Origin of the sequence: Alkalihalobacillus sp. MEB130 (assembly GCF_032335535.1) — a bacterium.
Classification (GTDB): domain Bacteria; phylum Bacillota; class Bacilli; order Bacillales; family Bacillaceae_D; genus Halalkalibacter.
In genome coordinates this window covers 1-115343 of the sequence record NZ_JAOANA010000011.1, presented here as the reverse complement: position 1 = coordinate 115343, position 115343 = coordinate 1, and the positions used below count along the sequence as shown (strand labels likewise).

At 35.8% G+C, this 115343-nt stretch carries 117 protein-coding genes and 1 pseudogene (1 of these 118 running past the window's edge); 93 read left to right on the top strand and 25 right to left on the bottom strand.

What is annotated here, in order from left to right; translation table 11 throughout:
• The 27 genes from N0O92_RS12745 to N0O92_RS12615 all read left to right on the top strand — a co-directional run.
• Positions 1–114, top strand: the 3' portion of a protein-coding gene (locus N0O92_RS12745; protein WP_315615043.1) for a YwzD family small protein. Its footprint begins 39 nt before the window's first position; the window shows 114 of its 153 coding nt (coding positions 40–153); its start codon lies beyond the left edge, outside the window; the stop codon is at positions 112–114.
• A gap of 33 nt (positions 115–147) precedes the next feature.
• Complete coding sequence (locus N0O92_RS12740; protein ID WP_315615079.1) at positions 148–762, top strand: sugar transferase; 615 nt, start codon at positions 148–150, stop codon at positions 760–762.
• Positions 759–1406, top strand: coding sequence for an acetyltransferase (locus N0O92_RS12735; protein ID WP_315615042.1), 648 nt, complete (start codon positions 759–761; stop codon positions 1404–1406). The genes N0O92_RS12740 and N0O92_RS12735 overlap by 4 nt, the downstream gene beginning before the upstream one ends.
• A 37-nt stretch (positions 1407–1443) precedes the next feature.
• Entirely contained in the window at positions 1444–2559 is a 1116-nt protein-coding gene (locus N0O92_RS12730; protein ID WP_315615078.1) for a DegT/DnrJ/EryC1/StrS family aminotransferase, read from the top strand.
• 10 nt (positions 2560–2569) lie between these two features.
• Complete coding sequence (locus tag N0O92_RS12725) at positions 2570–3685, top strand: glycosyltransferase family 1 protein (protein ID WP_315615041.1); 1116 nt, start codon at positions 2570–2572, stop codon at positions 3683–3685.
• 15 nt (positions 3686–3700) lie between these two features.
• The gene (locus tag N0O92_RS12720) at positions 3701–4879 is read left to right on the top strand and encodes a glycosyltransferase (protein ID WP_315615040.1); all 1179 of its coding nucleotides are present in this window, start codon (positions 3701–3703) and stop codon (positions 4877–4879) included.
• A 13-nt stretch (positions 4880–4892) separates the two neighbouring features.
• Positions 4893–5921: a glycosyltransferase family 2 protein gene (locus N0O92_RS12715; RefSeq protein WP_315615039.1), complete on the top strand. Its 1029-nt coding sequence runs from the start codon at positions 4893–4895 to the stop codon at positions 5919–5921.
• A 14-nt stretch (positions 5922–5935) separates the two neighbouring features.
• Positions 5936–7123 (top strand): CDP-glycerol glycerophosphotransferase family protein, encoded by a 1188-nt coding sequence (locus N0O92_RS12710; protein WP_315615038.1) that lies wholly within the window; start codon positions 5936–5938, stop codon positions 7121–7123.
• Positions 7110–7529 (top strand): FAD synthase family protein, encoded by a 420-nt coding sequence (locus tag N0O92_RS12705; protein WP_315615037.1) that lies wholly within the window; start codon positions 7110–7112, stop codon positions 7527–7529. The genes N0O92_RS12710 and N0O92_RS12705 overlap by 14 nt, the downstream gene beginning before the upstream one ends.
• Before the next feature lie 22 nt (positions 7530–7551).
• Positions 7552–8742, top strand: coding sequence for a glycosyltransferase (locus tag N0O92_RS12700; RefSeq protein WP_315615036.1), 1191 nt, complete (start codon positions 7552–7554; stop codon positions 8740–8742).
• A gap of 27 nt (positions 8743–8769) precedes the next feature.
• Complete coding sequence (locus N0O92_RS12695) at positions 8770–9951, top strand: glycosyltransferase (protein WP_315615035.1); 1182 nt, start codon at positions 8770–8772, stop codon at positions 9949–9951.
• Positions 9952–10038: 87 nt separating this feature from the next.
• Entirely contained in the window at positions 10039–11244 is a 1206-nt protein-coding gene (locus N0O92_RS12690; RefSeq protein ID WP_315615034.1) for a glycosyltransferase, read from the top strand.
• The gene (locus tag N0O92_RS12685; RefSeq protein ID WP_315615033.1) at positions 11241–12260 is read left to right on the top strand and encodes a glycosyltransferase family 2 protein; all 1020 of its coding nucleotides are present in this window, start codon (positions 11241–11243) and stop codon (positions 12258–12260) included. Before N0O92_RS12690 ends, N0O92_RS12685 begins: the two co-directional genes overlap by 4 nt.
• Positions 12261–12302: 42 nt before the next feature.
• A complete protein-coding gene (locus N0O92_RS12680) occupies positions 12303–14084 on the top strand; it encodes an ABC transporter ATP-binding protein (protein ID WP_315615032.1) in 1782 nt (593 codons plus the stop codon).
• A gap of 565 nt (positions 14085–14649) precedes the next feature.
• On the top strand, positions 14650–15639 hold the full coding sequence (locus N0O92_RS12675) for a glycosyltransferase family 2 protein (protein WP_315615031.1): 990 nt from the start codon (positions 14650–14652) through the stop codon (positions 15637–15639).
• Positions 15640–15994: 355 nt separating this feature from the next.
• Positions 15995–17167 (top strand): glycosyltransferase family 4 protein, encoded by a 1173-nt coding sequence (locus N0O92_RS12670; RefSeq protein ID WP_315615030.1) that lies wholly within the window; start codon positions 15995–15997, stop codon positions 17165–17167.
• A complete protein-coding gene (locus N0O92_RS12665; RefSeq protein ID WP_315615029.1) occupies positions 17164–17970 on the top strand; it encodes a glycosyltransferase in 807 nt (268 codons plus the stop codon). The genes N0O92_RS12670 and N0O92_RS12665 overlap by 4 nt, the downstream gene beginning before the upstream one ends.
• Positions 17971–18276: 306 nt before the next feature.
• Positions 18277–20217, top strand: coding sequence for a lasso peptide isopeptide bond-forming cyclase (locus tag N0O92_RS12660; RefSeq protein WP_315615028.1), 1941 nt, complete (start codon positions 18277–18279; stop codon positions 20215–20217).
• A gap of 14 nt (positions 20218–20231) precedes the next feature.
• Positions 20232–20372 carry a paeninodin family lasso peptide gene (locus N0O92_RS12655; RefSeq protein ID WP_315615027.1) on the top strand — a complete coding sequence of 47 codons (141 nt, stop codon included), beginning with the start codon at positions 20232–20234 and terminating at the stop codon, positions 20370–20372.
• 324 nt (positions 20373–20696) lie between these two features.
• Positions 20697–22649 carry an asparagine synthase-related protein gene (locus N0O92_RS12650; protein ID WP_315615026.1) on the top strand — a complete coding sequence of 651 codons (1953 nt, stop codon included), beginning with the start codon at positions 20697–20699 and terminating at the stop codon, positions 22647–22649.
• A gap of 15 nt (positions 22650–22664) precedes the next feature.
• Positions 22665–22847, top strand: a complete 183-nt coding sequence (locus N0O92_RS23825; RefSeq protein WP_396334506.1) for a paeninodin family lasso peptide — start codon at positions 22665–22667, stop codon at positions 22845–22847.
• A 137-nt stretch (positions 22848–22984) separates the two neighbouring features.
• On the top strand, positions 22985–23911 hold the full coding sequence (locus tag N0O92_RS12640; protein WP_315615025.1) for an HPr kinase/phosphorylase: 927 nt from the start codon (positions 22985–22987) through the stop codon (positions 23909–23911).
• Positions 23908–24207, top strand: coding sequence for a lasso peptide biosynthesis PqqD family chaperone (locus N0O92_RS12635; protein WP_315615024.1), 300 nt, complete (start codon positions 23908–23910; stop codon positions 24205–24207). Before N0O92_RS12640 ends, N0O92_RS12635 begins: the two co-directional genes overlap by 4 nt.
• Before the next feature lie 13 nt (positions 24208–24220).
• On the top strand, positions 24221–24703 hold the full coding sequence (locus N0O92_RS12630; protein ID WP_315615023.1) for a lasso peptide biosynthesis B2 protein: 483 nt from the start codon (positions 24221–24223) through the stop codon (positions 24701–24703).
• Entirely contained in the window at positions 24696–25844 is a 1149-nt protein-coding gene (locus N0O92_RS12625; protein ID WP_315615022.1) for a nucleotidyltransferase domain-containing protein, read from the top strand. The genes N0O92_RS12630 and N0O92_RS12625 overlap by 8 nt, the downstream gene beginning before the upstream one ends.
• A gap of 11 nt (positions 25845–25855) precedes the next feature.
• Positions 25856–27646: an ABC transporter ATP-binding protein gene (locus tag N0O92_RS12620; RefSeq protein WP_315615021.1), complete on the top strand. Its 1791-nt coding sequence runs from the start codon at positions 25856–25858 to the stop codon at positions 27644–27646.
• A 95-nt stretch (positions 27647–27741) separates the two neighbouring features.
• Positions 27742–28734 (top strand): metallophosphoesterase, encoded by a 993-nt coding sequence (locus tag N0O92_RS12615; protein WP_315615020.1) that lies wholly within the window; start codon positions 27742–27744, stop codon positions 28732–28734.
• Between the two features lie 190 nt (positions 28735–28924).
• On the opposite strand, the gene N0O92_RS12610 is transcribed toward N0O92_RS12615, so the two are convergent.
• Complete coding sequence (locus N0O92_RS12610) at positions 28925–29050, bottom strand: anti-repressor SinI family protein (protein ID WP_315615019.1); 126 nt, start codon at positions 29048–29050, stop codon at positions 28925–28927.
• A gap of 463 nt (positions 29051–29513) precedes the next feature.
• On the opposite strand from N0O92_RS12610, the gene N0O92_RS12605 reads away from it, so the two are divergent.
• From N0O92_RS12605 to N0O92_RS12585, 5 genes are all read left to right on the top strand, one after another.
• Positions 29514–29963, top strand: a complete 450-nt coding sequence (locus N0O92_RS12605; protein WP_315615018.1) for a MarR family winged helix-turn-helix transcriptional regulator — start codon at positions 29514–29516, stop codon at positions 29961–29963.
• 76 nt (positions 29964–30039) lie between these two features.
• On the top strand, positions 30040–30651 hold the full coding sequence (locus N0O92_RS12600) for a flavin reductase family protein (RefSeq protein WP_315615017.1): 612 nt from the start codon (positions 30040–30042) through the stop codon (positions 30649–30651).
• A gap of 146 nt (positions 30652–30797) precedes the next feature.
• The gene (gene wrbA / locus N0O92_RS12595; RefSeq protein WP_315615016.1) at positions 30798–31472 is read left to right on the top strand and encodes an NAD(P)H:quinone oxidoreductase; all 675 of its coding nucleotides are present in this window, start codon (positions 30798–30800) and stop codon (positions 31470–31472) included.
• Between the two features lie 535 nt (positions 31473–32007).
• Positions 32008–32301, top strand: coding sequence for a putative quinol monooxygenase (locus N0O92_RS12590; RefSeq protein ID WP_315615015.1), 294 nt, complete (start codon positions 32008–32010; stop codon positions 32299–32301).
• 16 nt (positions 32302–32317) lie between these two features.
• Positions 32318–33337 carry an NADH:flavin oxidoreductase/NADH oxidase gene (locus N0O92_RS12585; RefSeq protein ID WP_315615014.1) on the top strand — a complete coding sequence of 340 codons (1020 nt, stop codon included), beginning with the start codon at positions 32318–32320 and terminating at the stop codon, positions 33335–33337.
• Between the two features lie 47 nt (positions 33338–33384).
• On the opposite strand, the gene N0O92_RS12580 is transcribed toward N0O92_RS12585, so the two are convergent.
• Positions 33385–33546: a hypothetical protein gene (locus N0O92_RS12580; RefSeq protein ID WP_315615013.1), complete on the bottom strand. Its 162-nt coding sequence runs from the start codon at positions 33544–33546 to the stop codon at positions 33385–33387.
• 153 nt (positions 33547–33699) lie between these two features.
• Between N0O92_RS12580 and N0O92_RS12575 the strand changes: the two genes are divergently transcribed.
• A complete protein-coding gene (locus N0O92_RS12575) occupies positions 33700–34614 on the top strand; it encodes a CBASS cGAMP-activated phospholipase (RefSeq protein ID WP_315615012.1) in 915 nt (304 codons plus the stop codon).
• Between the two features lie 58 nt (positions 34615–34672).
• The gene (locus N0O92_RS12570) at positions 34673–34981 is read left to right on the top strand and encodes a DUF3219 family protein (protein ID WP_315615011.1); all 309 of its coding nucleotides are present in this window, start codon (positions 34673–34675) and stop codon (positions 34979–34981) included.
• A 33-nt stretch (positions 34982–35014) separates the two neighbouring features.
• Here the strand turns inward: N0O92_RS12570 and N0O92_RS12565 are convergent, their stop codons facing one another.
• Together N0O92_RS12565 and N0O92_RS12560 are read right to left on the bottom strand one after the other, a co-directional pair.
• Entirely contained in the window at positions 35015–35458 is a 444-nt protein-coding gene (locus N0O92_RS12565; protein ID WP_315615010.1) for a hypothetical protein, read from the bottom strand.
• Between the two features lie 142 nt (positions 35459–35600).
• Positions 35601–36734: a zinc-dependent alcohol dehydrogenase gene (locus N0O92_RS12560; RefSeq protein ID WP_315615009.1), complete on the bottom strand. Its 1134-nt coding sequence runs from the start codon at positions 36732–36734 to the stop codon at positions 35601–35603.
• A gap of 193 nt (positions 36735–36927) precedes the next feature.
• Between N0O92_RS12560 and speD the strand changes: the two genes are divergently transcribed.
• A complete protein-coding gene (speD, locus tag N0O92_RS12555; protein ID WP_315615008.1) occupies positions 36928–37734 on the top strand; it encodes an adenosylmethionine decarboxylase in 807 nt (268 codons plus the stop codon).
• Between the two features lie 45 nt (positions 37735–37779).
• On the opposite strand, the gene N0O92_RS12550 is transcribed toward speD, so the two are convergent.
• Positions 37780–37920: a hypothetical protein gene (locus N0O92_RS12550; protein ID WP_315615007.1), complete on the bottom strand. Its 141-nt coding sequence runs from the start codon at positions 37918–37920 to the stop codon at positions 37780–37782.
• 121 nt (positions 37921–38041) lie between these two features.
• On the opposite strand from N0O92_RS12550, the gene N0O92_RS12545 reads away from it, so the two are divergent.
• Together N0O92_RS12545 and N0O92_RS12540 are read left to right on the top strand one after the other, a co-directional pair.
• Positions 38042–38305: an alpha/beta-type small acid-soluble spore protein gene (locus N0O92_RS12545; RefSeq protein ID WP_315615077.1), complete on the top strand. Its 264-nt coding sequence runs from the start codon at positions 38042–38044 to the stop codon at positions 38303–38305.
• A 26-nt stretch (positions 38306–38331) separates the two neighbouring features.
• Positions 38332–38493, top strand: a complete 162-nt coding sequence (locus tag N0O92_RS12540) for a hypothetical protein (RefSeq protein WP_315615006.1) — start codon at positions 38332–38334, stop codon at positions 38491–38493.
• 79 nt (positions 38494–38572) lie between these two features.
• On the opposite strand, the gene N0O92_RS12535 is transcribed toward N0O92_RS12540, so the two are convergent.
• The 3 genes from N0O92_RS12535 to N0O92_RS12525 all read right to left on the bottom strand — a co-directional run bounded on the left by N0O92_RS12535 (position 38573) and on the right by N0O92_RS12525 (position 40597).
• Positions 38573–39040 carry a hypothetical protein gene (locus N0O92_RS12535; protein WP_315615005.1) on the bottom strand — a complete coding sequence of 156 codons (468 nt, stop codon included), beginning with the start codon at positions 39038–39040 and terminating at the stop codon, positions 38573–38575.
• A 118-nt stretch (positions 39041–39158) separates the two neighbouring features.
• On the bottom strand, positions 39159–40145 hold the full coding sequence (locus tag N0O92_RS12530) for a copper resistance D family protein (RefSeq protein WP_315615004.1): 987 nt from the start codon (positions 40143–40145) through the stop codon (positions 39159–39161).
• Between the two features lie 35 nt (positions 40146–40180).
• A complete protein-coding gene (locus N0O92_RS12525; protein WP_315615003.1) occupies positions 40181–40597 on the bottom strand; it encodes a hypothetical protein in 417 nt (138 codons plus the stop codon).
• 132 nt (positions 40598–40729) lie between these two features.
• Here N0O92_RS12525 and N0O92_RS12520 point away from each other — a divergent pair, with 132 nt between their 5' ends.
• The 5 genes from N0O92_RS12520 to N0O92_RS12500 are packed head-to-tail and all read left to right on the top strand — an operon-like array spanning position 40730 to position 46663.
• On the top strand, positions 40730–41509 hold the full coding sequence (locus N0O92_RS12520; RefSeq protein WP_315615002.1) for a hypothetical protein: 780 nt from the start codon (positions 40730–40732) through the stop codon (positions 41507–41509).
• A gap of 29 nt (positions 41510–41538) precedes the next feature.
• Entirely contained in the window at positions 41539–41892 is a 354-nt protein-coding gene (locus N0O92_RS12515; RefSeq protein WP_315615001.1) for a hypothetical protein, read from the top strand.
• A gap of 25 nt (positions 41893–41917) precedes the next feature.
• Positions 41918–42178, top strand: a complete 261-nt coding sequence (locus tag N0O92_RS12510; protein ID WP_315615000.1) for a hypothetical protein — start codon at positions 41918–41920, stop codon at positions 42176–42178.
• A gap of 18 nt (positions 42179–42196) precedes the next feature.
• Entirely contained in the window at positions 42197–45862 is a 3666-nt protein-coding gene (locus N0O92_RS12505) for a multicopper oxidase domain-containing protein (protein ID WP_315614999.1), read from the top strand.
• Positions 45863–46663, top strand: a complete 801-nt coding sequence (locus N0O92_RS12500) for a hypothetical protein (RefSeq protein WP_315614998.1) — start codon at positions 45863–45865, stop codon at positions 46661–46663.
• Between the two features lie 524 nt (positions 46664–47187).
• On the opposite strand, the gene N0O92_RS12495 is transcribed toward N0O92_RS12500, so the two are convergent.
• Entirely contained in the window at positions 47188–47463 is a 276-nt protein-coding gene (locus tag N0O92_RS12495) for a hypothetical protein (RefSeq protein ID WP_315614997.1), read from the bottom strand.
• A 219-nt stretch (positions 47464–47682) separates the two neighbouring features.
• On the opposite strand from N0O92_RS12495, the gene N0O92_RS12490 reads away from it, so the two are divergent.
• On the top strand, positions 47683–48177 hold the full coding sequence (locus tag N0O92_RS12490; protein WP_315614996.1) for a hypothetical protein: 495 nt from the start codon (positions 47683–47685) through the stop codon (positions 48175–48177).
• A 62-nt stretch (positions 48178–48239) separates the two neighbouring features.
• Here the strand turns inward: N0O92_RS12490 and N0O92_RS12485 are convergent, their stop codons facing one another.
• Entirely contained in the window at positions 48240–48524 is a 285-nt protein-coding gene (locus N0O92_RS12485; RefSeq protein WP_315614995.1) for a hypothetical protein, read from the bottom strand.
• A 221-nt stretch (positions 48525–48745) separates the two neighbouring features.
• Entirely contained in the window at positions 48746–48982 is a 237-nt protein-coding gene (locus tag N0O92_RS12480; RefSeq protein WP_315614994.1) for a hypothetical protein, read from the bottom strand.
• A gap of 224 nt (positions 48983–49206) precedes the next feature.
• Here N0O92_RS12480 and N0O92_RS12475 point away from each other — a divergent pair, with 224 nt between their 5' ends.
• From N0O92_RS12475 to N0O92_RS12450, 6 genes are all read left to right on the top strand, one after another.
• A complete protein-coding gene (locus tag N0O92_RS12475; protein WP_315614993.1) occupies positions 49207–50088 on the top strand; it encodes a polysaccharide deacetylase family protein in 882 nt (293 codons plus the stop codon).
• Positions 50089–50593: 505 nt separating this feature from the next.
• Complete coding sequence (locus N0O92_RS12470) at positions 50594–51763, top strand: cyclic nucleotide-binding domain-containing protein (RefSeq protein WP_315614992.1); 1170 nt, start codon at positions 50594–50596, stop codon at positions 51761–51763.
• 115 nt (positions 51764–51878) lie between these two features.
• Complete coding sequence (locus N0O92_RS12465; protein WP_315614991.1) at positions 51879–53297, top strand: phospholipase D family protein; 1419 nt, start codon at positions 51879–51881, stop codon at positions 53295–53297.
• A gap of 171 nt (positions 53298–53468) precedes the next feature.
• A complete protein-coding gene (locus tag N0O92_RS12460) occupies positions 53469–54413 on the top strand; it encodes a beta-ketoacyl-ACP synthase III (protein ID WP_315614990.1) in 945 nt (314 codons plus the stop codon).
• A gap of 25 nt (positions 54414–54438) precedes the next feature.
• Positions 54439–55677, top strand: coding sequence for a beta-ketoacyl-ACP synthase II (gene fabF / locus N0O92_RS12455; protein ID WP_315614989.1), 1239 nt, complete (start codon positions 54439–54441; stop codon positions 55675–55677).
• 153 nt (positions 55678–55830) lie between these two features.
• On the top strand, positions 55831–57093 hold the full coding sequence (locus tag N0O92_RS12450) for a glycosyl hydrolase family 18 protein (protein WP_315614988.1): 1263 nt from the start codon (positions 55831–55833) through the stop codon (positions 57091–57093).
• 59 nt (positions 57094–57152) lie between these two features.
• On the opposite strand, the gene N0O92_RS12445 is transcribed toward N0O92_RS12450, so the two are convergent.
• The gene (locus N0O92_RS12445) at positions 57153–58463 is read right to left on the bottom strand and encodes a NarK family nitrate/nitrite MFS transporter (RefSeq protein ID WP_315614987.1); all 1311 of its coding nucleotides are present in this window, start codon (positions 58461–58463) and stop codon (positions 57153–57155) included.
• Between the two features lie 360 nt (positions 58464–58823).
• On the opposite strand from N0O92_RS12445, the gene nirB reads away from it, so the two are divergent.
• From nirB to spoIIP, 7 genes are all read left to right on the top strand, one after another.
• The gene (gene nirB / locus N0O92_RS12440; RefSeq protein WP_315614986.1) at positions 58824–61244 is read left to right on the top strand and encodes a nitrite reductase large subunit NirB; all 2421 of its coding nucleotides are present in this window, start codon (positions 58824–58826) and stop codon (positions 61242–61244) included.
• A gap of 16 nt (positions 61245–61260) precedes the next feature.
• Complete coding sequence (gene nirD, locus N0O92_RS12435) at positions 61261–61581, top strand: nitrite reductase small subunit NirD (RefSeq protein ID WP_315614985.1); 321 nt, start codon at positions 61261–61263, stop codon at positions 61579–61581.
• 220 nt (positions 61582–61801) lie between these two features.
• A complete protein-coding gene (gene pflB, locus N0O92_RS12430; RefSeq protein WP_315615076.1) occupies positions 61802–64048 on the top strand; it encodes a formate C-acetyltransferase in 2247 nt (748 codons plus the stop codon).
• 93 nt (positions 64049–64141) lie between these two features.
• Positions 64142–64873: a pyruvate formate-lyase-activating protein gene (gene pflA, locus N0O92_RS12425; protein ID WP_315614984.1), complete on the top strand. Its 732-nt coding sequence runs from the start codon at positions 64142–64144 to the stop codon at positions 64871–64873.
• A gap of 501 nt (positions 64874–65374) precedes the next feature.
• Positions 65375–66667 carry a hydroxylamine reductase gene (hcp, locus tag N0O92_RS12420; RefSeq protein ID WP_315614983.1) on the top strand — a complete coding sequence of 431 codons (1293 nt, stop codon included), beginning with the start codon at positions 65375–65377 and terminating at the stop codon, positions 66665–66667.
• Between the two features lie 239 nt (positions 66668–66906).
• The gene (locus N0O92_RS12415; protein WP_315614982.1) at positions 66907–67443 is read left to right on the top strand and encodes an RNA polymerase sigma factor; all 537 of its coding nucleotides are present in this window, start codon (positions 66907–66909) and stop codon (positions 67441–67443) included.
• Positions 67443–68333 carry a stage II sporulation protein P gene (gene spoIIP, locus N0O92_RS12410; RefSeq protein WP_315614981.1) on the top strand — a complete coding sequence of 297 codons (891 nt, stop codon included), beginning with the start codon at positions 67443–67445 and terminating at the stop codon, positions 68331–68333. Before N0O92_RS12415 ends, spoIIP begins: the two co-directional genes overlap by 1 nt.
• 36 nt (positions 68334–68369) lie before the next feature.
• Here the strand turns inward: spoIIP and N0O92_RS12405 are convergent, their stop codons facing one another.
• Positions 68370–68576, bottom strand: coding sequence for an alpha/beta-type small acid-soluble spore protein (locus N0O92_RS12405; RefSeq protein ID WP_273847882.1), 207 nt, complete (start codon positions 68574–68576; stop codon positions 68370–68372).
• Between the two features lie 354 nt (positions 68577–68930).
• On the opposite strand from N0O92_RS12405, the gene N0O92_RS12400 reads away from it, so the two are divergent.
• From N0O92_RS12400 to N0O92_RS12380, 5 genes are all read left to right on the top strand, one after another.
• A complete protein-coding gene (locus tag N0O92_RS12400) occupies positions 68931–69062 on the top strand; it encodes a hypothetical protein (RefSeq protein ID WP_315614980.1) in 132 nt (43 codons plus the stop codon).
• 71 nt (positions 69063–69133) lie between these two features.
• Positions 69134–69976, top strand: a complete 843-nt coding sequence (locus tag N0O92_RS12395) for a mechanosensitive ion channel domain-containing protein (RefSeq protein ID WP_315614979.1) — start codon at positions 69134–69136, stop codon at positions 69974–69976.
• A gap of 132 nt (positions 69977–70108) precedes the next feature.
• Entirely contained in the window at positions 70109–70954 is an 846-nt protein-coding gene (locus N0O92_RS12390) for an aldo/keto reductase (protein ID WP_315614978.1), read from the top strand.
• A gap of 87 nt (positions 70955–71041) precedes the next feature.
• Positions 71042–71494, top strand: coding sequence for a GNAT family N-acetyltransferase (locus tag N0O92_RS12385; RefSeq protein WP_315614977.1), 453 nt, complete (start codon positions 71042–71044; stop codon positions 71492–71494).
• 532 nt (positions 71495–72026) lie between these two features.
• Complete coding sequence (locus N0O92_RS12380) at positions 72027–72611, top strand: hypothetical protein (RefSeq protein WP_315614976.1); 585 nt, start codon at positions 72027–72029, stop codon at positions 72609–72611.
• 68 nt (positions 72612–72679) lie between these two features.
• Here the strand turns inward: N0O92_RS12380 and N0O92_RS12375 are convergent, their stop codons facing one another.
• A complete protein-coding gene (locus N0O92_RS12375) occupies positions 72680–73009 on the bottom strand; it encodes a hypothetical protein (RefSeq protein WP_315614975.1) in 330 nt (109 codons plus the stop codon).
• Positions 73010–73341: 332 nt separating this feature from the next.
• On the opposite strand from N0O92_RS12375, the gene N0O92_RS12370 reads away from it, so the two are divergent.
• The 4 genes from N0O92_RS12370 to N0O92_RS12355 all read left to right on the top strand — a co-directional run bounded on the left by N0O92_RS12370 (position 73342) and on the right by N0O92_RS12355 (position 75805).
• Positions 73342–74115, top strand: a complete 774-nt coding sequence (locus N0O92_RS12370; protein WP_315614974.1) for a DUF6612 family protein — start codon at positions 73342–73344, stop codon at positions 74113–74115.
• Between the two features lie 463 nt (positions 74116–74578).
• On the top strand, positions 74579–75013 hold the full coding sequence (locus N0O92_RS12365) for a DUF1801 domain-containing protein (protein ID WP_315614973.1): 435 nt from the start codon (positions 74579–74581) through the stop codon (positions 75011–75013).
• 13 nt (positions 75014–75026) lie between these two features.
• Positions 75027–75431, top strand: a complete 405-nt coding sequence (locus N0O92_RS12360; protein ID WP_315614972.1) for a hypothetical protein — start codon at positions 75027–75029, stop codon at positions 75429–75431.
• A 149-nt stretch (positions 75432–75580) separates the two neighbouring features.
• Positions 75581–75805 carry a hypothetical protein gene (locus tag N0O92_RS12355; protein ID WP_315614971.1) on the top strand — a complete coding sequence of 75 codons (225 nt, stop codon included), beginning with the start codon at positions 75581–75583 and terminating at the stop codon, positions 75803–75805.
• Positions 75806–75860: 55 nt separating this feature from the next.
• Here the strand turns inward: N0O92_RS12355 and N0O92_RS12350 are convergent, their stop codons facing one another.
• The 5 genes from N0O92_RS12350 to N0O92_RS12330 form a co-directional block, all read right to left on the bottom strand.
• The gene (locus N0O92_RS12350; RefSeq protein ID WP_315614970.1) at positions 75861–76220 is read right to left on the bottom strand and encodes a YhjD family protein; all 360 of its coding nucleotides are present in this window, start codon (positions 76218–76220) and stop codon (positions 75861–75863) included.
• Between the two features lie 111 nt (positions 76221–76331).
• The gene (locus N0O92_RS12345) at positions 76332–77594 is read right to left on the bottom strand and encodes an L-lactate MFS transporter (RefSeq protein ID WP_315614969.1); all 1263 of its coding nucleotides are present in this window, start codon (positions 77592–77594) and stop codon (positions 76332–76334) included.
• A 272-nt stretch (positions 77595–77866) separates the two neighbouring features.
• Positions 77867–77992: a hypothetical protein gene (locus tag N0O92_RS12340; protein ID WP_315614968.1), complete on the bottom strand. Its 126-nt coding sequence runs from the start codon at positions 77990–77992 to the stop codon at positions 77867–77869.
• Between the two features lie 321 nt (positions 77993–78313).
• Positions 78314–79246, bottom strand: coding sequence for a 3'-5' exonuclease (locus N0O92_RS12335; RefSeq protein WP_315614967.1), 933 nt, complete (start codon positions 79244–79246; stop codon positions 78314–78316).
• A 27-nt stretch (positions 79247–79273) separates the two neighbouring features.
• Positions 79274–79735: a hypothetical protein gene (locus N0O92_RS12330; RefSeq protein ID WP_315614966.1), complete on the bottom strand. Its 462-nt coding sequence runs from the start codon at positions 79733–79735 to the stop codon at positions 79274–79276.
• Positions 79736–79913: 178 nt separating this feature from the next.
• Between N0O92_RS12330 and N0O92_RS12325 the strand changes: the two genes are divergently transcribed.
• Together N0O92_RS12325 and N0O92_RS12320 are read left to right on the top strand one after the other, a co-directional pair.
• Complete coding sequence (locus N0O92_RS12325) at positions 79914–80093, top strand: hypothetical protein (protein WP_315614965.1); 180 nt, start codon at positions 79914–79916, stop codon at positions 80091–80093.
• A gap of 404 nt (positions 80094–80497) precedes the next feature.
• The gene (locus tag N0O92_RS12320; protein ID WP_315614964.1) at positions 80498–81454 is read left to right on the top strand and encodes a TRM11 family SAM-dependent methyltransferase; all 957 of its coding nucleotides are present in this window, start codon (positions 80498–80500) and stop codon (positions 81452–81454) included.
• 80 nt (positions 81455–81534) lie between these two features.
• On the opposite strand, the pseudogene N0O92_RS23895 reads toward N0O92_RS12320, so the two are convergent.
• Together N0O92_RS23895 and N0O92_RS12305 are read right to left on the bottom strand one after the other, a co-directional pair.
• Positions 81535–82700 (bottom strand): annotated as a pseudogene (locus tag N0O92_RS23895) (site-specific integrase).
• Between the two features lie 91 nt (positions 82701–82791).
• A complete protein-coding gene (locus N0O92_RS12305; protein ID WP_315614961.1) occupies positions 82792–83508 on the bottom strand; it encodes a LexA family protein in 717 nt (238 codons plus the stop codon).
• Between N0O92_RS12305 and N0O92_RS12300 the strand changes: the two genes are divergently transcribed.
• Genes N0O92_RS12300 through N0O92_RS12290 form a run of 3 tightly spaced genes read left to right on the top strand, consistent with a single transcriptional unit; the run spans position 83507 to position 85289 of the window.
• Positions 83507–84223, top strand: coding sequence for an ATP-binding protein (locus N0O92_RS12300; RefSeq protein WP_315614960.1), 717 nt, complete (start codon positions 83507–83509; stop codon positions 84221–84223). The two genes, N0O92_RS12305 and N0O92_RS12300, sit on opposite strands and share 2 nt — an antisense overlap.
• An 18-nt stretch (positions 84224–84241) precedes the next feature.
• Positions 84242–84934, top strand: a complete 693-nt coding sequence (locus N0O92_RS12295) for an N-acetylmuramoyl-L-alanine amidase (protein WP_315614959.1) — start codon at positions 84242–84244, stop codon at positions 84932–84934.
• Positions 84935–84947: 13 nt separating this feature from the next.
• On the top strand, positions 84948–85289 hold the full coding sequence (locus N0O92_RS12290) for a hypothetical protein (RefSeq protein WP_315614958.1): 342 nt from the start codon (positions 84948–84950) through the stop codon (positions 85287–85289).
• Positions 85290–85531: 242 nt separating this feature from the next.
• Here N0O92_RS12290 and N0O92_RS12285 read toward each other — a convergent pair whose 3' ends face one another.
• Entirely contained in the window at positions 85532–86758 is a 1227-nt protein-coding gene (locus N0O92_RS12285) for an MFS transporter (RefSeq protein ID WP_315614957.1), read from the bottom strand.
• Between the two features lie 980 nt (positions 86759–87738).
• Between N0O92_RS12285 and N0O92_RS12280 the strand changes: the two genes are divergently transcribed.
• From N0O92_RS12280 to N0O92_RS12240, 9 genes are all read left to right on the top strand, one after another.
• Positions 87739–89172, top strand: coding sequence for an aldehyde dehydrogenase family protein (locus tag N0O92_RS12280; protein WP_315614956.1), 1434 nt, complete (start codon positions 87739–87741; stop codon positions 89170–89172).
• A gap of 116 nt (positions 89173–89288) precedes the next feature.
• Positions 89289–90377, top strand: a complete 1089-nt coding sequence (locus N0O92_RS12275; protein ID WP_315614955.1) for an NAD(P)-dependent alcohol dehydrogenase — start codon at positions 89289–89291, stop codon at positions 90375–90377.
• A gap of 168 nt (positions 90378–90545) precedes the next feature.
• Positions 90546–91454: a DUF7973 family transport facilitator gene (locus N0O92_RS12270; protein WP_315614954.1), complete on the top strand. Its 909-nt coding sequence runs from the start codon at positions 90546–90548 to the stop codon at positions 91452–91454.
• A 39-nt stretch (positions 91455–91493) separates the two neighbouring features.
• Positions 91494–92525 (top strand): TRAP transporter substrate-binding protein DctP, encoded by a 1032-nt coding sequence (gene dctP / locus N0O92_RS12265; RefSeq protein ID WP_315614952.1) that lies wholly within the window; start codon positions 91494–91496, stop codon positions 92523–92525.
• A gap of 64 nt (positions 92526–92589) precedes the next feature.
• On the top strand, positions 92590–93081 hold the full coding sequence (locus tag N0O92_RS12260; RefSeq protein WP_315614951.1) for a TRAP transporter small permease: 492 nt from the start codon (positions 92590–92592) through the stop codon (positions 93079–93081).
• Positions 93078–94355 carry a TRAP transporter large permease gene (locus N0O92_RS12255; protein WP_315614950.1) on the top strand — a complete coding sequence of 426 codons (1278 nt, stop codon included), beginning with the start codon at positions 93078–93080 and terminating at the stop codon, positions 94353–94355. Before N0O92_RS12260 ends, N0O92_RS12255 begins: the two co-directional genes overlap by 4 nt.
• 146 nt (positions 94356–94501) lie before the next feature.
• Positions 94502–95341, top strand: a complete 840-nt coding sequence (locus N0O92_RS12250) for an HpcH/HpaI aldolase/citrate lyase family protein (RefSeq protein ID WP_315614949.1) — start codon at positions 94502–94504, stop codon at positions 95339–95341.
• A gap of 58 nt (positions 95342–95399) precedes the next feature.
• Positions 95400–96848, top strand: a complete 1449-nt coding sequence (locus N0O92_RS12245; RefSeq protein ID WP_396334504.1) for an NAD-dependent succinate-semialdehyde dehydrogenase — start codon at positions 95400–95402, stop codon at positions 96846–96848.
• 22 nt (positions 96849–96870) lie between these two features.
• Positions 96871–97632, top strand: coding sequence for an SDR family NAD(P)-dependent oxidoreductase (locus N0O92_RS12240; protein WP_315614948.1), 762 nt, complete (start codon positions 96871–96873; stop codon positions 97630–97632).
• A 131-nt stretch (positions 97633–97763) separates the two neighbouring features.
• Here the strand turns inward: N0O92_RS12240 and N0O92_RS12235 are convergent, their stop codons facing one another.
• A complete protein-coding gene (locus N0O92_RS12235; RefSeq protein WP_315614947.1) occupies positions 97764–98438 on the bottom strand; it encodes a GntR family transcriptional regulator in 675 nt (224 codons plus the stop codon).
• A gap of 267 nt (positions 98439–98705) precedes the next feature.
• On the opposite strand from N0O92_RS12235, the gene N0O92_RS12230 reads away from it, so the two are divergent.
• The 9 genes from N0O92_RS12230 (at position 98706) to N0O92_RS12190 (ending at position 106041) form a co-directional block, all read left to right on the top strand.
• A complete protein-coding gene (locus tag N0O92_RS12230) occupies positions 98706–99551 on the top strand; it encodes a fumarate hydratase (RefSeq protein ID WP_315614946.1) in 846 nt (281 codons plus the stop codon).
• Between the two features lie 5 nt (positions 99552–99556).
• Positions 99557–100120, top strand: a complete 564-nt coding sequence (locus N0O92_RS12225; protein WP_483860628.1) for a Fe-S-containing hydro-lyase — start codon at positions 99557–99559, stop codon at positions 100118–100120.
• Between the two features lie 36 nt (positions 100121–100156).
• Positions 100157–101311 carry a CaiB/BaiF CoA transferase family protein gene (locus tag N0O92_RS12220; RefSeq protein ID WP_315614944.1) on the top strand — a complete coding sequence of 385 codons (1155 nt, stop codon included), beginning with the start codon at positions 100157–100159 and terminating at the stop codon, positions 101309–101311.
• Positions 101312–101409: 98 nt separating this feature from the next.
• Positions 101410–101586 (top strand): hypothetical protein, encoded by a 177-nt coding sequence (locus tag N0O92_RS12215; protein WP_315614943.1) that lies wholly within the window; start codon positions 101410–101412, stop codon positions 101584–101586.
• 864 nt (positions 101587–102450) lie between these two features.
• Positions 102451–103464, top strand: a complete 1014-nt coding sequence (locus N0O92_RS12210; RefSeq protein WP_315614942.1) for an MBL fold metallo-hydrolase — start codon at positions 102451–102453, stop codon at positions 103462–103464.
• Between the two features lie 3 nt (positions 103465–103467).
• Positions 103468–103743, top strand: coding sequence for a DUF3006 domain-containing protein (locus N0O92_RS12205; RefSeq protein ID WP_315614941.1), 276 nt, complete (start codon positions 103468–103470; stop codon positions 103741–103743).
• Positions 103744–103954: 211 nt separating this feature from the next.
• Positions 103955–104677: a hypothetical protein gene (locus tag N0O92_RS12200; protein WP_315614940.1), complete on the top strand. Its 723-nt coding sequence runs from the start codon at positions 103955–103957 to the stop codon at positions 104675–104677.
• Positions 104670–105320: a hypothetical protein gene (locus tag N0O92_RS12195; RefSeq protein WP_315614939.1), complete on the top strand. Its 651-nt coding sequence runs from the start codon at positions 104670–104672 to the stop codon at positions 105318–105320. Before N0O92_RS12200 ends, N0O92_RS12195 begins: the two co-directional genes overlap by 8 nt.
• 22 nt (positions 105321–105342) lie before the next feature.
• Positions 105343–106041, top strand: a complete 699-nt coding sequence (locus N0O92_RS12190) for a hypothetical protein (protein ID WP_315614938.1) — start codon at positions 105343–105345, stop codon at positions 106039–106041.
• A 35-nt stretch (positions 106042–106076) separates the two neighbouring features.
• On the opposite strand, the gene N0O92_RS12185 is transcribed toward N0O92_RS12190, so the two are convergent.
• Complete coding sequence (locus tag N0O92_RS12185) at positions 106077–106838, bottom strand: Cthe_2314 family HEPN domain-containing protein (RefSeq protein ID WP_315614937.1); 762 nt, start codon at positions 106836–106838, stop codon at positions 106077–106079.
• A gap of 246 nt (positions 106839–107084) precedes the next feature.
• On the opposite strand from N0O92_RS12185, the gene N0O92_RS12180 reads away from it, so the two are divergent.
• The 5 genes from N0O92_RS12180 to N0O92_RS12160 all read left to right on the top strand — a co-directional run bounded on the left by N0O92_RS12180 (position 107085) and on the right by N0O92_RS12160 (position 112648).
• Complete coding sequence (locus tag N0O92_RS12180) at positions 107085–107627, top strand: GIY-YIG nuclease family protein (RefSeq protein WP_315614936.1); 543 nt, start codon at positions 107085–107087, stop codon at positions 107625–107627.
• Between the two features lie 150 nt (positions 107628–107777).
• Complete coding sequence (locus N0O92_RS12175) at positions 107778–108680, top strand: DUF4209 domain-containing protein (protein ID WP_315614935.1); 903 nt, start codon at positions 107778–107780, stop codon at positions 108678–108680.
• Between the two features lie 329 nt (positions 108681–109009).
• Positions 109010–110551, top strand: a complete 1542-nt coding sequence (locus tag N0O92_RS12170; protein WP_315614934.1) for an AAA family ATPase — start codon at positions 109010–109012, stop codon at positions 110549–110551.
• Positions 110548–111435, top strand: coding sequence for an HNH endonuclease (locus N0O92_RS12165; RefSeq protein ID WP_315614933.1), 888 nt, complete (start codon positions 110548–110550; stop codon positions 111433–111435). Before N0O92_RS12170 ends, N0O92_RS12165 begins: the two co-directional genes overlap by 4 nt.
• 985 nt (positions 111436–112420) lie before the next feature.
• The gene (locus tag N0O92_RS12160) at positions 112421–112648 is read left to right on the top strand and encodes a hypothetical protein (RefSeq protein WP_315614932.1); all 228 of its coding nucleotides are present in this window, start codon (positions 112421–112423) and stop codon (positions 112646–112648) included.
• Positions 112649–114138: 1490 nt separating this feature from the next.
• Here the strand turns inward: N0O92_RS12160 and N0O92_RS12155 are convergent.
• Complete coding sequence (locus N0O92_RS12155) at positions 114139–115107, bottom strand: prenyltransferase/squalene oxidase repeat-containing protein (protein WP_315615074.1); 969 nt, start codon at positions 115105–115107, stop codon at positions 114139–114141.
• Positions 115108–115343 lie beyond the last annotated feature (236 nt).

Here is a 115343-nt window from a genome sequence, read left to right as displayed (position 1 = left end):
GAAATTTTAATAACTATTTATAAAAAAGGCTTAGAAACAGAAAACATTGGTGTAACGGAAATAATCGAAGAGATAAAACAAGAATTTATGACAGCAACTAAAGTAACGAAATAGAATAAGACGATTTTATAATGGAGGTGACTCAATATTAAGCGCGCTTTCGATTTGATTATTTCGTTGTCTTTATTGCTACTATTACTTCCTGTTATTACCATTGTTGCGATTTTAATTAGAAAAAAGCTGGGACAGCCAGTTATCTTTAAGCAGGAGCGTCCCGGCTTACACGGGAAGGCGTTTTATCTTTATAAGTTTAGAACAATGACAGATGCAAAAGATCACAATGGAAACTTATTGTCGGATCACTTAAGATTAACCTCATTTGGATTGCTTCTTAGGAAGTTCAGTCTCGATGAGTTTCCTCAGCTTATCAACGTTATAAAAGGAGACATAAGCTTAGTTGGTCCAAGGCCATTGTTAATGGAGTACCTCCCTTTATATACAAGAGAACAGCTTAAAAGACATGATGTTCGTCCTGGGATTACCGGCTGGGCTCAAATTAATGGGCGAAATGCTATTTCGTGGGAAGAAAAGTTTCAACTAGATGTTTGGTATGTTCAAAATCAGTCATTCTTACTTGATCTTAAAATTCTCTTTTTAACAGTATATAAAGTATGTAAATCAGAAGGCATAAATCAACCTGGAAAAGTAACAATGGAACGATTTCAAGGAGTTAAGTCAAAAGTAGGGGGTGAGCAGGATTGAAAGTTATGATTATTGGCCAAGGAGGACATAGCAAAGTCTTGTATGACTTAATTACAACCAATAAAGAGATGGAAGTCGTTGGTTATCTAGATGATAAATATCATTATTTTACTAGAGAAGATGATTTATATGTTGGTCCAGTTTCCTCTGCAGAAAAAATAACTGAGTATTTTGAGGATATTAAATACATAATTGGAATTGGGGATAATCATGTACGCAAAAAGATTGTTGAAAAGCTACAAGTTCCTGAAGAGAAATTTATCTCTTTAATCCATCCATCCGCTTTAGTTAGTCCGAGTGCAAGAATTGGTCATGGATCTGTTATCTTGCCTTTTTCCATTGTTAACGCTGGATCAGAAATTGGAAATCACACCATTGTGAATACAAGGTCGATCGTTGAGCATGATTGTATTTTAGAAGACTTCGTTCACGTTTCACCGAATGCTACAGTAACAGGAACGGTTGAGATCGAAGAGGGAGCGCATATCGGGGCTAGTGCTACCATTATTCCTAACATTCACATCGGAGCATGGTCTAAGATAGGTGCAGGGGCATCTGTTATATCTGACGTTCCAAAGTATTCTACAGTAGTCGGAATTCCGGCCAAATTAAAAATGAAAGAAGGTGATAAACTTGTCCAATAAGGCAGAGCCTAAAAGAATTTACCTGTCATCTCCACACATGAGTGGGGAGGAGCAGAAATATATAAGAGAAGCTTTTGACACAAATTGGATTGCGCCACTTGGTCCTAATGTCGATGCTTTTGAAAAAGAATTAGCTACATATGTTGGAGTCAATGAAGCTGTTGCGTTAAGTTCAGGAACCGCAGCGATTCATTTGGCTCTTTCTTTATTAGGAGTAACAAAAGGAGACAAAGTATTTTGTTCGAGCCTTACTTTTGTGGCAAGTGCAAATCCTATTCTTTATCAGGGTGCTGAACCAGTCTTCATAGACTCTGAGCCAGATACATGGAATATGTCACCACAGGGATTGAAAAAAGCTTTCATAGATGCAGAGCTTGCAGGAGTTCTTCCTAAAGCAGTTATCGTTGTAAACTTGTACGGACAAAGTGCGAAAATGGATGAAATTGTTTCACTATGCCGTGCTTATCAAGTTCCGATGATTGAAGACGCTGCCGAATCACTTGGCTCGAGTTATAAAGGTAGGCCAAGTGGTACATTTGGAGATTTTGGAATTTACTCTTTTAATGGAAATAAAATCATTACGACTTCTGGTGGTGGAATGCTTGTCTCTAACAATTCCGAGGCGCTTCAAAAGGCACGTTTTTTAGCAACGCAAGCAAGGGATCAAGCCATTCATTACCAGCATAGTGTTCTAGGATATAACTACAGAATGAGCAATATACTTGCTGGCGTTGGAAGGTCGCAATTAGAGGTATTACATGAAAGAGTAGAGGCAAGACGAAGGGTTTTTGAAAACTATGTAAGAGAATTGGCTGATTTACCAGGATTCAAATTCATGCCTGAATTAGAAGGTACCCGTTCGAACCGATGGCTTACGGCATTAACAATCAACAAAGAAGAAGCGGGTGTAACTGTTCAGTCACTAATAGATTCATTATCAGAACTAAACATTGAAGCACGCCCTGTCTGGAAGCCACTGCACTTACAACCGCTATTCGAAGGGGTAGCATATTACAAACATGATGAAACTGAGAATGTTTCAGAAACGTTATTCTTAACAGGTCTTTGTTTACCATCAGGATCAAACTTAAGAGAAGAGGACCAAATGAGGATAATCGACTGTATAAAGAAGTCGGTAAAATTAAAAGTCTAAGGAGTAGCACATGAATGCTAGCGAGCCATTAAAGGTATTGCACGTTGTTGGTGCAATGAACCGTGCTGGAACGGAAACCATGTTAATGAATGTCTTTCGTAATATTGACAGAACAAAAGTACAATTTGATTTTATTTCGTACAGTCAAGAAGATGCTCATTATGACGAAGAAATTAAGCAATTGGGCGGAAAAGTGATCAAGTTATCAAACACCCAATCCATTAAAGAAATGATAGAAGCAATGAAGAAGCATGGCCCCTATGATGTGGTTCATTCTCATACATTGTTTCATTGCGGGATTGCTAATATAGCAGCAAAGCTGGCTGGAGTGAAAGTGAGAATTGCGCATGCACATACGACCTTGGATAAAAACGATAGTTTTATTAGAAAACTATATATTCATTCAATGAGAACGGTAATCTCCGGTTTTTCAACGAAGTTACTTGCATGCAGCAAGCAAGCTGGTAGTTACTTATTTGGTGATAATATCCTTAACAGTAACAAGTATTCGTTTTTTCCTAATCTTATCGAGTATTCAACCTTTTTAGGTGATCATAAACATGCTGTAATGAGGTTCAAGAAAGAAGAAAAGTTAGAAGGAAGCTTTGTTATTGGCCATATTGGGAGATTTATTGAACCAAAAAATCATACATTTTTACTAGATATCCTAAAAAGTACGCTAAATAAAAACAATAACACAAAATTGCTTCTTGTTGGAGATGGTGACCTTCGCAAACAAATCGAAGAAGAAGCAAAAGCAAAAGGTTTATACGACCACATACGATTTGTGGGACTAAGAGATGATATCCATACGATGTTACATAGCATGGATGTTTTTGTATTTCCTTCTATTTATGAAGGGTTGGGCTTAGTGTTGTTAGAAGCTCAAGCTAGTAAAGTACCTTGTATTGTATCTGAAGCAATCCAACCAGAAGCTGACTTACATATGAACTTAGTTACAAAATTACGGCTAGACGATGGCCCTGATATTTGGGCAGAGAGAATACTTGAAGCAGCTAACCTAGTAGAGAAAAAGAAAGTAGACGTAACCGAAGCATTTGAAAATAGTGGTTATTCATTACCGATTGGGATTGATAAGTTAATGAGTATTTACCAATCGCAATGAATAATGGAGGGACGTATGAAAAAGATATTAATCTCCTCATTTGATATGGAGGTTGGCGGAGTAGAAAGAAGCATGCTCAGTATGCTCAATAACTTTGACTATCAAAAGTATGATGTTGATGTCATGCTCTACAGTCATACTGGTGACTTTATGAATCTACTTCCAAGTAAGCCAAACCTATTAACTGAGTTAAAGCCATATAAAACGTTTAGACTCTCCATAGGAGAAACGTTAAAATCCGGAAACCTTTCGTTAGGGCTTGTTAGACTAATTGCAAAATATAAAGCAAGTCTAAGTACGTCTTCTGAAAATGGCTATAAGCAAATGCAATATATGTGGAAATACTCATTGCCCTTTCTACCGAAATTCGAGAAAGAATATGATGTTGCCATTAGTTACTTATGGCCGCATTATTTCATTGCGAATAAAGTGAAGGCCAAAACCAAAATCGCCTGGATCCATACCGACTTTTCGACAGTAGAGACGGATGTGCAGATGGATCTTCAAATGTGGGATCAATTTCACTACATTATAGCTGTATCTGAGGAATGTAAAAATTCATTTATTCAAAAATATCCTAGATTACAAAAGAAAGTTGTAGTCATGGAGAACATTACTTCTCCAGATATGGTTAGACATTTAGCAATTGAAAAAGTTGAAAATCCAATGGTAAATGATCCAAGGTTTAAAATTATTACTGTGGCTAGGCTATCCCATGCTAAAGGAATTGACAACGCCGTACGTGCATTAAAAGCATTAAAAGATCGAGGCTATGACAACATAGCTTGGTATGTTGTTGGATATGGCGGAGATGAAGAAATGATAAGAGGGTTGATTGAAAAAAACGGTCTAGAAGATCACTTCATATTATTAGGAAAACAAATCAATCCTTACCCATTTATGAAAGAGGCTGATTTATATGTGCAACCATCACGCTATGAGGGAAAAGCTGTAACAGTAGGGGAAGCTCAAATCCTATCAAAGCCAGTGTTAATCACAAACTATACAACAGCAAATAGCCAAGTTAGAAATGGTTTTGACGGATGCATTTGCGAAATGTCGATCAAAGGGATTGCAAATGGTATAGAAGAGCTATATCTAGATAGTCGATTACGAACTAAATTAGCACAAAATTGTAAAGCTACAAACTATGGTAATAATGAAGAATTAGAGAAGTTATATCAACTTGTGTAAGGAGGGACAAAACATGCTACCAAAAGTGAGTGTTGTTGTTCCTATCTATAAAGTAGAGAATTACCTTTCTAGATGTGTAGATAGCATTCTGAATCAAACTTACTTAAATCTTGAAGTGATTCTTGTCAATGATGGTTCCCCTGATCGTTGTGGGAAAATGATCGAAGAGTTTGCAGCTAAAGATACCCGTGTTAAAGCAGTTCACAAACAAAACGGCGGTCTATCAGATGCTAGAAATTATGGAATGAAATATGTAACAGGAGAGTATACCCTGTTTGTTGATAGTGATGATTGGGCCGACCTTTCTATGATTGAGGAAATGGTAGAAACTAGTTTATCGTTTCAAGCTGATGTAGTACAATCAGCTTTTTATTATGCCTATGAAGATCATTTGTTATTTGATAATAGGTACTATTCGCAAGACGATCCTCCAGTGATATTAAATAATAAAGAAGTAATGTCTGAATTAGTCATTAATGAAAGAGTGAAAAACTTTGCTTGGGGGAAGCTTTATAAAACAAACCTGATTAAAGACATCCCGTTTAAAAAAGGTGTTCTATTTGAAGATGTATTCTGGGCTCATAAGGTAATGCATCAAGTGAACAAGTATGTGATATTAAATCGACCCCAATTCTACTATCTTCAGCGGAGTGATAGCATAGTTGCAACCTACACACCGAGAAACTTAGATATTATTAAAGGGTTAAAAGAAAGGCATTCTTTTATCGAAAGACATTATGAAGGGCTTGTTGATGACTCGTATAAGGTGATAGTCAGAACGTGTTTAACTCACTTTAACCTACTTCTATTAAATGGACTAAAGGATAAAGGCGGCATACATAAGCAAGAAATCAAAAACTATATTCAAGCTCATGCTGCACAATTTAATAAAGCTGTAAAGAAGGACAAGGAATTAAAAAAACAATTGGCTTTATTTTTAATTCATCCCTATTTAAATGTTGGTTTCCTTGCAGCTAAGAAATTATTAAGAAAAATAAAATTGCTCCCAAGACCGATTGGGCTAGAGCGTATTAATACGTAGAGGAGGCATGTTAAATGAATAAGTTAATAGGGAGCATAAAAACAACACTAGCTCTCTTCCTCATCCATCTATTTAACTGTTTTCCTATTAAGAAAAATAAAATTTTTTTCTTTAGCTATTACGGGAGCCAATATGGATGCAACCCAAAATATATAACTGAGTTCATTCTTAAAAATAATGAAGCTAAAAAATATGATCTTGTATGGGCATTTAATAATCCTGATTTAATTCCAGAAAAACATGGAATCCGAAAAGTTAAAGTTATGACAGTAAGGTATTTCTACGAGTTATGTACATCCAAAGGCATTATTACAAACTTTCGTACTACTGAACTATTCATAAAAAGGAGAGAACAGTATTATATCCAAACATGGCATAGCTCGCTGAGATTAAAACAAATTGAAAAGGATGCTGTAAAATCTCTGCCAGAACAATATGTTCAGATAGCAAAAAAAGATTCGTTAAAATGTGATTTGTTATTATCTGGTTGTAAGTATAGTACAGACATCTTTAAAAGAGCATTTTGGTATTCAGGCGAAATCTTTGAACAAGGCACTCCAAGAAATGACCTTTTAATTCAAAATAATAAGAGTATAAAAAGAACGGTTTTCAGTTCTCTAAATATACCAATAAATTCAAAGGTTATCTTATATGCACCAACGTTTAGGAAAGGTAATCAATTAGATGTTTATAATCTTGACTATGATAAAGTGTTGGATCAATTACGAAAGAAATATGGAGGAGAGTGGACGTTTCTTATCAAGCTCCATCCTCACCTATTGTCTAAATCAAGTGAATTAGTTTATGGCGAAGGGGTTATGGATGTTACGGCATACGATGATATTCAAGAATTGTTAAGCATATCTGATGTTCTTATAAGTGATTATTCTTCCTTAATGTTTGACTTTAGCTTAACGAAACGACCATGCTTCTTGTATGTTCCAGACCTTGTCGACTATACAAAAAATGACCGTAGCCTGTATTTTGATATTAATAAACTGCCATTTAAAACCGCTGTTAGCAATAAAGAGCTGTTACATAAAATAGAAAACTTCAGTAGCGAAGAGTATCAAAACGATCTATCTAGATTTCAAAAAAGTGTAGGTTCATTTGAGAACGGAGAAGCTTGTAAACACGTAAAGGAAAAACTAGATGAAGTTTGCTTTAACAAGAAAAGGAGGGAATTACATGAAGCCGTATAAAATTGGGTACACCACAGGAGTATTTGATTTATTTCATGTTGGCCATTTAAATATATTAAAAAAAGCAAAAGAACAGTGTGATTATTTAATTGTCGGCGTTAGTACAGACGAATTAGTAATGAGCTACAAAAAGAAACAGCCAGTTATCCCACATAATGAAAGATTGGAGATTGTTGAAGGAATTAAATATGTAGATAAAGTAGTACCTCAAGTGAATCGTGATAAGTATGCTGCATGGGAACAAATACAATTTGATGTGATGTTTGTCGGAGACGATTGGAAAGGGAGCTCTCTTTTTAGTGAGGTTGAAACTAAGCTTAATCAAGCTGGAGTCGAGCTGGTGTTTTTTCCTTATACGAAGGGAGTTTCTTCGACGATTGTTAAGGAGAAGATTGAGATAGTCTAAAAAACTAATGGAGATCGATACAATGAAGAAAAAATTGTTGTTTGTGATTGAATCTTTGGATTGTGCCGGAGCAGAGAAGAGTTTAGTCACATTGCTATCACTGCTCGATTATTCTAAATATCAAGTCGACTTAATGCTCTTTGCACATGGAACAGTGCTGGAAGAGCTAGTCCCAAAAGAAGTTAATATCTTAAAACCACTGGAATACACAACATTTTCTAAACTAAGTTTAAAGAATGCCCTTGTAAACTCAATCAAGAAATCTAATTTTAAAATGTTAACTTCAAGATTAAAATTTTCTTACAAAATACGAAAAAACAATTATAAAAATGCTCAAAAAGCACGCTTATTTTGGCAATATGCTTCGAAGGTGATAGAGACGAACCCTACATTCTATGACATTGCCATTAGTTATTCCCAAGGGATCCCAACATTCTATGTTTCTGAAAAGATTAAAGCAAAGAAAAAAATCGCATGGGTAAATGTTAGTTACAAACTCGATGATCAGGAGAAAAGATTTCAGCAGCAATTTTATAATACGTTCGATAAAATTGTTGCAGTTTCCGATTCTACAAAGGATATATTTTTAGAAACCTTTCCAGATTACTCAAATAAAGTCAAAGTCTTATATGACATTAACGATCCCGGATTTATAACAAAAATGGCTGAATTAGACGGAGGATTTGAGGAGGATTTTAACGGCATTAAAATCCTAACAATCGGTAGACTTGCTAATCAAAAAGGTTATGATATTGCAATAGAAGCATGTAAGAAACTGAAAGAAGAAGGTATTAACTTTAAATGGTATGCGTTAGGAAAAGGCCCATTAAAAGAAGAAATCGAACAATCTATTAAAGAAAACCATTTATCTGATCGGTTTATCCTATTGGGTGTAAAGGCAAATCCCTATCCATATATTAAACATGCTGATTTATATGTACAAACCTCAAAATTTGAAGGCTTTGGCCTTGCTATTGCAGAAGCGCGAATGCTGAATGTACCAGTTGTTACAACTAGGTTTGATGCTGTATACAATCAAATGGTTGATGGAAAAAATGGTCTCGTTGTGGATATGAATCCAGCAGCTGTGGCAAATGGGATAATGAAGGTTTTACAAGATGATAACCTTAAAGAAAACATTGTAAAGTATTTGAAAGCAGAAAAGAAAGGCAACGTCGAAGAGCTAGAGAAATTTTATCAATTAATCGGATAAATTTATATCGAAAGAGTGTAATGCCTAATGAAGAAAAAAATAATATTCATGGTTAAAAATATGAATATCGGTGGGACGGAAAAAGCATTACTGAACATGATAGCGGAAATGCCTAAGGATGAATATGATATAACAATATTTATGCTAGAGGAGTTTGGTGGTTTCTTAAATAATATTCCAAGCAGCGTCAACGTTGAATATTTTAATGGGTTTGAGGAATTAAAGGATGCTCTAAACAATCCTCCGCTCTTAACTGCAAAGGGTTTATTGAAGGAAGGTAAAGTAATTAAGGCATGTCAGATTGCAGCCTTACACATTCTATCTAAAGTGATTAAAGATAGAAGCCATTTTTTCAGATATTTATTAAAGGATCATACAAAACTGAATCAAGAATATGATATCGCGGTAGCTTATGCTGGTCCAATGGATCTCATAAGCTATTTTGTTGTCCATAAAATGAAAGCAGCAAAGAAGATTCAATGGATTCACTTTGATATTTCGAAAATAGGTTTTGACCAAAAATTTGCATCAAAGCTTTACCCAAAATTCGATGAAATCTTTGCAGTTTCAGATGAAGCTAAAAAGATGCTGGTAAATCAGCTTCCTGAATTAAAAGAGAAAATTAATACGTTTTATAATGTTTTATCAAAAAATCAAGTCATTACCTTAGCAACAAATGGAAAAGGGTTTGATGATCATTATAAAGGGGTAAGAATCCTGACTGTTGGTCGCTTAAGTAAAGAAAAGGGGCAAGACCTCTCTATACCTGTATTAGCAAAACTAAAAGAAAATGAGTATAACGTTAAGTGGTATTGCCTTGGTGAGGGGCATGCGAGAAAGGAATACGAACAACTTATTAAACAGTATGAGGTTGAAGATGATTTTATCTTATTAGGAAGCCAATCTAATCCTTATCCTTTTATGAAAGAGTGTGATGTATATGTACAATCGTCTCGTCATGAAGGATATTGTATAACACTAGCTGAAGCCAGATGTTTTTCTAATCCAATTGTTTGTACGAAATTTACTGGGGCAGAAGAACAGATCACTCATAACCACACGGGTTTAATTGTGAATTTTGATGAGGATGAGATGTATCAAGCGATCAAAAAAATATTAGACGACGAAATATTAAAAAATAAGCTCAAAAACAATCTTAGTAATGAAATTGTTGATTCGACAAAAGAAATAGAAAAACTTTCGAGCTAATTTAATTAGTAAGTCTCAAATAGTATTTTTATACTGTTTGAGACTTACTTAATTAATAATTATTCCAGTTTTTAAGAGGTGGCCATAATGAAGAAAGTATTATTCATGCTTAGCAGTATGAATATTGGTGGTGTAGAAAAGTCATTGCTTTCACTTTTATCTGTCATGCCAAAAGACCAATATGATATTACAGTTTTACTTTTAGAGAAAAAAGGTGGTTTCTTGAAGGAAATTCCAGACTGGGTAAAAGTAGAGGAAGCTACTTGGTTTAAAGAGATTAAGCCGGTTATTATGCAGCCACCTCAACAAACAGTCAAGGATTATTACTCAAATAAACACTTTATAGGGATTCCGAGTTTTGTATGTTCCTATTTAGTATCGAAATACCTTGATAACAGATATTTATATTACAAAGAAGTATTAAAAAGTGTTCCTATAAAAGAAACAACATATGATGTTGCCATTTCATATCAAGGACCAACGGATATTATTGATTATTATGTAGCCAATAAAGTAACAGCGCAGAAAAAAATATCCTGGGTTCATTTTGATATTTCTAAGCATTTAATCAATGAGAGACTATATAAAAAACTTTACATTCAATATGACAAAATCTTTGCGGTTTCTAATGAGGCTAGTAAAAAATTAATAGAGAAAATCCCTAATATAGAAAGCAAAACTGAGGTCTTTATGAATGTTATATCTAAAGAACTAATTAGAGATATGGCACAAAGATCTGTTGAATTTGATGATGACTTTAAAGGAATAAAGATCGTGACCGTCGGACGGCTTTCAAAGGAAAAGGGGCAAGACATAGCCATAAAAGTATTAGCAAAGCTTCGGAAAAAAGGCTATAACGTTCGGTGGTATTGTGTTGGGGAGGGTAATGCTAGGAAAGGTTATGAAAAGTTAATAGAAGAGTATGGAGTAAGCAATGATTTTATATTACTTGGAGCAAAAGTAAACCCATATCCGTTCATTGAGAAATCAGATATTTATGTTCAAACATCCAGACATGAGGGGTATTGTTTAACTCTAGCAGAAGCTAAGAGTTTAAATAAGCCAATTGTTACGACTAATTTTATTGGTGCTTTCGAACAAATTAACGATCAGTGCAATGGATATATTGTTAAAAGTAATGAAGAAGAAATATATGAGAAAGTTAAATATTTAGTCGAAAATAGACAAGAGCGATCAAGATTAATTACAAATTTAAAAAAAGATAAAGCTAACTTCAAAAAGGAGATCAAAAAGCTAGATAGTTTTATTAATAGAAAGGAATTTGTAGGATGAACCCTAAGATAAGTATCATTGTTCCAATATATAATGTTGAAAAATACTTGAAACAATGTTTAGATTCAATTTTAGCTCAAACTTTTAAAGATTTTGAATTAATACTCGTAAATGATGGCTCACCAGATAACTGTGGTGAAATTTGTGAAGAATATGCTAAAAATGATTATAGAGTAATTGTTATACATAAAGAAAATAATGGTGTTGCATCTGCTCGGAATAGCGGGATAGAAATTGCTAAGGGAGAATATGTAGGATTTGTTGACCCAGATGATGATATTGAACCAAATATGTATGAAGTCTTATATGAACAAGCTTCATTATTTTTTGCAGATATGGTTGTCTGTCCAATTAAGACAATAAATTTAAAAACAAAGGAAACTAAAGTTTCGACTGTTTGGGAAACAGTAGACCGTCCTATCGATAAAAACAATATTAAAGCTAATATCATCCCTTCAATATTGAATAGTAACTATTATAGTTTATTGTCTTGCTGTAATAAGTTATATAGAAGATATTGGTTTAACAATAAAAAAATAAAGTTTGATGAAACAAGGCATCATGGTGAAGACGCAAGGTTAAATCTGCTTATGTTGCAACAAGTAAATAATATAGTTTTTAAGAAAAAGCCATTATATAACTATTACATAAGAAATGAAAAGTCGTTAACACAGACTTTTAGGTTAGATTTCTATGACTATTATCTAGATAGTAAAAATTTTGGGGTGGCATTGTGTAATAAATACAATGTTCCACATTTAGTTGCAAAAATTGAAAATAAATTTGTAATAAATACCCTTAATCATATGCAAAGTATAGTTTATAGTGAATTTTCTTCTACCAAGAAACTTGAGTATTTAACAAGTATATTGAAAGATGATGACTTTACTAAAATATTAGTAAAGTGTCCTAGTCCATCAATTTATTATAGATTATTAAAATGGATATGCTTAATGAAAAATGAAAAGGCCTTTGTGACGATTGTAAAAGTAAAGAAAAGGTTGAAAAAAATATAGTTTTATTTTTAAATGAAATTTTTACTAAAGGTGTTGATTAGTTTGGTTAATACAATTAATAAATTACTAATGTTGTTTAATAAAAAAGAAAAGAAAAAATTATTGGTTATCTTCTTTATGATGATCGTAGCTGCTTTATTTGAAACAATAGGAATAGGTTTAATTGTTCCTTTTGTTGGTATGGTTACTAATCCAGGAATAATACAAGAGCAGGCAGTATTATCATATATTTATGAACTGTTTAATTTCCAATCAACAACAAGTTTTATCATATTTTCAGTAGCTTTTTTACTTTCGATTTTTCTTTTTAAGAATGTATATTTATTATTCTTCCATTATATACAGTATAGAGTCATTTATAATCAACAAGTAAAATTATCAAGAGAATTATTCAAAGAATACTTAACAAAACCTTACACTTTCCATTTGCAAAGAAATACCTCTGACTTACTTAGGAATGTAAACGGAGAAGTACCTAAAGTATTCCAAGGAATCGTAATGTCAAGCTTTCAACTACTAACAGAGGTATTTGTCATTGCATTTATTTTGATATTGTTATTAATTACAGCACCTGTAGCAACTATTACTGCTTCTGTATTATTAGGTGGCAGTGTAGTTATATTTTTCAAAGTGTTCCGGAAAAAAATTAGTTATTTAGGAAAAGAACAACAAAAAGTAAGCGGAACTATTATAAAGTGGGTTAATCAGGGATTAGGAGCAAGTAAAGAAGTGAAAGTGTCAGGGAAAGAAGGCTTCTTTATAAACGCTTACACAAAGCAAAGTCTTATTAAAGTAAAAAATAGCCGTTTTATGAAAATGTTAGAGTTAGTTCCAAGGTTATTTATTGAGACATTATTGGTATCTATTGTTCTTATTACTATGCTTATTATCATTTTCCAAGGTTTAGATACAACACAGCTAGTTTCTACAATGGCACTTTTCGCAATGGCAGCTTTTCGACTAATGCCTTCGATCAATCGTGTTGTTGCATTAATAACAACTATTCGATACAGTCAGCCAGCTTTAACAGTTGTTTACGACGATTTGTTTAACAACAAAGACAAATCCTCTAATAGTATTCTTGATAAAGAAGCAAATGACCTGTTAATCCGTAAAGGAAGGAGAGCATTTCATCAATCAATTAATTTAACCGGAGTATCTTTCCGTTATCCAGGTCAACAAGAGTATTCAGTTAAAGATGTCTCTTTAACTATACCGATTGGAAATTCAGTTGCATTTATAGGGGAGTCAGGTGCTGGGAAAACAACTCTTGTTGATATTATTCTTGGATTATTACATTCGGAAAAAGGAAGTATATCTGTTGATGGTAACGAAATAAAAGACATAAAATCACTTTGGCAACAAAAAATAGGATATATCCCCCAATCTATATTTCTTTCTGATGATACTATACGGGGAAATATTGCTTTTGGCATAGAAAATTCGCAGATTAATAACGATGCAGTTTGGAGAGCACTAGAACAAGCGCAATTAAAAGAATTTGTTGAATCGCTTCCTAACAAATTAGAAACAGAAGTTGGGGAGCGAGGTGTCAGACTTTCAGGAGGCCAAAGGCAGCGAATTGGAATTGCTCGAGCATTGTATCATAATCCAGAGATTTTATTTATGGATGAAGCAACTTCAGCTCTAGACAATCAAACTGAAAAAGAATTTATGAAAGCTATCGACGGTTTAAAAGGTGAAAAGACATTAATTATTATTGCACACCGATTAAGTACAATTGAAAACTGTGATATTGTTTTTGAGATTAAAAAAGGTAAACTAGTAGAAATTAAAAATAAGGTTGTAAAATCAATTATTTAAATATTTATTTTAAATTAAAGGTAATAATACAAACTTTATCAGAATTATTTCATGATTTATACAAAAGAGCTAAACCGTTCCCTTTTTTTGGCATGACAGGCTAGGGACCATTCAATAAGGTACCTACTTTATTAATTAAGGACATTTCGTGCTTTTCAATTCACTTATCATTTTTATGTAAAAAAGAATAATAGAGCTACTCTTTTCCTTCATTATTAACAGCTGGCCATAAGGGATAACTCTTTTTGAAATTGCGTCAAGGGAGTATAAGATTTTCAATTTAAAAAAAGAAACAGTTACAACAACTTTTAGGGCTATATTACCAACTCAAATATTCAAGTAAAAAACTCAATTTATTTGAAGAAATCTATAAAATAAGAATCTAATTAGAAAAATATTGTTTAAATAAAACACCTTAATCAAATTATTAAGGTGTTTTTAATACGAATTGATAATTTGAAAATAAAGATATTCTGTGAACTGAGTTGCTCCCTTAGGAAGTATTAAAAAAATTTTGAAAAATGATTTCTTGAACACTATATTTCTAAGAAAAAAAGGTGGTTTTATGTGTAAAGTTAGTATTATTGTTATCGCGTATAACATTGAGGGTTATATAGAAAAGTGCTTAAATTCAGTAATTAAACAAACATATAATGAGATAGAAATAATTGTTGTAAATGATGGTTCTACAGATAGCACTTTAGACAAAATAATAGCCTTTTCTATAATTGATAACAGAATAAAAATAATTAATAAAAAAAATTCCGGAGCAATGGAAGCTAGAAAGTCCGGACTGGATATCGCTAAAGGTGAATATATACTATTTGTAGATGGTGACGACTGGATTCATAAAGAAACAATTGAACTATTATACAATAGGGCAAAAGATACAGATGCAGATATAGTATTATATAATTATTTTGTCACTTATAATGATAGACATAAAACTCAAAGGGCTTATGCGAAAGATCTTGAGAAATTAGATGATAATTTAAAAAATGCAATATTATGTCACATTTCTCCCAATTTGGTCACGAAATTTATAAAGAAGGAATTTATTTTTAGTTATAACATTAAGTTTCCTAGCAATGTAAGATATGCAGAGGATCTAGCTACAAATATAAACCTTTTTATTCATAATCCAAAGATTTCTCTTTTAGAGAATAATTTATATTACTATTATCAAAGAGAAGATAGTGTTACAAAGAGCTTAGATGAAAGGATACTAGATATTCCAAAAGCTGTAGAATTTATAAAGGAAAGCCTAATTAAGAAAGAACTATATCAAAAATATATAGAAGAATTTAATTACTTAGCTTATACACATATTTTTTATAACAAAATAATTTGTACTAGTTCTTATGAGGAAATCCATAAAAAAATGAATTCGGCTTGGAAAGAACAGAAAATTAATATTAATAAAAATAATTATTATGCTTCTTTAAAGAAAAGAAGTCCTATTGGACTTAGATTAAAAATGGCTTTATTTAATTATAACTATAGCATAGGGTTATTGTACTTAAACATAAGAAGTCTAGTTGGGATTCGCTCTTAATATTTTGGAGTATGTAAAAACAAAAGATTTATTTTATTAACAAATGAAAAGATGTGGAAAAAGACATAATAAATTTAATTTACGATCTGAAAAACAAAAAAATTATAAATATTGATTTAGAAGGTTTCTATACATATCAACGAAAAAGTGAGGAAAATAATATCGATCGAATCAAGCTAGAATTAAATGTTCTTAAAAAACTAATTGAATTAGAGCTAGAGTCTAGTTCAAATAAAGAAATTTGCTAGAGTATGGATTAGCATTGAGTGTATGATTTATAACCTATCTATTTATTTTTCAGTTCCTAATTTATATGATAAGGAGCAAATAATACAATGAAAGCTAATAAAATTTGATGAAAAAAAAGAAAATCTGTGTTGTCACAACGACGTCAATAACGATTAAAAGTTTTCTCCTGCAACAACTTTATTTTTTATCACAGAATGATTACGATATAACAATAGTTTGTAATTATGATGGAGAATTAAAAGCTATCCTACCAAAAAATATTAAGTATAGACCGATTGCTATGAAAAGGGGTTTTGATGGGGTAGGCGCATTGAAGGGATTGTATCTTCTTTATAGCTTGTTCAAGAAAGAGAGATTTGATATTGTTCAATATTCTACACCTAACGCTGCACTATATGCTTCAATTGCTTCATACCTAACAAGAACCCCAGTTAGACTGTATTGTCAGTGGGGAATACGTTATGTCGGTTTTACTGGTTGGCGCAGAAGGGTTTTTAAATTTATTGAGAAGATAGTATGCTCTCTTTCTACCTATATAGAGCCGGATAGTTATAGAAACTTACAATTCAGCAAATCAGAAAAGCTTTATACTAGTTACAAAAGTAACGTGATATGGAATGGAAGTGCGAACGGGGTGGATCTTACTAGGTTTGATTTTACTTCAAAGCAAAAATGGAGCGATGAGATTCGCCAGAAATATAAAATTTCCAAAAATGATTTAGTATTTGGTTTTATAGGAAGACTTAATAAAGATAAAGGAATTAATGAGCTTCTTTCAGCGTTTAAACATTTTTCGAAAAATAATGATAATGTTAAATTAATGATGATAGGTCCTGAGGATAATGACGGAGTTAACCAGGACTTATTTGAATGGTCTCAGCAAAGTGAAACAGTAATATATTGTGGATTTACCAATGAAGTAGAAAAATACTATTCTGCTCTTGATGTTTTTATTTTACCAAGCTATCGTGAAGGGTTTGGTTCTGTAGTTATTGAAGCTGAAGCAATGGGAATTCCCGTTATTGTAACTGATATACCTGGACCTACTGATGCTATGCAGCGAGGAGAAACAGGTCTGGTCGTTCCAAAAGGTGAAGTAGATCCTTTAATTGAAGCAATGAAGACAATGTTAAATCCAACGCTACGTCACGAAATGGGTGAAAAAGCTATCGTATTTGTTCGTGAAAAATTTGATCAACGGGTACTTTGGAAACATATTCTTGAGGACAGAAATAGGCTTGTTATGAAAGAAAGGGCAAGAAAAGAGGGGGTAGTATGAAGTACGATAAGCCCAAAGTATCAATAATTATGGGGATTTTCAACTGTTCTGGTACTTTAAGAGAAAGTGTAGACTCAATAGTAAATCAGTCATACAAGAATTGGGAATTAATTATGTGCGATGATGGTTCAACAGATGACACCTATTGTATTGCAAGACAATATGCAGATCAATACTCTAACATTAAAGTGATTAAAAATGATAAAAATCAAGGACTTGCATATAGCCTAAACCAATGCCTTCAACATTGTAGGGGAGAGTATATTGCTAGACAAGATGCTGATGATCGTTCTCTACCTGAACGATTAGAAAAAGAAGTAAGGATGCTAGATATTAATCAACAGTATGATATTGTCAGTACAGGGATGAAATTTTTTGATGAAAAAGGGTTTTGGGGTGAGATTATCCCAATTGAAAAACCATTGCCAGAGGATTTTATCGCTCAATCACCTTTTTGCCATGCCCCATCTATGGTTCGGCGCAAGGCCTTGTTAGCTGTTAATGGATATGATGTTACAAAGAAAACCTTACGTGTTGAAGACTATAATCTATGGTTTAGAATGTATGCTAATGGGTCGAGAGGCTGCAATATTAAAGAGTCTCTTTATGAAGTAAGGGATGATCGTAGTGCTATTACTAGACGAAAATACAACTTGAGATTAAAAGAAGCATACGTACGATTCAGTGGGTATAAAATGTTGAAGCTGCCATGCACATCTTATATTTATGCTATTCGCCCCCTAATCGTTGGATTAGTGCCTAATGGATTATATAAATTCCTACGGCGTTATAGGTATAATTAACTATATAGAGAATTCAAATCCTATTGTAAGGGTATATTAAATCGCATGCTTTAATTTACGTAGTTAAATCCGTATTTTTCCCTGAAAATGCGATAAGAATTTAGAAATATTTATTTATAGGGATATTGACTTATGGTGATTATGTTGTATGATAAAGGTAACAGGTGTTCTTAATAAAGAATTAACGAGTGACTTTTATTAATCAATAACTTATTAATATTTTTTAACACTGTTGGATCATGCTATCCACACATTTTTTTGGTGAGATTGTTCTTTAATGAGAACAATACACAATAGGAGGAAGTTATGAGCGCAATTGCTGGAATTTATCATTCAAATAATGCACCTGTTACAAGGGATCATTATTCAATCATTATGGATAATCTAGCTCAATTTCCTGCTAATGATATTCAATGCTGGAACAAAAATAATGCTTTCCTTGGATGTCTTTCGCAGTGGATTACACCTGAATCTATAGGCGAGCAATTGCCATTTTATGATTCAGAAAGAAACGTAGCTATTACTGCGGATGCCATAATTGATAACCGTGAGGAATTATTTACCTTATTACAGGTAGAAACAGGTTTAAGAAAAACCATTCCAGATAGTCAATTAATTTTACTATCTTATTACAAGTGGGAAGAGGATTGTCCCAAATACATAATAGGTGACTTTGCTTTTATGATATGGGATGAGAGAAAACAAAAACTTTTCGGAGCTAGAGACTTCTCTGGAACTAGAACCTTATATTATTACCAAGACAAAAAGCATTTTGCTTTTTGTACAACTATAGAAGCATTACTAAATTTACCGTATATACAAAAGCAGTTAAATGAAGATTGGTTATCTGAATTCTTGGCTATTTCTTCAGTTGTAGATACCGTAAATACATCAATAACTCCCTATACAACAATTGAACAAGTACCACCTGCTCATAGTATTTCTGTAGAAGGAAATAGAGTTAAAATTAAACAATATTGTACTTTGTTAGCTGACAGTAAATTAAATTTGAAATCTGATAACGAGTATGTAGAAGCTTTTCAGGAAGTCTTTCAAAAATCTGTTAATTCTCGTTTGCGTACACACCACCAAGTTGGCGCTCATTTAAGTGGGGGATTAGATTCAGGTTCAGTTGTCGGATTTGCGGCAAGATCTCTTAAAAACGAAAATAAGCTATTACATACATTTAGTTATATCCCTGTAAAAGATTTCAAAGATTACACACCAAAACGGTTGTTGCCTGACGAGAGACCTTTTATTAAAGAAACAGTTAATTATATTGGGGGAATTAAGGATCATTATTTAGATTTTGACGGAAAAGATTCATATTCTGAAATCAATGAATATCTCGATATTCTAGAAATGCCATATAAATTTTTTGAGAATTCATTTTGGATAAAAGGAATGTTTGAGACAGCTAATAAAAAAGGGATAGGAGTTCTGTTAAATGGAGGAAGAGGAAACTTCACTATTTCATGGGGACACGCACTAAATTATTATGCGATTCTTCTTAAGAAAATGAAATGGTTAAAGCTCTACAAAGAATTAAACCAGTATAGTCAGAATGCGGGTGGGGCTCGATTACGCAGAATCCCTGTACTAGCTAAAGTAGCTTTTCCAAAAATAAATAAAATGAGCTCTTCGGTTACGAATAATCATTTCCCTAGGTTGATTAATGAAGATTTCGCAAAGAGGAAAGATGCGTTTAATAAAATTAATAAGTATGGTTTAGATGAGACAGGTTGGTTTGGTACAAATGATATTTTTGAACAAAGAAAAAGACATTTTGAAGATATTTTTCATTGGCATGCAACGAATACTCTAGCTGCTAAATTATCATTGCGCTATTCGTTGTGGAAACGAGATTCAACCAATGATTTACGAGTTATCCGCTTTTGTTTATCTGTTCCTGAAGAACAGTATGTTCAGAATGGAATGGATCGAGCACTTATTAGAAGGTCCACTAAAAATTTATTACCTGATAAAGTAAGGTTGAACCAGCGTATACGTGGTGTTCAAGGAGCTGATTGGGTTCATCGAATGACTCCTATTTGGGATGAATTTATAAATGATATTAAGTTGATGGCTAATGATGAAAAGCTATTAACCTTTGTCGACGGTGAAATTATTAAGCAAAGTATTGAAAAAGTAGCTAGAGAGCCCCGTCCAGAATACGCTACTGATCCGAACTATAGGTTACTAATGCGCAGTTTGATTGTTTCAAAATTTATAAAAAGGTTTGCTTGAAAGGGGGTGAAAAAATGAAAAATGAATGGCAAAAACCAGAGTTAGAAGTACTTGATGTAAACATGACCATGGCTAACCCTCATAATGGTGATCATCTAGATCAAACGTATCCTGAGGGTACACCTCGAGAAGGTTTAATTTTAACTTACAGTTAATATTTGGTTTTTTCGATTTCATACATATGAAATCATATTAAATTATAAGTTAAAGTTCTCTTATATAGGAGAACTTTAACTTAATAAAGCTAGGTTTTATTAAATTAGTTTACCAAAAATCTAAGCGGTAAAAATGGCAGATTATTTTTTTATATCGCAAAAAAAAGACATTTGATATTTAAGTAAAAACACTTTTTTACGGCTGTGTTCTTTATTAAGAATAGCAGATTATGTAATTAAAAGTAAATTAAATCATTATCTTGTTTTTTACTTCCCTATTGTTCTTTATAAAGTGTGCGAATGAAGTGGTTTTTGGAGGCTGTAATGAGTGCAATTGTTGGCATATATAACTTTAAAAAAGAACCAATTAATAATAACAATAGTATGGATTTAATGAAGTCTTTGCAGCGTTTTCCAGCGGATAATGTTAATACTTTGCAACAGGATAATATCTTTTTGGGGTGTCATGCACAATGGATCACACCTGAATCAATCAATGAAAAGTTACCTTATTATGACTATAATACCCAACTAGCTATAACAGCTGATGCGATCCTTGATAATCGAAAAGAGTTATTTGATATGTTACAGGTTAATAATCAAGATAGATCTGCAATGCCCGATAGTCAATTAATTCTTTTGGCTTATCAAAACTGGGGTGAAGATGTACCTAAGTACTTGATAGGTGACTTTGCTTTTGTCATATGGGATGAAAAAAATCAAGTACTCTTTGCAGCAAGAGATTTCTCAGGTGCCAGGACACTTTATTATTATCGAGACCAAAATCATTTTGCTTTTTCTACAACAATAGAACCATTGTTTACTCTTCCTTATGTTCCTAAAAGATTAAATGAAGAGTGGCTTGCTGAATTTTTAACATTACCAGGAATGATCGAAGCAGTAGATATGAATGCTACTGTTTATCAAGCTATTAACCAGATACCTCCATCTCACAGTATAACTGTAATTAATAATAAAGTTCAGGTAAAAAGGTATTGTGTAATTGATTTTGAAGAAACGTTAATGTTCAAGTCTAATGAAGAATACGAAGAGGCTTTTAAAGAGACTTTTCAGAAAGCAGTCAATTGTAGATTAAGGGCTAACGGTGAAGTTGGCTCGCAGTTAAGTGGTGGACTTGATTCAGGAGCAGTTGTAGGATTTGCAGCTAAAGAGCTCAAAAGACAAAATAAAAAATTACATACTTTTAGTTACATTCCTAAAGAAGGATTTAAAGATTGGACACCTCATTATTATCTTCCTGATGAAAGACCGTTTATAAAGCAAACAGTTAATCACGTTGGGAATATACAAGATAATTACTTAAGCTTTGAAAATAGAAATTCTTTAACTGAAATAGATGAACTGTTAGAGATAATGGAAATGCCGTATAAATTCTTTGAGAATTCATTTTGGTTAAAAGGAATAAGTGAGATAGCTTCAGAGCGAGGGATTAAAGTTCTTTTAAATGGAGCAAGAGGGAATCATTCAATTTCGTTTGGTTCTTGGAATCTAACAATGAATTATTATACTACGTTATTAAAGAAGCTAAGATGGATTCAACTTTATAATCAATTAGGGCTATACTGTAACAATTTTAAGACAGGGAAATCTGTAATGGTACCGGTGATTCTAAAAAAGGCATTTCCGCAAATTAATCAGTTGATAGAAAGGCAAGCTACATATAATTATCAACCACCGTCCTTAATTAGTCCTTCACTTGCAAAAAAAACCGATATATATGAAAGACTCAAAGACTATGGAGTTAATTTAGCTGGAAATTCTACAATGAGTGAATATGAGTTTAGGGATAAGCATTTCTCTCAGCTTTTTTCCTGGAATAAAGCAGGGACGATTGGGACTAAACTGTCGTTGAAGTATGGGGTGTGGGACCGAGATCCGACAAATGATTTACGTGTGATTCGCTTTTGTTTATCAATACCAAAAGAACAATATGTTGTAGGTGGACTAGAGAGGTCTTTAATTAGAAGAGCAACGAAAGGGATTATACCAAATAAAGTTAGATTAAATCAGAAGTTTAGAGGTTTACAGTCAGCTGATATGATTTATCGAATTGCTCCACATTGGTCTTCGTTTATTTATGAATTGAAACAATTAACTGAGGACCCAATGCTATCAGAATTAATAGACATAAAAACTGTCAAACGAGCTCTGAAGAATGTGGGAGGCGAACCAAAACCCGAGTATTTATTTGACGAAGAATTTAGAATGCTGACACGAAGTTTGATTGTTTATCGATTTGTAAGAAAACTAATTTGAAAGGAGGTGATAAAGATGAAGAAGAGTTGGAGACAGCCGATTTTAGAAGTACTTGATGTTAGTTTGACAATGGGTGGACCAGGAAATGCAGCGCCAGATAGTTATTGCACTAATAATCAGAATCATGAAACTCATGATGGTCAGTCGAACAAGAGTTGTAATAAGAGTGCAGAATCAGACCCAGTATTTGGTAGTTGATGAGTTTTTTTTAAGCCACCCAATACCTTAAACAAGTAGAGGGGTAAAATGTATCAGTAAATCCCTCCCTTATACCTTAAGCAAGTATAAGGGAAACCTAAGTAGATGTAGATAGACTTTCTTAAGGAGGAAACACGGTGACTAACCCAATCTCTTACACAGCTTTCGGACTTACTATTACTAGCGAATTTCCTCTACCAGAGTTACTTCCAACCGAACTAGCAGAAAAAGACCCAGATGTTGTCATAAAACAAGCAGATTTACAACAAGTCTGGTTCGAACATTCAGATGATGATCAGTATTTCGTGATCGATAAAACATTCATCATGTTCCGTATGCCAGAAGTTGCGATTTTTCTAATCAGAAATGGAAGCGAAATTCTCGTTTCTCCATTTGATGATGCTCATGAGGACCACATTAGACTCTATACGCTAGGTACTTGTATGGGGGCAATCTTAATGCAAAGAAAAATTCTCCCATTACATGGCAGTGCAGTTGTGATCGGTGGAAAAGCCTATGCGATCGTAGGTAATTCTGGTGCGGGAAAATCCACATTAGCTTCGGCTTTTATAAAGCGAGGTTACCAACTTTTAAGTGATGATGTCATACCTGTTACATTAAATGAATCAGGTTATCCAATTGTTACACCTTCTTATCCTCAACAAAAACTTTGGTTAGAGAGCTTGAGTCAATTTGGGATGACATCAGATGGATACCGTCCCATTATCGATCGTGAAACAAAATTTGCGATACCAGTAACGAATCAATTTGTCTCGGAACCTATGCCACTCGCTGGGGTCATCGAACTTGTAAAAACAGAAAATGAAGAAATTGAGATGCTACCTATTCAAAATTTAAACAGATTGCATACATTATTCGTTCATACATATCGAAATTTCTTTATTGGACCAGCAGGTTTGATGGATTGGCATTTCCAGACAACAGCCAAAATGGCAAACCATATTGAATTGTACCAATTGCAGCGACCAGTATCTAGGTTTACTGCCCATGACTTAACGGAATTAATTTTAGAAACGGTATACGAGGAGGAGAAGGTTCTATGATTAAAAATCAAAATATTGCAAATTTTCATGTTGTAAGTCAAGTAGAAGGCAATATTGTTTCCGATATGGATGGGGAAAAAGTGATGCTAAGTATCCATAATGGCAAATACTACAACCTTGGGGAAATTGGTGGCGACATTTGGGATTCGATCAAAGAACCAATTACTCTTGAAGATTTAGTAACTAAATTACAGGCACAATATGATGTAGAAAAAGCTGAATGTGAGGAGCATGTTATTACCTTTTTAAGTCAATTGATCGATGAAGGGTTAGTGCATGTAGAAGGCAAAAGTTGATTCGGAGGTAAATATGAAAATGGTAAAACGAGTCAAAGCTTTTTTTGAATTAAAGTGGGAAACGAAAAAGTTATTGTTAGAAGCGTATCTCTATTTAGGATGGGCAAGGTTTTTGAAAACTCGCCCATTTGTTAAAATCGCTTCTTCACTCGGTCAAAAAATGGAAGAGACAACATATACTCCAAACATGGCTAATCGCGAGACGTTGCTAAATGTATCGAATGCGATCCATATTATGAGTCGATATACATTTTGGGAAAGCCAATGTTTGGTGAAGGCCATTGCTGGGTTGAAAATGTTAGAGAAGAGAAATATTGAAAGCACTTTGTATTTAGGTACCGGGAAGGACGATGAAGGTAAATTTGCCGCGCATGCATGGCTGCGCAGTGGTCCTTTTTATGTATCTGGTTCAGAAGGTATGGAGAAATTCACCGTGATCGCAAAATTTGCAAAGGAGATTACGCCTGAGAAGGTTGAAGGAGAAACGTATGGATAAGTCAATTAACAGAACTGCCATATCAGATGAACTTACATATATCTTTGAATTATTGAAAGATAACAATACGAATAAACGTATCCCAGAGTTAGACTGGGAATTATTTTTAAATCTATCTTTACACCATCGTGTGTTTCCGTTGCTTCATTCCAAGGTTAAGAATCTTGATGTTCCAGTTCAAGTTTCAAAGTTTTTGCAAGTACATTATCAGCAAAATATATTTAGAATGATGTCCTTAACGGGAGAAATGGAAAAGGTGAGTGACATCTTTTCTAAGAGTAAGATAAGAACACTCTTTTTAAAAGGGCCTGTTCTTGCTCATGACCTGTATGGAGATTTGTCGCTTCGTACATCAAGTGATTTAGATTTTCTCATTCCGATTGAACACTTAGAGAGGGCTGAGGAAATTCTAGTTGAACTTGGGTATGAGAAAGATGATTATATTGAATCCGTATTAAACGATTGGCGCTGGAGGCACCATCATGTGACTTACTATCATCCTGTGAAACAGATGAAGCTTGAGATTCATTGGCGTCTACATCCAGGTCCTGGGAAAGAACCAAGTTTTCAAGAATTATGGGGACGCAGGAACAAAAGTTCTAGTACAAAGACACCTGTATATTTGCTTGGGAAAGAAGATTTATTTGTATTCCTCGTTGCACACGGTGCAAGGCATGGTTGGTCACGGTTGCGCTGGTTAGTTGATATCCAAAAAATCATGAAACAGGAGCTTGATTGGGCTAAGGTATATCAGCTCTTTCAAAAGTATCACAATCCTCATGTTGGAGGTCAGGCGATTATTTTAGCATCGCAACTCTTAAATGCTGAGTTCAAAGAAGACATGACGCCATTTGTAACGAATACAGCGATGAAATTAGCGCAAGAGGCTATTTTTTATCTTGAAAGAATGGTGAATTTGCATACAGATCCAGTACCAAAAGACATATCAAGCTATCATGCGAGTCATCTTATTTCTTTAATGTCTATCCAACAAAAGGCGGTCCATCTTCTCAGCTTGCTGCATCCGTTTCCTGAGGATGCTCAAACGTTACCATTACCGAAACCCCTTCATTTTCTATATTTTCCTCTTCGACCAGTGTTATGGGCCTGGAGAAAAACTAGAAAACAGGCTGTTTTGTAGGAGGCATTGAAATGAAAGATATTCTCTATTTTCTTAAACAGATTCATGCGTATGCGGGGAAAAAGCTATACGTGAATATGTTTGCGATGATGTTAATTGGTTTGCTTGATGGGATTGGGATCTTGCTGTTAGTTCCCATGATCGCAATGACTGGGGTTGTGAACTTAGATGCAGAAGGGACGCCTTTAGCTGGACTACTAGGCTTTTTGCAAAATATTCCTGATACAGTAGGACTTCCTGTCATTCTAGCTGCCTTTGTTTTAATTGTCATTGGGCAAAACTTGATCCAAAGGCAGATCACGATTCGCAATACTAGAATTCAACATGGTTTCTTCAGACATATGCGCGTTGAAACATATCATTCATTGCTTCACGCCAATTGGAGATTTTTTATTAAAAACCGAAAATCTGATCTCGTGAATTTTATGACAGCTGAGATTGCTCGTTCGAGTGCTGGAACTCATTCATTTTTACAATTTTTAGCATCCCTAATTTTCACATGTATTCAAATTGGATTGGCTTTTTGGTTATCACCTAGTATTACGTCTTTTGTCTTAGCGTGTGGTTTAATCTTGTTATTTTTTAACCGTAAATTCCTCAAACGTTCTCTTGAGTTAGGTAGCCGTAATTTTACATTAGGGAAAGAGTATTTAGGTGGTGTCACAGACCAAATCAATGGCATCAAAGATATTAAAAGCAATACGTTAGAAGAGTCCCGCATGAACTGGTTCAAAAAAGTAACTGCAAGTATGGAAAAAGAGCAAGTGGAATATACCGTCTTAAAAACGACATCACAACTGTATTACAAAGTAGCTTCTGCGGTTTTGATTGCTGCCTTTATTTTTATCGCAGTAAATCTTTTCAATGCCCAAGCCGCTCAGCTCATGCTGATTATCGTTATTTTCTCAAGGCTATGGCCACGTGTTGCTGGTATTCAAGGTTCCCTTGAACAAATCGCCACCACAATGCCATCGTTCAAAGCAGTAAAAGCACTACAACACGAATGCCGAGCAGCAAAAGAATTCGAACAAATCAACAGTTCGAATGTAAAACCCATTGAAGTTAACCAAGGACTTGAATGTCAAAACATTAACTTCAGCTATAATGAGTCTAGCTACGCCTTGAAAAATATTAATCTCACAATCCCAGCAAACCAAATGACGGCTTTCGTCGGACGGTCAGGAGCAGGGAAAAGTACGTTAATTGACTTACTAATGGGCTTGAACCAACCTGAAGCAGGCCAAGTTCTAATTGATGGTACGCCACTTACGGGTGATAACCTCATTTCTTTAAGAAGAGCGATAAGCTATGTTCCACAAGATCCTTTCTTATTTAATGCAAGTATAAGGGAGAACTTGGAGCTCGTTGTGCCAGATGCTACGGAAGAACAGATTTGGGAAGCTCTTGAATTCTCTTCTGCAGCGGAGTTTGTGAGAAAGTTACCTGAAGGGTTAGATTCTCTTATCGGAGACCGAGGCATCAAGCTCTCAGGTGGAGAACGCCAACGTCTTGTGCTGGCAAGAGCGATTTTACGAAATCCGTCGATCTTAGTATTGGATGAAGCAACAAGTGCACTTGATACCGAAAACGAAGCAAAAATCCAAGCCGCTTTAGAGCGTCTAAAAGGCAAGATGACCATCATCGTCATTGCTCACCGGTTGTCAACGATTCGAAACGCTGACCAAGTGGTTGTCCTTGATGAAGGAAAGATCATTCAAAAGGGTGGATTTACACAGCTTGCTGAAGAAAAGAAAAGTACATTTAGTCATCTATTACGCAATCAATTAGAGGCTACGCCTTAACGTAGAAGCCACTAAATAAGGGTCGATATTCACCTTGTTTAGTGGTATTTCTTTTCACTTGAGTTTTCCATCGTCATAGTTAGGAGAGAGAGTCATTGATAAAAGTAGGAGGAAAAGGAATGGTAGGAGTTTTGTTGCTATTTGTTGTTCTAATTGTTTATACGATCTGGGATAATCACCGAATTATTGTTGTAGAGCAAGAAATAGAAATAGAGCAGCTGCCTGAGTCATTGGATGGGTTTACGATTTTACAAGTAACCGATTTACATGAACGATCATTTGGAGAAAATCAGAAACGGTTACTTGAAAAAGTAAATTCGGTTGATTATGATGCGATTGTTTTTACTGGAGATATGCTTGATAGCAACCAAAGTACAAATTATGATCCTTTTTATCAACTAATTGAAGGTTTGCATAACAGAGATAATGCGCTCTATGTTGCTGGAAATGCAGATCCGACTAATTATCGACTGCATCCGAGTCATCCTTATGAGAAAAGTGAATTTATTAAAGGGATGGAGCAACGTGGTGTGAACTTACTTGAGTCAGTTTATACACTGGAAGGACAAGGCGGAAAGGTTCATTTTTTTGATTTTGAATTAGCCATTTTAGATTCGCAAAGAGAGCTAGAAGAAATTGCTCTAAAAGGGGAACCGAAAAATGAGGTGTATCGAGCGTACTTAAATCATAGAAAGCAGCTGTTAACAGAAATAAGTGTACTTGATCAACCGAAAAGAGAAGATGTCTTACTAGCTCTTAATCACTATCCCGTCGTTGATGCGCGCATTGATTTTTTACATGAGCATCCACATTATAATATGAAAAATCTTGACTTACTGTTAGCTGGACATTACCACGGGGGGCAAATCCGTGTTCCTTTTTTAGGGGCTCTGTTTGTCCCGGAACCTTGGTATCAACGTGGAGGAATTTTACCTCCACGTGACCGAGTGAAAGGGTTATGGGAATATAGAGGAATAAAGCAATATGTGAGTACAGGACTGGGGAGCAGTGATGCGATTCCGTTGTTGCGTTTTCGATTTTTGAATCGGCCTGAGATTAATGTTTTAACCTTGAAGAAAAAAGGTTGAAAATTATGTAACCCCATCGCGTTTCCGTGATGGGGTTGAGGTTGCTGTATGTATCATGTATAAAATCAAGGGTGTTTAGTTGAAAAGTAATATATAGGAAGGGTCCATCTTGCGGAGGTTTCGCGGAAGACTTCTACCCATCAAAGAAGCAAATGTATTATGTATTGGTAGGATACTGAATCTACAGTGGTCATTTCACGCTGTTTTGTTTAATAAACTCCCTTACATCATCAGGAGTTAAACCTATCTCTCTCGCCTCAAGCAACAGCTGTTCCCATTCTTGTTCCGTTTCTTTGATAGTGTCTGATGTGATCAATAGTGTCACCTCCAGTTTAGAATTTCAATAACCAAAGTAATTACTAGTCAGTAAATTTAGAAAATTGACAATAAAAAACAAGGACTTGAAGTCTAGGAGTTTCTTCCTTCTTATTACTAATGTCATAGTGTTTATGTTGTGATTAAACAAATAGTACCATATAATTACATATTTTATAAGAGAAAGATTTCCATTTTTTTCTACAAGAGACAATTAAATCCGACAAAAATCCTCATATATCGGTAGAAAATATGACAAACACTATGAATTATCGTGTTGTATTCGCTGACATATGTCGAAAGATTAACGTTTGTTCTTTACAAAGAAAGGGTAATATTGCTTAGTTATTTTACCATATGTTCAACGTGTTTTTGTTAACTTGGAAATTCAGATTGACAATGGTAATAAATAATGTGTATAATTAGTTCGAAATCGAGATAATTTTCAAAGGAAATGATGAACCATGAAATCATTTGAACAAAACGATCAAGATCAGGCGCTTAAGTTATTTGTTGTAATGACACGTGCAATGGAGTCGGTAACAAAGCGAGTGGAAGAGGACATTAAAGGGTACGGCCTAAATCCAACGGAATTTGGTGTGTTAGAGTTGCTTTATAGCAAAGGCAACCAACCGATTCAAAAAATTGGTGAGAAAGTGTTGCTTGCAAGCAGCAGTATCACTTATGTTGTTGATAAACTGGAAAAGAAAGAATTGCTCATAAGAAAACCTTGTCCGAAAGATCGTCGTGTTACGCATGCAACGATAACGGAAAAAGGTACGCAACTCATGACAGAGATTTTTCCAAAACATAAAGCTGCGGTTCAAGAAATCTTTGGCGGGCTTGAAACAAATGAAAAAGATTTGTTAATTGATAAATTAAAAAAATTAGGCTTTTATGCTCAAGAGCTTTAATTTTTTTTAATTGTTTATCTCGAATTAAGAATACATGAATTCGTATAATGATAGATTTTGAGTGGGAGGGTTTATCTTGAAGTCCATTGATCCGAATCAGTTGGCTGAGCGTGAAAATTATAAATTTCTAACAGGAAGCATCATACCTAGACCAGTCGCGTTTGTGACAACACTATCCAATGAGGATGTATTAAATGCCGCTCCTTTTAGTTATTTTAATATCGTCTCATCTAACCCGCCAATGATCTCGATATCAGTAGCGCGTAAAGATGGCAAGATGAAAGACACGTCACGAAATGCAGTGGAGCGAAAGGAATTTGTTGTTCACATTTCTGATGAATCATATATTGAGCAAATTAATAAGACAGCAAAAAGCCTTCCACCAAATGAAAGTGAAATTACAGAGACAAATTTAACACCGGTTCATAGTTTGAAAATCAAAGTACCGGGTATTCAAGAAGCAAAGGTTAGGATGGAATGTGTTCTAGAGCAAGCAATTCCTTTAGGTGGGACGAAAGATCAACCAGCTTGTGATTTGCTAATAGGTAGAGTGGTCCAGTATCACATACGATCAGACCTATATGAAAATGGAAGAATTGATGCACAAGGGTTAAAGCCTGTTAGTCGTTTAGCAGGAAATGCGTATGCCAAACTAGGTGAGACATTCGAACTAGAGCGTCCGATATAACGTCCTTCTTTGAAAAAAGAGGGACATAATCAGAGCTTATGTCTCGAATTCATAATATATGGACTCGTTTTATATAAATCCGAACTAAATCAAGGGGGTGTTTGTCTTCCAATGTAGATACATATAAGAAAAAGGAGAGGAAAAAGATGGGTATCTTCAAAAAATTATTTGGTCAAACTAATAAAAGCACAGATGAGGAGACGATGAATATGTCAAATGTAAAATTAGCAGTTATTTATTATAGTTCAACAGGTACAAACTATCAGCTAGCAAAGTGGGCAGAAGAAGGTGGGAAGGCAGCAGGTGCAGAAGTAAAAGTTCTTAAAGTACCTGAATTAGCTCCAGAAGCTGCAATCGAATCAAATCCAGCTTGGAAAGCGCATGTAGAAGAGACGAAAGATGTTCCAGAAGTTACTTTAGATGATTTAACATGGGCGGATGCGATCATCTTCAGTGTACCAACACGTTTTGGTAACATGCCTGCTCAAATGAAGCAATTCCTTGATACTACAGGCGGTCTTTGGTTTGAAGGGAAACTTGCCAACAAAGCAGTGAGTGCGATGTCATCAGCTAGTAACTTACACGGAGGTCAAGAAGCAACAATTCTTTCTCTTTACACAACCATGTATCATTGGGGTGCAATCGTGGCATCACCTGGTTACACGGATCCATTGTTATTCGCTTCAGGCGGAAACCCGTACGGAACAAGTGTAACAGTTGGTCAAGATGGAAAAATGCAAGAAGATGTACAAGAAGCTGCAAAATACCAAGCGAAGCGCACAGTTCAAGTGGCTGAGTGGATTAAAAAAGGAAATCAATAAGAGAAGTGAGGCCCCGCATATAATGTGCGGGGTTTTTAAAGTGCAGTTTTATTACCGAATTAGTCAAGAAACATGATTTTTTTAGGGGCCGTAATGACTATTGCTAGAACACTAAATTTAATAAAGTGACAACGAATTCTATAAAATAACGAGCATATTCGCACACTATCACAACAAAACCTCATAACTTCTCACTGTTTGCCAGCAATCACCAAACCTCAACACAAAATTAATCAAACGTTTGTTTAATTTCACGCGCAACTCGAGAATAAAAGGCGAATCAAGACGCTGCGACTCATTTCTTGTAACCTCAAATCCGCATAACGTCACTTCTCGACAAAAATTAATCAAACGTTTGTTTAATTTTTGTCGTATTCAGTCACAGAAACATCTGTACCTCAAATCACACTAAGTACAAAGTTTTTTACGTAAGCAGTTTTTTTGCTATTCAGATGGTAAATGATTATAGTGTACTTGTTACCAATATTTGATATTGGCATCTAATTTTATTGAAACCATTTAGGGAGGGAATCGTATGGTTGTGATTCATGCTTATCTTCATGTATTACCAGAAAAACGGTCGTTGTTTCTTGAACAAGTTCAAAGTTTAATTGAGGGTTCAAAAGCAGAAGAAGGAAACATTACATATCATCTTTATGAAGATACAGAAGTAAAAGCGAAATTTATTATGGTTGAAGAGTGGAAGGATGAAGCCGCAGTTGCATTCCATAATGAGACCGAGCACTTCAAGCATTTTGGAAGCATCGCTAGCGAATATTTTGCAGCCCCTCCAGAAGTGTTACAGTTTGCTGTATCAAAAAAGTATTAGGAAGGAAGAAATCTTTATGCCAACATTGTTAGATCCATTTGAGTACAAAGGATTAAAATTAAAAAATAGAATCGTTATGCCACCGATGTGCCAATATTCGGTTACAGCGAAAGATGGGAAGCCAAATGATTGGCATTTCACACATTATACAAGCCGTGCCATTGGTGGAACGGGGTTAATTATTATTGAAATGACGGATGTGGAACCAGATGGTCGAATTTCTGACTTTGATTTAGGAATTTGGTCAGATGATCATATCCCAGCGTTTGAGCGTATCATTAAGGCTTGTCAAAGCTACGGTGCAAAAGTGGGAATTCAAGTAGCACATGCGGGACGTAAGGCTGAAGATGCGAAAGTTCCTGTTTCATCTACATCAGTTGCTTTCTCTGATGATTACAACGCACCTCGTGAACTGTCGACAGAAGAAGTGGAGCAAATGGTATTGAAATTTGAACAAGGATTTCAACGTGCCGTGGCAGCGGGCGTAGATACCATTGAAATCCACGGTGCACATGGCTATTTAATTCATCAGTTCCAGTCGCCATTAACAAATCAACGTGAAGATAAATACGGGCAAGATAAAAGTTTGTTCGGTCGTGAGATTATCGCGGCGGCTCGTCGTGTAATGCCAGAATCAATGCCGTTGATCATGCGTATATCTGCGAAAGAGTATGCTGAAGACGGCTACGATGTAAACTATGCCATTGATTTAGTGAAGAAGTATCAAGAAGCAGGCGTCGATATGTTCCATATATCTTCTGGCGGAGAAAGCAATAATGGACCAGAGTTTTCAGGACAAGGATATCAAGTTGATCTTGCAGCAGCTGTAAAGAGTGCGGTTGATGTGCTAGTTATCGCTGTTGGAAGAATGGAAGATGCGGCATTCAGTGATGAGGTTGTTCGTGAAGGCAAAGCAGATCTTGTTGCGGTCGGAAGAGGAATGTTACGTAGTCCATTTTGGGCAAATGAAGCATCTCTGCAGTTAGGTGGAGAAATTTTAACACCAAATGCGTTACGTGCAGGATATAGCTTCTAACGAATGTTGAGGGTATTCACCGAAATCGGTGGATACCCTTTTTCTTATTACGTTGGATTATGCTGACTTTCTTCATAGGCGATTAAGACAACATCTTTATCCGTACTTTGTTTGATTTCTTCTTCTAACGAAACGACTCGTTGTAGAAGTTCGGGACTTAGGTCTGCAGCAGTATAACGATCATAATCTAAAGGCTCTTTCGATTCCATTTATAAACCTCCTTTGCTCGTTCATAAGTAAATTTCTCTTAATAGAATTGATCTATACCTCAGGGTGTAACCTGTTATCATTTGGAAAGGTAGTTATACTCTTGCAGGTGAACGTACATGCTAAGAAAAACTTTGCAAAATTAGGTGAGGCTCATGAAGATCTTATGCCTAGATGGTGGTGGCATACGAGGAGTTTTTGAAGTTGCCATTTTAAAAGCGCTAGAAGAAGAATACAAACGACCTATCTCTCAATATTTTGATCTTATTGCTGGGACAAGCACAGGTTCCATTATTGCCACATCGGTTGTTCTTGAAAAAAAGATGTCAGATCTGTTAGATAGCTATCAAAAATTTGGGAAGAAAGTGTTTAAGCGACAAGCAAAAATTGGATTGTTTAAAAGTGTTTATAGCGATAAGGAGTTACGTACGTATTTCAAAAAGTCATTTGGAAGCAAAACGCTTGCGGATATTACGAAGCCTTTGCTCATTCCGGCTGTAGATGTAACCCACGGGAAACCGTATGTGTACCGGACAAACTACGGACACCCTGGGAGTGCCGATCTATCGATTAAATTATGGGATGCCGTTCTGTCCTCTTGTTCAGCACCTGTATATTTTCCGCCTAATAATATAAAAAACCAATATTTGTCTGTTGATGGTGGCTTATGGGCAAACAATCCGGCACTTGTATGTATTACAGAAGCAATCGATTTTTTTAAGAAAGATATAAACGAGTTAAAAATATTGTCTATCGGAACGGGAATGCAAGATATTGAATATAACATAGAACGAGATAAGTATTGGGGGATAAAAAAATGGCTTCCTTTTCGGTTCATGACCATGAAAGTTCAACCGAAATTACTAGATCTGGCATTAGACCTTTCATCTGAATCGATCTCGTATCATTGTGGAATTTTGTTAGGAGAGAAATACATGCGTTTAAATAAACAATTAGGAGACGAAATGCCGTTTGATGATGTGAAATTTGTAGATGAACTAATTGAGTTAGGAAAACAGGTGGTTGAGGAGAAGAGAGAAGAGATTTCACAGTTTTTACAGATCCAATAACTATCTAGAATTGAATTAGCATATAAATGAAGTAACTAGTTGAAAGAGGTGAGAATAGATGGTAAGCAAAGTCATTTTAAATGGCGTAAGTATTCCGGTCATAAGCTTCCAAAAAGATCAAGTAGAATCAAGGTCTGGACGACTACTTACAAAAGTGACGTTTGATTTTAAAGTGAGAAGCGGGAATGAGTATCATCAAATTACAACACTATTGTATAAAATGAATTTCGAAGTGAACGTTCCTGAAGAGGCAATTGAATTTACCGGAACGATCCATAACTATTCCACGTCGTTTACCAACTTATATGAAGAAAACAAGGTAGGACTCTTTCACCTTGAGTTGATTGAGTTAGAGGATGACGAATAAAGTAATATAAACGGAGTCATCCTCTAACTATGATTAATAGAAGTAAGGGAAGAAGAAGTGTCTTAATGTGAAAAATGGAAAATGACGACGTCTAAAACGACGGAATCTACGTGGGAATCCATATCCTCCATATCCTCCGTATCCTCCATATGGAGAACCACCAAAATAACGTTGGTCCATGTCTTGGCCTTCTGTGTCTCCAACAGGAACTAACATGTTTACTCCGTTGCGGTCTATTCCATCAATGATGCCATCATGCATTTGACCATCTGTTGTTTCAAATTGCATTAAGTGATGATGATACCTTTGACATAAATCATGAATTTGTTGTTGATAGGCAGGATCCATTTGAGCATGTGTGCCTTGATGAGCGGAAGGATCCATCGGCGTGTGTGGTTGTTGATAAGGGCTCATTTGCCCTGTTCCATGTTGGACGGGTTGACCGTGTGGCATTTGATTCATTGGGTAACTGTGCATGTGTGTTTCTCCTCCTTTTCTAAAACCAAGATATTCATCTATGGGTAAATGTGTCACATTGTTTTTCAGAATTTTTTTACGTTTTGGAAGAAAAAAATAATAAGAAGGTTGTTGAGGGAGACTCAACAACCTTCTTATTCGTTTATGGCTTTAATACGACTTTAATGCAATTATCATCATGTCCATTAAATATTTTGTAAGCTTCAGGAGCATCATCAAGAGCTACTTTGTGGGTAATAATTTCTCTTGGGTCATACTCATTGTTAACAATTTGCTCATATAACTTTGGCATGATTGGAATAACAGATGCTTGTCCCATTTTGATCGTAACGTTACGGGAGAAGAATGGACCTAATGGGAAATTGTTATAATTGCTGCCATATACGCCTGTTAGTTGTACCGTTCCTGCTTTCCGCACTGCTTTTGTCGCGATTTGAATCGGACCAAGTGTTCCACCTTGCAGCTTGAGTTTTTGCTCAATAAATTCAAGAGGAGATTTCTTTCCGTCCATACCGACACAGTCAATAACAACATCTGCACCGCCCGAAGTAATCTCTTTTAAGTGTTCGCCCATATCTGGAAATTCAGTGAAATCAAATGTCTCTACATTGTTTGTTTTTTTCGCATGGTTTAGTCGATAATCTAAGTAATCAATAGCAATGACTCGTTTTGCTCCTTTTCTCCACGCGTACTTTTGTGTCATTAAACCTACAGGACCGGCACCGAGAACGATAACCGTATCTCCTTCTTTTACTCCTGCATGTTCAACACTCCAATAAGCTGTTGGTAGTACATCGGATAAAAAGAGAAGAGATTCATCTTCGAGTTCACATGATTCTGGAATGAGAAAAGGCGTATAGTTTCCGAATGGTACTTTTAAATATTCGGCTTGCCCACCAGGATGGTTTCCGAACTTTTCTGTATACCCGAAATACCCACCTGAATCATAGTGAGGGTTGGAATTGTCACATTGACTTGTTAGATCATGTTCACAATAGATGCAATGACCACATGCTACATTAAATGGAACGACGACACGATCACCTTTTTTCACTTTGGTTACGTCAGGTCCCACTTCTTCTACGATCCCCATTGGTTCATGGCCGATGCTATATCCTTTTGGTAAAGGCATATTCCCTTGATATAAGTGCAAGTCAGAACCGCAAATAGCGGTACTAGTAATTTTCACAATTACGTCGTCTCGTTGTTCTATTTTTGCATCTTCTACGTTTGTTACGGCTACATTGTTTGGTCCTTGGTACGTAACGGCTTTCATTAACTAGACACTCCATTCCTATTTTAATTAGTCATGATTCAGTATCTCCTTAAAAAGAGGGCTAACGTCTGTAAACAATTTACATTTCTATTTTGGTGTTACGAATTCTGTTTTAGATAAGTAAAGATGGGCAACATAACATTAACAGGAAGCACAGTTAAATTGATAATGGAAAATAAGGGGGACCTTATTCATGAAAATTACACCTGAACAGCGAGTGACGCTGCATGAGTTTAACAACTTAACAAAGTCATTAAGCTTCAATATGTATGATGTTTGTTATACAAAAACAAAAGAAGAGCGCGAAGCATACATTGAATATATTGATGAGCAATATAATGCAGACCGATTAACCAAGATATTAGAAAATGTAACAGACATCATTGGTGCTCATGTGTTAAATGTAGCGAAACAAGATTTTGTTCCTCAAGGAGCAAGTGTTACGTTATTAGTATCAGAAGGGCCTGTAGTAGAAGTACCCACTGAATCGTACGATGAGTCGCCAGGTCCATTGCCGGAGTCTGTTGTTTTATCACTCGATAAATCACATATTACCGTTCATACCTATCCTGAATATCATCCGGTAGAAGGCATTAGCACATTTCGGGCAGATATTGATGTATCAACATGCGGGGAAATTTCACCATTAAAAGCATTAAATTATTTAATACACTCTTTTGAGACAGATATTATGACGATGGATTATCGCGTACGTGGATTTACACGTGATATTCAAGGGCAAAAGTTATTTATTGATCATGAAATCAACTCCATTCAAAACTACATACCAGATGAAGTAAAAAAAATGTATGATATGATTGATGTCAACATCTATCAAGAAAACATCTTTCATACAAAATGTAAACTGAAGGAATTTGATTTAGATAATTATTTGTTTGGAACAACAAAGGTGGACCTTCATCCTGGAGAAGCCGAAGAGATTACAGCTAAGCTGACAACAGAAATGGATGAAATTTTTTATGGGAAAAACATTCATTAAGAAAGAGGGGTGTTTCACTGTTTAGTTGGTGAAACACCTCATTTTTTATTTCTTCTTTTGATTTGTCTTTAAATCATCCCCGAAATATTCATCACGTACGTTTTTGGGGATGTGATTATCGGTAGTGGCATACGAACCGCCTCTATATTTTGTACTTTCGTTATTCAACTGATCTTTTTTATCCATGTGTCAGCCTCCTTTCTTTATATATTTTGCAACGGATATGCTTTTAACAAAGGTAATTACTACTATGAAAGGTTTCTTAAATGGAGGGAACGATAAAAGTAGAAACGGAGATGAAGCAAAGATGGCAAGAAGAAAAAGATTGCTTGTCCCTGAAGCAACGCAAGCCGTCAATAAATTCAAGAAACAAGTTATGGCGAAAGAAGGCTTTCACACGACAGACCCAGAAAATGTGAAATATGAAGTAGCAAAAGATCTAGATGTTCCACTGAAAAAAGGATACAACGGCCACCTTACTTCCAAGCAAGCAGGCGAGGTTGGCGGTAAAATTGGTGGAAGTATGGTGAAAGAAATGATCCGAATGGCGCAGCAGAATTTTAATAAATAAGTCGTTTCTGTAAAGGAGGCTTTTTCATGGAGGATAAAAGAGGTGTTTGTGACGAGCCAGTTGAGCACTTGTTGCAAGAACATGAGCATGAGTTCGCCGAAGAACTTTCTGACGGTGGAGAGCGAAACGAGATAGCAGAAGAGCAGCAGGCGGAACCGTTGAGACGGAAGCGAATTCGAACTGGATGATAGTTAGTATGAATAATAAGATGAAAGGAGGTACATTTGGTATCTCCTTTTTTGGTTTTGGGTGAACTAACAATTACGATCACCGTAAATCCTCAAACGTTTCATTAATAACATTCACTTGCTCTGAAAAATAAGGAAAAGCCAAATATAGAAAAAAAATGAACAGAAGAGCGTAAAGTGGTCCGTACCAATAAAAAGGCATATGAAATCGATAGCGGCTTTTAATTAATCCAGGCAGTCCGGCTACTAATAAAGAAATCCCCAAAATACTTACTTTCCAGTAATGAAGTAACTCGGTTATATCATATTCAAGTAAGGCCATGTCTAGTTCATTATCTGAATGTACTTCAACAGCAATACTTTCTTCGTGAATGATTCCTCTTTTGATAGTCACTTCTTCTTGATCTAATGGATTCCCAGAAAATTCAAAACCTCCAGGATGAAATCCAAACAAGTAAGAAAACAGATGAAATGAGAAAGTAACGAAGGAAAAAAGCAATAATAGTTTATTTCTCAGTTTTTGTGTTTCTGTTTGTTTGTTTTTCAATCATCACCCTCCATAACTCAGTAAAATTATCCATTTAATACTAACATATCATTCCAGTTCAACTCTACGGATACAATGAGAAAAAGAACAGTCAATAGTGACTGTTCTTTTGCAAATATTAACGGTGGTTGTGTTGGTTCGGTAATAGGTCAGGACCTTGTGGCGAACTTGGTGGAGAAGTAGCTGAAAGCACTCCAGCTAAAACAACAACAATCGTTATGACAATAAGCTCGAGTCGTACTGTCCATATCAACTGTTTGATGGATTTTTTCTTATCTGAAAATCTTACAGCTTTTTTTAATTTTGGAAACCAAATGAAACGATGAAAAGCAGCAATGATGACAATGATGAAACTAAGTAGAATCTTCCATAATAGAATATCTCCATATGAACTCGACGTTAAACCTTCCCAAGACCCTACATAACTAAAACTCATAATTAGTCCAGTAAAACTAATGATAACAAACATTATCAATGCGATAACAGAAAAATAGGTTAATAGATCATGTAGATAATGCAACTTCTGTATCGATTCACCCAAGAAAAAAGAGTAAAGGACCAATCCGACAAGACCTCCTACCCAAACAGCAGTTCCTAGTAAATGAAAAAATTGAGTGAAAACCATACCGTATACAAATGCATGACTAGAGAGAGGGAACGTAAGAAGAAATAGAGACATCATGGTGAATGATAACGACCTATTTGAAAAACGACTAACAGTTAGAATGAACATACCAATGATCAGAGGACGGATCCAAGCGACCATTCCTATAATAGTCGTAAATGCTAACAGTCCCATCATTGACCAAAGTTCGTCATTTATCATTGACCCATTTGTTAGAAATTCAGCTCGCACATACAACTGCAAGAAACCAGTCAAACAAAATAAAAGGAAGACAACGAAGTACATTTTCATTTCTTTTTTCTTCGTAAACGGTTCGCGTAGCAATAACGGGGTTCTCTCATCTATAATCCAGCGGAGAAAAAAGTAGCCGCCGATAAAAACGATCATGGCAAACGATTCAATCATTCTAAGCAATGTAAGGGTATCTATAGTTCCCGAAAAAGAAAAGGACAGAACAAATACATGAACAAAATCAAACATAAAAGCAATCACCACCTAGTTGAAGCAAACGATTTCTAAGATCTAATCGAAAAACAGAGCATGACCATTAAACTGATTACAAGAAACTCGGTAAAACCAATTAATAAAAGACTATGTTGCGCCATGTCTCCAATCATAGGTGCCATAATGCCAGCCATTACTCCACTTGTGACGCCCATAATAACCGTTTGATATTCGACCAATCCTCCAAAAATAATCCCTATTACGATACCAATAATGGTCGTAATAATTGTGATTTCTGTGAAATAGAAAGGAAAATGATAGATGAGAATTAAGCCTGAGGCAATGGAGATAATCCCCGTTGGTGTCATAGCAACATTCATCCCTAAATGATAGCCAATTAATTTTCTATATTTGAATAAATAACCATAAGCGATTGCAGCAACGATGAAATTCGCGTAAAAAAGCAGCCATAAGATTGATGCAGTCACATAAATCCCTCCCAAATCACTATATGCACCTGCCCTAAATTGGTTTGTGATGAGCCCTGTTTTTTAAAAATTTATACCCATAATAGGTGGACAGTCATATGTTGAGGTAAGGAAAGGAGGGAGGAGAATGGTATGAAAAGGTCGGACATGAGGCTAGATGAATATACAAACTTACTATGGCAGCAAAGAAAAAAGGAGACGATCAACGAAAGCGCTGAAAATCTCGTTAGTTTAAAAAATGGGAAGGGGCTTACATCACCATCGAGTGAGTTACCGACAGAAGAATTAAAAATGCTTCAACAATATATGCATCGCTCCAATCTCATTAATATGGGAAAGGCTTTGCCAGAAGGGAAAAAAGCACTTGTCTTGCGGAAATTCTTCAAGCATAAAAGAAATCAACAAGTGGAGGTGTTTGTCAACACTGACAAAGAGCCGATTCACTTTTTAGGAAAAGTTAATACAATTGGTCGAGATTTTGTCACCCTCATTACGTTGAAAGATCGAATTTGGATCCCGTTTGCTAACATTGAATCTGCTAAAGTGCCGTATGGGTTGCCGGAAGTTTCATCTACTCATCAGCACTTTGCGTACGATGAAAAATTACGCACAAAGTTAATTACACGATTCAGTGAAACCGTTGCAAACAAAGATGTATTGATTCAACAGTTCTTTGAAGAATCCCTGCAAACGAATTTACAAACATGGAAAAATACTCGCGTTCAAGTTACTACGAATGACAGAGAAATCATTGGAAAAATCATCGAATCAAAAGATGGCAAGATTTTACTCAAATGTGGGAAGGATCAGCGAGCTATATCGATTAATGACATTATTTTGGTAAAAACAGTCAGACTATTCAATTTTCTATCTCTGCTTGGAAAGCAAAATCGACAAGTTGCAGATGAATAAAAATCTTTAAATATGCGGAGGCATGAAACATGGGTAAAAAGAAAGATAGAAAAAAACAGAACAAAGATCAGGTGAAACGTGATCTCCCTCCTTTGTCTGAGTTAATAAGTCAATCAGAAACTGGTTTAATTAGAGATTTAATCGATGAGGATGTTTTGGTTGTCCTTGAGTCTCACCAATTAAACATATTAGGGCAAACATTCCGTCCCATTTTCACGGGTAGGATCATAGAAGTAACATTAGGCCATCTTACGTTAGAAAATGTAATTATCAAAATGCCGAATGCCCCTTTCTTTGAATTTCCTACTCCATTAAGCTTTCCAATTGAAAAAGTAGTTGGGATTACATTGTTTGACCCAGACACGATTATTCCACTAACGTAATTTTAAGTTTGAAGGAGAGGTATCTATGTTAAATCATGATGAACGAACTCAAGCTTTGGCTGAGCATTTTAAAGAATTTATAGGAAACCGAGTATTTATTCTTGTACCACAATTTCCTTTTATGTATATCGGAATCATACTCGATGTCATTGAAGATCAAATTTTACTGGATGTAGAACGGACACACATCGAACAATTGGAAAATCGAATTTGGGAAGTTCACATCGACACCATTCATACATTTTTCATTGAAAGAGATGGTGGTCCTACGATTCCGGTATTTTAATATGAGAGGAGAAGGAACATGTTAAGAAGGTATCACGTGGTTGCTATCCCTATTCGGATTGTGTATAACAATTTTGGCGACCATGACCCCGATGGACGAATGTATGTTTTAAAAGAAAACGAAGAATTGGTTAGAGACCTTGTACGAAAAAACCCCTTTACCCCAGTCGACTTAGTTGAACCACTCACCATCCGAGCTAATGTAGGCGATGAGGTTGAAATTTTATTTGAAAACCAATTAAAGACGCCTTCCTCTATGCATTTCCAAGAAGCTAACTATGATGTGTTAACTTCTGATGGTGCCAACGTTGGTTTCAACCCTGATACAACCGTCCAGCCTGGTGGAGAGATTTTATATTGCATAAGAGTAAGCAAAGAAGGAATTCATTATTTTTCTGATGTGGCAAATCCGATTGACGGAGAAGATCTAGGAACCAATGTTCATGGCTTATTTGGAGCACTTTTTGTTCAAAGAAGGGGATCGACTTGGACCGATCCCGTAACAGGAGGGCCAATCAATAGTGGGGCTGTTGCCGATATTCACCATCCCATTTTGCCTTCGTTTAGAGAATTTGGTTACTTTTTTAATGATGAGCCAGAAAATGATGATTTAACAGGCAATGAACGGATAAATCCTATGACAGATCAACCAGCTGAATCCGTTCATGCGATCAATTATCGTTCTGAACCATTGGCCAATCGAATTCGCTTAATTGAAGAGGGAGTTGTTGCACCTGATGCAGATGGTGAAGAGGTCCATCATGATTCTTGGGTGTTTGGAGATCCAGCAACACCCACCTTCAGAGGCTATGTTGGGGATCCAGTCAAAATCCGACTGGTACATGGTGGAGTGAAAGAAACTCATGTGTTCCACTATCATGTTCATCAGTGGTTATTTGATCCAGAAGATGTTGATTCCTTTACGAAAGACTCTCAAGCTATAAGCCCACAAAACCATTATACTATTGAACCACTTTACGGGTTAGGTAGTTTACACGGTGCAATCGGAGACGTCATTATTCATTGTCATTTATATCCGCACTTTGAAGACGGTATGTTTAATATCAATCGTATATTTAATACGTTACAAGACGGTTCACAGTGTTATCCAAACGGAGTTCCGATTAAGCCGTTACAACCACTTCCAGATCGGCCTTGTCCGCCAGAACCAACACTTGAAAAGCCTGGGTTCCCTAATTTTATACCTGGTAAAGTTGGCTGTAAGGCACCTAGACCACCTCTTGGAATTGTAGGTGGTAGAGAAATGACGGAGCTAGAAGAGAATGCAGCTGTTCCAAATGCAAGACCTGGAGCCGTATTTGTAGATACTTGTATTGGTAATCCTGTAGTAAAAGAGTTTAATGTTTCATTAATTGAACTTCCGATTACCTATAATAAACAAGGATGGCATGATCCTAAAGGGAGAATGTATATATTAGATGAGGATTTAGATGATGTGTTATCAGGAAGAAAAGAGCCTGAACCGCTTGTTTTGCAAGCTGAAGCAGGATCATGTATTCGAATAAATTTTACAAATCGCTTGCCTAATATACTTGATGGAGATGCATTCCAATTAGTTACTCGTATATATGAATCTTCCATGCACGTTCATTTTGTTAAATTTGATGTACTTGTATCAGATGGAGGGAACGTAGGGTGGAACTATGACAGTAGTGTTCTTCCCGGAGAAACAATCCGATATGAATGGTATGCCGATGTAGAACTAAAAGCAACCTTCTTTCACGATCATCTTTTTGCGTCTTCACAGCAACAACATGGGGTTTTTGGTTCTATAAACCTACTCCCTAGATTTTCTTGTGTGTTTGATTCTTGCACAGGAGAAGAGGTCGATCATGGTACACAAGTAACGGTTACGAATCCAATTATTCCTGATTATCGTGATTACACCTTATTCATCCACGATTTTGCCTTATTATTCGATAAAGACAAGTGCCCTATTGAACCACCGCCATTTCCTGGTTCTCAAGATGACCCGGGAGTGTTTGGGGTGAATTACAAAAATGAGCCATTGCAATTTAGGTTAGATAAAGATTGCGACCCTGCCTACTCATTCAGTTCAACTGTTCATGGTGATCCAATTACACCGCTGTTACAAGCGTACGAAGGAGATCCGATTCGTTTTCGAATTTTACAAGGAGCGCATGAGGAGAGTCATAGTTTTAATGTTCATGGGCTGAAGTGGAACGAAGCACGGAGGGATGTTGATTCGAACGAAACAAATCAAGAGCATCTTGGAATCTCAGAATCCTTTACTTTTGAAACTTTTATCCCGCGTTCAGGAGATTATTTATGGGCTTTTGAAGATGTGGAGGATCTTTGGATTGGAACATGGGGAATTCTCCGGGCCTTTGCTGAAGAAGTGGACTTTTTAATCCCACTTCCTGATCGCCCTCTTCCACCACCAAGAGTGACACCATTGCCAGAAGTAACAGGTTGTCCGCCTGAAAAAGCAATAGATGATGGCTGCGTATGTCCCGAATGCTCTACGATCCGAAGTTATGATGTAGTTGCGTTTCAAACATGTATTCAATATAACGAGTATGGAGACCATGACCCGCATGCGATCATCTTTGCCTTAGCAGAAGATGTGGATGATATCATTTCTGGGAAAAAGAACCCAGAACCACTAGTCATTAGAGCGAACGTAGACGATTGTGTTGAAATCAATCTATTAAACAAATTAGATCCAGATTTATTTCATGTAGAAGATGGTGTTCATAGATACCCTGATGTAAAAGTACCGGCATTTTATCCACCTTCACCAAGGATATCATTGCATCCACAGTTACTAGAGTTTGATGTGAAGACATCAAGTGGGGAAACCGTTGGGTTTAATCCTGATCAAACCGTTGGACCTGGTGAATGTATTACGTACCGTTGGTTTGTAGATAAACAATATGGGATATGCAACTTGTGGGATATGGCTGACATTCGTAATCATCGTCATCATGGGGCATTCGGTGCGTTTATTGCTGAGCCAAGAGGTTCTGTTTATCTGGATCCTTGCACACTAGAACCCGTTAAATCAGGAACAAGTGTTGTCATTCGTAATCCACTACTTCCTGATTTCAGAGAATTTGTTTTACTCATGCACGATGGGGTGAGGTTACTTGATAAAAATGGGCAATTAATCGTTGATCCGCCAGATGGTCTTATAGAGGAAACGGATGAAGAAGAATTTGATACGTATGACCAAGGATCACGTGGATTCAACTACCGAACGGAGCGGCTCATTAATCGATATACAGAGCGTTTTATTATTAATGACTGGGCAAGTTCAATCACATTTCGAGATCCAGCAACTCCAGTATTTGAAGCTTACGCTGGTGAACCAACAATCGTACGTTTAGCTGTACCGGCCGAACGAAGAAGGTCTCATACGTTCCATCTTCATGGACATTATTGGAGAAGAGATCGTGAGGATGTCGATTCAGCTTTCAGATCAACAGAAGGTCAAAATATTATCGGACACAAATTAGATGCCCGTCTAGCCTATGGTGCTGGTGGATTATATGGTTTTCCAGGTGACTATATGTATCGATCCGGAAATATTAGATGGGATATTGAGCTTGGGATGTGGGGAATTATGCGCGTGCACAGAAAGTTGCAGCCGCATCTGCCACCGATTATTGAGTTGCCGTGTTCTGATACGGAGGTGGATTAATTGAGTCACGAACATGATTGTCACGAATTTCGTTGTCCGCCATTCGTACCAGCTGACGCGCCTGATGATTTTTGTATACCAGAAGAGTGTTGTCCGAAACAAATTCCAACACCAAAATTTCCATCACCGACGTCTTGTTTGCCTGAAGATGTGTTAGAAGACTTAGAGGAAAGAATACGAGCGGCCAATCAGCTTTTATTGAATCTCGCATTATCTAGGAGAGATAGAGGTGCAGGAGGAGCTGATGTCAGAGAAGAGGAAAGACTACGAGATGCATTTGAAGGGTTGTTAGGTCAATGTATTCGAGTTCAAGTGACAAAAGAAAACCGAAGAAGAAAGTTGTTTGTAACAGGGCATCTTTGTTTTGTAGGGAGAGATTTTGTTTTATTAAAAGATGAGAAAGATAAGATCCTCATCCCATTAAAAAATGTTTGTTCGATCAAACATCCAAAGAAATTCATGGAACCTATACACAGGCAGGAGTTAATCGGGATTGATCCTTGTTTGCGGCGTGCTATAACATTAGACTTTGGGGCAACCGTGGCAAGATCACCTGAATTAATTCAGCTATTCTTTGGACTTGATCTGAAAACGTTCCTATGTTTTTTAGATTCAAAAAAGAGAATTCTTGTAAAGACAAAGAATAAAAGTATAGTCGGAAGTTTTATGGATATTGACGATCATCGGTTAGTAATTTGTAAAGGAAATAAGGAGAATCGAATTAAACGTGACGATATTGGTTTGATTCGAATAAGTTTAGGGGAAAAAAGAAGACGTGTTCGTCGACGTCGAACTAGATAGGATAAGAATCCTTTGGACAGAATTGAAATGATAACCATTTCAGCTGTCTGAAGGATTTTTTGATTTAATAAGTGTTAAAGAATGGTGTATCGTGGGATTTCATTAACATGATTTAAATGAATAGAAGAAGTGTGTTTCTATTAGAAACACACTTCTAGAGGCCAATCATATTAAGGTAATAGACTAACAATGTTTTTTATCATCATCCAACTTAAAGAACTTAATTTCATCTAATGGCACAATCATAAAGTTTCTCTTATGATGATCTCTGCATTTACAGTCATGTTTTTTGCGACCTTTACATTTACAGTCTCTATGACGTTTTTTATCGTCATCTAGCTTTTCTACTTCAACAAAGTCACGTCCAACATGACAAATGATGGCTTTAAATTCTCTACAATCGTCTCCACACTCTACTTTAAATTTGACGACACAGCCAACAAGCTGACGAAGTCTAAACGCTAGACCACCGTCTAGGCCTCTTAAACGTACGTTGAATCTGTCATCGCAAAGATGGTGTCTTGTTAAGCAGTGATGATCTCTGTGCCTAAAGTCAAAGTGGTGTCTGTCTCGATGGTCGAATCGTCTGTGGCAATCACAGGAACTGTGGGAGTGATGATGTCTTCTATGGCAATCACAGCTGTGAGAATGATGATGTCTTCTGCGACAATCACATAAGCTGCGGCAGTCATGACGTCTGTGGAAGTCATGGTGATGGTGTCTAAAATGACGGAAATCAAAACCGCAGTGACATCTTGAAAAACCATCGTGGCGAACTCGACCGCAAGAATGACATTCAAAGCTATGGCTCATTGATTTTTCACCTCTTTCATTTGGTCTACTATATTTTATGTGGAAAGAGGTTAGCCGAAAGGTACAAGCAACTAAGGGAACGTAAACATCAATCCATTTTTGCAGCCTATTTTATTTTTGGATTACAAGAGCCCATTCTTGTGTAGAGATACACTGAGAAGGCAAATTACCCATATACTAATCATAATAAAAAAAGGAGAGTCAATATGGCGATGAAAACCTATTTAAAAGAAATTTCAAAGTCTCTACCAAAGATTTTTAATGAGATCAATCATAGTCATCAAAGTATGTACTATTCTCGAGCAAATCCAGTGTCAAAAAAAGAGGATGAACTTGTAAAACAATTGGAGAAGAAGTTACTCGACCTGCTAGGTTCGGATGAAGATGAAAATGAAAGTGAATGTCACACACTACTTTTGCAGAAGTTCAAAGAAGAGAGTAATGAGAATAAAGAAATGAGAAAAAAGCGAGATAAGGAACAGTTGTATGAAAGTCCTTTTGTACAGTTATTTCAATCATTACCAGCAAACTTTCCAGTGAATGAAGTCCTATTAAATGGCATAGTCGTTGAAGTGACAAGGTTCATCAATGTAAGTGCCGAATCAGATATTGCTCATTTTTCAACTGAGGACAATATGAAATCTTTTGATATTAATAAAATTGATGGCATTCACTGGGGGAGAGAAGACATAACAGATTAATAACCTAGTGTAGAAATAATAAAAGGGAAGACAGTAGTTGCCTTCCCTAAAAAAATGTCCAATTATTCAGGTGCAACGTCTTCGCCAAATGCGATACCAGTGATCTTATCAACATCGATTACAATCACTTGCCCGTCTTCATCGATAAAGTAAGCAAGGCAATCGCATAAATTAGAGAAGAAGCTTACTGGAATAAATTGTCCTTTAACGAATACGCCTCCAACTGGATAGTTAGGTGGAAGTTTTTTAAGGATATTCTCAACTCCACAATCCTTATCCTTCTTATCTCTCTTATCTAAGAGGTCTTTTAATAGATCCTCTAGCCCTAAATTTTTATTTAGTGACATTTTAAATTTCCCCTTTCTAATTTTTTCCTCTACTTTTGTAGAGCTAGTATACTATATGACGAAATGAGCAGAATGCATGGACTAGTATACTGAATTTAGCGAAAGAGGCTCTTGTTTATTGCAATTTAATTCTTTCAGCTTGTACACCATAATCAGGGTCAAACCCTTTTACAAAAGATGAACAGAAAATAGAGGCAAGAATCATACCTCTATTTTACGTTTCAACAATCACAACCGCGATCCGCTTCCCCGAATGTAATAGCGTTTATTTTCTCTACATCTACAACAAGAACTTGCCCATCTTCATCTATAAAATAAGCAAGACAGTCGCAAACATTGGAAAAAAAGGCCGTAGGTACGAACATTCCTTTTACGTAAATGCCACCAACAGGATAGTTCGGGGGCAGACTTTTTAGCAAATCTTCAAATTCGTTTTTACAGCTTGAGTGGTCCGCCATGGTTCCTCTCCTCCCTGAAAAAGGATTTCCACTTGTTTCTATACTCTATGCTACTTCCCAAGGGTTGTATGGACTACTGTAACGAAAAACATATTTTTCTCATGACACTTGTCACTCGTTCTTAAGCGTTGTGACCATAGGGAACTGATTCTGAATGTTCATGAATAAATTTCCTTTATTAATTAAAAATAACAATGCATTAATTGAATGAAGGAGATGAACGAATGAAACAGAAGTGGTTGAAATGGTTACTAATTGTGTCATTATTAGTAGGAATTCAAGTGGCAGGTATGATCATTGTTGATGCAAACGAGGAATCCAATACGGGAGAGGTTGAGGCAAAATGGTGGTGGAACAAAGATAAAGATCGTAACAATCCAGAAGATCCCGAAGAATTGCCTCAACCTGAAGGCGGACCTGAATTCACTGAGCGAGTTCGGCAACCTGTTTCCAATATTATTTTGCAACAACGCTATCCAGAAACCGTCGTATTGCGTGGGGCAGAAGGCGATAACCGAGTAGCTCTTACCTTTGATGATGGACCAGATCCTAGGTTTACCCCTACAGTACTTGATGTACTAGCCGAGTATAATGTCCCAGCTACGTTTTTTGTCATGGGGGCACGAGCAGAAGTGTATCCAGACATAGTTAGACGAATGATAAACGAAGGGCATATTGTTGGCAATCATACTAGATGGCATCCAAATCTTGTGCTAGAGGGAGATATTGAAACATTAGAGAGAGAAGTCATGGCAACAGAAGATATCCTTCAAGACATCGTGGGATACAGAACAAGCTTGTTCCGACCGCCATATGGATTTTTATTTGATGAATTAGTAGAGCGTTTAGCGGAATTGAATTATACGGTTGTCGGATGGGACGTGGACTCATTAGATTGGCGTGAATTAGGAGCCGAGGATACAGCGTACAATGTGTTAAGTAACACAAGGCCCGGATCCATTATTTTGATGCACGATGGTGGGGACTGGGAATCCGACCGCACAAGTACGATTGAGGCCCTAGATCTAATTATTCCAGCGTTACAAGCTCAAGGGATTGAATTTGTGACAGTTCCAGAGTTGTTGGGAATTCCTTATCAAAAGTAATCGTGAATGGAAACAGCTCGGTACCTAGCCGAGCTGTTTTTTCTATAGATCTATAAATAAAAACAAAGTAAAACTGAAAAGCAATGTTATACATGACGCAACAAACAAAGGGCTAACGGTATAAATAAACTTCTCATTTTCTGGGAACATAGCTACCAATGGTAAAAAAAGATGCGTACGCTTCTTGAGGAGCAGAATAACCACCTCTGCCATACGTAAAAAAACAAGAAAGCGCCCCTACGGTGAAAGCAACATTAGCTAATTGATACTCAAAGAAATAAGAATGCAAAAAACAAACAAACATAGGATCGTTAAATAGATGAACATATGTGTCCAATACTTTTTCAAAGGCTTTCCCTCCTTTGTAAAGTTGTCCTTCCTTTATGTTAGCATCAAACTCAAGGTGTTGATTTTCTAAATATTGACACCGCTCCTTTCCTTCATTCGTATTCATCCGTGCAGTATAATAGATTGTATGAAATTATTATACTAGGAGTAGATTCAGATGATGAATACGAACATAGATTTCTACACAGAGATGAAAAAAAATCATCTGACCACGGATTTAACTGAAACTGAATTGAAAACGATCCGTAAATTTTCTGAGCTCGTACAGTTTGAGCAAGGTGAATCTATTGTGAACGAGGGAGATCTTGATCCGTTTTTGTACTTGATTCAAAGTGGGGCGGTTGGTCTATATAAGAAAGGAAGCCAAGAAGGAAGCAACCTCGTTTCCGTTCAAAAAGAAGGAGACGTATTTGGAGATCGCGCGCTTTTTGATCCAAGTGGGCGGCAACAGCATTCTGTCATATCGCAAGAGATCACATCAGTTATAAAAATTAATATTGGGATGCTTTTTTCCGCTAATCAGTATAAGGACCTTCAAGTCAAATTATTAAGTAGAGTAGTATCTCAGTTTTCTACTGAACTCGATAGGAAGAACGAAGAAATCATCCATACAAAGACGGAGCAGAAGAAGTCGTATCATGCATTAGGGTTGTTAACAACAAATTTGTTAACGATGTTATCTATTTATACGCTTCTGTTAATTTCACTTACTAAATTTGTTGAAGGTATGGGCGTCTCTACGTACGTAGATATTACATTAATTGTCGGCTTTGCTCTTGTCATGTTTATTCTTATGAAAAAGAGTGGCTATCCTTTTGAATCCTTTGGTGTAACAATGAAAAATTGGAAGCAGCATGGCAAAGAAGCTGTCATATTCACATTGCCTGTATTATTGTTTTTTCTTATAGTAAAATGGGGGTTAATAACGTTTATCCCTGCCTTTTCACACATTCCTTTATTTAATCTAGAAGCAACGTTTGAAGAGGTTGGCTTTACGTATACGATGCTTGTCTTCTCTGTTCTCATTTACATCGTATTTTCAGTTGTCCAAGAATTCATTGCAAGAGCAGGTTTGCAGTCTGCATTGTATCGGTTCCTACCTAATAGTAAAAGAAAGATGTTGGTTTCCATTGTTTTATCCAATTTGTTATTTGCCATGGCGCATTCGCATATTAGTTTCTGGTTTGCGTTATCAGCGTTTTTACCGGGTCTCTATTGGGGATGGATGTTTGCTCGCCAACGTTCGATTGTGGGAGTGTCGATCTCCCATATGATGATTGGGATCTGGGTTATTTTCATCTTAGGATTTACCGAATTTTTATTCTGATTTTTAGGAAGGACAAGCCTCATTTAGAGGTTTGTTCTTTTTTACTTCAAGAATGATTTAACAATAAATTGAGATACTAACACAATCGAAATTTTTACTTAGGGTGTTGGTGTTGATGTTTAAAAAAATCCTATTTGTGATCGTGATTCTTCTTATTGTTTCAGTGGTTCCATACACGGTGTATGGTTTATATAAGCCACTTCCTGACGGCGTATCATACGAAGGGGACATTCATCATGTATCGAATGTTGAGTTTATCGCTGACTTAAGCTACGAAAAAGACGGGGAACGTGTTCGAGACCATCAAATTTTTGATAAAGTTATTGAAATGGTTGAAGAAGCAGAAGAGTTTATCGTGTTTGACATGTTTCTATTTAATGATAAATACGATGAAGACAAGGATTACCCTGAGATTACAGATCGTATTACAAAAGCACTCATCAAGAAAAAAGAAGAGTCTCCTGAACTGGAAATTACTTTTATCACAGATGAAATTAATACAACATATCGATCCCATCCATCTAAACATTTACGAGCATTAGAAGAAAACGATGTGGACGTGATTCTAACGAATTTAACTCCACTGCGAGATGCCAATCCGATTTACTCTGGTTTTTGGCGTGCTTTCCTAAGTGTATTTGGACGTGAAGGAGAAGGGTGGATTGAGAATCCATTTAGTGAAAATGCGCCGAAAGTGACAGTAGGGTCGTATCTTAAAATGCTCAATTTAAAAGGGAACCACCGGAAAGTGATGACAACTGATAAAAGAGCCATGATTACGTCAGCAAATCCTCATGATGCCAGTGGGTATAATTCGAATATTGCCTTTGTGGTGGAAGGGAATATCATTGAGGATATTTTGCAATCTGAACAAGCTGTGGCGAATTTTTCTGGAGGGAAACAACTCCCACACTATCAGGACTCAAGTAGTGAAAGTGGTGACATAAACATTCAGCTGCTAACAGAGGGAAAGACACGCGAGCACCTTCTTAAGGAGATCAACCAAACCGATTCTGGCGACAGGATTTATATCGGGATGTTTAACTTGGCTGATAGCGGTGTTGTTAAACAACTGGTTGCAGCGGCGGAAAGAGGTGTTGATGTTCGAATGATTTTGGATCCAAATGAGACGTTTTTTGGCAATGAGAATATTGGGATTCCGAATCGACCAGTAGCTTATGACTTAGAAGAATACGGGAACGGCAATCTTCATGTAAAATGGTATAACACGGAAGACGAACAGTATCATTCTAAAATTATTTTAATTGAAAGAGATGAGATGAGTACGATTATCGGAGGCTCAGCCAATTTCACAAGAAGAAATTTAGATGATTTTAATTTAGATACTTCGTTAAAAGTAGAGGCACATAATAAGACCGAGATTGTTAAAGAAGTGAGTCATTACTTTCAGAAGCTCTGGAACAACGATGAGGCGATTTACACTGTTTCGGTGGATGAATATTTAGAAGACTTCTCCGAATACAAAAAATATTTATTCCGTCTACAAAAAAAGACAGGATTAACGACATTTTAATTGTAAAATATGTGGACAAGTGGGTGGCTATAAGATGGCCACCTTATTTATGTTAAGAAAAATTTATTGAATTGAATTTACGGCATTGACTTCAATTTTTGATGGACATGCTGTAAAATAGTTTATATGAGATATTATGACCTAGTCATAATTTAAAGTTAGGGTGATGAAATGAATCGTGTTGGTATCATCGGAATTGGTGCGTATGTTCCAGAAAACATTGTAACAAATCGTGATTTAGAAAAACGTGTAGATACAAATGATGAGTGGATTAGGGCAAGAACGGGAATTGAAGAACGGCGAATAGCCAGTGATGATATCGATACGTCTCATATGGCAATTAAGGCGGCAAAAGAAGCAATACGTGATGCTGGAATTGAGGCGGAAGATATTGACCTTATTTTAGTTGCCACTGCTACACCGGATTATTCGTTTCCATCGGTTGCTTGTTTAGTACAAGGAGCATTGGAACTTCAACATGCAGCAGCAATGGATGTAGGCGCTGCATGCTCAGGCTTTGTTTATGGTGTGGTTACAGGGCAACAGTTTGTTCAAAGTGGTACATATAAACATGTATTAGTAATAGGAAGTGAGAAGTTTTCTAAAATTGTTGACTGGTCTGATCGGAATACATCTGTGTTGTTCGGAGATGGAGCAGGTGCTGTCGTACTAAGTACGGTTTCAGAGGAGAGAGGAATATTAGCTTCTGATTTAGGTGCTGACGGCCGCGGAGCTTATCACTTGTTAGTTGAGAAAGAATCTAATTTTGTTGCGATGAACGGCAGAGAAGTATTTAAATTTGCTGTAAGACAAATGCCTGAATCTAGCATGCTTGTAGTAGACAAAGCTGGATTAACAAAAGAGGATGTTCATTTTCTTGTCCCACATCAAGCCAATATGAGAATTATTGATGCAGCAAGGGAGCGCTTAGGACTTTCAAAAGAAAAAGTCTCGACTACGGTAAAAGAGCATGGAAATACGTCTGCAGCATCGATCCCACTCGCACTTTATACAGAATTACAAAATGGCAACATACAAGATGACGATGTCATTGTGATGGTAGGGTTTGGCGGAGGATTAACGTGGGGCTCGATTTGTTTAAGATGGGGAACATAATCATGTTAAAAAGGGGAGAAATCAGATGAAAAAACGCGTGGTTGTTACGGGAATAGGGGCGGTTACGCCATTAGGCAATGATTCAGTCACAACATGGGAGAATATAAAACAAGGTAAGTCAGGAATTGGTCCACTGACTCGTGTTGATTCAGATCAATTTAATGTAAAAGTTGCTGGAGAAGTAAAAGATTTTGATCCGTCTAACTTTATGGACGGAAAAGAAGCTAGAAGAATGGCTCGATTTACCCAACTAGCTATAGCAGCAAGTAAAATGGCTGTTCAAGATTCAGGACTTACAATTGGGGAAAATATAGAATCAGAACGAGTAGGCGTATGGATTGGATCTGGAATCGGTGGATTGGATGCTTTCGAAGAGCAACATAAGCGCTTCTTAGATAAAGGACCAAAACGTGTTAGTCCTTTTATTATTCCTATGCTTATTCCAGATATGGCTTCAGGAAGAGTTTCAATTGAAACTGGAGCGAAAGGAATCAATAACTGTTCAGTAACAGCCTGTGCTTCAGGAGCTAACTCGATTGGTGATGCGTTTCGTGTGATTCAAAATGGCCAAGCTGACGCCATGATTACAGGTGGAACAGAAGCGGCGATTACGGATATGACGATTGCTGGTTTTGCAAACATGACGGCGTTATCTACCAACCCGGATCCAAATACTGCGAGTCGCCCTTTTGATAAAAATCGTGATGGATTCGTCATTGCGGAAGGATCGGGAGTGCTTATTTTAGAAGAATTAGACCATGCGCTAGCTCGTCGTGCAACGATTTATGGAGAGATTATCGGATATGGAGCGACCGGAGATGCTCATCATATCACGACTCCAGCTCCAAACGGAGAAGGTGGGCAACGTGCGATGAAGTTAGCTTTATCTGATAGTGGACTTTCACCAGAACAAGTGGATTATATTAATGCTCATGGGACAAGCACGTTTTATAATGACCTATACGAAACATCTGCCATTAAAGAAGTGTTTGGTGACCATGCGTATAATCTTTCCATTAGCTCCACCAAGTCGATGACGGGTCATTTATTAGGAGCCGCTGGTGCCATTGAAGCGATTTTCTCCTTGCTATCGATGAGAGATGGACTGATTCCACCAACGATTAACTATGAAACGCCTGATGAAGAGCTAGATTTAGACTATGTTCCGAATGTCGCAAAAGAGAAAAATGTGGACGTTGTTCTGTCAAACTCTTTAGGCTTTGGTGGGCATAATGTAACGTTGGCCTTTAAAAAGTATCAATAATGAACGAAGGCGAGAGACGACCTAATCACATAGATTGGGTCGTTATTTTTGATGTAAATTCACTCTGGCTGTATAGACCTTTTAGGAATATGCAAATAGATCCCCCATAAAATGAGAAGAAGGAGACCACTGGAAAAAAAGGGGTGTGGAAAAATGGCGATTCATGTCGTGCAATCAGGTGATTCTTTATGGAGAATTTCGCAAGTATATAACGTTCCTATACAAGAATTGATGGTTATCAATGGGTTAGAATCATTCGTATTAATTCCAGGATTGGCACTATATATCCCTAGAAATGCCCTCACAAATCGACTGTATGAAGTGACACCTGGAGATACGCTCTGGTCTATTGCAAGGCAATATCGTACTACTGTCGAGACTATAGTAGCTGCTAATCCACTTATAAATATCAACAATCTTCCTATCGGGCAACGAGTATCCGTACCAACTCCATTAAAAATGAATATGAGTACATTGGGTTTTATCGTCCCTTACTCGATTCCTTTTTTCTTATCGGTGTTTGAGCAGTTTGCTGAACAATTAACTCATTTGGCTGTTGTTTCCTATTCTTTTACAGAGGAAGGTTGGGCTTATGTCGACCTTCCTGATGATCAAATTCCTGAACGAGCTCGCCAGTTGAATGTCGTTCCATTGTTAATGATTCGAAATATAACGGCTGGTGGAGTGTTCAGCGCTGAATTAGCTGGAAGAGTGTTAGAAAACCGAACCTATCGATCAAATCTAATTCAGAGTTTAATGAATTTTGTTCGACAAAAGAATTACGGTGGAATTAGTATTGATTTTGAGTTTATTCCACCGGCACGAAGGAATGATTTTGTCACCTTTCTGAATGAGTTAAAAAACGCATTAGGGGATCTAATGCTTCATGTGAATGTCCATGCAAGGACAGTTGACATTCCAACGAATCCAATTATTGGGGGCTATGATTACAGAGGAATAGCCGATGCTTCTGATATGGTGGCTATTATGACGATCGATTATGGGTATCCTGGTGGCCCACCTGAACCTGTAAGTCCCATCTGGTGGGTAGAAGAAGTCATTCGTCATGCTCTCTCTGAAATAGATCGTTCGAAATTACAGATCGCATTTCCAATGTATGGATATGATTGGATTCTAGGTACGAATGTAACAAGAGGCCATTCGTTATTAGCTGCACAAAACCTAGCGATTACTTCACAAGCTGTTATCAACTTTGACGAGAGAGCCATGTCTCCTCACTTTTTATATTGGGTCGGACCAGAGGGACATATTGTCTGGTTTGAAGATATAAGAAGCTATGATGCTAAGTATAAATTGGTAGACTTTTACGGATTAGCAGGAGTAACGTTTTGGGAAACTCGACTGCCATTTCCGCAAAATTGGGCCTATATGGACCATCATATTAATGTGCAATAAGAAATGAAACACCACTCGAACAAATGTTCAAGTGGTGTTTTCGTTCGTTGCATTTTAGTTTACGCTGCATTTTTACTAATATCATCACAACGAACTTCGGCATTCTTTCTTTGATAGTAATACCAGTTTAAGACGATGGAGATGACATAAAACGCTATGAAATAATACAGTGCTGAAATAGGTGTTCCTGTTGTTGAAACAGACCAACCAAATAACTGCGGGATAAAAAATGATCCATATGCGGCAAAGGCTGCTGTAAAGCCAAGAACCGGAGCTGCTTCTTTTACTGGGAATATAATCGGAATCATTTGGAAAGTAGATCCAGATCCCATACCAGCTGCTATAAATAGCAATAAGAATGATGTTAAAAATCCTGCGAAATTTTGTTGACCAATAAAATAGATGACAGATAGAGCTCCTAGTGTCATAGCAATAAGAACATAAGTCGTCACTCTTGCGCCACCAAATTTATCAGAAACCCATCCACCTACAGGTCTAAAGGCTGCTGCTAGAAATGCACCTAGAAACGCTAATGCAACATAATCAGGGAACTGAGAGCGTAACAGTAATGGAAATGCTGCTCCGTAACCGATAAAAGAACCGAATGTTGCAACGTATAAAATCGTCATAATCCATGTGTGCTTGCGCTTTACAATGACAAATTGATCTTTTACAGACTGCTGAGCCGTTGGTAGATTATCCATTCCGAAGTAGGCAACAATCGTCATGACGACAATGGGAATCACCCAAATGAATGCTGCATTTTGTAACCAAATTTCTTGACCGTTTGCTAGAACTTGACCTTCTCCGCCGATAAAAGCAAATGTACTAACAGCAATAATAAGTGGTGTAACAAACTGAACAACTGACACACCCATATTTCCTAATCCACCGTTAATACCAAGAGCTGTTCCTTTTTCTTTTTTCGGGAAAAAGAAACTGATGTTTGCTAAAGCTGAAGAGAAGTTACCGCCTCCAAGTCCACATAAAGCGGCTAACGTTAACATAACCCAATACGGTGTATCCGGATTTTGTACAGCGAATCCAATACCGAGTGTGGGAATAAGTAGGACTCCTGTAGAAAATACAACCCAGTTTCTCCCTCCGAATTTCCCTACAGCAAATGTGTATACAAATCGTAAGGATGCACCCACAAGTCCCGGAACTGCTGCTAATGTAAATAATTGTTCATCTGTAAAAGCAAAGCCAATGTCATTTAATCTTACCGCTACCACTGACCAAATTTGCCAAACGATAAAGGCGAGCATGAGTGTTGGTACGGAGATCCATAAGTTTCTCTTTGCGTGCCTTTTTCCTTCCTTTTCCCAGAATTCTGCGTTCTCTGGATTCCATTCTTTTATTCTTCCCATGTTCTTTTCCCCCAATAATGGATTAATGTATTTACAATACTTCTTTTGATCACACCCAAATCATACAAAGAACGGACTGATGTGAAAGTGATGAATATCACAAAATTTTATTTTTACTAAGGAGTTAGGGCCGTTTTGTAAGGTATATATAATAAGATGAGACACGGAATTTATTTTTTTGAAATTACATAAATACATAATAGAAAAAACATTAAACAAGCTTTCTAATGAAAAGCTTGTGAAGTTCTGAACAAAAAATTGGCAAAGTGTGATGTAACTCACATAAAAGCAGAAAATTATGTCCTACAATGAGCATAGAAACAGAGAATGTGAAATGGTGAACAACATGGAGGGATTAAAATGAGTAAGAAGAAATTGGTTATGATCGGAAATGGGATGGCAGGAGTTCGTGTTATTGAAGAAATCTTAAAAGTGAATCGTGATTTATACGAGATTACGATCTTTGGAAACGAACCTCATCCTAACTATAACCGCATACAACTATCAAATGTACTGCAAGGAAATACGACATTTGATGAGACGATTATAAATGACTTACATTGGTATGAGTCTAATAACATTCAGTTGTTTACAGGGGAAGAAATTACAGAAATTCATACAGAAGAAAAGAAAGTGATCTCTGAAACAGGCAGAGAAACTCGTTATGACGAATTAATTTTAGCAACTGGCTCATTGCCATTTATTTTACCAGTGCCAGGAGCTGACAAAGAAGGGGTTATTGGTTTCCGTGATATAAAAGATTGTGAAGAAATGATCCAAACCGCTAAGCAGTATAAAAAAGCCGTTGTTATTGGTGGGGGGTTACTAGGGTTAGAAGCAGCCAAAGGGTTGATTCATCTAGGTATGGAAGTCGACGTTGTGCATTTAATGGAACACTTAATGGAACGACAACTTGATGCAGTAGCGTCCTCTATGCTGAAACGAGAATTAGAAGAACAAGGCATGAACTTCTTAATGGAAAAAGCAACGATTGAATTGACGGGATCTGACCGAGTGGAAGGTATTCGCTTTAAAGATGGAACAGAAACAAAAGCAGATTTAGTCGTAATGGCTGCAGGAATTAAACCAAATGTCAAACTAGCAAGTGAAAGTGGAATATATGTCAATCGTGGAATTGTCGTGAATGACTATATGGAGACTAATGTTCCTCATGTGTATGCAGTTGGAGAGTGCGCTGAACATCGGGAAATTGTATATGGTTTGGTTGCTCCTCTATATGAACAAGGAAAAGTTCTTGCTCAAACACTTTGTGGACAAAAAGAAACAGGATATGAAGGTTCCATCACGGGAACACAATTGAAAGTATCTGGAATTGATTTGTTCTCAGCGGGAGAAATCTATGATGATCCAACATCAAAAGCGATCGTCGTTCACAACGAGTACGAAGGTGTGTATAAAAAAGTATTAATACGGGATAATCGCATCGTTGGCATTGTGTTATACGGTGATACGAAGGACAGCAACCGATTGTTTAGAATGTTGAATGAAAAGCAAGATGTGTCTGAATCTACTACTATTTCTTTTCTTCAATCAGGAAATAACACAGAAGGCAGCGATATTGCTAGCATGCCAAATGATGAGGTCGTGTGCGGGTGTAACGGAATTAGCAAAGAAACAATCGTCAATGCCATTCAAGAAGAAGGACTGACGACCGTTGCGCAAGTGGGCGGATGTACAAATGCTGGGCGGTCATGCGGACGATGCAAGCCGGTAATTCAGGACATCATTGCTTACACACTAGGTGAAGAATTTGCACATGCGGAAGAGAAAAAGACTGTCTGTGGATGTACGACATTAAGTCGGGATGAGGTTGTTTCTGAAATTCGTGAAAAAGGGCTTCAAACGATTAAAGAGGTTATGAACGTGTTAGATTGGAAAAACGAGGAGGGTTGTTCAAAATGTCGACCAGCTCTTAATTATTTCTTAGGAATGGTTCATCCTTCTTATTTAGATGAAAGAGATTCTCGTTTAGTGAATGAAAAAATGCATGCGAATATTCAAAAAGATGGTACGTATTCTGTTATTCCAAGAATGTATGGTGGAGTAACGACAGCAAAAGATTTACGGAAGTTAGCCGATGTCGCAGAGAAATATGATGTGCAGCTTCTGAAAATTACTGGCGGACAGCGAATTGGATTGTACGGGTTAGAAAAAGACCAATTGCCAGCCGTATGGGAAGATCTCGGAATGCCATCTGGTTACGCATACGGTAAAACATTACGTACAGTAAAGACATGTGTTGGTGCGCAGTTCTGCCGATTCGGAACGCAAGATTCAATGAGTCTCGGAATTGAATTGGAGAAACGTTTTGAGCGTCTTGATACACCACACAAAGTAAAAATGGGCGTTTCTGCTTGTCCGAGAAACTGTGCCGAAGCTGGCATTAAAGATGTTGGAATTGTTGGACTAGACGGCGGCTGGGAAATTTATGTTGCTGGTAATGGTGGGACGGACTTACGTGCTGGTGATCTGTTATGCAAAGTGAAAACAGAAGAAGAAGTTTATGAAATAACAGGTGCTTATTTACAATATTACCGTGAGACAGCTCTTTATTTAGAACGTACATCAACATGGGTGGAGCGTGTGGGACTAGATCATGTTCAAGAAATACTAGCAAATGAGAAAACAAGAAATGAACTAAATGCTAGATTAAATGAAACACTTGCTCGCTATGAAGAGCCTTGGATGAAAGCAGTAGAAGATCAATCCATTCGTGATGCCTATTACACAAAACGTGAACTAATAACCAATCAAAAATAGTTAGGAGAGAGTTAGTATGATTTATCAAGGTGTACGCATGAATATAGGCAAGTATGATCAACTACCTGTTCAAGTAGGGCAAGTTTTTGTCGTAGATAATGAAGAAATTGCTGTTTTTCGATTAAGCAATGGAGATGTGCGAGCAATCGAGAACAAAAGTCCCCACCCAAAAGGCGGTAGATTAGCAGACGGTCTTGTTAGTGGCGAATTTGTATATTGTCCACTTTATGATTGGATGATTTCATTAGTAGATGGAAAGGTTCAGGCTCCGGACCGAGGAATCGTAAAAACGTACCTAATTGAAATTGAGGGCGACAATGTATTTCTAATCGTTTAGTAACGATGTCATGATTTTGTCACGAATTACAATCATGTTTTGTGATTTTTATCACATTGTAAACGAGAAAATTCTACTAAACTGATAAGTGTAAGGTAATAAACGATATAGTTTTAAAGATGGTAGGTTAGGTGCACGTGAAATGAAACGATGTTACTCATGCACCTGACCTTGTGAAAATATTCACGTTTCAATAATGAGTACTCTCATTATTGAAACGATGAGAGCGAGGGTGAATGAAATGAAGAATTGGAGAACGTTTAAACAAGGAAAATGGCAATCAGATGTAGATGTGAGAGACTTCATTCAACGAAACTACGTGTTATATGAAGGAAATGATGAGTTTTTAGCTGAAGCAACCGATCACTCACGCCAGTTATGGGATCAAATCATGGACTTGACGAAAAAAGAACGTGAAAACGGTGGCGTCTTAAATATGGATACATCCATTGTGTCGACGATCGTCTCACATGGTCCTGGATATTTAAATAAAGACATAGAACAAGTGGTTGGGCTTCAAACAGATGAGCCATTTAAAAGATCGATGCAACCTTTTGGCGGGATTCGTATGGCAGCTGATTCTTTAGCAGCTTACGGATATTCATTAGATCCAGAAGTTGAGGAGGTTTTTACCAAATATCGCAAAACACATAACCAAGGTGTCTTTGATGCCTACACTCCTGAAATGAGATTAGCTCGTAAAGCAGGTATTGTAACGGGCCTTCCTGATGCGTATGGTCGTGGAAGAATTATCGGAGACTACCGCAGAGTAGCTCTTTACGGAGTAGACTTTTTAATTAAACAAAAACAAGAAGAGCTTAATACAACGGGCTCGACTATGTCAGAAGACGTGATTCGTGACAGAGAAGAGTTAACAGAACAAATACGTTCGTTATATGAACTAAAAGAAATGGCTGCATCGTATGGCTTTGATATTTCAGAACCAGCAGGAACAGCGAAAGAAGCATTCCAGTGGTTATACTTCGCTTACTTGGCTGCTATTAAAGAGCAAAATGGTGCAGCAATGAGCTTAGGACGTGTCTCTACTTTCTTAGATATTTACATTGAGCGTGATTTACAAGAAGGTACATTAACTGAGATCGAAGCACAAGAGCTTGTAGATCATTTTGTTATGAAGCTACGTCTAGTGAAATTTGCGAGAACTCCTGATTATAATGAATTATTTAGTGGAGACCCAACATGGGTAACAGAATCCATTGGTGGGGTTGGAGTTGACGGACGCCCACTAGTAACGAAAAACTCATTCCGCTTTTTGCATACATTAGATAACTTAGGTCCAGCTCCAGAGCCGAACTTAACCGTGTTATGGTCAAATCAACTACCTAAAGGATTTAAAGAGTATTGTTCGAACATGTCAATTAAAACTAGCTCCATTCAATATGAAAATGACGACATGATGAGAGCGAGCTATGGGGATGATTACGGAATTGCGTGTTGTGTAAGCGCAATGAAAATTGGAAAGCAGATGCAGTTCTTTGGAGCTCGTGCAAACCTAGCAAAAACGTTATTGTATGCGATTAATGGTGGTATGGATGAAAAGTTAAAAATACAAGTTGGTCCAGCATTAAGTCCGATTACAGATGAGTATTTAGAGTATGACAAAGTAGTTGCTAATTTCGATAAAGTGATGGATTGGTTAGCTGAATTGTATATGAATACCCTAAACATCATTCATTATATGCACGACAAATACAGCTATGAGCGCATTGAAATGGCGCTTCATGATAAAGAAATTATCCGAACAATGGCATGCGGAATTGCAGGGCTTTCGGTAACAGCAGATAGTTTAAGCGCAATCAAACATGCGAAAGTAAAGGTCATTCGTGATGAACAAGGCATTGCGGTTGATTATGAAATTGAAGGGGATTACCCGAAATACGGAAACAATGATGATCGCGTCGATGACATTGCCGTTTCTCTTGTCAAAACATTTATGAACAAGCTGAAACAACATAAAACCTATCGAAATGCGATTCCGACCATGTCCGTGCTTACGATTACAAGTAATGTTGTATACGGCAAAAAGACTGGAAATACACCAGATGGAAGAAAAGCTGGTGAGCCATTTGCACCAGGAGCGAATCCACTTCACGGACGTGATCAAAAAGGAGCGCTTGCATCACTAACGTCTGTTGCGAAGATTCCTTACGAGTACTCGCTCGATGGTGTGTCCAATACATTCAGTATTGTACCGAAGGCATTAGGAAAAGAAGACCAAGATCAAATAGCAAACTTAGTGGGAATTCTAGATGGTTATGCAAAACAAGGGGGTCATCACTTAAATATTAATGTATTCAACCGTGATACATTATTAGATGCGATGGAACATCCAGAAGAGTACCCACAATTAACGATTCGTGTATCAGGGTATGCGGTTAACTTTATTAAATTAACGCGCGATCAACAAATCGACGTTATTAACCGAACATTCCACGAATCTCTATAAGCTCTTACATGCCCCCAGCTACGACAACAAAAAAGATAGAAACTAGCGGGGGCATATTTCGTCACCTTGGTTATCTAGGAAAATGAGGGATAAATGATGATTGGAAAAATTCATTCAATAGAAACATGTGGAACCGTCGATGGTCCAGGGTTACGCTATATTGTGTTCATGCAAGGCTGTTTGCTTCGCTGCCAATATTGCCATAATCCAGACACATGGAAAATGGGTGAAGGAAAAGACATCTCTGTTGATGAGATCATGGAAGATTTACAGTCGTATTTGCCATACTTTGAAAGTAGTGGCGGCGGGATAACTGTTTCTGGCGGAGAGCCATTGCTGCACTTAGATTTTCTTATTGAATTATTTACAAGATGTAAGGAATTAGGCATTCATACAACGATTGACTCATCCGGAGGCTGCTTCCAAGAACATCCTGAATTTTTACGAAAACTAGATAAACTATTAACATTAACAGATTTAGTGTTGCTTGACATTAAACACATCGATTCAGAAAAACATCAAGCACTAACAGGGTTACGCAATGATCATATTTTAACATTTGCCAACTACCTATCTGCTAAAAACATCCCAATTTGGGTTCGCCATGTTCTTGTTCCTGGGATCTCTGATGATGTAGAAGATTTAAAAAAGCTACGATCGTTTATTGATGACTTACAGAACGTTCAGCGAGTAGAAGTCTTGCCTTATCATAAATTAGGTGTTTATAAGTGGAAAGAGCTCGGATTGGAATATGCGTTAGATCACGTGGAACCGCCGACAGAAGAGTCTGTAGCTGAAGCGAAAGTGTTGTTGCGGAGTAGGTAGGGATAATGGATTTTTAAAACAAGTGTGAGGCCATCTTTGGTTTCATGCTTGTTTTTTTGTTTTATTGTGAGAGCAAAGAGAGGAAGGAAAACCCAAGTCGGTATAGGCCTTAACTTGGGTCAACAGGCATAGACAGCTGAAATGGAACCGGTTGCGGTCGTGAAAGAAGGAGAGAAATTCGTAGACGACCGCAATAGAGCGGTTAGCAGTCGTGAAAGGAGAGAGGAGAGGTGTAGACGACCGCAACAGAGCAGTTAGCGGTCGTGAAAGGAGAGAGGAGAAGCATAGACGACCGCAATAGATCTTCTAAGGTTTAAATCTATAGTAAAGAAGGTTATAAGATTACAACTCTGCAAAAAATAAGATGTATTGCCAATATGTAAGAGCTTTATGGAAAAACCTTCATATAGTGTGACCAAAATCACAGCAAACCCCTAAAGATGTATTTAAAATACATGTTATAGAAAGAAAAAACTTATTGTAATCGGAGGAGGTCATTTTATGTTCTGTCACCAATGTGAACAAACACCAACTGGAGGTTGTAACATTATCGGGGTTTGTGGGAAAAACGAGGACATTGCTAGTTTGCAAGATACACTGGTCTTTGCTTTAAAAGGAATTGCTGCTTATGCCACACATGCTAGACAATTAGGGTTTTCCGATCCAGAAGTTGATGCTACGACACATGAAGCATTATACATGACGTTAACAAACTCGAATTTTAATATGCAAGAACATATTGATATGGCAATGAAAGTGGGGACATCAGCAGTAAAAGTGATGGAGCTTCTAGATAAGGCTCATACAAGTAAATTGGGGGTTCCGGAACCTGTAACCGTTACCCAAAACAAAGTTGAAGGAAAAGCAATTATTGTTACAGGACATAATTTGTTTGCGTTAGAAGAACTTCTTAAGCAAACAGAAGGAAAAGGAATTAATATTTATACACACTCTGAAATGCTTCCAGCTCATGGTTATCCTGAACTAAAGAAATATCCACACTTAAAAGGGAATATCGGCAAGGCGTGGTTCGATCAACGTCGTCTGTTTGAGAAATTCCCTGGAGCTATTTTGGCAACAACAAACTGTGTGATGCCAATCAAAGGGAGTTATTCTCACCGCTTCTTTTCTTATGACATCGCAGGATTAGAAGGAGTTGAAAAGATTCTAAATGACGACTTCACTCCATTAATTGAAAAAGCCTTATCACTCCCAGATGCGGATATGAAAAGTGACGATGTATTAACTACAGGATTTCACCATAATACCGTGATCGGAATTGCGCCTGAGATTGTTGAAGCAGTCAAAGCAGGAAAGATACAAAGGTTCTTTGTGATCGCAGGCTGTGACGCGCCGGGACCAGGTGGAAAATACTACCGTGAGCTTGCTACGTCATTGCCAAATGATACGGTTATTTTAACAACATCCTGTGGAAAGTTCCGCTTTAATGATCATGATTTCGGTACGGTAGCCGATACAGGTATTCCACGCTACATTGATCTAGGACAGTGCAACAATTCCGTATCAACAGTTAAAATTGCTCTAGCATTAGCTGAAGCTTTTGACTGTGAAGTTAACGAGCTTCCTGTAAGTATTGTACTATCATGGTTTGAGCAAAAAGCTGTTGCAATCCTTCTTGGACTTTTCAGCTTAGGAATCAAAGACATTCGAATTGGACCAAAGCCACCTGAATGGATTACACCAGGAGTCTTACAAGTTCTTCAAGAAGCATTTGATCTTAAGCTTATTACTACGGCTGAAGAAGATATGAAAACGATGCTAGCTTTAAACTAACTAGTTTTCAAACACAAAAGAGAACAAGAACCAAGGCAGATTCCCTTGATTCTTGTTCTTCTTTTTGTAAACGAAAAACTTTTACTATGTTAAAAAACGTGAACTTTTTCTTGTTTAAGTGTTATGGTTTAGAGACTATATGTGATAGAGAATCAAAGAGAAATATTTTATCATTTCTGTAACCTTTTGAAGATGACGTTCGACTAATCAGTAATTAAAGCTCGGTTGGGGGTGGAGATTTGACTGAAAATGAAAATATAGAGGAAGAAATTCGAGAGGTTTACCGTTGTTATTTCCATGATGTATACAGCTTTATTGCTACATTTACAAACGATCGAAATGATATTGAAGATTTAACGCAAGAGGTCTTTATTCGCTTATTCACATCACTTTCAACATTCAGACGAAAATCTCAATTGAAAACATGGCTCTTTTCCATTGCTCGAAACGTAACGATTGATCATATACGGAAGCAGAAAAGAAAACATTTGTTTCAAGACTATCTAGGGAAGTTTCCCCTCTCAAAAGAGAAAACCACCGAAGATATAGTAGAAGCAAAAGAAGAGGCATCTGGTCTTTATGCTGCTTTACATCAATTAAAATACGACTATCGAATGGTTGTTCTGCTTAGAGGGATTCACGAGTTTTCTATTAAAGAAACAGCTAAAATTATGAAATGGAAAGAATCAAAAGTAAAAGTTACGTATCATCGTGCCTTAAAGATTTTAAAGAAAGACCTAGAGGGTGAAGTAGATGTGAAGGAGAGGTGGATATAATGAACAAAAAAGACGAAGCAGATCTTCTTCATGAACTAAAAAGAAAACAACAAGAAATTTCTCCCGATCCAGAATTCGTTGATGAGTTAGAGAACAAATTAATTCAGCGATTTTCAAACAGACGAAGAAGAAACGTATTTTTTCCTGTCGTAAGTTTGGCAGTTGTGGGGGTTTTATTTTTTATATTGGCCTTTAATTCAAATGTGTTATTTGAAGGAACTTCTAGTCTGTCCTCGATTAGTAAGCCAGAAGTGTATATTTATCACACTCATGATACTGAAGCTTACCTTCCTCATTTAAGACAGAAAGGGGTAATTGATAATCCGCGTCCTGAAGACGCTTTTCATGAAGAAATGAATATCACTTTAATAGGGGAATATTTAGCTGAAAGCATTGAATCAGCAGGCATCGGTGTACTTTTTGAGGAAAGAAAAATTCAAGAAGAAGTCCTAAATCAAGGATTAACTTATTCAGATTCATATGAAATATCGCAACAATATATAGAGGAAACCATTGATAAGTACGGCGACTCTATACAAATGATGTTTGATATTCATCGAGACACACTTGAAAGAGATCAGACGACTATGAGTCTTAATGGTGAAGAGGTAGCTAGGATTGTTTTTGTAGTAAGTGATTATCATTCTACGTCCGATCAAAACTTGGCTTTTGCAAAAAAACTTCATGAACGAGTAGACGAGAAATATCCAGGACTATCAAGAGGAGTCCTATTAAAAGGAAATCAGACGTTTAATCAAAATATGTACAATCAAGATCTTTTGGGGCAATCGGTCCTTCTAGAAATCGGCGGTTACCAAAATTCCATGGAAGAAGTCAAACGTGCCACCGATTATTTATCTGACATTATTGTAGAAATTTTACAAGAATGAGCGAGCACTTACATCTGTAAGTGCTCGCTTTTTTTACTATAACTGAGATCCACCCATTTGTTGCTCAGCCATTTGAACTAATCTTTTTGTGATTTCTCCACCAACAGAGCCGTTTGCACGGGAAGTTGTGTCAGCTCCTAATTGAACACCAAATTCTGATGCAATTTCATACTTCATTTGATCCAATGCTTGCTGTACACCTGGAACTAATAATTGATTTGAATTATTGTTGTTACTTGCCATGATTAAAACACCTCTTTCTTGGTTTTGAAAATAGTATTTTGGAGAAACCATTCTTTTATTCGTTTAAACATAATGTAAATGTTTCCAAAAGTCATAGATACAAATTACAAGGATACCCTGTAATGTTGAAAAAATAAGTGAAATTATTTTTTCAGTTGTTTTACATGTTAAAATCAATTATGATATTCTCACTTATTTAAATGTTTTATTTTTCAGGATTACCTTCTTGGCTTTACATGTAACATAATGGTCCAAGCCTTTACCTTGGATAGAGGTCTTTTTGTATCATAAATAGATATTTGCCAAATAATAATTGATACATTCAAAACTAAATAGCACTAGAGGAGAATCCATATGGCGCAAGAAAAGAGATCAAACAATCATGAACTTCGGGAGCCGATAATCGGTTTAGGAGTTGGCATGTTAATGATGATCATTGCTTTTTTAATTGCTCATTTTGTTTTTGATTTACAAGTCTTCTCGTAATACAAGGATATATTTATACACGATACATATATATACAATCGTGGTAGTAGGGCATGATTTCAGGAGGGGCTATGCAAGACATTGTTCAATTTATTAATGAGAATCCTATAATCTATAAATTGCTTCTATCTTTAATGATTCTTCTAATTTATTTAAAGCTTATAAGGATTATTAATAAAGTACTATTTAAAACCATTAAAGATAACGGTATTTATTACACTACACGTAAAAGGTTATATTATTTACATTCTGTTGTTCTAATTATTATCTTTGTTATTCTTTGGTCTGAATCAAGATTAGACTTAACTATTTATGTTGGATTTATTTCAGCTGGTATTGCTATTGCTCTCAGGGAAATTTTCACCAATATTGCTGCACTCATCATCATTGTTATTAAAAGGCCATTTGAAGTAGGCGATCGAATTTTTGTCAACAATTTGGCTGGTGATGTTATTGATCAGAAATTATTTCATTTTGTCGTAATGGAAGTGTCTAATAAAATAGAAAGCGAACAAACTACAGGGAAAATTGTTCATATTCCTAACAACTATCTCTTTATTCATCCAATCTCAAATTCTTCCAAAGGTTTTGGCTATATTTGGAATGAGATGGACGTACGTCTTACGATTGACAGTGATTGGGAAGAAGCCAATCGTCACTTTCAAACGATTTTGAACAAGTACTCTGAACATTTAACAAGCGAAGCGAATACTAAGGTGTATGAAGCTTCTAAAAAATATTTGCTACACTCACAGGATTTTACCCCAACAATTTTTTTAACAGTAAAAGACGGTCACATAAAACTGACGTTACGCTATTTAACGGATTCGCGAACATCAAAAGCGACAGAGGATCTCATTTGGCGTGAAATATTACTATTTGTAAAAGAAACTGACAAAGTTCAATTAACGTAGTGTGTCTCAAAATAAAGTTGTCACGTGACAGCTTTATTTTTTTGTGAAAGCGCAATAATTTAATAATTGTAAACTATGAAAAAATTTCTAATATATGTTAATCTTAAGTATAAATGAGAGGAGTGATTCATGGTGGGGAATGCAATACCAGAGATTACATTAAATGATGGACTTACTATACCTGTAATTGGGTTGGGTACATATTCTCTTAAAGGTGATAATGGGGCTAACGCAATTCAAAGTGCCATTGATGATAGAGGTTATCGTTTAATTGATTCTGCTTATAATTATGAAAATGAAGGTACTGTAGGAGAAGCTGTAAGACGTAGTTCGGTACCAAGAGAAGAGTTACGAATCACTTCTAAATTGCCTGGGCGCTACCAAGAATATGATAAAGCCATTATGACTGTTCAAGAATCATTATATCGAGCACATTTAGATTATTATGATCTGTATTTAATTCATTGGCCCAATCCTATTCAAGATCATTATGTGGAGGCTTGGCAAGCATTAATTGATGCCAAAAAACAAGGATTGATTCGCTCGATCGGAGTATGCAACTTTTTACCTGAACACATACAGCGTTTAGAAAAAGAAACTGGCGTGAAACCGAGCATGAACCAAGTTGAATTGCATCCATTTTTTAATCAAGAAGCACAAAGAAAGTGGCATGAAGAGAATGATGTGAAAACACAGTCGTGGAGCCCGCTTGCACGTGCAAATGACGTTTTGCAAAATAGTCTGCTACAACAAATGGCCGAGCAACATAATAAGACTGTTTCACAAATTATTTTACGATGGCATTATCAACTAGGAGCAGTGGTTATTCCAAAATCTGCATCTCCTGAAAGACAGCTTGAAAATGTTTCTATCTTTGACTTTTCTCTTACTAATGAAGAAATGAACCTTATCTCAGGATTAACTAAGCCTGATGGTCGAATTAATAATCAAGACCCGTCTATCTATGAAGAATTTTAAATTAAAACAAAATTACACATTGAACAATAAGGCACTAAAATAGTAGTGCCTTATTGTTATGTTACTAACAAAGGACCAGATTTGATTATGAACATTAGAGCCTTAAGAAAAACAGAAAGCGCACCGATGGATTTATTGTTAGATGCCGACCCTTCACAAACATTAGTGGAGGATTATTTGAGTAGAGGAATATGTTATGTCGCAGAAATTGGAAATCACATCGTCGGAGTGTATGTATTATTGCCAACAAGACCAGATACGATAGAATTGGTTAATATTGCGATCTTGAAACAAGAACAAGGGAAAGGTTTTGGAAAAACACTTGTTTTAGATGCTGTAAATCAAGCTAGAGCAAGAGGGTATAAGACAGTGGAAATTGGAACTGGAAACTCTAGCATTCAGCAATTGGCACTTTATCAAAAATGTGGATTTAGAATTTGTGGCATTGATGTTGACTTCTTTATAAGACATTATTCCGAAGACATTTATGAGAATGGTATTCATTGTCGTGATATGATTCGATTGTATCAAGATTTATAAAGTGAAAAAGGCAAAGGACAGACGAGGGAATCTTCTAATTATAGACAAAAAGGCCAGAGGAAGCAGATTAGCTTTGCTCTGGCTTTTTTGGTTTGAAGATGAAAGGGTAAGAGCCAAAATGCGGGTCTTAGCGTTGTTTTTCGGGTACTTTTATTGTAACAACCTATTTAACGTCAGTAAGCAAACCTGTTAAGAAATGTGACACAAAACATGTATTTTATATACACCTTTAAGTGAATCCGATAGCACAAAGTTAATTGGTTAATCGCGGTTTTAATAAACAGGTGATTCTAAACACCGAAATGTCAATATGTAACAAAAAGATGATATTTTCTTATTGGAACCTTTGTATAATTGGTTCACCTTTTAAAAGGAAAGGGTGAACTAATCTCGATGTTGAATAAAATACAATTTTCACGTTTTTTTATTTTCGCACACTTAGCCTTATTCTTTTACATTTACTTACATTTTTTTGGGTGCGTTTGCTCAAACTACAGTAGCGGTAACAAATTCAGAATTGAAAGGAAGTAACATGAGGCATATCATTTTATCTTCGTTCCTTGTATGGCTAAACTATCGTCAGCAAACGTGGAAAATCGTTCCTAAGTTTGCTCAAGCATTGGTCTACATTATGTTTATTAATTCTTCTTACTATTACTTCTTTAAAAATCATATTCTCTGGGAATTACAGTCAAACAATTTAAAACTAAAGGAATTAAGGGTTATCCATATCTTTATCATCACACCATTGATTTTTTTGCTATGTATGGTAAACCTTCCAAAAGAAGATGTACGCTTACAAATAAGGCATATTCTGAAATGGTCGTTCAAGTGTGCTTTTGTTGAGTATATGGGTCTAAAAACGAAGATGATTTATTTTCAAAATGGTTGGAACATATTCTGGTCATGGCTGATCTATATTTTTCTCTTTTCGTTTGGATACGTTTATACAAAAAAGCCTTTTATTATTTGGACAGTTTCTATACCAACGATCTTCTTCTTTATCATAAAGTTTAAAGCTCCATTAAGAAGAATGATGTTACTTGGTCCAGTTATTCTTTTGGTGAGAAGGGTAGGTTTGATAAATATGATGAAAACCTTTCCAGAGGATGCATAGGTAAATCGTCAATAGATAGGGAAACGGCTTCTCGTAGGTTTACTATGAGAAGCACTAAGCTGGCTATTTTAATATCTTTTTACTATCCCTAATTTCGTTCGTAACAGTTGTAGATTTCTATAAGCTTCACGGTAATCGGTATCATTATGCGTGACAATGTTGATGGCAATGTTGTTACTATACTCCTTTCTTAACATGGAGAATATAAATGGTTTCTTTTGTTTAATAATGGCCATTACATCTGCCACTGGTAATGAGACCGTGGTTGTTTTGGTTTTCAAAAATTGTAAAATAAATGCTTTAAATGTTAGTAGCCCTTGAACTTCATCAGGAATATCAAGAATTAATTCATCAAATTGCTGTATAGCATTTTTGAGCTCAGGTTCTTTTAAATCCATTATGTATTACACTCCTTACACAAAACTAAGCCAAGCTATCTTCAGAAAAGTCTTGTACAATTGGTTATCTTTCAATTACAGTTTCACGACATTCGTATTTCTTTATGATCTATTAATCTATTGTGAGAGGACACTTCCAAAGATACGATTAATAGTGTAACAGAAAGTACTTCCGTTCTTACACTGTCGATTAGCTTATTTTCTAAAAATAAGCTTAAAGAACTATTAAAATATGGGGAGATTCATTTTTAGGTCATAAAAGAAAAATCTGGGAAACTATGGTATGATAACTAGGTTGGTAATTTTTACATAAAAACAAAGGAGGTCATGTCATGAAACGGATTGCTGCAATTATCTTTCTTTTAGCGTTAGTTGCCTTAACAGGATGTGGCACAACAGAGTCATTCAGTCAAAATGATGTGTTAAGTAGATCAATTGAGGCAATAGAAGATTTAGAAAGTTATTCAATAGACATGGATATGGCGGTTAATATGATGGAAATGGAAACAAACATGACGTTTAAAGGAGATGTAACACATAATCCAGATGCAATGCATTTGACGATGAGTATGGGGATGTCTGGTATGGCAATGGACTTTGAAGTCTATTCACTTGACGACATGGTCTACATGAGCATGCTTGGTGAATGGATTAAGGTGGATGCAGCGGAAATGGGATTAGATGATTTGGACCAGCTCAACGAAGAAGAAATGAAAAAGTTTTTAGAGTTTAGTGATGACTTCACAATGGTAGAAGAAGATGATGTGTATATACTCTCCCTGTCAGGTGATGAAGGGAATTATAGCGTATTGATTGAAGATTATTTAAAATCAGGGATGGGCGACTTTAATGATGATCCACATGTAAAAGAAATGTTGGAAACTGTCCAAATTAATGATTTTAATTTAGAACTCTATATTGAAAAGGGTACATATATCCAAACAAAACAAATTATTTATGCTGATATGGTTATCACTGAGGAAGGAATGTCATTCCCTATTAGTATTAGTGGAACGGTGGATATTTCAAATGTTAACGGAGTTGAATCAATTGAACTCCCTGCTGAAGTGTTAGAAAATGCGGTTGAAGAAGACGAGGTATTTTAATTTTTGTTTACTTATCATTTAGACAATAACCCATTCCCCTTATAGCTGGACTAGTAAAGAAGAGGCGTTCTCTCATCAGAAATGAGAGAACGCCTCTTCTTTTATTACCATTATAAAAATAATTGTAGAAGTACGTTTCCAAATAGGATAACCATAACATATAGCCCAGCTGTAACAGTTAAACCTGAGAAGGCCGCTATGAAGCTGTCAGATCCAGCTCCAAGTTTTCTTTGTAATATGATCCATATCGCTAACCCTAGTAACAATGGAACAAAACAGATAAATACGTATAAAAAAAGGATGACAACCAACCTCTCTACGTTCGTTCTTTAAGAATAGATTGTCTTTCCGTTACCGTTTTATACTCGTTTTTCCATATAAAAGATCTTTTCTATCAAGCATTGTGCTAACATATAATGGAATAGATTATGGCCGTTTTACAGAAAAAAGGAGGTTCAATAAATTGTATGAATTAAAAACGAAAGAAACAGACAATAGTGTTATTGAATTTATTGAAAAGGTTGAAAATGCTAAGAAAAAGCAAGATGCTTATCAACTATTAGATATTTTCGCTGAAACAACAGGCTATGAGGCCAAAATGTGGGGGCCTAGTATCATTGGCTTTGGTTCTTATCACTATAAGTATGCGTCTGGTCATGAAGGAGATGCACCGTTAGTAGGGTTTTCACCTAGAAAAACAAAAATCAGTTTGTATTTTGCTACAGGTGATGAGGAGCGTGATTCCTTGTTAAACAAATTCGGTAAGCATACAACGGGGAAGGCTTGTGTGTACATTAATAAAGTAGCTGATATAGATACCAATGTTCTTGTTGAGTTAATTAAACAGTCTGTAACATTTTTACAAAAAACGTACCCTGCTCAAAATGACCATTCCTAGTAGGAGGTATGGTATGGAAAGATTAATGCCATTTTTTCTTCTTTTACTAGTAGTAGGGTGTAGCACGGAGTTAACATTTACAGAAATGACGAAGGCTGAAATAAATGGCTCTATTCAAGAATTTATTGAACAGCATGACGGAGGAATCAGTCTCTTCTTTGATGAAGAAAACGTAATCTATATTGTTTTAAACAGTGAGATGGTATTAAAGGACCAAGCGGCATTTCATTTGATTGGCATAGAAAGTAATCAAGATATTTTAACGATTCATGTTAGCCAGAAACAAGCGGAAGATCTCTTAGGTGAAAAAGCAGAAAATCAAAAAGCATATAAAGTCAATCTAGATAAGCCATACACCACCATTCGTGCCAGAATGGACGAAAGGGACTTACCGTTCAACATGGTTTCAGGAAAGTGAATGTATAACTAAAATGTTTGTTTTGACAGGTAATTGCCCATCACGTCTCATCAGAAGCAGCATTAGGTTGCGATTTAAGAGTGTGTATAACCAGCTATGTTACGTAAAATATATATAGTATATTGATTCAGGAAGGAGACAATCTCGTTATGACTTACGAAATAAAGAATATGATTATCGATGATGGCTTTGATGGGCAAGAATACGTAACAGCTGATTTTACTCAAGACTATAAAACATATAGCGTAACATTTAATAAATCCGACCTTGAAGTTATTAATTCTTGGATGTTTGAAGAAGAAACTTCTCTTCCTGCAAACTTACCGGATGAAGTTATTGAACAGATTAGGACAGATGTAAAGAAAAGAATATAATAAAAGGGATGTCGCAATAGGGCTGGTTTACCCTTTTGGGGCATCCGTTTTGTTATTACGCATTTTTCTTCATACCACTGAAATACTCATGGACATATTCTTCAACGGACTGTTTCAAGATATGAGGGAAGAATCGCATCTCTCGACGATAGCCTCGGCAAGAAACTAAATAGGTTGTTACGTCTCCAATTTTTCCTTGATTGTATACCGTAAGACCTTTTTGAAACATTTCTTTTTTTACACTCCCGATATCTTTGCCAATTTCAATGATGACACGTTCAACGAATTGTATATAAGGTTCATTAAATTTCAAATCCGCTTTTCTTAAAGAAAGCAAGTCTCGTTCAAGTACCTTTCTTACTAGTGGCAAATGAATGAATCGGTTCGCTAAAAATTCTTCCTCTTTCTTTATCATTCTGTACCCACCACCCTTTTTAAGTTAATTATACACGAATGTACGTTCGTAAATCAACTTTTGAGAGTAAAAAACGTGCTCCCGTTAGGTAACACGTTTCTAAATGACAAATTATCCTGTTTTTAATAGCTTACTCGTTTGGGTCTTTCTAATTTTTTTGATATCAAGTTGAATCATGAATGAAATCAATAACGCAATGACTAATAAGACAGTGATAAACAAGAAAGCGGGAGTGTAGCTTCCTGTAGCTTCATGTAGATAAGATACAGCTATAGGCCCTACAATTCCAGCTGAAGACCAAGCAGTTAAAATGTATCCATGAATCGCACCGAGTTCTTTTGTGCCAAATATATCTCCAATAAAAGCTGGTAAAGCAGCAAATCCTCCACCATAGACGGTCATAATTAGAAATATCAAAAACTGAAACAATAATACATTTGTGACGTTGGGCAACGCAATAAAGGCGATAATTTGTATCATGAAAAAGATGGAAAAAACGGTAGGCCGTCCTATATAATCAGATACGCTTGACCAACCAATTCGTCCACCACCATTAAAAATCCCCATTAAACCAACCATAGATGCTGCTGACGCAACACTTAGACCAACCATCTCCTGAGATAATGGAGAAGCAACGGAAATGATCATAATTCCTGAACTAATATTAATAAAAATCATAGCCCAAAGCATCCAAAAACGTTTCGTTTTTATCGCCTGGTTTGCCGTGAGTTGGGACAAGTCTTGTTTGAAAACGTTTTTACTGTTGATCTGTGTTCCTTTTCCCTCATTTGCCATCCAATTTTCTGGTGGCCTAGCAATGTAAGATGCACCACTCATCATTAACAGCAAGTACGTAATACCAAGTACAAAAAAAGTATTAGATACACCGATCGTCTCAATGAGCCTCGCTGCTACAGGGCTTGTGACAAGTGCTCCAGCTCCGAAACCAAAGACCGCGATTCCTGTTGCTAATCCTCGTCTGTCAGGAAACCATTTCACCAATGTTGAAACAGGTGAAATATAGCCTAGCCCTAAGCCAATTCCTCCCACTACACCATACATGATTAAAAACAACGGCAATGATTGAATAAAAACGGCAAAACCTGCTCCAATTTGTCCTAAACTAAATAAAATTGCCGCAAGCATGGCCGACTTTCGAGGTCCTTTTCTTTCAACCATTCGACCAAGAGTTGCAGCCGAAATGCCAAGAAAAGCAATCGCAATTGTAAATGCTAATGTAACTTGAGTTGATTTCCAACCAATTGATTGGCCGAGGGGGTTTGTATATACACTATAAGCGTAGGTTGAACCGATTGATAAGTGGATTGCGACAGCAGATAATGCGATTAGCCATCTGTTCTTTTTATTTTTCAATGTCTTTCACTCACTTTCTAAAATAACGCTTTTATGTGTCTATTGCTCCTTTCTGAAAGATTTCCCGTTGTTTATGGCAGGGATCGTAACAAAAGATAAACACAAATATTCTTATAGCAAGTTCAGTTTAAAATAATGAAGGATATTTGTATGTGAAATAGATCACAAGTATGAGTGTCATTTTTAGAAAGGAGTTCTTGGTATATGTAAGAGATAAGGATTGTAATGGTAAAGGGGAATGTTAGAAGCCCTCCGAGGAGGGGCTTATTAACTTAATCTTTTCGGTCTTGCAACTCTCTATTGGACTTAGAGATCGTAATTCGCTCCTCACCTGTACTAGGTTGAACAGCATCTTTGCTTTCGATCATGTTACGTTTTGATTTAGAACGCTTACTCATTTGCTTATCACTCCTTTTAATAGTATACATGACAAGCTTATCATTCACTTTTTAAGGAGGTTTTATGTAGGGCATTACACACCTTAAATTTTTCTTTTAAAGCAGTAATATGTACGATGAATGCATTATAGTACTTAAGATATAGAATGTATTTCTTCATTGGATTTATTAACAAATCACAAAGGGATGAGAATAGGATAACAAAAGTAATAGATAGGGGACTCAATACGTAGATTTACTCATTCGGTAGTAACGGGTAGTTGTTTATGTGGGATATATGATATATAAATATTGATTAGAATTATGTATGAAGCAGGACCATTATCCTTGCTTCAATTGTAAGTGGCTTACTCGTTTTACTGCAAAATCATCTAAAATAATGACTTTGGACGAATAAGAATGATGTTCTTCAAAACAACCTAAAAATTCATGATAAAACGACGTTAGCTTATCAACTAGTGACATGTTTTCTTTACTAAATAACCCTGAACGATTAATAAGAATATTGTTGTATTTATTCACTAGGTTTCTCGTTCTTTTTAACATTTTTCGAGCATCTTTCATGTGAAAAACATCGCGCTCTCCAATGAGGGTAGATAGGTCATGATTGATTTTTTCTGTAAGATGTTGATTGATTCGAGTTACCGAATACGCTTCATCATCAAAAATAAAATGCTTTAACATGAGTAAATCTGATTCTATAGGTTCATTTAAAAAGTTCAAATATATACGTAGAGTATTATATGAATCATACATCGGGTTGTGTTTTTCTCCAATAAACGGGAGACCATACATACGTAATGCCGATTCAACAGAGGCATTTGTTTTGGACACACGTTTCGAAAAAATTGCCTGAAAATCAACGTAACGCTTATTGATTTTGGTAATTGTTCCATCTGGGATAGAGTGTTCAGCAGCATCTATACGTAGGCGACTTATATCGCTCGGGGACCAGGAAAAGAAACGAGACTTTTTGACCCCACCAACCCAAGTTAAAAAATCTTCAAATACAACTTTAAATGAACTTGCTTTCTTTAAATGAGCATCATCTATTCCAGTTAATTCTTTACAAAAAGAACTTAGACTTTGGTTAGACTTTGGTTTGATATACTGATCAAACGTTGTAATTTGTCCTGTCTTTATGTTATATTTTACAGCACCTAATCTTATCGCTTCCATTGATTCAAACGTCATTCCTTTTTCGGAACATAGCATTTCAAAGTCAAAGAAGACAAATTGAGTTACTTCTGCCATTTTATAATCCCCTCCTTCAACAGGAAATTATAAGGCAGGTTGAAGGGGGAGAAAAGGACCAATTGTTTCCACCTGTTCATTTTTGTCGCTTATCTTATCTAATAGATGATCCATACTTAACGTGAAAGTGAAGAAATATGGGTCTTTTTCCTCGTTAAAAACTAACAAAAGTGGATAGTCATTTTTAGGAATGATAAAAATAACTTCGTTTACTGAGGAATTCATCCAATTATTTGTAATTTGTACAGATGAATCGAAAGGAACTCGAATTAACTGACCTTTTCGGGGCATGGGTCTAAATTTCTTATAAATGTCATCTATATGCTCTAAATACATTTCAGCTTCTGATAATACTGATGGACTAGCAGGGATGGTTTTAACAATTTTATCTTTTTCAATATCATATACTTCTACAAAATCGTTTTGTGCATAAATTTGAATGGGGTTTAATAGGATAACAAGGACAAATACGGCTATAACGTTTCTCATATGGAACCTCCTCACGCATATTTTCCCCAAAGTAAGGAGGACTTACCCAATCTCATATAGAAATTAACTATTTCAAAGGTGCGAATTGGTTATAATACACAAAAATTGAATTTTCCGACAATTATTGTTCTTATTGTGTTAAGATAAACGAAGTATTTTTAAAAATGGAGGTTTTAGTGTGGATGAATTAATGTTAATTATGATCATACTTGGTAGTCTGATCATATTTGGTTGTTTTGCTTGGCTTTTTTCATCATTAGGTAAGTGGATTAGCTTTGAAGAAAAAGAAGCAAAAGAAGATCTTACATACAAAACAAATCCATTTTCAGGTTCAGCAAAACATACATATAGAAAGTAAGAGTTTCTGATACAAAACAACGTTATCTAAAATAACCCTTAAGAAAATAGCTAACACGTATCTACTAAGGAGGGTTTTTGCAATTACACATCCAGAGCTCATACAAATTGACGGTTATGAAGTAGACTATACATACGTAAAACAAGACGCGCATGAGTTAGTTAAATATGTTATTCATTTCTCTGACTTTGATTATCATCTTTCGTTTATGATCACGAATACAGACACAATTGAAACTACAGGACAATATGTTCGTACAATTATTAAGGAAATGACCAAAACAAATGAACATGTAATAAGTTGAAAACACCTTGTTAAAAGGTGTTTATTTATTTCAGCAACGTTAAAGATAATCACTTATAATAAGAAGACATATAGAAACAGCAAAGGACGATGAAAACCTAATGACTTTACACAGGCAAGAACAAAGTACGTACTTATACATGTATTCATATCGTGAGGACGAGCGCTTATTATGCAAGCTGGAAATGCGTGCATTTTTCGGAAGGGATACCGATTCTTTCATAATAGAAAGCCATGAAAAAATAAATCCAAGTAGAAGTCCTTTCATGAAGGCGAGATTAGATAAAATATATGAAAACCAAACGTTAGAAGGGTTAACGAAGCAAGCAGAAGCTTTACAAATGCAAGGCAAAACATTCAAAGTTCTATTTGTGAAACAAACTAATCAACGGAACGAAGAACAAGTGGAGTTTTCAAAGAGACGAGAGATCGAACGCAAAGTGGGATCTGTTATTCAAGGAGTAGTTGATTTGCATAATCCTGAGTTGCTACTAGGGATTATAAAAGTAAAGGATAAATGGATACTTGGTATTTATCATAAAAGCAAAGCCATCTGGTTACAGCACCAAAGCAAACCCGCTCAATACTCAACAGCGTTAAGTACTCGTGTTGCAAGGGCGATTGTTAATATTGCAGCACCGTATCCATCGGGAGTAAAACTAATTGACCCGTGTTGCGGAATAGGTACGGTTCTGGTAGAAGCTCTTTCAATGGGAATCAATATCGTCGGCAGAGACCTGAATCCTTTAGTCATCCCTGGAGCCCGAGAAAATATTGCATTTTTCGGACTTGAGGGAGAAGTGACTTTAGGAGATGTTCGAGAGGTATCAGGAGATTACGACGTGGCTATTATTGATATGCCTTATAATCTTTGTTCTGTGATAACATCGCAAGAAAAACTGGAAATGATTCAAAACGCTCGCCGCTTTTCAAAAAAACTCGTTGTCGTTACGATCGAGCCTATGGATTCAGTGATTATGGCGTCTGGCTTTGAAATCGTTGACCGATGCGTTGCGAAAAAAGGAACGTTTTTGAGGGAAGTTCTTGTATGCGTGTAACTATTTTTTATATCTTAGAATAGCTTTATTTATAGCAGATATGGTGCATGACCACATTTTGACCACATTTATTAAATAGTTTAGAACAAGTTTTTCATAAGTTCACTGAACTGGTGGGAAGCTTTTTCTTCCATATCAGCGGTTAAATGAGCATAAATATCCATAGTTGTATTGATGTTTGTATGGCCGAGGCGTTGTTGGATTTCTTTTAACCCAACGCCAGCTTCAATAAGAAGAGATGTGTGAGTATGTCTAAGAGAGTGGGGAGCTAACTGACGGTTAATACCGGCTAATTTTAAAAGTCGTTTCATACGAACAATGACTGTTTGATGAACTTCAGGATAACCTGTTCGCTTGCTCAGAACAAAGTCTAGATCTTCGTATTGATCCCGAACTAACATTTTATATTTGTTCTGTTCCTGTTTATGTCTCTTAAGGAGATTCATGGTACTCTCATCCATTTTAATCTTTCTGATTGAACCTTTTGTTTTAGGGGAGAGGAGTTGAAACTTTTTTGAGCTATTTTTAGGATTGAATAGTGTTTTTGTAATATAAATAGTTGATTCTTGAAAATTAATATCTTTCCACTTCAAAGCTAAAAGTTCTCCGATCCGCATTCCACTGTAGGCTAGCATGTGGAAAATAATGCTATCTAGATATAAACCTTTATTTTTTGCTGCATTTAGAAAGAGAACGAGTTCATGTTTTTCCATGAATTTTAACTCTTGATTCTTATTTTCAATATCTTCAACTGATTCTATTCTGCGAGGAATTTTTGCGAATTCTGTGGGTTCTTTTTGATAATTTCGTTTTCCATTGCTTTTTTAAAAATCATTCTAGCTGTTGTGTGAGTTCCTAGGATAGAGTTGTAAGAATAGCCTTTGTTTTTGAGCTCGTTAAGTACATTTTGATAGGTAAGGCCGTTTATGTCCTTTAATTTGACATACGCAAGATATTTTAACACTCTGTTTAATTCTTGTTTTCGAACTCTAACTGAGCTAACCTTTGAGTACTCTGAGTAATCTTCCAACCATTTCATCGCAAAGTCTTTAAAAAGTTTTACACTTTCTTCTACGAAAGTTTGTGAATTAATGGCTTGCTGCATCTCAGAACAAGCAGCTTGTGCTTCTTTTTTTGTCTTAAAACCACTAACTGTTTTTTGTAGACGTTTCCCTGTTGCTGGGTTAATCCCAATATCAATTGTAAAAGACCATTTGTTACCTCTTTTACGTAAATAGCCTTTCATTGGGTATTCTCCTTTCTATATATAGTTCTGTGAAAAGAAAAGGCCTTTAAAATAGCTCACCTCCTTTCAAGTAAAGAAAAAACAGGTTATTTTACAATGGTTCAAAAATAACCTGCACAACTTTCCCGTAAATCTTTGCATTTCCATCCCGGACGAGCATTGGCTCGTATTTGGAGTTGTCTGGATACAGAATAACTTCTCCAGTTTCTGTTTTTGTAACACGCCTTAGACTTGCATCATCACCGTTAATAGAAACAACAGCAATTTCTCCTGACTCCACATCATCTTGTCGTTGAACGAGTACGCGGTCGCCTTTGCAAATTCGACTTCTTCCTTCCATTGAATCTCCATTGACTTCGAGAATGAAAACATCACCCTCTCGATATTTGCTGTCATCTGGAATGTAAGTATATTCGATAATGTTTTCTTCTGCGTCGATAAAATTATCGACTGATATTTTCCTAATGACTGGCACACGTATCACCCCATGAATCTTTTTGATTTCTGGAGCTGAAGAATGGTGACCTAAAAGCGCATTTGGTGAGAGGTTAAACAACGATGAGATTTCTTTGAGGCGATTGGGACGAGGAATTTTTTCATCACCCTCATACGATGCAATAGATACTTGACTGACCCCTAACAGTTCTCCGAGTTGCGCTTGACTAAGGTTCCTCTTTAAGCGTTCCAATACTTGCTGACTTGCGTAAGTTTTCGCGTATAGACTGGATACGATTTCCGATTCTAATATTGTCGCAAAAGTGATTTGTAAAGGCTGTGAAGAACAGGTAACCGTTAGGCGGATAGTCATGCCGTTCGGACCTGATAAAGGCAAAAGTCTCGAGATGAAATACGGTTGTAGATGTGAGGACAAAGCGATTGAATCACAGGTGCTAGAAAGAAGAAAGGAACTAAAAAAGTTAAGAGAAAGGGAGCGACTGTTTGATGTCTTTGACCAGAACAGTTTGATCAACTCAGACTTGCGAGAAGTAGGTTTTGAGACCTATCTTCCTACCAATCCAAGCCAGGAAGGAGGGATGAAAACAGCAATGCAATATGTAGCGGACTTTTCGTTTAACCACCCCAAAAACCTTTTACTTACCGGTAGTTATGGGTTGGGGAAGTCACATTTAGCTGCTGCCATACTTAAGGAGTTATTAGGTAAAGGTCATACCGGAATCTTTATCTCGGTGCCTAAGCTATTGACCAAGTTAAAAGCGACTTATAAGAAAAATAGTGAGCTTGCAGAAGATGATCTTCTAAGCGTGTTAGAACAGGCAGATTGTTTAGTTCTAGATGATATTGGAGCAGAACACGGTACGGATCATAGTGGTAGCTGGTCGATAGCAAAAGTGTTTGAAGTGGTTGATAGTCGCCTTGGAAAAAACACGATTTACACAACCAACCTAAATGGTCGAGAACTCCAGGAGAAAGTAGGAGCACGGAACTTTTCACGAATGATGCAGCAATGTGAAGTAGTGACAATTAAAGGCGATGATTACCGTTTACGACAATTCAGAAGTTAACGAAAAGGAGTGGAAAAGATGAGTCAGATAAAAATTATGTTGGACCCAGGACATGGTGGGAAAGATCCGGGAGCAGTAGGTTATGGATTAAAGGAAAAGGATATTGTTCTTGCCATTGCAAGGGACATGAGGCATTCGTTACTGCAGGAGTTTGATGTTCAAGTAAGGATGACGCGCAACTCTGATGTGTTTCTCACCCTTGAAGAACGAGCAAGATTGGCTAACGCCTGGGGGGCAGACTATTTCTTATCTATTCACGTTAATGGTAGTGGAGGTACAGGGTTTGAATCATATATCCATCCCAACGCACAGCAAAAAACGATCCAATTCCAGCAAACGATTCACTCTAGAATTATGGCACAACTTAATGTAAGAGACCGTGGGATGAAAAAAGGGAATTTTGCGGTTCTGAGATTAACTAAGATGCCAGCTATTTTAACTGAAAATCTGTTTATTGATAATAAAGAGGATGCAAGAATGCTAGCCGATGCTAAGGTGTTGAAAAAGATTGCTGTAGGCCATGTAAATGGATTAGAGCGCCTGTTAAAACTGAGCAAAGTAAAGGAGCAAGTAGCTTCTACAAGCTCGTTATACCGAGTTCTAGTGAATGGCAAGCAGGTTGGAGCATTTGGAGAAAAGGATAATCTATTGAGCAAGGTAGGTCAACATCTAGGCACTGCAAGTCGAATTGAATTAGAGCAAGTTAACTAAGGAGGAATAGGGAATGGGATCAGTTTTAAAAGCGAGTATCAAGAAGATTGAGATCTTAAACAAGATAGCGAAGGATGAGTGGAATCAGTCGGTGCGTATTATTTTGGGGGATATTGAGTTGAATAATGAAAATTTCATAGCGTTACGCCGGTTTCGGCCGGATGAGATTGTTCATGTGACGCTTGAGTCGGCTCAGATGAGTTTGTTTGATATGCAGCCGAAGAAGAAGGCAGTTGCAGCTATATTGGGGAATGAAGGGAAAGGTAGAAAGAGGGAAGTGGTGGATGTGCCTCTTGTTGTTGAGGATGGGATGATTGAGGAAGGAGAGGTGGTGGAGCAGGAGTTTAGGTTTTAGTTTAGAAGGGAGGAAGTTAATCCTGAATTAATCTTAAATTAATGGGACAATCCTTTAAACAAAGGGGATTGTCTTTTACTATATTGTAAGGAGCGTATTGGCAAGATAGCATGGACGGTTATTTAACTCACTAGAAAATGTTCAATATAAATTATAAAAATAGATAATGAGTCAAGGTTCAAATTGATTTCAAGTGTTTTAGTTAGAAAACTCTAAAAAGTTTTCTAAAGTTATACAGAGATTTACTTTGTTTCAATCACTTTTTTTGTAAAAAATTGCTTCGACGAGGTATTATTTATGGATAGAAATAATACTAAAATCATAGCAAAAATAATTAAAATGCTAATAGTCAAAACTAACCCATTCCACCGAAAGTGTTTCCAAACCAAGCCACTACTTGTTCCAATTACACTAGAACCAAGATAGTAAAAGAAGAGGTAAAGAGAGGAAGCCTGGGACTTATTAGTAGCAAGGCTGCCTACCCAGTTACTCGCAATTGAATGGCTTCCAAAAAAACCAAAAGTAAATATGGCAAGCCCGATGATAATAATAAAAAGGTTATTCATTAAGGTTAGCATTAAACCTACTAACATTAGTAGGATGTTTGAAAATACGCCTTTATTATTGCCAATATTATTACTAAGATTACCCATAAAAGTAGAGCTAAAAGAACCAACAAGGTAAATCACAAAAACAAAACCAATCGTAGCTTGATTTAAGTTGAAGGGTGGTGAGATTAATAAAAAACCTAAGTAGTTATATACCGTAACGAAACACCCCATCAGAATAAAGGAGAGACCAAAAAGACAGAGTATTTTATAGTTTGTTAATTGAAGAATGAAGGCACTTTTCATTTTATTATATGATATAGTATTTTGTGGAATGTGGTATTTAGGTAAATTTAAAAAGAACCACATACTTATTAATAAACTGAATAGACCAATTATTAGAAAAGCGAATTTCCAAGAAAATAAATCTGTCAATATCCCTGTGATTAGTCTTCCTCCTAATCCACCGATTGCCGTTCCACTTAAATAAATTCCCATAATGAGTCCTGTTTTCTCTTTTTCAATATTTTCACTGATGTAAGCCATGGCAATACTAGGGTAACCCGCTAAAGTTATACCCTGAAGAGCTCGTAAAATCAGTAAAGTTGAGAAGTTGGTGCTTTGTGATATTAAGATACATAGAAATGAAGATGAAAATAATGATATAAACATAAGTTTTTTTCTATCAAAGTAATCCGAGAAGAAAGAAATCAGTAGTAATGTAATTGCCAGAAAAGCAGTAGTCACAGACAAAGTAAGACTTGACGTAGCTGGACTAACTCCATATTCAATGGTATAAACTGAGAAAAGGGGCTGTGAAGAATATAGAATCATAAAACTTACAAAGCTACCTAAAAACAATGCCACAATTATTCTATTGTTACGATATTTTTTATTGATTTTATCAAGTATATAATTCAACTTAACCAACACCCTAAATTTAATAAATTAATCTTACCAAGATAGTTTAATAACAGCTAGAATATAATAACATAGAGTAGCACAACTTCAACATTTTACAAAAGCTGCTGAACACTATACATGTCTCAACCAGAGTTAAGCGGAGCGATTCAAAGATTGGAAAGGAACTTGGAGTACCGTTTTTTTTAAAGAGGTAGTTGTTCAGTAAATAGTTCTCTCCAATCTAAATATTGAGGTATTTCTGAATCCGTGGTTCAACACAAATCTATAAAACCGTCTCTTAATTGTTCCATTAGTTCACTTGCTGAATTTTGGTATAACTGAAAAGATACTTTTGGGTACTTCAGATAACGTTATCGTTCCTAATCACAATTATTTGGCAGAAAAAGCAACTATTGAATTGAAAGAATTTATTGTAAAGCCTTTCATTGGTTTTAAGAGGGGTACAGGGCTAAGGTCACTAAGAATAAATTATGCCAACAAAGAGGATTTATCCCCAATTTATCATTTGAAGGCCAGGAGGTTCGACGGTTGTTGCGTTAGTTTCGCTGGATTAGGAATAGGAATTATACCAAAGTCAATAGGCTTACAATATGATATTAAATTTTCACCTGTTTCTGATATAGAGTGTTATCGAAATATTGGGGTGCCTGGAAAAATGATCATTTTCCAGTAAAAGTTGTTGATACGTTTAGAAGTTTTGTGAGTGAATATTTTACACGGACCTAATTCTATTTGCCCACCAGCTAATAGCCATATGAGGCACAAATAAAACCGTTGCTATTTTAGTTGTGTTGCTATTTTTACATTGTGAGCTCTAAAATTACAATTTCTCTAATTAAAGTCGATTCAAAAAGACAGAAAAGTAAAATTATTAATTGACATATGGAAAATCCTGATTTAATATTGGATACAGGATATCATATTGAGTGATTATGAATCTATCATTCAATGAAAACGCATTCAAACGGAGGGTTAAGATGATAAAAACAATTGCATTTGACAAAGACTTTACAATGACAATTAACGGGAAATCAGTAGTTAAAGAGCAAACTTTTAATGCAGTTAATCCAGCAACTGAGGAGATAATTGCTAGTGTGCCCGAAGCAAGCAAAGACGATTTAGAACAAGCCGTTCAATCTGCAAAAACAGTTTTTAAGACTTGGTCTAATAAGACTCCCGATGAAAGAGGAGAGTATATCTATAAATTTGGAGAAGCACTTGATAGATATAAAGAGGAGTTAATGAGTTTATTAACACTGGAGCAAGGAAAGCCTCGCCATTCGGGGGCTAAAATTGAACTTGATATGTCTATTCAATGGTGTAAAGAAGTTTCTCAGCAGAGGCTGGACCTGGAAATTATTGAAGATACAGAACAACATGTTGTTGAAAAGCACTATACTCCACTTGGAGTAGTAGGTGCCATAACACCTTGGAATTTTCCGGTTTTATTAGGTGTTTGGAAAATTGTACCTGCTCTTATGGCTGGTAATACAATGGTGATGAAACCTTCACCCTACACACCGCTATGTACTTTGAAAATTGGAGAGATTGCACGTGAAGTTTTTCCAGATGGTGTATTAAATGTAGTATCTGGCGGAAATGAATTGGGACAATGGATTACAGAGCATCCAGATATTAATAAAATTAGTTTTACAGGATCAACGGCTACTGGGAAAAAGGTCATGGCAAGTGCATCAACAAATTTAAAGAGAATAACTCTCGAGCTTGGTGGAAATGACGCAGCGATTGTCTTGCCAGATGCAGATCCAAAATCTTTAGTAGAAGATTTATTCTGGGCAGCGTATGGTAATAGCGGTCAATGGTGCATCGCGATTAAACGATTATATGTTCATGAAGAAATTTATGATGAATTTTTATATGAGTTGGTAGCGTTTGCGAAGTCGATAAATGTAGGGAATGGTAATAACCCATCTACTGACTTAGGTCCTATCCAAAACAAAATGCAATATGAAAAAGTTAAAAATATCTTGGAGGACATTAAGGATACTAATTTAAATATAGCATTGGGAGGAGAAGTTGATGATGAACAACCTGGGTATTTCATTCCGGTAACTATAGTCGACAACCCTCCAGAGGATTCTAGGATTGTTAAAGAAGAGCCGTTCGGTCCGATTCTACCGGTACTAAAATATAATGATTACGATGATGTCATTGAAAGAGTGAACAACACTCCTTTTGGTCTTGCGGGCTCTGTTTGGGGAAAAGACGTTGAGTTTGCTAAATCATTAGCTCGTAAAATTGAAAGCGGGACGGTATGGGTAAACGAAATTCATATTCACGGAACTCACATTCCATTTGGAGGTCATAAACAGTCAGGTTTCGGTATTGAAAATTCGCTGGATGGACTTGCTGAGTTTACCAATACAAAGGTTTATATGTTTAAAAAGTAATTTCTAGAATAACATGCTTCACATAGTCGTGTGTGAAGCATGCAGTATATTTTTTTTAGGGTTAGATTGGATACAGTATACATTATGGTTGCAATATCTAAATTGGAGGGGTTTGAATGTTAATAAAAAGTGCGTTAGTTGAAGAAAAAGGTAGTATTCGTTTAGATAATGTTGAAATTTCAGAACCAAAGGGGGACGAAGTTTTAGTAAAGATGGTTGGAACAGGAATATGCCATACAGATTTGAGTGTTTCAAATCAAGTTGTTCCAACGCCTTTACCTATTGTACTAGGACATGAAGGAGCTGGGGTGATTGAGAGAGTTGGACCAGGAGTAACAGATTTCCAAGAAGGAGATCATGTAGTTGTCTCATTTACTTTTTGCGGTACTTGTAATACATGCACTCATGGTGAACCAAGTAGTTGTGAGAATCTAGGACTTCTTAATTATGGAGGAACGATGATGGATGGAACCACTCGTCTTTCCATAGGGGAAACTCCAGTGGCGACGTTTTTTGGTCAGTCATCATTAGCGACGTACTCAATTGCTCATGTTAGCAATCTAGTAAAAGTTGATAAAGATGTAGATTTAGCAATTTTAGGACCATTAGCTTGTGGAATTCAAACGGGAGCTGGAACAATATTAAATAAACTTAAGCCAGAGTTTGGAACTAGCTTAGCAGTATTTGGATGTGGTGGTGTAGGTTTAAGTGGAATTATGGCAGCAAATTTATTAGGGTGTGAAAATATTATCGCAGTTGATATCGATGAAGACAGATTAAAATTAGCAAAAGAGTTAGGTGCAACACATACCCTAAATGGGAAAGAAGTTGATGTTGTCAGTGAAATTCATGAAATAACAGGAAATGGTGCACAATATGCGTTTGAGGCTACTGCTGTGCCTGCAATTGTTCTTCAATCTATAAGATGTTTAGCTGTAGGAGGGACGGTTGCAGTAGTGGGTGTAGGTGGAGAAGCATCGATCCATATTCATGATGATTTAGTTTTACCGAATCGTACCATTGTTGGAGTAACTGAGGGGGTTTCTATTCCGCCTGTCTTTATTCCAAAGCTAATCAATTACTACAAAAAAGGTAAGTTTCCATTCGATAAACTTATTAAGAAATACCCGTTTGAACAGCTTGAACAAGCTATAGAAGACATGAAAAGTGGTAAGACAATTAAGCCAGTAGTTACATTTGAGTAAAAGATATTACTTTTGGCAAGAATTCAATATTTTAAATTAAAATTATTGGTTGAATGCACCCCATGAAGTCATTATATTTAACAATAAATTAGAGGGGTACACCTTTTATAGTGAAAATTGGCGGAATACTTTTTTCTTAATATAAAGAATATTCTGAGGAGAGTTCTTATGGGAATTACTTTAATAGATATTATAGTATCATTTTGTGCAGGAGTTTTTGGTGCTGCAATGGGAGGGATTTTACCCTTTGTTATCGCCGGATTGTTAGTATTAATAAGTATTTCTGGAAATGTGATGGTGGGTCCAGAGTTTACAGACGTGTTGTTATTAAATTCTGCATTTGGTCCTTTTCTAGGGCCACATATTACCTTTAGTGCTGGGGTTGCTGCGGCGCAATATGCAAAATTAAAGGGACATATGCCAAGTGGAAAAGATGTGTTAACGCCATTATCTAAATATAATGATATCAGTGTTTATATTGTAGGTGGAATTACTGGTTCATTATGTTGGATATTTTTTAAACTTGCTTCAGGATTAGCACTTCCGACTGATAACATTGCACTCACAATCGTTTTTGCATGCCTTCTAACTAGATTGTTCTTAAGTAAATCAGGATTATTTGGCACATTAGACGAACCATTAAAAGAAAAAATGAAAGCATCAAATCTATGGGGGCTTATGCTTGCTTCAGAAAAAACTGAAGTTTGGTTGCCATGGCAGAGAAATTTCCTGCCTTTGCTCCTTTTGAGCTTTGCTTTAGGTTTAGGCTCTGCCGCTCTTACCCTTGTATATCAAAATGCATTAATTGGCTGGGCAATAGCAGCAATTTCTTTGATAGCGTTAAATACAGACAGATCTGGGCCTGTTTGGCATCACATTGCATTACCTGCTTCGTATGCTGTTTTAGCAACAGGTGATCTTTTCATAGGTGCTCTATTCGGTGTAATTGGAGGCTTCATTGGAGAGTTTATTGCAAGAGTATTTCACAACCATGGGGACACGCATTTTGATGCACCAAGTACCTCAATAGTGATTACAACAACAATAATAATGTTTGTCTTTCCGGTGTTGTTTTAAAATAATTTAAACATTTATAAACTGGGGGTTATCTAAACTATGAGGAAAATGAACAAGTATTTCAGTTCAGTAATTTTAGGAAGTCTGTTATTGTTTACTACAGCCTGTGGAAGTGGGGATGAAGTGTCTGGTAATCAAAATGAAAGCGCTTCAGAAAGTGAGTCTATTGAACTAAGTTTATCAATTGGTCTCAGCGAGGGATCCCACTTTGGTGTAGGTGCATTAAAATTTAAAGAGGAAGTAGAAAAATTAACAAATAATGAAGTTACAGTGAGAGTCTACCCGAATTCCCAATTAGGTGGAGAGCGTGAAGTAATGGAAGGAATGTCTATTGGGAATATAGATTTACAAGTTACAACAGCAGGACCAATGAGCTCATTTGTTAGTGAACTTGCATTATTAGATTTGCCTTACTTATTTGAGAACCACGAACATGCGCATGAAGTGTTAGACAGTGAAATTGGCACTGAACTAGCTGATAAATTTGAGGCTGCAACGAACATAAAGGTACTAGGTTGGATGGAGAATGGATTTAGAACATTAATTAATAGTTCACATCCAGTTGAAACGGTAGAAGATTTAAAAGGGTTAAAACTTCGTGTTCAGGAGAATGAACTGCAGATAGATACATTTAGAGAATTAGGTGCAAATCCAACTCCCATGGCATGGCCTGAAGTATTTACTGGTATGCAGCAAGGAGTAATTGATGGGTTTTCAAATCCCTATTCAGTAATAAAGGATGGGAAATTTGAAGAAGTTGGTCAATTTATTTCTACAATACAAGAGACGTATTCAGCAATGCCTTTGTTAATGAGCAAAGCAAAATTTGATTCTTTATCTAATGAACATCAAGATGCTATTATTGAGGCGGCAAAAATTGCAGTTCCGTACCAACGAGAACAAGCAGCAAAGATGGAAGCAGAAATTGCTGAAGAATATAAAGAAATGGGTGTCACAATTACGACACCAGACCTGGCGGGAATGAAAGAAGCTGTTGAGCCAATCTTTGAAAAATGGGCTCCTCAATTTGGAGAAGAACTAGTTGAAATGATTAGAAATTACGAATATTAGTTCAAACCCGGGTGGTATTTTTTTATACCACCCTTAATTTTAAAGAAAGGAGAGAGATAAAAAAATGATTGTTTTACGCTCGTACTTAAAATGTATTGAAATAATTAACAAGATTGCAAGTTATACGATTGCTATAATGCTTGGATTAATGGTTATTTTTATTTCTATGCAAGTATATGCGCGATTTGTAAGTGGTCAATCCTTAGCTTGGTCAGAAGAGGCTTCTCGATTCTTAATGGTTTGGTTAATTCTCTTAGGTACGGGGATTGCTTCGAAAAGAGGAGAGTTAATGGCGGTGGAAATATTACCTGATAGCGTTTCTTTAAAACTACAAAAATTAATTAAGGTAGTTGTCCATTGTATTTCAATCCTTTTTTTTTCAATTCTTGTTTTCTATGGATGGGAACTAGCAAAAGGTGTAGCTATACAAACAGCACCAGGTATAGGTATATCGATGTTTTGGGCATACGTATCAGTTCCAGTGGGGGCAATCTTTGTAATCTTGAATACGATAAACTCAATAATAAAGATTTTCGTTGAAGTGGGTGATACATGATGATAGCGATTTTCTTTTTTTCCTTAATACTATTTCTATTCTTAAGTGTTCCAATAGCAACTAGTTTAGGAATAGCAACTGTTATAGGCCTATCACTTGGGGAAACACTACCATTAACGTCTGTGCCTCAAAGAATATTTGTGTCTTTAAACTCTTTTCCACTTATGGCTATCCCATTTTTTATTCTTGCGGGCGTAATTATGCAAGCTGGGGGGATGTCAAGACGTTTGGTGAATTTTGCCACATCTCTAGTCGGTCATGCAACAGGCGGATTGGCAATGGTAGCTATTATAACTTCTTTATTTTTTGCTGCTATTTCGGGGTCAGGTGCGGCTACTACTGCTGCAATAGGCTCAATACTCATCCCTGCTATGATTGCTAAAGGTTATGATATTGGTTACGCAAGTGCTAACCAAGCAGTTTCTGGTTCGCTAGGAGTAATTATTCCACCAAGTATTCCACTGATTTTGTACGGAGTGAGTGCACAGACTTCAGTTGGCGATATGTTCTTGGCTGGGATATTTCCTGGGTTGCTAATTACTATATCGCTTTTAATAACCGCGTACATTATATCTAAAAAGAGGGGGTATCATGGAGTTGAAAGAAAAAATGTAACTGAAATATGGAGTTCATTTAAAGGAGCATTTTGGGCTATATTAATGCCTATAATTGTGCTAGGAGGAATTTATGCAGGAGTTTTCACACCTACAGAAGCCTCGGTAATAGCGGTAGTTTATTCACTTATTGTTGGATTGTTAATTTATAGGGAAATCAAATTAAAAGAAATAATGAAGATTTTAGAGAACTCCGCTATAACAACATCAGTTATTATGATTATTATCGGAACAGCTGGGTTATTTAGCTTTTTCGTAAGTATGGTAGGTATACCGGATTTAATAGCAAATTTCATAACAAATTTCACTACGAATTCAATTATTTTCTTGCTATTAATTAATCTAATTTTACTATTAGCGGGTACTGTTCTAGATGCAACGGCTGCTATACTTATATTTGTACCTTTATTACTACCTATTGCACTTAGTTTTGGGATAGACCCAGTTCACTTTGGGATAATTATGGTAATTAATCTCTCAATTGGATATATTACTCCCCCTGTAGGGATTAACTTGTTTGTAGCTGCTAAAATTTCAAATATGAAAATTGTTGATATTAGTAAGGCGATCCTCCCTTTCCTTTTAATTCTAATAATAAACTTGATGATAATTACTTACTTACCAACATTGTCAACATGGTTGCCGTCTTTAATGAAATAAGTGAATAGATAAATAAAGTAAGAATATAATAGGAAACTTATTTACAAAAACATTGTATCCAGGATACAATGTTAATGGAGTTATAGAGAGTGGCGGCTTCTTTCTTTGTTATTGGATCCAGTATCCTTAGTGGGAGGTGTAAAATATTGAAGATTAATCGTTCATACTTATTTGTGCCAGCGACCAAAATAAAAGTTATTGAAAAAGCAGTTTATTCGGATGCTGATTGTATTATTCTAGATTTAGAAGATGCGGTGGCAAAATCAGAAAAACAAAATGCTAGATTATTAGCTATAGAAGCATTAAAGAAGTTCAAGGATGAAAAACCAATTTATGTTAGAATTAATGATTTATCTACTCTTTATTGGGAAGACGATCTTGAATGTGCACTATTGCATGGAGCTTCAGGTATTGTTTTGCCAAAGGCAGAAAGTAAAATGGATATTAAAATTGTGAGTAATAAGATTCAGCAAAAGAAAATCACAGATAACTTTGAGGTAATTCCGTTAATTGAGTCAGCGAAGGGTATTCAATTTATCTATGAAATTGTGACAGCTGATGAGATGGTATCAAGATTAGCCTTTGGTTCAATTGATTTTTCCTTAGACATTGATTGTCAGCTTACTTCTAATGGTTATGAGTTACTGTTTGCTCGTTCACAAATTGTAATCGCTTCAAAGGCGGCGGGAGTTGCAGGTCCAATTGATGCCGTTTTTCCTGATTTAAATAATGAGTCAGGATTAAAAAATGAAGCTGATTTTGCTAGACAAATTGGGTTTAAAGCAAAATTAATTATACATCCTAAACAAATTGAAACCGTACACCATGTGTTTTCGCCTTCAAAAGAGGAAATAGAAGAGGCAAAGCAAATAGTATCCGCTTTCGAAGAAGCAGAAAAACAAGGTGTAGCATCCATCTCAGTTGATAATAAATTAGTTGATTATCCAGTTTATCGGAGAGCAAAGGAAATACTATCTATTATTTAATTAGTTTAATAAGTTTTTAAATAATGAATGAATCTAACGTGAAAGGTTTGAGGAATAAATGAATACACAAAAATTGAAATTCAATAAATTGTATATAAATGGTGAGTGGATATCTGCTTTTTCTAGAGAGACATTTGATGTAATTAATCCCGGTACTGGCAATGTAATTACTGGAGTACCAAATGCAGGTGAGATTGAAGCTGAAATGGCGATTGATGCTGCAAGTAAAGCCTTTCCTGAGTGGTCAGAAAAAACAGCACAGGAAAGATTTGACCTACTTTATAAGTGGTTTCAATTAATTATTGAAAATAAAGAAGAGATTGCAACGATTTTAACAGAAGAGCAAGGTAAACCATATTCAGAAGCAATTGGTGAAGTTCATTACGCGGCGAGTTTTGTGTCTTGGTATGCCGAAGAAGGAAAACGTATTTATGGAGAAACGATTCCTGCATCCTCACGAGAAAAACGGATATTGGTAATAAAACAGCCTATTGGTGTTGTTGCTGCTATCACACCATGGAACTTCCCTGCAGCAATGTTCACGAAAAAGATTGCAACAGCACTTGCCGCAGGGTGTACTACTGTGATTAAACCAGCTGAAGTAACTCCTCTTACGGCTTTGAAACTAGTAAAATTAGCAGAGGAAGCTGGTATACCAGCAGGTGTAATTAATGCTATTACAGGGAATCCGAAAATCATTGGACAAACGTGGTTAAAAGATAAACGAGTTTCAAAAATTACGTTTACTGGATCTACAGCTGTTGGAAAAGAGTTAATGAGAGGGGCAGCCGACACAGTAAAAAAGGTATCGCTTGAATTAGGGGGACATGCACCAGTTATCGTGTGTGCAGATGCTAACCTCGACAAGGCTGTAGAAGGTGTTATATTGTCGAAATTCCGTAATGGAGGACAAACGTGCGTGTGTGCTAACCGAATTTATGTAGAGAATTCAATTATGCCAATTTTTATAGATAAGTTACGAAATGAAGTGGAGAAGTTAAAGGTCGGCATTGGTAATCAGTCGGATGCAAAAATTGGGCCTCTTATTAATCAAGCAGCATATACAAAAGTCCAAAGACATGTTGAGGATGCAGTTGCAAAGGGGGCCAAAGTTGTTTGTGGTGGAAAAAGAGTTGAAGAATATCAAGGCGGATATTTCTATGAACCTACTATTTTAAGTAACATTAACAATGAAATGATAATAATGTCTGAAGAAACTTTTGGACCTGTAGCACCAATAGTTGGATTTGATGACATTGATGATGCCATAAAACAGGCTAATGACACAGATTATGGGCTAGCTGCTTATGCGTTTACTGAAAACTTAAAGTCAACAATTAAACTATATGAGAAGTTAGAGTATGGGATCGTAGGCATAAATGACGGACTTGTATCACTTGCCCAGGCTCCTTTTGGAGGAATTAAACAAAGTGGTATTGGACGTGAAGGTGGTCACCAAGGGTTAGAAGAGTACTTAGAAACTAAGTATGTTTCTATCGGAATTTAAAAAAATTATAGAGGTGAAGATATTGAAGAAATTTGAAGGGAAAACGGTTGTAATTACAGGAGCAGGGTCAGGAATGGGAAGAGCATCAGCACTTCTGTTTGCGAAGGAGGGAGCAAACGTAGTAGTTGCTGATATTAATAAGGAACCAGCACTTGAAACAGTAGATTTAATCGTGTCAAATGGTGGAAATGCAATTGAAGCAGTTTGTAACGTTGCAATAAAAGATGAAGTGACTGCTATTATAGATCGTGTCTATGAAAAATATGGTTCTATTGATGTATTATTTAATAATGCTGGAGTTGGTATGCCAGCAATTAAAACTGAAGAAGTATCTGAAGAGTTAACAAATTTAATTGTAGATGTAAATATAAAAGGAGTGTTATGGGGCTCACAAGCTGTAATTCCATATATGAAAAAGCAATCTACAGGGGTTATCATTAATACAGCCTCAATTATGGGTGTTAGAACCCGACCTGGGCATAGTATATATTCAGCATCTAAAGCAGCCGCAATCATGTTAACTAAATCATTGGCTTTGGAATTGGCAGAGTATGGTATCCGTGTAGTGGGAATAAATCCAGTTGCTACAGAAACTGGAATGCTCAAAGCTTTTATTGGTGACCAAGAATATGAGAGTGGAAAAGGCAAGTTTATTTCATCAATTCCACTTGGGAGAGTCGCGGCGGCTGACGATGTAGCAAAAGCTGCTTTGTACCTAGCTTCCGATGATGCGTCAATGGTAACTGGTAGTTTCATTGATATAGATGGTGGTCGTGGCGTTTAAACCATTTATTAATATGATCTTATACTTATTTTTAACGCTAGGAAAATTAACTTTCCTAGCGTTTTTAAATAATAAATTCCTAAATGTATTATTACAAAAAAACGAAAGGAGTGATAACCTCCTTTCGCTTTTTAGATCCTATCTTCATTATTCTGATTCTTTATTGCTTCGACCAAATGTAGCTTTGTTCTATTAATGTGCTTTGCCATTAATTGAGCGGCCATAATTTCATCCTTATTTTTTACAGCTTCTAGAATTTCACGGTGTTCCTTATTTGATTTTTGCATTTGTCCAGAAATAACTTGCGGTGTTTCTTGTGCAAACCCGTTCCAAAGAGTTTCAATGAATGTAGTTAAACGCTTCCAAGGACAACGATGAATAAGTAATCTATGAAAGTTAATATTTGCTTCGACGAATACATCAACAGAATCAGTTTCTTCCATATCGTCAACTAAAGATGAAAGCTCAATTAAATCCTCTTCATTCAAAAGTTTAACACTTTGTTCAACAGCCATTTTTTCAAGTTGTGAACGTAACTCATAAATTTCTAATATGTCGTCAATCTGAATAGAGTTAACTATTGCACCACGATGTGGCTCAAGAGTAACCAATCCTTCAATTTCAAGTTTTCTTAGTGCTTCTCTCACAGGCATTCTACTAACACCAAGAGAATCTGCGAGATCAGATTGAACTAGTCTAGAGCCTGGTTTGAAATCGCCTTTAAGAATGGCTTTTCTTAAAACACTGACTACTTTATTATGCAGGGTATCTCTATCATCAATACGTAAATTAACTTTATCTCCCATATATAAAAACCCTTTCAACTGATATTAAGTTATATTAAAGCTATTTAATTTAAGGATAAAGGATCCAAAGTATTTTGTCCACTTTCAATATTAGGAATTTATTAAGATGCGGTGGAAATAAAATAAATAATTAATTAATTAGAAATATATAAATAGTGAAAAAAAATCCGGTGTATGTTATTATAGATACAGGATCCAATATCCATAAATTAAGGATTTGAATATTACCTTTTCCCCCTATGTGTCAAAAGTAATGGAGGTTATGTTTTGAGAAAAATTTATTATAAAGATATTGTTGAAAAAGTGGCAAAATTGTGTAAAGAAGCAAACTATGAACTTGGTGAGGATGTTTTAGAGGCGTTTAGAGAAGCCAAAAGTAATGAAATCTCTGAAACTGGAAAGGATGTATTGAATCAATTAATTTTAAACGCTGATATTGCAAAAAACGAAAGAGTTCCAATGTGTCAAGATACTGGAGTTGCTGTTTTTATTGTTGAGTTAGGGCAAGAGTGTCAAATTATTGGTGGTAACCTGAATGATGCCTTAAATGAAGGAGTGATCAAAGGGTATGAGGAGGGTTTTTTAAGACATTCAATTGTTGAACACCCTATAACAAGGAAAAAATCTATAAGTTACAATACACCATCTGTTATTCATGTAGAAATAGTCCCCGGTGATAAATTAACAATTCACATGACAGCGAAGGGCGGGGGTAGCGAGAACATGAGCACGTTAAAAATGCTGAAACCATCTGATGGCCTGCAAGGTGTTAAAGATTTTATTTTAAACACTGTTAGAGTTGCAGGGCCCAATGCGTGTCCACCGCTTGTTGTTGGTATAGGGATTGGTGGGAATTTTGAAAAATGTGCCTATTTAGCAAAAAAATCCTTATTTAGGCCAATAGGAGAAAGAAATAAACTTGAGGATATTGCTAATTTAGAAAAGGAACTTATGGAAGATATTAATCGATTGGGAATTGGTCCGCAAGGTATGGGAGGCAACACGACGGCATTAGATGTAAAAATTGAAATTGCCCCATGTCATATTGCTGCATTGCCAGTTGCTATTAATTTAAATTGTCATGCAAGTCGACATAAGGAAGGTATATTATAAAAGAGGTGATTAGCTTGTCAGGTAGGAAAATGTCTGTTCCTTTAAGTGATAAGGATATCCTTTCACTAAAAGCAGGAGATAGAGTTTTATTAAGTGGAATCGTTTACTCTGCAAGAGATGCAGCACATAAACGGATGTTTGAAACTCTAGAACGTGGAGAAAGCCTCCCAATTAATTTAGAAGGTAATGTTTTTTATTATGTAGGACCTACCCCTTCGAAACCTGGGGAAGTAATTGGTTCTGCCGGACCTACTACAAGTGGGAGGATGGATAAATACACACCTACGTTATTGAGAATGGGTTTAAAAGGGATGATAGGAAAGGGATACCGTAGCCAAGACGTTGTTGATTCAATTAAAGAAAACAATGCAATCTATTTTGCAGCTATTGGGGGGGCTGGGGCCTTGATAGCAAAAACAATTAAAAAAGTAGAGATTGTTGCGTATGAAGACTTAGGGACTGAAGCTATAAGAAAATTAGAAATTGAGGATTTTCCGGTCATTGTTATTAACGATAGTTATGGAAATGACTGGTACAAACAAGGGGTAGAGAGATTTAGTTCAATTTAATTATGTAAGTGGTTACAATAATGAGGAGGTTTTTTAATGCTACCATTAAAGGGAATTACAGTAGTTTCGCTAGAACAAGCAGTTGCAGCTCCATTTGCTACAAGACAATTAGCTGATTTAGGTGCTAGAGTAATTAAAGTTGAAAGACCAACTGGAGACTTTGCTCGTAATTACGATACAACGGTTCATGGAATGTCTAGTCATTTTGTATGGTTAAATCGTTCCAAGGAATCTTTAACACTTGATTTAAAACAGGATGAGGAAAAAAATGTTTTAGAGAAAATCCTATCTGAAGCAGATGTTTTTATTCAAAATTTAGCTCCAGGGGCAGTTGATAGATTAGGTTTTAGCCCAGAATTGTTGAAAAAGAAATATCCTAAATTAATTATCTGTGGGATATCGGGTTACGGGTCTAATGGACCTTACAAAGATAAAAAAGCATATGATTTACTAATACAATGTGAAGCAGGGTTAGTATCTATAACTGGTACAGAAGATACACCATCTAAAGCTGGAGTTTCTGTAGCGGATATTGCAGCAGGTATGTACGCGTACACGGGTATTTTAACCGCTTTAATAACGAGATATCAAACAGGTGAAGGAACAATTATGGAAGTATCAATGCTAGAAGCACTAGGAGAATGGATGGGTTATCCACTTTACTACTCAGACTATGGCAGTGCTGAACCAAAACGCACAGGGGCAAGTCATGCGACTATTTATCCTTATGGGCCATTTTTGGCGGGAGATAACAAAATGGTTTTTCTAGGTATTCAGAATGAAAGAGAGTGGCTGCATTTTTGTGAGAAAGTATTATCAAACCTAAACCTAGCGAATGACCAGAGATTTAATAGTAATTCTTTACGTGTCAAAAATAGTCATTTATTAGAAAGTATTATTAATGAGGTGTTTGAAAAGTTAAGTTCTGATCAAATTATTACTAGATTGGAAGAAGCCAAGATTGCAAATGCCCGATTAAATAATATGAAAGAATTCACTGAACACTCACAACTGAAATATAGAAATCGGTGGAGAGAAGTTGATTCGCCAGTTGGTAAAATAAAGGCGTTAATTCCACCAGTAACATTCGACAATATCAAAACTGTCATGAATCCAATACCAGGTATTGGAGAGCACAGTAAAAAGATACTTAATGAATTTGGATTTAATCCAGAAAACATAGGTAAATAAAAGTTTTAATTTTTGATAAGAGAACTAGGTATAGTGATTTAAATACCTAGTTTTATTTCTGTGAAAGTATTAATAATGGTCTTAGGAGTGTCAAACTATTGATAACAAAAAATACTCAAATTACTTGTAGCGAATCGTGGAGAGTAGTCTATTCGGATATTCATGCATGTACAGAATTGGAGATACGGAAGAGTTATAAAAAAGATTCTGGTGCTTTCAAAGCTATAAAAGCGGAAAAGGCATTTCTAGTCGTTGAAGGTAAAAAAGGTAAATAACCTATTGTTTATTCGAAAACATTTCAACTGGTAAAACGCTGTCATGTAGAAGAAATTATATTTATTAGTCCAGAGCTTGAGCATCTTGATATGTTTGGAGATTAAGTAAAAGCACGTGAACAAGCCTTAAAAGTGAACTTTCTCTTCATTCTTAATAGGATAATCCTGTTGAAAGTGTTAAAGAAGTGGAAGTTTTCGTAGACGAGCATGGCTTTTCAGTTATGTTAAAAGTCAAATGAAAAAGGACGCACAGGCGGATTGTTCGGTGTAGCTCATTAACCATTCAGTAGATACTTCCTATCCATAAAACCTAGCTTGTATCAAAAAACAATAACAACCAGCAGAACTTTTTTTCGCACATTCAATAAATCCATACTTCATAGTATTGGTAGTTAATCACCTTGAACCACGATTTGAGTGTTTACTTATTCCATTGCTAAGACAAAGGGAATAGATATAGTAATTACTTATACAGCGATGTATGAATCAATTAAGGAAAGAAAAAGTTGGTTGATTTTCTTACAAGTGAAGAGTAATAATTTATGTTAAAAGAAACCAACCAGGAGGGGCTATGAAAAACAAATTTTTACTTAGTCTTTATAGTGTTCTTACGCTTTTAGCTTTTTCAGGTTGCTCCGATGCTTCCGAAGATGTCTTAGTTAATGAGGGTGTTGAGACATTAGAACAAAGTAGCATATGACTTTGCGGTAGCAGAGGAAAAAGAAATTAAAGAAAATAATATTGTCAATGTGGCTACACCACCTTTAGAACAAAAAGATACGACTGATGAAAATCCAGAAGAAAACCCAAGAGATGGGCCACTAGAAGGTCTTAAAGTCCATTTCATTGACGTGGGACAAGCTGATGCTACTCTTTTTGAATATTCTTACGATTTTATTTGACGCTGGAAACTGGAACCGAAATGATGTCGTGAATTATCTCAACGCTCATCAAATAAATGAAATTGATATTTTGATAGGTTCACACCCACACGCTGATCATATTGGTCAAATGGATCAAATATTAAATGAATTAGATGTTACCGAGGTTTGGATGTCTGGGGACACGACAACATCGCAAACATTCCTACGAGTTTTAGATGCAATTGAATCTAGTGGAGTAGGCTATCATGAACCAAGAGCAGGGGAGATCTTTGACGTAGGACCATTGGAGATTCAGATAATTAATCCGGATCGTCTAACTGGTGACGTACACGAAGGTTCTATTGCTGCTAAATTTTCGTATGGAGAAACATCATTTATATTGACCGGTGATGCTGAAACGCAAACGGAACGTGCAATGCTGAGTAGAGGGTTTGATTTAGAAGCTGACGTCTTACAATTAGGTCATCATGGATCTAGTACATCAACCATTCCAGAGTTTTTATCGGCGGTTAATCCGTCTATTGCCATTGTTTCAGCTGGTGAAAACAATCAGTATGGTCACCCTCATGATGAAGTGATTAACCGAGTTCTTAATGCGGGTATAGAGGTATATGGAACATATATGCATGGTACAATTATCATAGAGTCAGATGGACAACTACTATCGGTACTAACAAATGAGGATGGAACTATTTCTCCATCTTCAAGTGGAGGAGCAACAGCTTTAAGTACTAGTGCTTCAACTTCTACGAGTGAGAATAGCGGAGGATCTGGTTCCTCTTCTTCAGCTGAAGTGACATCTAACAATTGTATTGATATAAATACTGCAAGTGAGGGTGAACTTCAGGGGATAACACATATTGGACCAGCTCGTGCAGAAGAGTTGATTCAATTACGTCCTTTTAATTCTCTAGATGACATGGCCCGTATTAATGGCATTGCTGCTGGGAGATTAGCAGATATTAAAGAAGAAGGATTAGCATGTGCGAGGTGATAAATGATGAAGGTTAAAGGGGTATTGGACCGGATAGTAGACGGAGAAGTTGGAGTTATTTTAGTAGATGAGCTTAAAAAAGAGTTTACTGTAAATAAGGAACGTCTGCCTGAAAGGATTAAAGAAGGAGCTTGGTTTACTTTAATCATTGAGGAAGATGATATTCAGAGCATTGAAGTAGATGAAGAGAAAACAGAGGAAGTACGGCAGAAGGTTAACTCGCAGCTTGATCGTATTCGTAAGAAAAGTAGTGGGAGTAAGTTTAAGAGGAGAGATTGAATAATATACCACTTAGTGACTACTCTAAGTGGTTTTATTATATCTTTTATGTTTAGTAGACGCTTACTACGCAACTAAGTTATATATAAAAATGGTAAGTGTAAAAAACAATTCGTTTTCTTCTGGTATGATTTTAGTATGAAGATTCGTGATATTGTGAAGCTATTCATTTAAACTATCAGGTAGCATAGGAAAATATTGGAGGTATTAAATGAATATAAGAGAAGACATTGATTTATATATAAGAGCAATGGAGGAGATTCAAGTTTCAATCAATCAACTTCAAGGAGAAAGGTACTTGAAGAATTACCAAAAGACTTTACTCTTTAGTCTTTTAGAGACTATTTCAAATGGTGTGTTTGGGAACGGACTCCGTAATGTAGATAGATTCAAAAAATTCATCTTGGAGTTTTGTGAATGGGAAGACGCAAACAGAGTAAGCCTTCAACAATTGGCACTCTTACTTGAAAGCACACAAGAACGAGAATATCAAAGATTGAAAGATCATGTTTCCAAAGGAATACAAGACTATCCGCCTGCAAGTCCAGCTCCATTTAGTTGTGACTCAACTGTTGAAGAAATTAAAGCACTTATGCCAAGAGGTGAAACAATAATAAATGGTGTGGACATATATAATCTTACTCATGTAAATCTCTTGTGGAAATACCGTAATAGTTTGGTTCATGAAGCAAGGTCAATTGGTTCAACAGAGTTATTTGACCATGATTACCCTCATTATGTTCACTTTACAATGTTAGAGAAAGACAGGGAATGGGAGGTTTGGAAAATCTCTTATCCTATTAAGTTTTTTAATAACCTTGTGGAAAGATCCTTAGTGAATGTAAGAACAGCGTTGATTCAAAGTGAACAAGATCCACGCAGTAATTATGACTTTGGTGAACTTTGGATTAAACCAAGGAAAAGAAATGGATAAGATAATGGACTTAATTTTAAAATACTTTGCAGGTCCCTTAATAGCTGCTGCACTCACAACTTTTTTCGTTTGGTTTAAAGAAAGTAAAAGCGAGAAAAACAAACATTTACAGAATGTAACCCATGAGCAACTTACAAAAGTGTACAATAAATTGTTTATTCTTTATTACAAGTATAATCCTGTTTTAGAAATCAAAGAAATTGAAGAACTCTATGATATTACTCCGGATGGAAAAGAATTAACACATACGGTGCCTTCAATAGACAACTTTGAAAAATGGAATAAAGTCATTGAAGAAGTTAGAGATATTGTCTATCCAAATATCCATTTGTTGATGAGGCGAGACGTCCAACTGTGGAATAAATTTCTTGATTATGAGTTGAGAGAGCCTGAAAGAGATTATGACGTAATAGAACCATATCTGAAATTTGAAAAATTCTTCAAAGAAATTACTTTGAGTTACATTAAACTTTACAACTTGTATCACATGGAAACAAAAAGTGTAATAAGATCACGGAAAAAAGAGTACAAAAAGAGATTGAAGGACATTAAGAAGAATCCTTTTTATTCTAAGGAGCAAAAGAAGAGAAAGATAACAAAGTTGAAAAATGAAGAAAAAGAAACACTCGAGAAAATAATCTAATTCAGTAAGAGAGGAGACTTTTATGAAAGACATTCTAATCACGATTTTGACAAGTGGTTTTACAACCGCCATTGTTTTGGCATTATACAGACACTTTTTAAGTAGAAACATTGAAGCATTCAAGAGTAACTTGTTGTTTGACTCACAAAGGAAAGTTCATGACTTCCAACTTTTTACCACAAAGAAACATGAAACTTATCCTAAGTTATATGGATTGATTTACAAGGCTACAGATTCAATTTTCAATGTTACAAATTGGTACCAACAATATCCTAATTTTATGGAACACACAAAGACAGATTTAGAAATCTATCTAAGTAATCACGATCTATTAGAAAAAGATAAAAGTAGAATTTTTTACTTGTGGGAAACAGATAAAAAAGAAATGCAAAAGGAATTACATAATGTGATACAACATAAAAAGTTTTTTGAAGCAGATACTTTAAGATTAGAGGCTTACCAACTGTTTAGTGAAACATTATTGTATCAATCGGAAACAGTGTCGGAACTTTGTGAAAAAATAGTTGGAGAACAAAGGCAGTTATTATTAGAACATGACTGGTACAGAGAAGAAGTTGAAATAGGAGAGAAAAAAGAAATTAGACAAAAAATACAGCTTCATAGAGAAAGGCTTGAAGAATTGGAAAAAGAATTGTTGGAGATAATGAAGGAAGAATTGACTGTTGGGTATTATGAAAATCCTGAAAAGAAATCGTCATAACATGCAAAGAGGAACCTTAATTTGCTCCTCTTTTTTTATTTGGTTTCTTCTTTTATTGGTAAATGTTTTTCAAGCACTTCAAATGTTACCTTGATACTTCTAAGCAATCCAATCATTGCTGCTTTAATTTCACTTGAAGTTGTGTATTTCCCCACACCAAAAGTAGTTACTCCATGTGATTTTCTTATTCCAGAATCTATGTGATATGGGGGGTGATTGTGTGCAATGTCATTCCTCATTTTCACACCAATTTGGAAGTCATTAGAGTATTTAACTTTGTTTAGGTCTTTGTACAATGCACGGTTCACGTTTTTTAGTTTAAAGATTGCACTGTTGAAACTCACTTGATCTCGTGGATCGTCCTCATTGATTTCAAAGTCGTAAAGTTTGAACAACAAATGTCCAATCGTTTCATACAAGGTGTAAGCCTTTAGAAAGAACGTGTCCACAAAGTAAGTGAAGTTGTAAAAGTTACTGTAATGTATTTCTTCAAAGTGAGGGTAATATTGGACGGACTTTCCGTTTTTCCCAGGAGACATATACCATTCATCATCTGGAATGCCTTTGTAATAGTAAAACATTGTGTAACCAAAATTGTGATCCACCCAGAGCAACCTATTTTCCAAGACTGTTTCCCAATGTTGTGTGTCCCAATTATCTAAGTTCATTAAATGATCGTCTTCTTTTTCAAACATTCCTTTTGGAAGTTCAAAGTCTTTCAAGGGACTCTCTTTTGTACACTTATTGAGATCAACTTCTGTTATTCCTTCAAATGGATTGATATTGATTTTCCCCATAGTACTCCTCATTTCTTTTTGTTTTCTTGATTCAATGATAGTTGAACAAACCAATATATTCCATTGAAAAGTCACACTTTTTTTCAATGTTGTTACTCTGGTATATAAAATATAAAAAGTTCTAAAGAGAGATGTCCAAAGGCTAATGTGATATCTCTTTTTTTATTGGAGGATTTTTACAGAGGTTGTCGAATTATGTTGTTAAAGTATGTATGTATATTGTAAATATTAAAGAAGGAGTGAAATATGGAAAGAAAACGAACTATTGATGATATAAAGTCACAAGTACAAAACTTAATACAAGAGAATTCACATAGAGAGGTTACATCGGAGAGCAAACATAATTTATCAGGCATATATATGGTTTATGTCGATAATTTTACTTCTGAGATGGTAGTGCCTTTTTATATAGGGAAATCAAAGGATATACAAAGAAGGTATAAGCAGCACTTCACCGAATTATCGGCTTTAAATAGGCTTTCATATGATGAATACTATAAATATTTCTTTTCAAAATCCATATCCTTCTATGATGGGACATTCAAAACAACCAAATTTTTTAAATACATGATAGAGAATAATTGTACGCTTCAAAATTATCGTTTGGTTATTCTAGAAGAAGTAGAAGTGGAGGATTTGGATCAAAAAGAACAGGCGTACTTTCAAGACTTATTGCCTTCCTTTTTTGGATTCAATCAAATAGATTCTCTTCTTAAGGGAATTCAACTGCGATTTTCCAAACCGTCAATAATTCAAGCAGAGTTAGAGGATTATTTACGAGCATTGTAAGAAGATATTAAAGGTATAAAATTATATTATGATTTTGGGTTTACTAAATTTAATTTTGAACATTCCATACCTAGAGACATTTCTTATCTATTTCAAATAAATAGTACTAAAAAATCAAATCTCAATGAAGTGCAATCGAGTATCAATGAATTGGGTGAACGTTATATACCTAATTATGAAGAAATACAAAGATTGTTTGAAAACAAAAAGAGGTTGTATGAACTCTATGAATTTGCTTCTAGAAAATATGGTGAATCCATAGAGGTTTTGAAAAGCTCTGTTGCCGATAAACTCGATGAATTAAAAATATATAATGAAGATGCAGTAGATTATTTTATCCATAGTATCAAAAATAAAAATGAGTCAGAACATAAAATGTTGTTTAAGAAATATTTGAAGTCCCGAAAATGTAAATTGAACTTTTACAAGCTTTTTCAGGAACAAATAGAAGAAGTGGCTGAAAAATTAGAGATAGAAGGAATTAAGCACGAGAAGTATGGTAATGTTGCGTTTTCAATGAAGTTTAAGCATTTTGAAACGCTAATGGTTCTAAATACCTTACACTTACTTTTTAAGTATAAAGAAACTTTCTGGGAGGAATTGCAATTATTAGCATCTGAGATAGGAACATTTATAGGTGTAGGTAAATTCTTAAATGAAGATTTAGTGAAATTATCGAAATTAGTAATGGAAGAGGAATTCTTTCTCGCTTCAACTTTTTTAACACAAATTATTGAAAGATACCTTAGAGAGATCATATTGATATTAGAATATGGAGTTACGGATATTTTAAAAGTTGCAAAATATAATTTAAGCTTAATGTTAGATCTCAAGAAAGAACCTAGCCTTGGAAAAGTTTTTACTAAAGATGAAATAGAAACAATGGAATACTTTCTAACCAATGATGAGTATGGACTCAATTTAAGAAATAGATTGGCTCATTATAACATCGCTTCGAATGAAGTGCGTATTGAGCAGTTTGCTCTGTTGTTACATATTTTTATCTTCATATTAGTTAAACTTGAATTGCAAGGAGTAGTTTTTGAAGACTAAATACAATGGTGTTATCCTTTAGGCATTGCGCATAGCAATGCTGTTTTTATTAGAAAAGAAAAAATCAAAAAAGCTACGTTATTATATGTAATAAGACTATGATAAAATAAGTATATGTTGGAAATGAAATGGGATTAGTAGTAGGAGGAAATAAAAGTGACTGTTAAAGCAGATATAAATTTTCAAAAAGATTTATTTGAAGCAGCAAACAATTAATAAGGTTATCTTTAATTGAATAGTGAAGAAAATACAATTTTTTTGAAATAGCCTAATAATGATAAGAATTTTAGTTATATTTAGATGACAAATAGAAAACAGGAGCTAATATTATGTTTTATACACAGACATTTAGAGTTAGTAGGGAAAATAATAGTGAATTGTCAAATAACGCTGGTGAGCTTTTTGTTTTAACTAAAGATAATTGGAACGATTATGGTTACGAGACAACTTTTTATTTAGATTATTGGAAAGGTCACGAATTCTTTGAAATTGGTTTAATTAGAATTCTACATTATACAAATGAAGTCACACGATTAGTAATCCCTGATAAGTTTGAATCATTAACTTCTGATTATATTTCATTAGGTTATAATCAGAAATTTTATAAGAGACTAATCAAGATATTGGGAAGACAACGTTCTAAAGAGATATTAATTAAACTTAATGATATTTCAATAGTTGGTCTGGAGAAGAATCCAAAATTCAACTTAGAAAATCGGGGTATTCAAGATTCATTTTTTAGGTCAAGTGAGGGTCGTTTTTTGTATTCAGATGTTTATGATAAATATTTCTTAGATAAAGAAAGCCAAGATAGGGATTACGATTTTTCGTTTAAAGCTAAACTATATTCTGAAGATGAAGATTTTAAAGATATTGAGATTAATTTTAGAAAACAAGATAGACTACCGAATAGGCTATTTACCATAGTTGGCAAAAATGGCGTTGGTAAAACAAGGTTATTAAATCAATTAGCTGAATCATTGTTTGATAGCTCTAAGCCAGAAAACAAAAATAGATTTCTAAAGGTTGAAAAATCAGGCACAAATGATTTAGATAGAAAAATACCTATTTATAATAAAATCATAGCAATTTCATTTAGCGTCTTTGATAAATTTTATAAAGGGTCTCTAGAAAGTGAAAAAAGTTCAAGGGAATATCAAGAGACTGAAGAAAATCTAACAAAATTTAACAATTATACTTATATTGGCTTACATAAGGTTGATAATTCTATTTATTCCAGTGAGGAATTAGTCGAGATTAATAAACGCGCATACAGAAAAATAATAGATAAGAATCGAGAACAGTTATTTATAGAATCTATCAACAGTTCAAATATATTAAATTTTCAATTGGCAGATGATTTTAATTATGAAAATTTTTTCTCGGAAATATTTAGTTCAGGACAGAGTATATTTATTTCAATGCTCTGCAGGCTATTAAGTGAGATTGAGGATGGTTCATTGATATTTTTAGATGAGCCAGAGTTATACTTACACCCTAATGCTATAGCTAATCTAGCTAGACTTTACTATGAGATTTTAGAGCAATTTAAATCGTATGCAATTTTATGTACACATTCTCCTATTCTAGTTCAAGAGATTCCTTCTAGGTATGTCCGAAAACTCTCTTTAATAGATGAGAATACTATTGTTTACAACCAACCAAGCATAGAAACATTTGGTACTAATATTTCGGAAATAACAGTAGATATTTTTAATGTATTGGATAACGAGAGTCTGTACAGATCTCAATTGATTAAATGGGCTAAGGAGTTAACTGAAGATGAAATAATAAATCTTTTCGAAAATAACTTGAGTTTTAAAACACAGTTATATATATCAAGTTTATATGGGGAGAGTGAATCAAATTGACTTTTTATAATTTAACTCTACTCTCATTTCCAACCCCAATAATGAAATATAAAGAAATTTCTAAAAGTAAGTATAAATATAAAGAAATTTTGTATGGGACAGACGCCTTAAAGAGCCGTACTTATAATATTATTAACGAATGTTATAACGTATACGAGTCAAATAAAGACCACCTTGAAAATATTAATGCATACCCTGATTTTGAAACTAGTGAGAAGGAAGCACTCTTGCATTGCTATACAGGTAATACAAAATTAGTAAGAGAGCTAAAAACAGCTATTATTAGTCAACAGAATGTATTTTATCGTAATAATTGTGCATATTGTGGTCTAAATGAAACTAAATATATGGATCATTATTTGCCTAAAGACATTTTTCCGGAATATGCAATACATTATTATAATTTAGTACCGTGCTGTAGTTATTGCAATGAAAAAAAGTCTGGATATGTAATAGATGAAAATAGGAATAGAAAGGTCTATAACCCTTATTTTGAAAATGTTGGGGAACAGCTAATTTTAGAATGTAAGCTACAATGCGAAGAAAATACTATATCGACTAGGCTAGTAATTAAGGAAGATGTTGAAAATCAAGTATATAAAAATCATGTAGTCACGTTAGGATTAATTGAAAGATATGAAGAACAAATTCCTAGAAAATTGGCTACTATAATCTTTGAATTAATTGTTGGTTACGAGGAAAATGGAATAGATACAGCTGGTGCAAAACGCGTTATGAATAGAAAATTGAGCGAAGCTGAGCGACTACAAGGATACAATTCTTTGGATGCGCTAATTTATAGAGCGTATTTAAAAAGTGACTCTCTGTTTAATGTGGGCTATCTGAAGTCAGTTTATTTTAAATTGACAACTCAATCTGCTTAATTCCGTCAGGTTATTATGGTAATAGTAGTATACCCAATGAAGGAAAAAGCTATTCTTCAATAGGGATTTTAGTAGTCTAACTTCTTAACTAAGGAGATTAATCCCAAATAATATTTATAGCATCTATCTAGCTTGCTGGTGTTTGGTAAGGTAAATAGTAATACTAAAATCCTAAGGAAAATACGTAAGTTTAAAGTATGGAAATGTAGTAACCTGTTTTAGTCTTTTAGTCTAAAGAAGGGAAGTCTGTGATCACATTTTGATCACAGACTTAAATAATTTAAGTTTTCTAGAGTTAATTAGAATTTTTACCCTCTTCTGAAACCCGCAATACAATAGGCTTTATGCACTCTCTTCTTTTCTCGTGAACTAGCGACTCCACCTTGACAGGGTGGAGGTCATGTTTTATTTGACTTTTGTAAGGATAAAAGGAGAAGTAATATTGAAAGGATCAAATCAAGAAATTCACCCTTTTTATTAAAAGAGTGAATTTCTTGATTTGTGTTTTATATATGTCATTTCACCCTTTAATCTGTTCATCTTTTACTATTGTTTAAACTAAGAGAGGGGCCAGCTAACTATTGGGTGGAATTATTGAAAAGTACTATTTAAAATATGTAACCAGGACAAAGTGTTAGAAAAAAGGTAATTAATATTAATCGTATTTTTTCGGAGAGCGACAGCTCAGAGTTAACATTTTAGTATAAAGAGAATTCATTGAGAGAACAAATTGAATTAAGTTTTTATCCGAGTTGACACCGGGTGACAGCTTGACTAGATTCAATAATAAATATACTTATAAATTTATATTTATAACAAGAGGTCTTTTTCATGAAATTATTAATTACATTTCTGTTATTGACCACAAAATGCTCACACAATTAAGTGAAAAAGAGTTAAAGAGGATTGTCCAAAGTAAATTTGGAAATCCTCAAAGCCTTGATACATTAACTAAAATACACAAAGGTATTCTAAAGTTAACACAATGATTTTAGGTCAAACTATTATTGATATGCCTTATAATCTTTGTTCTGTGATAACATCACAAGAAAAACTGGAAATGATTCAAAGCGCTCACAAATTTTCCGGAAAATTAGTTCTCGTTACAATTGAGCCGATGGATTCAGTGATTGAAGAGGCTGGCTATGAGATCGTTGATCGATGTGTTGCGAAAAAAGGGACGTTTTCGAGGGAGATTATTGTATGTCAGTAACGATTTTTAATTTTTCAGGAAAATCTTTTTTTATTGCAAGTAAGGTTCTTGACCACTTTTGGACCACATTTTTATTCTATTCAGAAATATAGAATATAGAGATTAGTAAAGTAGGACCTAAGGAGAAGATAATAAAATTCCAAGCTTCTTAACCACTTAATAATATAATTTATTAATAGTAGTCAACTTACTATCTTCTTTAGGTTCCACAGTAATCCCGGATTATTCTGTAGTAGATTAAAATAGATTGTCTCTAGTCAATGTCACAACTAAAAGATACCAAATCCGTTCTATTAAATACATTTATATATTAAATAAAAAGGTCCTTTTTATCATACTTTGCTTAGTAGGTGTCACCACCGTAATCATAAGGTGAGTAATGGTCTACTGGAAGACAACGGAATACCCATCTACATTCACGTACCCAACGGCATCTAGGTGGACGAGGCGGGTAGGGGGGATAATACGGCTGTCCATAAGGTTGGGCATAACGTTGTTCTTCAAGCTGTTGGCTATTTAATAGATCTTGGTTATTAAACGGCTGTTCGTTGGGTACTATTCCAATATGATGATTCAAAGTAATCTCTCCTTAAAATAAGTTTTGCTTGATACAATTACACTATATGGTTTTTAAGTGAAATGTTTATAGACTCCTACCTACATACAAGCCTAATTTTTAGGTGTTTAAACTAACCATTTTTTAGTTACTACGGGGAATGAAAATAATATTTTATGTACCTTGCTTAAATAGGTGAGTATTGGTATTTCTCTCTCTTAAATGAGATTCTAGTAAGTAATTATTTTGGGTATATAAACAGATAATAGTATGTCACCATTCCGATGGCCTTCATTATAGTCATCAGACCTAGGAGCCATAGGGTAAAATTGAAGTAGCCCATGTATATTTTTACTTAAACCATCAATAGCCTGTCTGTATAAATCTTTTAAGGCGGGGTCAGTTATTTCAGGATAAGCTTTTTTGATTTTCATAAGCCCAACTGATTGAAAAGCTGTTAACTCATGTATTTCTAATGTTTCATGCCATGTAAGGTGTGTTGGTTGATGCGTTGAAAACTAATGCTCCATTCTTTCCTCCTCATTAAATATTCTTGATAAATCATTCGGTGGAATTAAAATGGAAACTTAGTTCACTTTTTTTGGCTTTTTTAGATTGGAGAAATAGAAGACAACTCATTTTAAATAAGTTGTCTAATAGCAATGGGAATAATTAATTACATGGCATGAAATTTAGAAAGTAAAAAAAGGAGATGAAGTGCAATCGCATTTACATGCACAGTAGATCCATACTGTGCAACAAAATTCCATTTATAAATGAATGTACTATAAAATGAAGAAGTTTCATATATCGGTGGTAAGGTTTAGCCAAGGATGTGAAAGACTAATCAATAAGGAAAACCGCGTATCTAAGGACATGCGCGGTTTTCAATGTCTCATATTTTAAACTGAATCGATATTAGATCGTAATAGCATTAACTTAGATACTCATACTTCTTTCGGTAGTTACTTAATGTCAACAGTGGCCAGATATATTTGTAACTATGATAATGAATATAAAAACCGCCGGGGAGTCCTGCGCCAGTAGGATAGTTTATAGTCCAGTTATTCTGATAATTATTTTCTAATAAATACGCAATTCCATTATGAATGGCTTCTGTTGGTTTGTCGTAAGTAGCAATCAAAGCATCTAAGGCCCAAGCTGTTTGCGAAGGAGTACTTGCATGCAAAGGTACATATTTGTTACGAATATCACTGTAACAAGATTCTCCCCATCCACCATCCTTATTTTGAATGGAAAGAAGCCAATCAATACCCTTTTTAATGGAGAAGTGGTTTGAGTCCATTCCAATTGCTTTCATTCCTGTAATGGCAGCCCACGTTCCATAAATGTAACAAATACCCCAACGTCCATACCAAGACCCATCGTCCTCTTGATTTCTTTGGAGCCATTGAGAAGCTTTTTCTAATTGAGGATGGGGCAAAAGAAGGTTCGCCTCGTTTCCTAAATACTCTAGAGTTCTTCCTGTTAAATCTGTTGTAGATGGATCAATCACAGAACGCCCCGCAGCATCAAAAGGGAAATACCTCAGTAGCTTTTTATCTGTATTTTTTTCAAAAGCTGCCCATCCACCGTCATTATTTTGCATTGATAATACCCAGTCAAGTCCACGAATCCAGCTATTTCTATATTGGGGATTTCCTGAAACAGTTTGTTTCAACGCTCTCAGAGAAGCTGTCGTATCATCTACATCAGGAATAAACGTATTGATGTCAGAAAATCCCCACCCTCCTGGTATCGTATTTGAGTTATTGAAGGCCCAGTCTCCATAGTGCAAATGCTGGCGTAATAACAGATATTGGCTTGAGTGCTTGATCATATCATCCGTTTCAGAAACGCCAGCATTCAAAAGGGCGTGAGTTAATAATGCAGTATCCCAAATGGTCGATGGGGAGTTCTCGATATGATAAAAGGGAGTAGTTAGGCAAACTTGATTTTTTATCCCATCTATAGCGTTTCTAATAAGCGGATGATTTTTAGAATAACCGAGGTGTAACCGTCAAGTAGAATTAAACAATTTACCACAATTAATTTTAAACAGTTAATCACAATTAAGATTCAACAGGTGAGATATCAAACAACGCTTTTCTATATTTCATTCGAATACTGTCTGCTTCC

Excerpts from the sequence above, each read along its gene's own strand:
- N0O92_RS12400 (WP_315614980.1), top strand. The coding sequence starts at position 68,931 with ATGGCGCAAGAAAAGAGATCAAACAATCATGAACTTCGGGAGCCGATA.
- N0O92_RS12485 (WP_315614995.1), bottom strand. The coding sequence starts at position 48,524 with ATGTCACTAAATAAAAATTTAGGGCTAGAGGATCTATTAAAAGACCTC.
- N0O92_RS12690 (WP_315615034.1), top strand. The coding sequence starts at position 10,039 with ATGAAGAAAGTATTATTCATGCTTAGCAGTATGAATATTGGTGGTGTA.
- N0O92_RS12520 (WP_315615002.1), top strand. The coding sequence starts at position 40,730 with ATGAAAAGGTCGGACATGAGGCTAGATGAATATACAAACTTACTATGG.
- N0O92_RS12565 (WP_315615010.1), bottom strand. The coding sequence starts at position 35,458 with ATGCACAGTTACCCAATGAATCAAATGCCACACGGTCAACCCGTCCAA.
- N0O92_RS12280 (WP_315614956.1), top strand. The coding sequence starts at position 87,739 with ATGATAAAAACAATTGCATTTGACAAAGACTTTACAATGACAATTAAC.
- N0O92_RS12635 (WP_315615024.1), top strand. The coding sequence starts at position 23,908 with ATGATTAAAAATCAAAATATTGCAAATTTTCATGTTGTAAGTCAAGTA.
- N0O92_RS12370 (WP_315614974.1), top strand. The coding sequence starts at position 73,342 with ATGAAACGGATTGCTGCAATTATCTTTCTTTTAGCGTTAGTTGCCTTA.
- N0O92_RS12590 (WP_315615015.1), top strand. The coding sequence starts at position 32,008 with ATGGTTGTGATTCATGCTTATCTTCATGTATTACCAGAAAAACGGTCG.
- dctP (WP_315614952.1), top strand. The coding sequence starts at position 91,494 with ATGAGGAAAATGAACAAGTATTTCAGTTCAGTAATTTTAGGAAGTCTG.
- nirD (WP_315614985.1), top strand. The coding sequence starts at position 61,261 with ATGATTTATCAAGGTGTACGCATGAATATAGGCAAGTATGATCAACTA.
- N0O92_RS12465 (WP_315614991.1), top strand. The coding sequence starts at position 51,879 with ATGTTTAAAAAAATCCTATTTGTGATCGTGATTCTTCTTATTGTTTCA.
- N0O92_RS12255 (WP_315614950.1), top strand. The coding sequence starts at position 93,078 with ATGATGATAGCGATTTTCTTTTTTTCCTTAATACTATTTCTATTCTTA.
- wrbA (WP_315615016.1), top strand. The coding sequence starts at position 30,798 with ATGGGTATCTTCAAAAAATTATTTGGTCAAACTAATAAAAGCACAGAT.
- N0O92_RS12670 (WP_315615030.1), top strand. The coding sequence starts at position 15,995 with ATGAAAAAAAAGAAAATCTGTGTTGTCACAACGACGTCAATAACGATT.
- N0O92_RS12675 (WP_315615031.1), top strand. The coding sequence starts at position 14,650 with ATGTGTAAAGTTAGTATTATTGTTATCGCGTATAACATTGAGGGTTAT.
- N0O92_RS12460 (WP_315614990.1), top strand. The coding sequence starts at position 53,469 with ATGAATCGTGTTGGTATCATCGGAATTGGTGCGTATGTTCCAGAAAAC.
- N0O92_RS12355 (WP_315614971.1), top strand. The coding sequence starts at position 75,581 with ATGACTTACGAAATAAAGAATATGATTATCGATGATGGCTTTGATGGG.
- N0O92_RS12450 (WP_315614988.1), top strand. The coding sequence starts at position 55,831 with ATGGCGATTCATGTCGTGCAATCAGGTGATTCTTTATGGAGAATTTCG.
- N0O92_RS12205 (WP_315614941.1), top strand. The coding sequence starts at position 103,468 with ATGATGAAGGTTAAAGGGGTATTGGACCGGATAGTAGACGGAGAAGTT.
- N0O92_RS12170 (WP_315614934.1), top strand. The coding sequence starts at position 109,010 with ATGTTTTATACACAGACATTTAGAGTTAGTAGGGAAAATAATAGTGAA.
- N0O92_RS12260 (WP_315614951.1), top strand. The coding sequence starts at position 92,590 with ATGATTGTTTTACGCTCGTACTTAAAATGTATTGAAATAATTAACAAG.
- N0O92_RS12190 (WP_315614938.1), top strand. The coding sequence starts at position 105,343 with ATGAAAGACATTCTAATCACGATTTTGACAAGTGGTTTTACAACCGCC.
- N0O92_RS12585 (WP_315615014.1), top strand. The coding sequence starts at position 32,318 with ATGCCAACATTGTTAGATCCATTTGAGTACAAAGGATTAAAATTAAAA.
- N0O92_RS12570 (WP_315615011.1), top strand. The coding sequence starts at position 34,673 with ATGGTAAGCAAAGTCATTTTAAATGGCGTAAGTATTCCGGTCATAAGC.
- N0O92_RS12550 (WP_315615007.1), bottom strand. The coding sequence starts at position 37,920 with ATGGATAAAAAAGATCAGTTGAATAACGAAAGTACAAAATATAGAGGC.
- N0O92_RS12270 (WP_315614954.1), top strand. The coding sequence starts at position 90,546 with ATGGGAATTACTTTAATAGATATTATAGTATCATTTTGTGCAGGAGTT.
- N0O92_RS12470 (WP_315614992.1), top strand. The coding sequence starts at position 50,594 with ATGATGAATACGAACATAGATTTCTACACAGAGATGAAAAAAAATCAT.
- hcp (WP_315614983.1), top strand. The coding sequence starts at position 65,375 with ATGTTCTGTCACCAATGTGAACAAACACCAACTGGAGGTTGTAACATT.
- N0O92_RS12395 (WP_315614979.1), top strand. The coding sequence starts at position 69,134 with ATGCAAGACATTGTTCAATTTATTAATGAGAATCCTATAATCTATAAA.
- N0O92_RS12185 (WP_315614937.1), bottom strand. The coding sequence starts at position 106,838 with ATGGGGAAAATCAATATCAATCCATTTGAAGGAATAACAGAAGTTGAT.
- pflA (WP_315614984.1), top strand. The coding sequence starts at position 64,142 with ATGATGATTGGAAAAATTCATTCAATAGAAACATGTGGAACCGTCGAT.
- N0O92_RS12195 (WP_315614939.1), top strand. The coding sequence starts at position 104,670 with ATGGATAAGATAATGGACTTAATTTTAAAATACTTTGCAGGTCCCTTA.
- N0O92_RS12720 (WP_315615040.1), top strand. The coding sequence starts at position 3,701 with ATGAAAAAGATATTAATCTCCTCATTTGATATGGAGGTTGGCGGAGTA.
- N0O92_RS12655 (WP_315615027.1), top strand. The coding sequence starts at position 20,232 with ATGAAAAATGAATGGCAAAAACCAGAGTTAGAAGTACTTGATGTAAAC.
- N0O92_RS12705 (WP_315615037.1), top strand. The coding sequence starts at position 7,110 with ATGAAGCCGTATAAAATTGGGTACACCACAGGAGTATTTGATTTATTT.
- N0O92_RS12515 (WP_315615001.1), top strand. The coding sequence starts at position 41,539 with ATGGGTAAAAAGAAAGATAGAAAAAAACAGAACAAAGATCAGGTGAAA.
- N0O92_RS12650 (WP_315615026.1), top strand. The coding sequence starts at position 20,697 with ATGAGTGCAATTGTTGGCATATATAACTTTAAAAAAGAACCAATTAAT.
- pflB (WP_315615076.1), top strand. The coding sequence starts at position 61,802 with ATGAGAGCGAGGGTGAATGAAATGAAGAATTGGAGAACGTTTAAACAA.
- N0O92_RS12505 (WP_315614999.1), top strand. The coding sequence starts at position 42,197 with ATGTTAAGAAGGTATCACGTGGTTGCTATCCCTATTCGGATTGTGTAT.
- N0O92_RS12445 (WP_315614987.1), bottom strand. The coding sequence starts at position 58,463 with ATGGGAAGAATAAAAGAATGGAATCCAGAGAACGCAGAATTCTGGGAA.
- N0O92_RS12160 (WP_315614932.1), top strand. The coding sequence starts at position 112,421 with ATGATTTTAGGTCAAACTATTATTGATATGCCTTATAATCTTTGTTCT.
- N0O92_RS12630 (WP_315615023.1), top strand. The coding sequence starts at position 24,221 with ATGAAAATGGTAAAACGAGTCAAAGCTTTTTTTGAATTAAAGTGGGAA.
- N0O92_RS12380 (WP_315614976.1), top strand. The coding sequence starts at position 72,027 with ATGAGGCATATCATTTTATCTTCGTTCCTTGTATGGCTAAACTATCGT.
- fabF (WP_315614989.1), top strand. The coding sequence starts at position 54,439 with ATGAAAAAACGCGTGGTTGTTACGGGAATAGGGGCGGTTACGCCATTA.
- N0O92_RS12305 (WP_315614961.1), bottom strand. The coding sequence starts at position 83,508 with ATGACTATCCGCCTAACGGTTACCTGTTCTTCACAGCCTTTACAAATC.
- N0O92_RS12560 (WP_315615009.1), bottom strand. The coding sequence starts at position 36,734 with ATGAAAGCCGTTACGTACCAAGGACCAAACAATGTAGCCGTAACAAAC.
- N0O92_RS12530 (WP_315615004.1), bottom strand. The coding sequence starts at position 40,145 with ATGTTTGATTTTGTTCATGTATTTGTTCTGTCCTTTTCTTTTTCGGGA.
- N0O92_RS12480 (WP_315614994.1), bottom strand. The coding sequence starts at position 48,982 with ATGGCGGACCACTCAAGCTGTAAAAACGAATTTGAAGATTTGCTAAAA.
- N0O92_RS12275 (WP_315614955.1), top strand. The coding sequence starts at position 89,289 with ATGTTAATAAAAAGTGCGTTAGTTGAAGAAAAAGGTAGTATTCGTTTA.
- N0O92_RS12300 (WP_315614960.1), top strand. The coding sequence starts at position 83,507 with ATGCCGTTCGGACCTGATAAAGGCAAAAGTCTCGAGATGAAATACGGT.
- N0O92_RS12620 (WP_315615021.1), top strand. The coding sequence starts at position 25,856 with ATGAAAGATATTCTCTATTTTCTTAAACAGATTCATGCGTATGCGGGG.
- N0O92_RS12405 (WP_273847882.1), bottom strand. The coding sequence starts at position 68,576 with ATGGCAAGTAACAACAATAATTCAAATCAATTATTAGTTCCAGGTGTA.
- N0O92_RS12685 (WP_315615033.1), top strand. The coding sequence starts at position 11,241 with ATGAACCCTAAGATAAGTATCATTGTTCCAATATATAATGTTGAAAAA.
- N0O92_RS23825 (WP_396334506.1), top strand. The coding sequence starts at position 22,665 with ATGAAGAAGAGTTGGAGACAGCCGATTTTAGAAGTACTTGATGTTAGT.
- N0O92_RS12715 (WP_315615039.1), top strand. The coding sequence starts at position 4,893 with ATGCTACCAAAAGTGAGTGTTGTTGTTCCTATCTATAAAGTAGAGAAT.
- N0O92_RS12290 (WP_315614958.1), top strand. The coding sequence starts at position 84,948 with ATGGGATCAGTTTTAAAAGCGAGTATCAAGAAGATTGAGATCTTAAAC.
- N0O92_RS12660 (WP_315615028.1), top strand. The coding sequence starts at position 18,277 with ATGAGCGCAATTGCTGGAATTTATCATTCAAATAATGCACCTGTTACA.
- speD (WP_315615008.1), top strand. The coding sequence starts at position 36,928 with ATGAAAATTACACCTGAACAGCGAGTGACGCTGCATGAGTTTAACAAC.
- N0O92_RS12665 (WP_315615029.1), top strand. The coding sequence starts at position 17,164 with ATGAAGTACGATAAGCCCAAAGTATCAATAATTATGGGGATTTTCAAC.
- N0O92_RS12695 (WP_315615035.1), top strand. The coding sequence starts at position 8,770 with ATGAAGAAAAAAATAATATTCATGGTTAAAAATATGAATATCGGTGGG.
- N0O92_RS12235 (WP_315614947.1), bottom strand. The coding sequence starts at position 98,438 with ATGGGAGATAAAGTTAATTTACGTATTGATGATAGAGATACCCTGCAT.
- N0O92_RS12375 (WP_315614975.1), bottom strand. The coding sequence starts at position 73,009 with ATGGATTTAAAAGAACCTGAGCTCAAAAATGCTATACAGCAATTTGAT.
- N0O92_RS12605 (WP_315615018.1), top strand. The coding sequence starts at position 29,514 with ATGAAATCATTTGAACAAAACGATCAAGATCAGGCGCTTAAGTTATTT.
- N0O92_RS12295 (WP_315614959.1), top strand. The coding sequence starts at position 84,242 with ATGAGTCAGATAAAAATTATGTTGGACCCAGGACATGGTGGGAAAGAT.
- N0O92_RS12200 (WP_315614940.1), top strand. The coding sequence starts at position 103,955 with ATGAATATAAGAGAAGACATTGATTTATATATAAGAGCAATGGAGGAG.
- N0O92_RS12625 (WP_315615022.1), top strand. The coding sequence starts at position 24,696 with ATGGATAAGTCAATTAACAGAACTGCCATATCAGATGAACTTACATAT.
- N0O92_RS12350 (WP_315614970.1), bottom strand. The coding sequence starts at position 76,220 with ATGATAAAGAAAGAGGAAGAATTTTTAGCGAACCGATTCATTCATTTG.
- N0O92_RS12220 (WP_315614944.1), top strand. The coding sequence starts at position 100,157 with ATGCTACCATTAAAGGGAATTACAGTAGTTTCGCTAGAACAAGCAGTT.
- N0O92_RS12385 (WP_315614977.1), top strand. The coding sequence starts at position 71,042 with ATGAACATTAGAGCCTTAAGAAAAACAGAAAGCGCACCGATGGATTTA.
- N0O92_RS12730 (WP_315615078.1), top strand. The coding sequence starts at position 1,444 with ATGAGTGGGGAGGAGCAGAAATATATAAGAGAAGCTTTTGACACAAAT.
- N0O92_RS12580 (WP_315615013.1), bottom strand. The coding sequence starts at position 33,546 with ATGGAATCGAAAGAGCCTTTAGATTATGATCGTTATACTGCTGCAGAC.
- N0O92_RS12490 (WP_315614996.1), top strand. The coding sequence starts at position 47,683 with ATGGCGATGAAAACCTATTTAAAAGAAATTTCAAAGTCTCTACCAAAG.
- N0O92_RS12360 (WP_315614972.1), top strand. The coding sequence starts at position 75,027 with ATGGAAAGATTAATGCCATTTTTTCTTCTTTTACTAGTAGTAGGGTGT.
- N0O92_RS12180 (WP_315614936.1), top strand. The coding sequence starts at position 107,085 with ATGGAAAGAAAACGAACTATTGATGATATAAAGTCACAAGTACAAAAC.
- N0O92_RS12510 (WP_315615000.1), top strand. The coding sequence starts at position 41,918 with ATGTTAAATCATGATGAACGAACTCAAGCTTTGGCTGAGCATTTTAAA.
- N0O92_RS12320 (WP_315614964.1), top strand. The coding sequence starts at position 80,498 with ATGACTTTACACAGGCAAGAACAAAGTACGTACTTATACATGTATTCA.
- N0O92_RS12545 (WP_315615077.1), top strand. The coding sequence starts at position 38,042 with ATGGCAAGAAGAAAAAGATTGCTTGTCCCTGAAGCAACGCAAGCCGTC.
- N0O92_RS12700 (WP_315615036.1), top strand. The coding sequence starts at position 7,552 with ATGAAGAAAAAATTGTTGTTTGTGATTGAATCTTTGGATTGTGCCGGA.
- N0O92_RS12710 (WP_315615038.1), top strand. The coding sequence starts at position 5,936 with ATGAATAAGTTAATAGGGAGCATAAAAACAACACTAGCTCTCTTCCTC.
- N0O92_RS12245 (WP_396334504.1), top strand. The coding sequence starts at position 95,400 with ATGAATACACAAAAATTGAAATTCAATAAATTGTATATAAATGGTGAG.
- N0O92_RS12210 (WP_315614942.1), top strand. The coding sequence starts at position 102,451 with ATGCTACTCTTTTTGAATATTCTTACGATTTTATTTGACGCTGGAAAC.
- N0O92_RS12540 (WP_315615006.1), top strand. The coding sequence starts at position 38,332 with ATGGAGGATAAAAGAGGTGTTTGTGACGAGCCAGTTGAGCACTTGTTG.
- spoIIP (WP_315614981.1), top strand. The coding sequence starts at position 67,443 with ATGAACAAAAAAGACGAAGCAGATCTTCTTCATGAACTAAAAAGAAAA.
- N0O92_RS12335 (WP_315614967.1), bottom strand. The coding sequence starts at position 79,246 with ATGGCAGAAGTAACTCAATTTGTCTTCTTTGACTTTGAAATGCTATGT.
- N0O92_RS12340 (WP_315614968.1), bottom strand. The coding sequence starts at position 77,992 with ATGAGTAAGCGTTCTAAATCAAAACGTAACATGATCGAAAGCAAAGAT.
- N0O92_RS12475 (WP_315614993.1), top strand. The coding sequence starts at position 49,207 with ATGAAACAGAAGTGGTTGAAATGGTTACTAATTGTGTCATTATTAGTA.
- nirB (WP_315614986.1), top strand. The coding sequence starts at position 58,824 with ATGAGTAAGAAGAAATTGGTTATGATCGGAAATGGGATGGCAGGAGTT.
- N0O92_RS12575 (WP_315615012.1), top strand. The coding sequence starts at position 33,700 with ATGAAGATCTTATGCCTAGATGGTGGTGGCATACGAGGAGTTTTTGAA.
- N0O92_RS12330 (WP_315614966.1), bottom strand. The coding sequence starts at position 79,735 with ATGAGAAACGTTATAGCCGTATTTGTCCTTGTTATCCTATTAAACCCC.
- N0O92_RS12725 (WP_315615041.1), top strand. The coding sequence starts at position 2,570 with ATGAATGCTAGCGAGCCATTAAAGGTATTGCACGTTGTTGGTGCAATG.